Annotated in this window: 101 protein-coding genes and 1 tRNA gene; 59 read left to right on the top strand and 43 right to left on the bottom strand. The window is 62.6% G+C overall.

Going from position 1 to position 100,089, the window contains the following annotated elements:
* Positions 1-134 precede the first annotated feature (134 nt).
* From NKI38_RS16950 to petA, 3 genes are read right to left on the bottom strand one after another with little or no spacing between them, the layout of a single operon-like run.
* On the bottom strand, positions 135-1,007 hold the full coding sequence (locus tag NKI38_RS16950) for a cytochrome c1 (RefSeq protein WP_352659387.1): 873 nt from the start codon (positions 1,005-1,007) through the stop codon (positions 135-137).
* Positions 1,008-1,027: 20 nt separating this feature from the next.
* The gene (locus NKI38_RS16945) at positions 1,028-2,335 is read right to left on the bottom strand and encodes a cytochrome b (RefSeq protein ID WP_352659386.1); all 1,308 of its coding nucleotides are present in this window, start codon (positions 2,333-2,335) and stop codon (positions 1,028-1,030) included.
* Between the two features lie 16 nt (positions 2,336-2,351).
* Positions 2,352-2,912, bottom strand: a complete 561-nt coding sequence (gene petA / locus NKI38_RS16940) for a ubiquinol-cytochrome c reductase iron-sulfur subunit (RefSeq protein WP_352659385.1) — start codon at positions 2,910-2,912, stop codon at positions 2,352-2,354.
* Between the two features lie 260 nt (positions 2,913-3,172).
* Here petA and NKI38_RS16935 point away from each other — a divergent pair, with 260 nt between their 5' ends.
* Genes NKI38_RS16935 through NKI38_RS16925 form a run of 3 tightly spaced genes read left to right on the top strand, consistent with a single transcriptional unit; the run spans position 3,173 to position 4,232 of the window.
* On the top strand, positions 3,173-3,463 hold the full coding sequence (locus tag NKI38_RS16935; RefSeq protein WP_352659384.1) for a type II toxin-antitoxin system Phd/YefM family antitoxin: 291 nt from the start codon (positions 3,173-3,175) through the stop codon (positions 3,461-3,463).
* On the top strand, positions 3,463-3,882 hold the full coding sequence (locus tag NKI38_RS16930; RefSeq protein ID WP_352659383.1) for a type II toxin-antitoxin system VapC family toxin: 420 nt from the start codon (positions 3,463-3,465) through the stop codon (positions 3,880-3,882). The genes NKI38_RS16935 and NKI38_RS16930 overlap by 1 nt, the downstream gene beginning before the upstream one ends.
* 5 nt (positions 3,883-3,887) lie before the next feature.
* Complete coding sequence (locus NKI38_RS16925; RefSeq protein ID WP_352659382.1) at positions 3,888-4,232, top strand: cupin domain-containing protein; 345 nt, start codon at positions 3,888-3,890, stop codon at positions 4,230-4,232.
* Between the two features lie 57 nt (positions 4,233-4,289).
* Here the strand turns inward: NKI38_RS16925 and NKI38_RS16920 are convergent, their stop codons facing one another.
* The 5 genes from NKI38_RS16920 to NKI38_RS16900 are packed head-to-tail and all read right to left on the bottom strand — an operon-like array spanning position 4,290 to position 9,281.
* The gene (locus NKI38_RS16920) at positions 4,290-4,595 is read right to left on the bottom strand and encodes a DUF6665 family protein (RefSeq protein WP_352659381.1); all 306 of its coding nucleotides are present in this window, start codon (positions 4,593-4,595) and stop codon (positions 4,290-4,292) included.
* A 1-nt stretch (position 4,596) separates the two neighbouring features.
* The gene (locus NKI38_RS16915) at positions 4,597-5,088 is read right to left on the bottom strand and encodes a GNAT family N-acetyltransferase (RefSeq protein WP_352659380.1); all 492 of its coding nucleotides are present in this window, start codon (positions 5,086-5,088) and stop codon (positions 4,597-4,599) included.
* 3 nt (positions 5,089-5,091) lie between these two features.
* Positions 5,092-6,975: an ABC transporter ATP-binding protein gene (locus tag NKI38_RS16910; protein ID WP_352659379.1), complete on the bottom strand. Its 1,884-nt coding sequence runs from the start codon at positions 6,973-6,975 to the stop codon at positions 5,092-5,094.
* Positions 6,972-8,858: an ABC transporter ATP-binding protein gene (locus NKI38_RS16905; RefSeq protein ID WP_352659378.1), complete on the bottom strand. Its 1,887-nt coding sequence runs from the start codon at positions 8,856-8,858 to the stop codon at positions 6,972-6,974. The genes NKI38_RS16910 and NKI38_RS16905 overlap by 4 nt, the downstream gene beginning before the upstream one ends.
* 27 nt (positions 8,859-8,885) lie before the next feature.
* Positions 8,886-9,281, bottom strand: coding sequence for a hypothetical protein (locus NKI38_RS16900; protein ID WP_352659377.1), 396 nt, complete (start codon positions 9,279-9,281; stop codon positions 8,886-8,888).
* Between the two features lie 467 nt (positions 9,282-9,748).
* On the opposite strand from NKI38_RS16900, the gene NKI38_RS16895 reads away from it, so the two are divergent.
* A complete protein-coding gene (locus tag NKI38_RS16895) occupies positions 9,749-10,207 on the top strand; it encodes a tRNA (cytidine(34)-2'-O)-methyltransferase (RefSeq protein WP_352659376.1) in 459 nt (152 codons plus the stop codon).
* Positions 10,208-10,338: 131 nt separating this feature from the next.
* Complete coding sequence (soxR, locus tag NKI38_RS16890; RefSeq protein ID WP_352627586.1) at positions 10,339-10,782, top strand: redox-sensitive transcriptional activator SoxR; 444 nt, start codon at positions 10,339-10,341, stop codon at positions 10,780-10,782.
* Positions 10,783-10,813: 31 nt separating this feature from the next.
* On the opposite strand, the gene NKI38_RS16885 is transcribed toward soxR, so the two are convergent.
* Entirely contained in the window at positions 10,814-11,071 is a 258-nt protein-coding gene (locus NKI38_RS16885; protein ID WP_023770299.1) for a hypothetical protein, read from the bottom strand.
* Between the two features lie 115 nt (positions 11,072-11,186).
* On the opposite strand from NKI38_RS16885, the gene hemF reads away from it, so the two are divergent.
* From hemF to NKI38_RS16860, 5 genes are all read left to right on the top strand, one after another.
* Positions 11,187-12,101 carry an oxygen-dependent coproporphyrinogen oxidase gene (gene hemF / locus NKI38_RS16880; RefSeq protein WP_352659375.1) on the top strand — a complete coding sequence of 305 codons (915 nt, stop codon included), beginning with the start codon at positions 11,187-11,189 and terminating at the stop codon, positions 12,099-12,101.
* A gap of 31 nt (positions 12,102-12,132) precedes the next feature.
* A complete protein-coding gene (locus NKI38_RS16875; RefSeq protein ID WP_352659374.1) occupies positions 12,133-12,672 on the top strand; it encodes a DUF1344 domain-containing protein in 540 nt (179 codons plus the stop codon).
* Positions 12,673-12,903: 231 nt separating this feature from the next.
* Positions 12,904-13,089: a DUF1059 domain-containing protein gene (locus NKI38_RS16870; RefSeq protein ID WP_023760708.1), complete on the top strand. Its 186-nt coding sequence runs from the start codon at positions 12,904-12,906 to the stop codon at positions 13,087-13,089.
* A gap of 250 nt (positions 13,090-13,339) precedes the next feature.
* Positions 13,340-13,918 (top strand): hypothetical protein, encoded by a 579-nt coding sequence (locus NKI38_RS16865; protein WP_352659373.1) that lies wholly within the window; start codon positions 13,340-13,342, stop codon positions 13,916-13,918.
* Positions 13,919-13,936: 18 nt separating this feature from the next.
* The gene (locus NKI38_RS16860; RefSeq protein ID WP_352659372.1) at positions 13,937-14,986 is read left to right on the top strand and encodes a S8 family serine peptidase; all 1,050 of its coding nucleotides are present in this window, start codon (positions 13,937-13,939) and stop codon (positions 14,984-14,986) included.
* A 55-nt stretch (positions 14,987-15,041) separates the two neighbouring features.
* Here the strand turns inward: NKI38_RS16860 and NKI38_RS16855 are convergent, their stop codons facing one another.
* Genes NKI38_RS16855 through NKI38_RS16845 form a run of 3 tightly spaced genes read right to left on the bottom strand, consistent with a single transcriptional unit; the run spans position 15,042 to position 17,562 of the window.
* The gene (locus tag NKI38_RS16855; RefSeq protein ID WP_352659371.1) at positions 15,042-16,304 is read right to left on the bottom strand and encodes a CCA tRNA nucleotidyltransferase; all 1,263 of its coding nucleotides are present in this window, start codon (positions 16,302-16,304) and stop codon (positions 15,042-15,044) included.
* The gene (locus tag NKI38_RS16850; protein WP_352659370.1) at positions 16,301-16,933 is read right to left on the bottom strand and encodes a CoA pyrophosphatase; all 633 of its coding nucleotides are present in this window, start codon (positions 16,931-16,933) and stop codon (positions 16,301-16,303) included. Before NKI38_RS16850 ends, NKI38_RS16855 begins: the two co-directional genes overlap by 4 nt.
* Positions 16,933-17,562 (bottom strand): DUF1285 domain-containing protein, encoded by a 630-nt coding sequence (locus NKI38_RS16845; RefSeq protein WP_352659369.1) that lies wholly within the window; start codon positions 17,560-17,562, stop codon positions 16,933-16,935. Before NKI38_RS16845 ends, NKI38_RS16850 begins: the two co-directional genes overlap by 1 nt.
* A 141-nt stretch (positions 17,563-17,703) precedes the next feature.
* On the opposite strand from NKI38_RS16845, the gene NKI38_RS16840 reads away from it, so the two are divergent.
* Genes NKI38_RS16840 through NKI38_RS16825 form a run of 4 tightly spaced genes read left to right on the top strand, consistent with a single transcriptional unit; the run spans position 17,704 to position 24,652 of the window.
* Positions 17,704-18,708: an AAA family ATPase gene (locus tag NKI38_RS16840; RefSeq protein WP_352659368.1), complete on the top strand. Its 1,005-nt coding sequence runs from the start codon at positions 17,704-17,706 to the stop codon at positions 18,706-18,708.
* Positions 18,708-19,697 (top strand): DUF58 domain-containing protein, encoded by a 990-nt coding sequence (locus NKI38_RS16835; protein ID WP_352659367.1) that lies wholly within the window; start codon positions 18,708-18,710, stop codon positions 19,695-19,697. Before NKI38_RS16840 ends, NKI38_RS16835 begins: the two co-directional genes overlap by 1 nt.
* On the top strand, positions 19,694-22,516 hold the full coding sequence (locus tag NKI38_RS16830) for a DUF4159 domain-containing protein (protein WP_352659366.1): 2,823 nt from the start codon (positions 19,694-19,696) through the stop codon (positions 22,514-22,516). Before NKI38_RS16835 ends, NKI38_RS16830 begins: the two co-directional genes overlap by 4 nt.
* Positions 22,517-22,573: 57 nt before the next feature.
* Complete coding sequence (locus tag NKI38_RS16825; RefSeq protein WP_352659365.1) at positions 22,574-24,652, top strand: hypothetical protein; 2,079 nt, start codon at positions 22,574-22,576, stop codon at positions 24,650-24,652.
* A gap of 2 nt (positions 24,653-24,654) precedes the next feature.
* Here the strand turns inward: NKI38_RS16825 and clpS are convergent, their stop codons facing one another.
* From clpS to NKI38_RS16805, 4 genes are all read right to left on the bottom strand, one after another.
* Complete coding sequence (gene clpS / locus NKI38_RS16820; protein WP_027039419.1) at positions 24,655-24,960, bottom strand: ATP-dependent Clp protease adapter ClpS; 306 nt, start codon at positions 24,958-24,960, stop codon at positions 24,655-24,657.
* 125 nt (positions 24,961-25,085) lie between these two features.
* Entirely contained in the window at positions 25,086-25,451 is a 366-nt protein-coding gene (locus NKI38_RS16815) for a hypothetical protein (protein WP_352659364.1), read from the bottom strand.
* A 215-nt stretch (positions 25,452-25,666) separates the two neighbouring features.
* The gene (locus NKI38_RS16810; RefSeq protein ID WP_352659363.1) at positions 25,667-25,897 is read right to left on the bottom strand and encodes a hypothetical protein; all 231 of its coding nucleotides are present in this window, start codon (positions 25,895-25,897) and stop codon (positions 25,667-25,669) included.
* 38 nt (positions 25,898-25,935) lie between these two features.
* Complete coding sequence (locus tag NKI38_RS16805; RefSeq protein WP_352627572.1) at positions 25,936-26,238, bottom strand: hypothetical protein; 303 nt, start codon at positions 26,236-26,238, stop codon at positions 25,936-25,938.
* 233 nt (positions 26,239-26,471) lie between these two features.
* On the opposite strand from NKI38_RS16805, the gene NKI38_RS16800 reads away from it, so the two are divergent.
* Both NKI38_RS16800 and NKI38_RS16795 read left to right on the top strand, forming a co-directional pair.
* Complete coding sequence (locus tag NKI38_RS16800; RefSeq protein WP_352659362.1) at positions 26,472-27,188, top strand: response regulator; 717 nt, start codon at positions 26,472-26,474, stop codon at positions 27,186-27,188.
* The gene (locus tag NKI38_RS16795) at positions 27,185-28,591 is read left to right on the top strand and encodes an ATP-binding protein (protein WP_352659360.1); all 1,407 of its coding nucleotides are present in this window, start codon (positions 27,185-27,187) and stop codon (positions 28,589-28,591) included. The genes NKI38_RS16800 and NKI38_RS16795 overlap by 4 nt, the downstream gene beginning before the upstream one ends.
* A gap of 36 nt (positions 28,592-28,627) precedes the next feature.
* Here NKI38_RS16795 and choV read toward each other — a convergent pair whose 3' ends face one another.
* From choV to NKI38_RS16780, 3 genes are all read right to left on the bottom strand, one after another.
* Positions 28,628-29,809: a choline ABC transporter ATP-binding protein gene (gene choV / locus NKI38_RS16790; RefSeq protein WP_352627569.1), complete on the bottom strand. Its 1,182-nt coding sequence runs from the start codon at positions 29,807-29,809 to the stop codon at positions 28,628-28,630.
* On the bottom strand, positions 29,806-30,660 hold the full coding sequence (gene choW / locus NKI38_RS16785) for a choline ABC transporter permease subunit (RefSeq protein WP_352659358.1): 855 nt from the start codon (positions 30,658-30,660) through the stop codon (positions 29,806-29,808). The genes choV and choW overlap by 4 nt, the downstream gene beginning before the upstream one ends.
* A gap of 133 nt (positions 30,661-30,793) precedes the next feature.
* Positions 30,794-31,729 (bottom strand): choline ABC transporter substrate-binding protein, encoded by a 936-nt coding sequence (locus NKI38_RS16780; protein ID WP_352627567.1) that lies wholly within the window; start codon positions 31,727-31,729, stop codon positions 30,794-30,796.
* A gap of 258 nt (positions 31,730-31,987) precedes the next feature.
* Here NKI38_RS16780 and NKI38_RS16775 point away from each other — a divergent pair, with 258 nt between their 5' ends.
* The 9 genes from NKI38_RS16775 (at position 31,988) to NKI38_RS16735 (ending at position 42,699) form a co-directional block, all read left to right on the top strand.
* Positions 31,988-32,599 (top strand): thymidine kinase, encoded by a 612-nt coding sequence (locus tag NKI38_RS16775; RefSeq protein WP_352659356.1) that lies wholly within the window; start codon positions 31,988-31,990, stop codon positions 32,597-32,599.
* 128 nt (positions 32,600-32,727) lie between these two features.
* Positions 32,728-33,117 carry a c-type cytochrome gene (locus NKI38_RS16770; protein ID WP_352659354.1) on the top strand — a complete coding sequence of 130 codons (390 nt, stop codon included), beginning with the start codon at positions 32,728-32,730 and terminating at the stop codon, positions 33,115-33,117.
* 309 nt (positions 33,118-33,426) lie between these two features.
* Positions 33,427-34,515, top strand: a complete 1,089-nt coding sequence (locus NKI38_RS16765) for a hypothetical protein (protein ID WP_352659352.1) — start codon at positions 33,427-33,429, stop codon at positions 34,513-34,515.
* A 31-nt stretch (positions 34,516-34,546) separates the two neighbouring features.
* A complete protein-coding gene (locus tag NKI38_RS16760) occupies positions 34,547-35,692 on the top strand; it encodes a hypothetical protein (RefSeq protein WP_352659350.1) in 1,146 nt (381 codons plus the stop codon).
* A gap of 24 nt (positions 35,693-35,716) precedes the next feature.
* Positions 35,717-37,627, top strand: a complete 1,911-nt coding sequence (locus NKI38_RS16755) for an AAA family ATPase (RefSeq protein ID WP_352659348.1) — start codon at positions 35,717-35,719, stop codon at positions 37,625-37,627.
* Positions 37,628-37,696: 69 nt separating this feature from the next.
* On the top strand, positions 37,697-38,107 hold the full coding sequence (locus NKI38_RS16750; protein WP_352659346.1) for an endonuclease domain-containing protein: 411 nt from the start codon (positions 37,697-37,699) through the stop codon (positions 38,105-38,107).
* Between the two features lie 70 nt (positions 38,108-38,177).
* Entirely contained in the window at positions 38,178-39,476 is a 1,299-nt protein-coding gene (locus NKI38_RS16745; RefSeq protein ID WP_352659344.1) for a DUF6638 family protein, read from the top strand.
* A gap of 105 nt (positions 39,477-39,581) precedes the next feature.
* Positions 39,582-40,706 carry a DUF2333 family protein gene (locus NKI38_RS16740; RefSeq protein ID WP_352659342.1) on the top strand — a complete coding sequence of 375 codons (1,125 nt, stop codon included), beginning with the start codon at positions 39,582-39,584 and terminating at the stop codon, positions 40,704-40,706.
* A 313-nt stretch (positions 40,707-41,019) separates the two neighbouring features.
* On the top strand, positions 41,020-42,699 hold the full coding sequence (locus NKI38_RS16735) for a formate--tetrahydrofolate ligase (RefSeq protein WP_352659340.1): 1,680 nt from the start codon (positions 41,020-41,022) through the stop codon (positions 42,697-42,699).
* Between the two features lie 68 nt (positions 42,700-42,767).
* Here the strand turns inward: NKI38_RS16735 and NKI38_RS16730 are convergent, their stop codons facing one another.
* Entirely contained in the window at positions 42,768-43,412 is a 645-nt protein-coding gene (locus NKI38_RS16730) for a cysteine hydrolase family protein (protein ID WP_352659338.1), read from the bottom strand.
* 127 nt (positions 43,413-43,539) lie between these two features.
* Between NKI38_RS16730 and NKI38_RS16725 the strand changes: the two genes are divergently transcribed.
* Positions 43,540-44,529 carry a GlxA family transcriptional regulator gene (locus NKI38_RS16725; RefSeq protein WP_352659336.1) on the top strand — a complete coding sequence of 330 codons (990 nt, stop codon included), beginning with the start codon at positions 43,540-43,542 and terminating at the stop codon, positions 44,527-44,529.
* A 92-nt stretch (positions 44,530-44,621) separates the two neighbouring features.
* On the opposite strand, the gene NKI38_RS16720 is transcribed toward NKI38_RS16725, so the two are convergent.
* The gene (locus tag NKI38_RS16720) at positions 44,622-44,765 is read right to left on the bottom strand and encodes a hypothetical protein (RefSeq protein WP_352659334.1); all 144 of its coding nucleotides are present in this window, start codon (positions 44,763-44,765) and stop codon (positions 44,622-44,624) included.
* A gap of 292 nt (positions 44,766-45,057) precedes the next feature.
* On the opposite strand from NKI38_RS16720, the gene NKI38_RS16715 reads away from it, so the two are divergent.
* Complete coding sequence (locus NKI38_RS16715) at positions 45,058-46,053, top strand: LysR family transcriptional regulator (protein WP_352659332.1); 996 nt, start codon at positions 45,058-45,060, stop codon at positions 46,051-46,053.
* Positions 46,054-46,098: 45 nt separating this feature from the next.
* Here NKI38_RS16715 and NKI38_RS16710 read toward each other — a convergent pair whose 3' ends face one another.
* Complete coding sequence (locus tag NKI38_RS16710; RefSeq protein ID WP_352659330.1) at positions 46,099-47,058, bottom strand: hypothetical protein; 960 nt, start codon at positions 47,056-47,058, stop codon at positions 46,099-46,101.
* Between the two features lie 262 nt (positions 47,059-47,320).
* Between NKI38_RS16710 and NKI38_RS16705 the strand changes: the two genes are divergently transcribed.
* Positions 47,321-48,028: a glutathione S-transferase family protein gene (locus tag NKI38_RS16705; RefSeq protein ID WP_352659328.1), complete on the top strand. Its 708-nt coding sequence runs from the start codon at positions 47,321-47,323 to the stop codon at positions 48,026-48,028.
* Positions 48,029-48,169: 141 nt separating this feature from the next.
* Here NKI38_RS16705 and NKI38_RS16700 read toward each other — a convergent pair whose 3' ends face one another.
* On the bottom strand, positions 48,170-48,727 hold the full coding sequence (locus NKI38_RS16700) for a sugar O-acetyltransferase (protein WP_352659327.1): 558 nt from the start codon (positions 48,725-48,727) through the stop codon (positions 48,170-48,172).
* Positions 48,728-48,912: 185 nt separating this feature from the next.
* Here NKI38_RS16700 and NKI38_RS16695 point away from each other — a divergent pair, with 185 nt between their 5' ends.
* The 4 genes from NKI38_RS16695 to NKI38_RS16680 all read left to right on the top strand — a co-directional run bounded on the left by NKI38_RS16695 (position 48,913) and on the right by NKI38_RS16680 (position 53,189).
* Complete coding sequence (locus NKI38_RS16695; RefSeq protein ID WP_352659325.1) at positions 48,913-49,374, top strand: DUF4126 domain-containing protein; 462 nt, start codon at positions 48,913-48,915, stop codon at positions 49,372-49,374.
* Positions 49,371-50,744: an FAD-containing oxidoreductase gene (locus NKI38_RS16690; protein ID WP_352659323.1), complete on the top strand. Its 1,374-nt coding sequence runs from the start codon at positions 49,371-49,373 to the stop codon at positions 50,742-50,744. Before NKI38_RS16695 ends, NKI38_RS16690 begins: the two co-directional genes overlap by 4 nt.
* A gap of 123 nt (positions 50,745-50,867) precedes the next feature.
* Positions 50,868-52,046, top strand: coding sequence for an MFS transporter (locus tag NKI38_RS16685; protein ID WP_352659321.1), 1,179 nt, complete (start codon positions 50,868-50,870; stop codon positions 52,044-52,046).
* Positions 52,047-52,133: 87 nt separating this feature from the next.
* On the top strand, positions 52,134-53,189 hold the full coding sequence (locus tag NKI38_RS16680; protein ID WP_352659319.1) for a M14 family metallopeptidase: 1,056 nt from the start codon (positions 52,134-52,136) through the stop codon (positions 53,187-53,189).
* Between the two features lie 274 nt (positions 53,190-53,463).
* On the opposite strand, the gene NKI38_RS16675 is transcribed toward NKI38_RS16680, so the two are convergent.
* Positions 53,464-54,234 carry an isocitrate lyase/PEP mutase family protein gene (locus NKI38_RS16675; RefSeq protein WP_352659317.1) on the bottom strand — a complete coding sequence of 257 codons (771 nt, stop codon included), beginning with the start codon at positions 54,232-54,234 and terminating at the stop codon, positions 53,464-53,466.
* A gap of 320 nt (positions 54,235-54,554) precedes the next feature.
* On the opposite strand from NKI38_RS16675, the gene NKI38_RS16670 reads away from it, so the two are divergent.
* Both NKI38_RS16670 and NKI38_RS16665 read left to right on the top strand, forming a co-directional pair.
* Positions 54,555-56,744, top strand: coding sequence for an anthranilate synthase (locus tag NKI38_RS16670; RefSeq protein WP_352659315.1), 2,190 nt, complete (start codon positions 54,555-54,557; stop codon positions 56,742-56,744).
* Between the two features lie 5 nt (positions 56,745-56,749).
* Positions 56,750-57,697, top strand: a complete 948-nt coding sequence (locus NKI38_RS16665; protein ID WP_352627548.1) for a cation diffusion facilitator family transporter — start codon at positions 56,750-56,752, stop codon at positions 57,695-57,697.
* 298 nt (positions 57,698-57,995) lie between these two features.
* On the opposite strand, the gene NKI38_RS16660 is transcribed toward NKI38_RS16665, so the two are convergent.
* On the bottom strand, positions 57,996-58,202 hold the full coding sequence (locus tag NKI38_RS16660) for an antitoxin (protein ID WP_352627547.1): 207 nt from the start codon (positions 58,200-58,202) through the stop codon (positions 57,996-57,998).
* Between the two features lie 18 nt (positions 58,203-58,220).
* Positions 58,221-59,324 carry a hypothetical protein gene (locus NKI38_RS16655; RefSeq protein WP_352659313.1) on the bottom strand — a complete coding sequence of 368 codons (1,104 nt, stop codon included), beginning with the start codon at positions 59,322-59,324 and terminating at the stop codon, positions 58,221-58,223.
* A 102-nt stretch (positions 59,325-59,426) separates the two neighbouring features.
* Between NKI38_RS16655 and NKI38_RS16650 the strand changes: the two genes are divergently transcribed.
* The 6 genes from NKI38_RS16650 (at position 59,427) to NKI38_RS16625 (ending at position 64,933) form a co-directional block, all read left to right on the top strand.
* Positions 59,427-59,867 carry a DsrE family protein gene (locus tag NKI38_RS16650; protein WP_352659311.1) on the top strand — a complete coding sequence of 147 codons (441 nt, stop codon included), beginning with the start codon at positions 59,427-59,429 and terminating at the stop codon, positions 59,865-59,867.
* A 62-nt stretch (positions 59,868-59,929) separates the two neighbouring features.
* Entirely contained in the window at positions 59,930-60,712 is a 783-nt protein-coding gene (locus tag NKI38_RS16645; protein WP_352627544.1) for an SDR family NAD(P)-dependent oxidoreductase, read from the top strand.
* 63 nt (positions 60,713-60,775) lie between these two features.
* The gene (locus NKI38_RS16640; protein ID WP_352627543.1) at positions 60,776-61,084 is read left to right on the top strand and encodes a putative quinol monooxygenase; all 309 of its coding nucleotides are present in this window, start codon (positions 60,776-60,778) and stop codon (positions 61,082-61,084) included.
* Between the two features lie 37 nt (positions 61,085-61,121).
* On the top strand, positions 61,122-61,367 hold the full coding sequence (locus NKI38_RS16635) for a type II toxin-antitoxin system Phd/YefM family antitoxin (protein ID WP_352627542.1): 246 nt from the start codon (positions 61,122-61,124) through the stop codon (positions 61,365-61,367).
* A gap of 185 nt (positions 61,368-61,552) precedes the next feature.
* The gene (locus NKI38_RS16630; RefSeq protein WP_352659309.1) at positions 61,553-62,656 is read left to right on the top strand and encodes an AbrB family transcriptional regulator; all 1,104 of its coding nucleotides are present in this window, start codon (positions 61,553-61,555) and stop codon (positions 62,654-62,656) included.
* A 171-nt stretch (positions 62,657-62,827) separates the two neighbouring features.
* Complete coding sequence (locus tag NKI38_RS16625) at positions 62,828-64,933, top strand: TonB-dependent siderophore receptor (protein WP_352659307.1); 2,106 nt, start codon at positions 62,828-62,830, stop codon at positions 64,931-64,933.
* Positions 64,934-64,960: 27 nt separating this feature from the next.
* On the opposite strand, the gene NKI38_RS16620 is transcribed toward NKI38_RS16625, so the two are convergent.
* Positions 64,961-66,034: a siderophore-interacting protein gene (locus NKI38_RS16620; RefSeq protein WP_352659305.1), complete on the bottom strand. Its 1,074-nt coding sequence runs from the start codon at positions 66,032-66,034 to the stop codon at positions 64,961-64,963.
* A 108-nt stretch (positions 66,035-66,142) separates the two neighbouring features.
* Entirely contained in the window at positions 66,143-67,051 is a 909-nt protein-coding gene (locus tag NKI38_RS16615) for a LysR family transcriptional regulator (protein WP_352659303.1), read from the bottom strand.
* Positions 67,052-67,197: 146 nt separating this feature from the next.
* Here NKI38_RS16615 and NKI38_RS16610 point away from each other — a divergent pair, with 146 nt between their 5' ends.
* Positions 67,198-68,733, top strand: coding sequence for an MFS transporter (locus NKI38_RS16610; RefSeq protein ID WP_352659301.1), 1,536 nt, complete (start codon positions 67,198-67,200; stop codon positions 68,731-68,733).
* A 157-nt stretch (positions 68,734-68,890) separates the two neighbouring features.
* Here NKI38_RS16610 and NKI38_RS16605 read toward each other — a convergent pair whose 3' ends face one another.
* Positions 68,891-69,667: an esterase family protein gene (locus tag NKI38_RS16605; RefSeq protein WP_352659299.1), complete on the bottom strand. Its 777-nt coding sequence runs from the start codon at positions 69,665-69,667 to the stop codon at positions 68,891-68,893.
* Between the two features lie 4 nt (positions 69,668-69,671).
* Complete coding sequence (locus NKI38_RS16600; protein WP_352659297.1) at positions 69,672-70,838, bottom strand: ATP-grasp domain-containing protein; 1,167 nt, start codon at positions 70,836-70,838, stop codon at positions 69,672-69,674.
* Between the two features lie 648 nt (positions 70,839-71,486).
* On the opposite strand from NKI38_RS16600, the gene leuA reads away from it, so the two are divergent.
* The 4 genes from leuA to NKI38_RS16580 all read left to right on the top strand — a co-directional run bounded on the left by leuA (position 71,487) and on the right by NKI38_RS16580 (position 76,904).
* Entirely contained in the window at positions 71,487-73,241 is a 1,755-nt protein-coding gene (leuA, locus tag NKI38_RS16595; protein ID WP_502899323.1) for a 2-isopropylmalate synthase, read from the top strand.
* Positions 73,242-73,425: 184 nt separating this feature from the next.
* Positions 73,426-75,174 (top strand): tetratricopeptide repeat protein, encoded by a 1,749-nt coding sequence (locus NKI38_RS16590; RefSeq protein WP_352659295.1) that lies wholly within the window; start codon positions 73,426-73,428, stop codon positions 75,172-75,174.
* 195 nt (positions 75,175-75,369) lie between these two features.
* Positions 75,370-76,173 carry an alpha/beta fold hydrolase gene (locus tag NKI38_RS16585; RefSeq protein WP_352659293.1) on the top strand — a complete coding sequence of 268 codons (804 nt, stop codon included), beginning with the start codon at positions 75,370-75,372 and terminating at the stop codon, positions 76,171-76,173.
* A gap of 113 nt (positions 76,174-76,286) precedes the next feature.
* Positions 76,287-76,904 carry a hypothetical protein gene (locus tag NKI38_RS16580; RefSeq protein WP_352659291.1) on the top strand — a complete coding sequence of 206 codons (618 nt, stop codon included), beginning with the start codon at positions 76,287-76,289 and terminating at the stop codon, positions 76,902-76,904.
* Here NKI38_RS16580 and NKI38_RS16575 read toward each other — a convergent pair.
* Positions 76,888-77,817 (bottom strand): metallophosphoesterase family protein, encoded by a 930-nt coding sequence (locus NKI38_RS16575; protein ID WP_352659289.1) that lies wholly within the window; start codon positions 77,815-77,817, stop codon positions 76,888-76,890. The two genes, NKI38_RS16580 and NKI38_RS16575, sit on opposite strands and share 17 nt — an antisense overlap.
* 53 nt (positions 77,818-77,870) lie before the next feature.
* On the opposite strand from NKI38_RS16575, the gene NKI38_RS16570 reads away from it, so the two are divergent.
* A complete protein-coding gene (locus NKI38_RS16570; protein WP_352659287.1) occupies positions 77,871-78,365 on the top strand; it encodes an NUDIX domain-containing protein in 495 nt (164 codons plus the stop codon).
* A 1-nt stretch (position 78,366) separates the two neighbouring features.
* Here the strand turns inward: NKI38_RS16570 and NKI38_RS16565 are convergent, their stop codons facing one another.
* Complete coding sequence (locus NKI38_RS16565) at positions 78,367-79,362, bottom strand: glutathione S-transferase family protein (RefSeq protein WP_352659285.1); 996 nt, start codon at positions 79,360-79,362, stop codon at positions 78,367-78,369.
* Positions 79,363-79,634: 272 nt separating this feature from the next.
* Between NKI38_RS16565 and NKI38_RS16560 the strand changes: the two genes are divergently transcribed.
* The 6 genes from NKI38_RS16560 to NKI38_RS16535 all read left to right on the top strand — a co-directional run bounded on the left by NKI38_RS16560 (position 79,635) and on the right by NKI38_RS16535 (position 84,460).
* The gene (locus NKI38_RS16560; protein ID WP_352659283.1) at positions 79,635-80,159 is read left to right on the top strand and encodes a GNAT family N-acetyltransferase; all 525 of its coding nucleotides are present in this window, start codon (positions 79,635-79,637) and stop codon (positions 80,157-80,159) included.
* A 73-nt stretch (positions 80,160-80,232) separates the two neighbouring features.
* Positions 80,233-80,994, top strand: a complete 762-nt coding sequence (locus NKI38_RS16555) for a 3-hydroxyacyl-CoA dehydrogenase (RefSeq protein ID WP_352659281.1) — start codon at positions 80,233-80,235, stop codon at positions 80,992-80,994.
* 6 nt (positions 80,995-81,000) lie between these two features.
* Complete coding sequence (locus NKI38_RS16550) at positions 81,001-82,176, top strand: CaiB/BaiF CoA transferase family protein (RefSeq protein WP_352659279.1); 1,176 nt, start codon at positions 81,001-81,003, stop codon at positions 82,174-82,176.
* A gap of 35 nt (positions 82,177-82,211) precedes the next feature.
* On the top strand, positions 82,212-82,991 hold the full coding sequence (locus NKI38_RS16545) for a HugZ family pyridoxamine 5'-phosphate oxidase (protein ID WP_352659277.1): 780 nt from the start codon (positions 82,212-82,214) through the stop codon (positions 82,989-82,991).
* Between the two features lie 155 nt (positions 82,992-83,146).
* Positions 83,147-83,491: an ArsR/SmtB family transcription factor gene (locus tag NKI38_RS16540; RefSeq protein ID WP_023760638.1), complete on the top strand. Its 345-nt coding sequence runs from the start codon at positions 83,147-83,149 to the stop codon at positions 83,489-83,491.
* A 165-nt stretch (positions 83,492-83,656) separates the two neighbouring features.
* The gene (locus NKI38_RS16535) at positions 83,657-84,460 is read left to right on the top strand and encodes a TrmH family RNA methyltransferase (RefSeq protein WP_352659275.1); all 804 of its coding nucleotides are present in this window, start codon (positions 83,657-83,659) and stop codon (positions 84,458-84,460) included.
* Between the two features lie 13 nt (positions 84,461-84,473).
* Here NKI38_RS16535 and NKI38_RS16530 read toward each other — a convergent pair whose 3' ends face one another.
* Positions 84,474-85,607 (bottom strand): coiled-coil domain-containing protein, encoded by a 1,134-nt coding sequence (locus tag NKI38_RS16530; protein WP_352659273.1) that lies wholly within the window; start codon positions 85,605-85,607, stop codon positions 84,474-84,476.
* A 248-nt stretch (positions 85,608-85,855) separates the two neighbouring features.
* Entirely contained in the window at positions 85,856-86,392 is a 537-nt protein-coding gene (locus NKI38_RS16525; RefSeq protein WP_352627713.1) for a DUF1134 domain-containing protein, read from the bottom strand.
* A gap of 389 nt (positions 86,393-86,781) precedes the next feature.
* On the opposite strand from NKI38_RS16525, the gene chpT reads away from it, so the two are divergent.
* Both chpT and NKI38_RS16515 read left to right on the top strand, forming a co-directional pair.
* Positions 86,782-87,411, top strand: a complete 630-nt coding sequence (gene chpT, locus NKI38_RS16520) for a histidine phosphotransferase ChpT (RefSeq protein WP_352659271.1) — start codon at positions 86,782-86,784, stop codon at positions 87,409-87,411.
* Positions 87,412-87,648: 237 nt separating this feature from the next.
* Positions 87,649-88,017 carry a response regulator transcription factor gene (locus tag NKI38_RS16515; RefSeq protein WP_352627521.1) on the top strand — a complete coding sequence of 123 codons (369 nt, stop codon included), beginning with the start codon at positions 87,649-87,651 and terminating at the stop codon, positions 88,015-88,017.
* Between the two features lie 197 nt (positions 88,018-88,214).
* Here NKI38_RS16515 and ctrA read toward each other — a convergent pair whose 3' ends face one another.
* Positions 88,215-88,910 carry a response regulator transcription factor CtrA gene (ctrA, locus tag NKI38_RS16510; RefSeq protein WP_006203583.1) on the bottom strand — a complete coding sequence of 232 codons (696 nt, stop codon included), beginning with the start codon at positions 88,908-88,910 and terminating at the stop codon, positions 88,215-88,217.
* Between the two features lie 451 nt (positions 88,911-89,361).
* Between ctrA and NKI38_RS16505 the strand changes: the two genes are divergently transcribed.
* A complete protein-coding gene (locus NKI38_RS16505; protein ID WP_013529907.1) occupies positions 89,362-89,739 on the top strand; it encodes a flagellar export protein FliJ in 378 nt (125 codons plus the stop codon).
* 87 nt (positions 89,740-89,826) lie between these two features.
* On the opposite strand, the gene NKI38_RS16500 is transcribed toward NKI38_RS16505, so the two are convergent.
* Entirely contained in the window at positions 89,827-90,225 is a 399-nt protein-coding gene (locus NKI38_RS16500; RefSeq protein ID WP_352659269.1) for a winged helix-turn-helix transcriptional regulator, read from the bottom strand.
* A 90-nt stretch (positions 90,226-90,315) separates the two neighbouring features.
* Between NKI38_RS16500 and NKI38_RS16495 the strand changes: the two genes are divergently transcribed.
* Positions 90,316-91,242, top strand: a complete 927-nt coding sequence (locus tag NKI38_RS16495) for an NADP-dependent oxidoreductase (protein ID WP_352659267.1) — start codon at positions 90,316-90,318, stop codon at positions 91,240-91,242.
* A 77-nt stretch (positions 91,243-91,319) separates the two neighbouring features.
* Here NKI38_RS16495 and sciP read toward each other — a convergent pair whose 3' ends face one another.
* Entirely contained in the window at positions 91,320-91,595 is a 276-nt protein-coding gene (sciP, locus tag NKI38_RS16490; RefSeq protein WP_013529904.1) for a CtrA inhibitor SciP, read from the bottom strand.
* Positions 91,596-91,884: 289 nt separating this feature from the next.
* Between sciP and mnmA the strand changes: the two genes are divergently transcribed.
* Positions 91,885-93,075, top strand: a complete 1,191-nt coding sequence (gene mnmA / locus NKI38_RS16485; protein WP_352627518.1) for a tRNA 2-thiouridine(34) synthase MnmA — start codon at positions 91,885-91,887, stop codon at positions 93,073-93,075.
* Positions 93,076-93,084: 9 nt separating this feature from the next.
* Here mnmA and NKI38_RS16480 read toward each other — a convergent pair whose 3' ends face one another.
* Positions 93,085-94,050, bottom strand: coding sequence for a Gfo/Idh/MocA family protein (locus NKI38_RS16480; protein WP_352659265.1), 966 nt, complete (start codon positions 94,048-94,050; stop codon positions 93,085-93,087).
* A 240-nt stretch (positions 94,051-94,290) separates the two neighbouring features.
* On the opposite strand from NKI38_RS16480, the gene NKI38_RS16475 reads away from it, so the two are divergent.
* Positions 94,291-94,367: transfer RNA gene (locus tag NKI38_RS16475), tRNA-Met, on the top strand.
* Here NKI38_RS16475 and NKI38_RS16470 read toward each other — a convergent pair.
* From NKI38_RS16470 to NKI38_RS16460, 3 genes are all read right to left on the bottom strand, one after another.
* Entirely contained in the window at positions 94,324-95,952 is a 1,629-nt protein-coding gene (locus NKI38_RS16470) for a recombinase family protein (RefSeq protein WP_352659388.1), read from the bottom strand. The genes NKI38_RS16475 and NKI38_RS16470 overlap by 44 nt on opposite strands.
* 476 nt (positions 95,953-96,428) lie before the next feature.
* Positions 96,429-96,887 (bottom strand): helix-turn-helix domain-containing protein, encoded by a 459-nt coding sequence (locus tag NKI38_RS16465; RefSeq protein WP_352659263.1) that lies wholly within the window; start codon positions 96,885-96,887, stop codon positions 96,429-96,431.
* A 4-nt stretch (positions 96,888-96,891) separates the two neighbouring features.
* Complete coding sequence (locus NKI38_RS16460; protein ID WP_352659261.1) at positions 96,892-97,572, bottom strand: hypothetical protein; 681 nt, start codon at positions 97,570-97,572, stop codon at positions 96,892-96,894.
* A 137-nt stretch (positions 97,573-97,709) separates the two neighbouring features.
* Between NKI38_RS16460 and NKI38_RS16455 the strand changes: the two genes are divergently transcribed.
* The gene (locus NKI38_RS16455) at positions 97,710-97,952 is read left to right on the top strand and encodes a helix-turn-helix domain-containing protein (protein WP_337091395.1); all 243 of its coding nucleotides are present in this window, start codon (positions 97,710-97,712) and stop codon (positions 97,950-97,952) included.
* 82 nt (positions 97,953-98,034) lie between these two features.
* Here the strand turns inward: NKI38_RS16455 and NKI38_RS16450 are convergent, their stop codons facing one another.
* Both NKI38_RS16450 and NKI38_RS16445 read right to left on the bottom strand, forming a co-directional pair.
* The gene (locus NKI38_RS16450; RefSeq protein WP_352659259.1) at positions 98,035-98,250 is read right to left on the bottom strand and encodes a helix-turn-helix transcriptional regulator; all 216 of its coding nucleotides are present in this window, start codon (positions 98,248-98,250) and stop codon (positions 98,035-98,037) included.
* Positions 98,251-98,379: 129 nt separating this feature from the next.
* The coding region (locus tag NKI38_RS16445) for an AAA family ATPase (RefSeq protein WP_352659257.1) at positions 98,380-100,089 on the bottom strand (1,710 nt) is incomplete at its 5' end.

The following is a 100,089-nucleotide window of genomic DNA, read 5'->3' as shown; positions in this document are numbered from 1 at the left end:
CAAAAACACGGGGGCGATCATGCCCCCGTGTCGTCAAAAGGCTACCAGCCAAATATCCTGTCAGAACACTGAAGGTGCCTAAGTGAACTGCATTAGCCTCTCAGCGCCCTTTTTCGATTATTTGATTGCGTGGCTTAATGCGCCACGCCTTCCCACACCTTGCGCTTGGTGAGATAGACCAGCGCGCCGAACAGGAGCAGGAAAACCAGCACGCGGAAACCGGTCTTCTTGCGATCTTCCATATGCGGCTCGGCCGCCCACATCAGGAAAGCGGAAACGTCGCGGGAATACTGGTCGACGGTCTGTGGCGAGCCGTCGTCATAGGTCACCTGGCCATCGGACAACGGCTTGGGCATCTTCAGCGACACGGCGGACATGAAGTACGGATTGTAGTGGGTGCCTTCCGGGATCACCATGCCGGCCGGCGGCGTCTGGTCGTAGCCGGTCAGCAGCGAATGGATATAGTCGGGACCGCCCGCGTCGTACTGCGTGAAGATGTCGAAGACGAATTGCGGAAAGCCGCGCTCGACGCCGCGTGCCTTGGCCAGCAGCGACATGTCGGGCGGAGCGGCACCGCCATTGGAGGCGGCGGCGGCCTCCTCATTGGCGAAGGGCGCCGGGAAATGGTCGGACGGCTTGCCGGGACGATCGAACATGTCACCAGCGTCATTGGGGCCGTCATGGATCGTGTACTCGGCCGACAGCGTCTTGATCTGGGCATCGGAATAGCCGAGGTCCGACAGCGTGCGGAACGCCACGAGGTTCATCGAATGGCAGGCCGAGCAGACCTCCTTGTAGACCTTCAGGCCGCGCTGCAGCTGCGCCTTGTCATAGGTTCCGAATGGGCCGGTGAAGCTCCAGCTCATTTCCTTCGGCTCGTCGATCGGGAAACGCGTGGGTGCCGCGGCGTTGTGGGCCTCTTCGGCGGCGATCGCCCAAGTGCCCGCGGCCCCAGTGCCGGCGACCACAAGGCCGAGCAGCGCCAGCGAGGTGAGAATCTTTTTCATGGCAAATCCCCTTAGATTCTCTACCGCTCAGCCTTTGGTCTCTGGCGCGGCCGTGGCGCCGCCGGATGTCCGCCGCCGCCCTTGTTCTTCTCGAGCACCGCCTCGGTGATCGAGTTCGGCAGCCTTCGCGGCGTCTCGATCAGACCGAGCACCGGCAGCGCGACCAGGAAGAAGGCGAAATAGACCAGCGTCGCCATCTGCGCCATGAACACATAGCTGCCTTCTGCCGGCTGCGAGCCTAGCCAGCCGAGCAGGACGGAATCGGCCACGAACAGCCAGAAGAACAGCTTGTACCAGGGCCGATAGACCGCCGAGCGCACCTTCGAGGTGTCAAGCCATGGCACCAGGAACAGCATGACGATGGCGCCGAAGAGGCACAGAACGCCGCCGAGCTTGGAGTTGATCGGCCCGACATTGAAGGTGATGGCGCGCAGGATGGCGTAGAAGGGCAGGAAATACCATTCCGGCACGATGTGGGCCGGGGTCTTCAGCGGGTTAGCGACCGTGTAGTTATCGGGATGGCCGAGATAGTTCGGCAGGTAGAAGACGAAATAGGCGAAGAAGAACAGGAACACGATCATGCCGAACGCGTCCTTGATGGTCGCGTATGGGGTGAAGGCAACGGTGTCGGTCTTCGACTTGACCTCGATGCCGGTCGGGTTCGACTGCCCGACGACATGCAGCGCCCAGACGTGCAGCACGACGACGCCAGCGATCATGAACGGCAGAAGGTAATGCAACGCAAAGAAGCGGTTCAGCGTCGGGTTGTCGACGGCGAAGCCGCCGAGCAGCAACTGCTGGATCCAGTCGCCAACCAGCGGAATGGCGGTGAAGAAGCCGGTGATGACGGTGGCGCCCCAGAAGCTCATCTGGCCCCAGGGCAGCACGTAGCCCATAAAGCCGGTCGCCATCATCAGGAGGTAGATGATGCAGCCAAGGATCCACAGCAGCTCGCGCGGCGTCTTGTATGAACCGTAATAAAGGCCACGGAAGATGTGGATATAAACGGCGATGAAGAAGAAAGACGCGCCGTTCGAATGCATGTAGCGCAGCAGCCAGCCCGAATTTACATCGCGCATGATCTTTTCGACCGAGCCGAAGGCAAGATTGCTGTCGGCTGTGTAGTGCATGGCCAGCACGATGCCGGTCAGCATCTGTGCTACCAGCATGATCGCCAGGATGCCGCCGAAGGTCCACGCATAATTGAGATTGCGCGGCACCGGATAGGCGATGAAGCTGTCATAGACCAGCCGCGGCAGCGGCATGCGGGCGTCGAACCAGCGTCCGAGACCGGTTTTGGGCGTATAGGTCGAGTGTCCCTCGCTCATCGAAATATCCCCTGCCTCAACCGATAAGGATCTTGGTATCGGAAATGAACTTGAATACCGGCACTGCCATGTTCTCCGGCGCCGGGCCTTTGCGGATGCGTCCGGCTGTGTCGTAGACCGAGCCATGGCATGGGCAGAACCAGCCGCCGAAATCGCCTTCCTGGCCCAGCGGAATGCAGCCGAGATGCGTGCAGACCTGAACCATCACCATCCAGGCTTCCTTGCCGGGCGTGGTGCGATTGGCGTCGGTCGCCGGCGCGTCGGCCGGCAGATTGGCGTTGCGCGCGATCGGATCCTTGAGGTCGCCCAGCTTGACCGCCTCGCCGTCCTTCATCTCCTGTTCGGTGCGGTTGCGCACCACGACAGGCTTGCCGCGCCACTTGACGATCAGCGACATGCCCGGCGTCAGCGAGGCGACGTCGACCTCGATAGAGGCGAGCGCCAGCGTCGAGGCGTCGGGGCGCATCTGGTCGATGAACGGCCACGCGAAAGCGCCCGCGCCGACCACTGCGGCCATGCCGGTGGCGACGTAGAGAAAATCACGACGGTTGGGATCCTGGGTGTCGGTTGCGCTCACGGGTGCCTGATCCTTTCGCCTCTTCCGTGCCGGTGGCTGAGCCTTGTTCCCCGCTCAACTACGCCAACCCGACAGCGCATGGCGAACAGGCTTGCGAATTCCTCCGGCATTTGGACTTCGGTTTATGCGTGAAGCCCGTTTTTGTCCAGACGGGTCAAGGCACAAGGGCAGATTGTCGCGGGCGTTCCGCAAAGCGATGAATTTGACGCGCTTGGCTAAATGTAGCAATATGTCTACATCTTCCGGATGGAGGTGCTGAAATGAACATCTCGACGAAGACGATAACCATCATGTCGAGCCGTGAATTCAACCAGGATACAGCGCACGCCAAACGGGCAGCCAAGAACGGGCCGGTCATCATTACCGACCGTGGCAAGCCCTCTCATGTGCTGATGTCTATGGAGGAATATGAGAAAGTGAAGGCCTTGGGCAGGCCGGAGAAGCATAGAAGTCTTGCGGACGTTCTGGCCGATGATCGGCCGGAAGCGGATTTTGATTTCGAAATCCCGCAACTCAAGGGCTTTTCCCTGCGTCCGCCCGAGTTCGACTGATGTATCTGCTAGACACGAATGTCATTTCCGAACTCAGGCGAAGAGACCGATGCGAACCGAACGTTCGGACCTGGGCAGAGGATCGAAATCCAGCCGAATTTCATGTTTCGGCCATCAGTATTCTTGAAGCCCAGATCGGCGCCCTGAGAGCAGAGCGAAAGGACAAGAAGAAAGGGGCGATTCTGCGCGCCTGGATCGACGGATTGGTTGCCGAAATCGCAGAGCGCATATTGCCCGTGGATCTCGCTGTCGCGCTGCGCTGCGCACCCCTCCACGTTCCGGATCCAAAGCCGGACCGCGACGCCTATATCGCCGCCACCGCGCTCGTCAATAATTTGACGGTTGTGACCCGCAACACGAGGGATTTCGAAGGTACCGGCGTGAAGCTGTTCAATCCCTGGATATCGGCGAAGGGTTAGAGGGCATGGCACACGTCATAGACCGCGATACCTGGGCCGTTCGCTCCGACCGCTGGAAAGGCGAACTGCAATGCGGCGCCTACGGCTCCAACTCCTGCCTGATTTTCAACTACCTGCCTGATGTCGGCGGCGGTCCACGGCTGCACACGCATCCCTACGCGGAGATCTTCATCATCCGTCAGGGCACCGGCCTGTTCACCATCGGCGACAAGGAGATCGAGGCTTCGGCCGGCCAGATCCTGATCGTGCCGCCCAACACGCCGCACAAATTCACCAATCTCGGGCCGGGTGCGCTGGAAACGACCGACATCCACGAGAACGGCAGCTTCATTACCGAATGGCTTGAGTAGACCATGATCCCGAAAAGTGGGAACCGGTTTTCGGAAAGATCATGGTCAAAGACAGAGTTATTTGGCGCCGAGCCTCGCAAGCACAGCCCTCGGGATGTTGTATTCGCGGATGACGGCGTCATGCCTACGCAAGCCGCACAGCTCGCGCTGGATGAAATAGCCGTGCACCGCTTCGGCGGCATCCTTGAGCAGCCGGGGGCGTAGTTGCTCGTCGGCATTGTCGCGCAGCCTGGCCAGCGTTTCCTCGACCCGCTGGCCGGCGCGGCCGAGTGAGGCCGCCTTCTCCGCCAATATTTCATGGCCGAGCGCGTCGAAAGCGGCTTCCGCGGCGCCGGCTAGATGAGATGGCGGGCGCAAGGACATTTCAGCCTCCTTCCCCGAAGACCATGCGGTGTGTGACGAATTCTTCGCCTTCCACACGCTGAAAGCCAAGCCGTTCGTAGAAACCGAAGGCTTCTTGCGGCGCGCGTGTGTTCAGCACGGCGAAATGGTGACGTGCCCTGTCGATAACGGTCTCGACCAGCATCCGGCCAAGACCGGTGCGACGGTGGCGCGCACTGACGAATAGGTGCCGGACCCGGCCGTGGCCCCTGCCCTCGAAATAGGGATCGATGTTCAGCCCGCACACGCCGGCGAGTTCCCGGCCATTCCAGGCTCCGTAGAGTGCCTCGCCGCGCTTCAGGAACTTGTTGCGGCCACTTGCCCAGCCATCCGCCAGGCGTACCAGCATCCAGTAGCCCCCCAGCCGGCTTTCCTGCTTCAGCGCGTCGAAGGCCGGCGTGGTGGGCCGGAGCCGCTTGAGCACATAGCTCACCCCGGGGCCGATCTCTGGAATGACCTCTGCCGATCCAACCATGCCCTACTCCGCAGGGCGTGTCTCTTCGAGCACGCTGTCCTCGTGATAGAGAAAACCGCCGGACTGCCGCTTCCACAGCCGCGCGTAGAGCCCGTCTAGCGCCACCAGTTGGTCATGCGTGCCTTGCTCGACGATGCGGCCGCCGTCGAGCACGACCAGCCGGTCGAGTGTTGCGATCGTCGACAGACGGTGGGCGATGGCGATGACCGTCTTGTTCTCCATCAGCCGCGTCAGATTCTCCTGGATTGCCGCCTCGATGTCGGAATCGAGCGCCGAGGTCGCTTCATCGAGAATCAGGATCGGGGCGTCCTTGAGGAATACGCGGGTGATCGCCACGCGCTGGCGCTGCCCACCCGACAGTTTGACGCCGCGTTCGCCGACGAAGGCCTCGTAGCCGGCCCGGTCCCTGTTGTCGCGCAGGCCGAGGATGAATTCGTGCGCCTCGGCCTTCTTCGCCGCCGCGATCACCTCAGCGTCGGTCGCGTCAGGCATGCCGAGCTTGATGTTGTCGCGCAGCGAACGGTGGAACAGGGCCGTGTCCTGGCTGACGACGCCGATATTGGCGCGCAGCGAATTCTGCGTCACCTCAGAAACGTTCTGACCGTCGATGGTGATCGACCCGCCTTCCAGATCGTAAAGCCGCAGGATCAGATTGGCGAGCGTCGTCTTGCCGGCGCCCGACGGCCCGACCAGCCCGACCTTCTCGCCCGGCCGCACGACGAGGTCGATGCCGTTGAGCACACCGAACCCTTTGCCGTAATGGAATTCGACGTTCTTCACTGCGATGCGCCCGCCGCACACGACCAGCTCCTTGGCGTCGGGTGCATCGACCAGGCCAAGAGGCTGTGAGATCAGCGCCTTGGAGTTTTCCAGCACGCCGAGGTTTCGCAATATGCTGTTGAGCTGCATCATCAGCCGGCCGAGCAGCATATTAAGCCGCAGCACCAGCGACAGCGTGAAGGCGACCGCACCGACGGTGATCGAGCCCTCGACCCAAAGATAGACGGCAAAACAGCCGATCGCGGTGATCATGATGCCCGACAGCGTCGTCAGCGCCATGCGCACGCCGGTCAGCCGACGGGTGAACGGGCGCAGCGCGTCGAGATAGATGTCGAAGCCATTCTTGATGTAGCGGTCGTCGCCGTCGGCCGAGAACAGTTTCAGCGTCTGCACGTTGGAATAGGAATCGACGATGCGGCCGGTGATCATCGAGCCGGCCTCGGCGGTTTCCTCCGCGTGCTTGCGGATTGCCGGCAGATAGAGTTTGGCCAACCAACCGAAGGCGGAAATCCAGATCACCACCAGCACCGCCAGCCTAAGATCGAGGCCGGCGACCAGCGCCAGCGTCGTCACCGTGTAGACGATCATGAACCAGACGACCTCGATGAAGCTTTCCATCAGGTCGCCGGTCGCTTGCCCCGCCTGCCAGACCTTGGTCGCGATACGGCCGGCAAAATCGTTCTGGAAGAAGGCGTAGGACTGGCGCGACACGTGCCGGTGCGCCTGCCAGCGCACCAGATTGTAGAAGCCTGGCGTGATCGTCTGCTCGTCGACCAGCGCCGACAGGCCGACGACGATGGTGCGGATGACCAGCACCACCGCCATCATGAACACCAGTTCAGGGCCGGCGGCGTTCCACAAGGCGTGCCAGCTGCGCTCGGCGGGAAGCTGGTCGAGAATGTCGACCAGCCGCCCGACGAAGTAGAACAGGCCGGCCTCGACCAGGGGCGCGATGCCGCCGATGACCAGCATGGCGAAGAAGGCGAACTTCGCCTGGCCGACATAGTGCCAGAGAAAGCCGCCGACGCTGGTCGGTGGCCGAAGATCCGCTGGCTCCCTGAACGGATAGACCCAGTTCTCGAACCAGCGATAGACGGCAGTCATCATTCCGCAGCTTGGCCCTTTGCAAGTGCATCATTGGCGACATCGGTCGGTATGTCCTCGAGCAGGAACCCGCCCGACTGGCGCTGCCAGAGCTGCGCATAGAGCCCGCCTTGGGCGACGAGTTCCTCGTGCGAACCTTCCTCGATGACACGGCCCTTGTCCATCACCACCAGCCTGTCCATCGCCGCGATGGTCGACAGCCGGTGCGCGATGGCGATGACGGTCTTGCCTTGCATGAGCTTGTAGAGATTCTCCTGGATCGCCGCCTCGGCTTCGGAATCAAGCGCCGAGGTCGCTTCGTCAAGGATAAGGATAGGTGCGTCCTTCAACATAACGCGAGCAATGGCGATGCGTTGCCGCTGGCCGCCGGACAATTTGACGCCGCGATCGCCGACATGGGCATCGAAGCCCTTGCGGTCTTTGGCGTCCGAAAGCCCAGCGATGAAATCCAATGCTTCGGCGCGCCCCGCTGCCTCGACAAGCAGCTCTTCCGAGGCATCGGGCCGGCCATAGAGGATGTTCTCGCGCACCGAACGATGCAGCAGCGAGGTGTCCTGCGTAACCATGCCGATCTGGGCGCGTAGCGAATCCTGCGTCACTCCGGCGATTTCCTGGCCATCGATCAGGATCCTTCCACTCTCCAGGTCGTAGAAACGCAGCAGGAGATTGACCAGCGTCGACTTGCCGGCGCCCGAACGGCCGACGATACCGACCTTTTCGCCCGGCTTCACCGCAAGCGACAGGTTCTCGATCACCCCTTTCTGCTTGCCATAGTGGAAGCGGATGTCCTCGAAGCGGATTTCACCCCTGGAAACGGCGATGTCCTTCGCACCCGGCCGGTCCTCGACCAGACGCGGCAGCGAGATCGAGGCGATGCCGTCCTGCACCGTGCCGATATTCTCGAACAGCCCCGACATTTCCCACATGATCCATTGCGACATGCCCCACAGCCTGAGCACCAGCCCGATGACCACGGCGACCGCGCCGATCGTCACCGACTGGCCGAGCCACAGCCATAGCGCCATCGCCGTGACCGAGAACAGCAGCAGCGAATTCATGATGTAGAGCAGGCCGAAAAGCACCGTCACCAGCCGCATCGACCGGTAGACGGTCTTGAGGAAGCCGGCCATGCCTTCCCGCGCAAACGACGCTTCGCGGCGTGCATGGCTGAACAGCTTGACCGTCTGGATGTTGGAGTAGCTGTCGACGACGCGGCCGGTCATGGTCGAGCGGGCATTGGCCTGCTCCTCGCCGACTTTGCCCAGCTTCGGGATGAAATAGCGCAGCAACAGGATGTAACCGACCAGCCAGACGCCGAGTGGCGCGGCCAGCCGCCAGTCGGCCGAACCGACGATGAACAGCATGCCAAGGAAATAGACGATGACGTAGTTCAGGACATCGATCAGCTTGATGACGCATTCGCGCACGGCGAGCGCCGTCTGCATCAGCTTGGTGGCGATGCGGCCGGCGAACTCGTCCTGGTAGAAGCTCATCGACTGCTTGAGCAGGTAGCGGTGCACCTGCCAGCGAATGCGCATGGGATAGTTGCCCATCAGCGTCTGCTGGTTGAGCAGCGAATGCAGCCATACGGTACCCGGCAGCGCGAACAGCACGATGAAGGCCATGCCGGCGAGCTTCCAGGCTTCCGTCTGCAGGAAGGTTTCGCGATTCTGCCCCGACAGCCAGTCGACGATGCGGCCGAGGAAGCCGAACATCCACACTTCCGCGATCGCGATCGCCGTCACCAGCACCGCGTCGAGAAGGATATAGGGCCACGCGCCGCGCGTATAATGCACGCAGAAGGCAACCAGCGTCCTGGGCGGCTCGACCGGTTCCGCCGCGGGGAACGGATCGAGCCGTCTTTCAAACCAGCTAAACAACAACATGGGTCATGCTCACAAATCTGTTTCCGCTTATGCGGCGCGCGAACCTACGAAGTCCTCGGAACGCATGGCGCCGAGGGCCGATGGTCCGGAATCATCCGGACCGTCGGCCCTGCTTCGCGCAATATAGGGGCTCGCGGGCTTTTCACCGACAGGCGCGCCTGACGATCCTGACGGCGCACTGTTCACGATTCGGATTTTCGCGCCAGGCCTGATCAGCCGGATGATCCGGCGCACCAGCGACGGCCGGCCCGGGTCGGGAACCGCGTGCGAGAAATCGACATCCGGCAGCATGCCGCGATGCGGCCGGCGGCGGATCTCGGCGTGAACCGCCGACGAATAGGTGTCGCCGATCAGCAGCGCCCAAGTCGGCAGTCGGTGAATATGCAGGCTCCTTGAGCCGGGTATTCTGTAGGGATCGAACATCGGTCCGTCCTCCGTGTGAAAATAGAGATAAAAAGGCGAAGCAACATCATCCGCCGGCATTCGGTCGGAGGCACGCATTGCGTCGGTCTGGACACGATAAGCATCGGTCTGGAGACGACGGACAGCATCGGTCCGGACAGGTTCAGGTTGGGCGTTCAGCCCTTTTGACTTTTTGAAAAACATCGCAGGATTCCTTCGAGAGCCGAAAAATCGTTTCGGCGGGAATCGGTGCGATCAAGTCTTAGAGAGTCAGGAGAATTGTCGTACCGAAGCCGCCGGCAGGCAGGTAAGCCCACGAGAGGGGCGCTGGATGTGCATGGTCATCATGAATTACCCCTCCATCGGTTCGGGTTGACAATGGAGCTGACATACCCGACTTCGCAGAAAATGGCCACCCGCAGGTCCAGCAATTTCCAAAACCGCGAGCCCGCTGTGGCCGATTTGCCACTTATTAGAAAGACGCGGAAATGAACTGTCGTCTCCGCATCGCGCTCTACCAGCCGGATATCGCCGGCAACACCGGGACAATCCTGCGCTTCGCCGCTTGCCTCGGGCTCGGCGTCGATATCATTGAACCGGCCGGCTTTCCGCTTTCCGACAAAGCGCTCAAGCGAGCCGGCATGGACTACCTCGAAATGGCTGCTCTGATCCGGCATGTCGACTGGCACGCCTTCGAGGACTGGCGCAAAGCCCGCGCGCACCGGCTGGTACTGCTGTCGACCAAAGCCACGACCCCTTACACCAGCTTTGACTTCGCCGATGGCGACATCCTTCTGTTCGGCCGCGAATCCGCAGGCGTTCCGGACCCCGTCCATCAGGCGGCGGATGCGCGGCTGATCATCCCCATGCAGGGCGCGGCGCGCAGCATCAACGTCGCGCTTTCCGTCGCCATGGTGGCGGGCGAAGCCATCCGGCAACTCGGATAACGGCACTCCGTCTCCCATCATCTTGGCCCAGGCGCACATCGCCTTCTCCTTCGTTTGCAGATCCTGGGTTTCTTCGCTACAAGCTCAACTGAACTTGAGGTCAAGCAGAAAAATCGGGACGAAAAACAGAGATGGCACCGGTAACGGAATTGACGGTCGGCCAGGTGGCCATGCGCAGCGGTGTCGCGGTATCGGCGCTGCATTTCTATGAGGCCCGCGGCCTGATCCGCAGCCACCGCACGTCGGGCAACCAGCGCCGCTACGGCCGCGACGTGCTGCGGCGCGTGGCGATTATCAAGGTAGCGCAGGAGGTCGGCATCTCGCTAGCCGAGATCGGCACGGCCCTGGCATCGCTGCCCGAGGGCCGCACGCCGACGCGCGACGACTGGAACCTGCTGTCGACCGCCTGGCGCGACGGGCTCGATCACAAGATCGCCCAGCTGAAGAAACTGCGCGACGGGCTGACCGACTGCATCGGCTGCGGCTGCATGTCGATCGACAAATGCCCGCTGCGCAACAAGGGCGACCGGCTGGCAAGGGAAGGCACCGGCGCGAGGCGGTTGGTCGCAGGCTGAGCACCCTCCCCTCGTGGAGGAAGGCCGCGCTTCAGTCCGCCGCCGGCAACCGCCTGATGGTGAACTCGATCAGGTCGCCCGGCCGCTCGAACCAGCTTTCGATCTCGGTCCAGTAGGCCTGCTTGGGAAAGCGCTCGAACCATTCCTTGGCCTTGAGCCGCGCATCGGAGCGCGGCAGCACGAAGGTCTCACGCAGGAAACCGTCGCGCGGCATGCGCGCGCGCTCGGCCCGGCTTTGGTCGAGCCTTTTCTTCAGGCCATCCAGCGGCGGTCTTGCCGGGGTGCGCACGAAACGACTCCTTGCACCTTAATGACACTTGACCCTTGCCCCTAAGAGATTAGGGATCGCGCCGGCAAAAGACGAGTCATTTGTAGGGCTCGCCGCCCACAACCGGAGACGGCACTTGGAACGACCCGAAATACCGGCAGGCCTGCCCGCCGACATCGAACAGAAGAAGATGAAGGCACGACTGTGGTTCGAGGCGCTGCGCGAACGCATCTGCGCCACCTTCGAGCAGATCGAGCAGGATCTTGGCGGGCCGCTGTCCTCATGGTCGCCAGGCCGTTTCGAAAAGACGCCATGGGAACGCGACGCAGGTAAGGGCGGCGGCGGCACCATGTCGATGATGCACGGCCGCGTCTTCGAGAAGGTCGGCGTCCACACCTCGACCGTCCATGGCGAATTCTCGCCCGAATTCAGGAAGCAGATGCCCGGCGCCGAGGAAGACCCGCGCTTCTGGGCATCCGGCATTTCACTGATCGCGCATCCCTGGAACCCCAACGTTCCGGCCGTGCACATGAACACGCGCATGGTCGTCACCTCGCGCCAATGGTTCGGCGGCGGCGCCGATTTGACGCCGGTGCTCGACCGCCGCCGCAGCCAGGACGACCCTGATACCGTCGCCTTCCACCGCGCGATGCAATTCGCTTGCGAGAAGAACGTCGCGGTGGCCGATTATCCGAAATTCAAAGCTTGGTGCGACGAGTACTTCTATCTGTCGCACCGCAACGAGCCGCGCGGCACCGGCGGCATCTTTTTCGATTGGCTGCATTCGGGCGAGGACAAGGGTGGCTGGAATGCCGATTTCAACTTCGTCCAGGATGTCGGCCGCTCTTTTCTCGTCGTCTATGGCCACCTCGTACGCGCCAACTTCAACGAGAACTGGACCGACGGTGACCGCGACGAACAGCTCATCCGCCGCGGCCGTTATGTCGAATTCAATCTGCTTCACGATCGCGGCACCATCTTCGGACTGAAGACCGGCGGCAATGTCGCAGCGATCCTCTCCAGCCTGCCGCCAGAGGTTCGCTGGCCGTAACAAAATGGTGAGCGTCGCGTGAGCCGCATTGATGTCCCATTTGCTCGAAAATGGGCATGGAATGTGGCACAAGGTGCGGCGAAAAATTTCTTTTTCGTCTAATAGGCTCTTGAAAAGACTGGCCTATTTGTGGCGCCGGGTCGGGAAGCGCCGGCGGTTCGCCCGAGAGCAATTCCAGGAAAAGTGTGAAACGGTTTTCCGTTCGGAATTGCCTCAAAACAAGCGAGCCGCGACCCGACGCGACCGGACGGCCCAGACGATGCGGGACATATTCGTCAAAAGGATACCCGCGCTTCAGGAGTACTTCGCAATGCGCAAGATCATTGTTTCGGCTGCAGCCGCTGCCCTTCTCGCTTCCGGTTCGGTGGCGTTCGCCGCCGTCAAGCACACCACCGGCACGATCAAGACCTTTGACGCAACGGCCAAGAGCCTTGTCCTCGATGACGGATCGTCTTTTACGCTTTCCAAGACCTTCAAGGATCCTGGCCTGCAGACCGGCGAAAAGGTCCGCGTCTCTTGGGACATGAGCGGCAAGAAAAAAATCGCCGAGGCTGTCAAGATCGCGAAGTGATGGCCTGCCAAAGCAGGGCAAGATGATGTCTGGTCCTGCTTCGGGCTAACGCGAAAGGGCGGAGCAGAGCTGTTTCGCCCTTTTTGCCGTTGACGGCAACCGATACCACCCCATCTGTGTTATGCTTTCCACCCCGCTCGCGGCTCCGCGGATTCAACCCTGAAATCGGACCATGAGCCCAGAAAGTGCCGGAGCCTCGATCGGGCTCCACGGAGGAAAAGGAGAAATCGCATGAAGGAATTTCACTGCGGGTCGCTCGTGCCCGGCTGTGACTGGCACACACGTGCCGATGAGGAGGCCGAGGTCATGCGCCGTGTCGTCGAGCACATGCGCGAGACCCATGGCGAGACGGTCATCCGTGAGACGATGATCGAGGCGATCCGCTCGCGCATCGAAAAGACCCGCGACGCGGCCTAGTCTTTGCCGCTCGGATTCATCCGCAACACCAACAAGCCGCGTTGGCGCTTCAAGATTGGTTGAGAAGCGCCATCGCGGACGTCCTGCCGCCCGCAGGTCAAAGAATTATATTTTCCTCAGCTAAAATAAACCCTGCGGTAACCGACCCCGTGCAACTGTCGGGCAAATAATCCGGCTACAGTGGGGCTGCAAGAGAAGCCCGTCGCCACCAGGCACTGGTCCGGGATCGGTGGGGCGAGGTGTTTCGCGCATGCGCGAAAAGTCCGGCAATCGAGTGAGTTTCCGCACGACGGCGCTCCTGCTGTACGGGCTCCTTTCAGCGTCTCCGGCGACAGCCCAGGAAGTGACCACTTCGCTGGTCGACCTCCATCAAGGCTCGCCGCTCAGCGATCGCGCGCACAGCCTTGGAGGCGGCGGTTATGAACTGCAGGACGGAAGCCGGATATCGTTCAACCAATGGTACCGCGCAAAGTGGGTCGACATGCATGTCGAACTTTTGACCCAGATCACGGAAGACACCGGCATCCTCTGGGGATTTGGCACCGGAGAAGAAGGTGAGAAATATCGCATCGAGCCCAGCCTAAAGCTGGGTTTCCTCACGCAGATGCATCCGGGTCCGAACAGCACTCTTTCCTTGTCGCTCACCACGACCCTCGGCGGCAAGCTCACCGAAAAGCCATGCGAAGCGAACTACGGCGATTTCGGTACTTACAGCGTCAATTGCCGGCTCGCGGCCAGCGAGATGGCGCCAGAGGAAACCTTGAAATATCTGGTTAACGCTAAACCGGAGAGCCAGCACCTCTGGCTGAATTACCGTGTTACTTTCTAATCACCGGGGAGGATGCAAATGAGAAAATCATCTCGTCCCGAAATTCACGTTCGCCCGTCCTGGTTCCTGTTTGAACGGAGTAAGAGCATGTCCGGTGGTTGCTTGAAATTCGTTTTCGTTGCGGCTCTCACCACCCTGTCGGCGCCGATGGCTTCGGCACAGGAGGCGGTCAATGCGGACGAGATGGCCGCGCTGTGTCACGGCGGCGGCCGATCCACATGCGCGAGTGCAACAATACCGGCTGCGACCACACAAGCGGTGCAGGGGTGGATGAGCCCCGACGTCGGCGCGGCATGGGCCGCGGGGTACAAGGGCAAGGGCGTCACGATTACCATTGTCGACGACTTCTCCAGTACATCGCGCTTCTCGGGCAATTTCGGTGTCGGGCTTCAAACCCAGCGCCACGGTGAATGGACGCGCGAGGAAGCTGGCATGATCGCGCCCTTGGCGACCATCAGGTCGAAGGACTTTTCAACCAGCTCGGCCGTCAGCCTGACGCCTGGCCTGAACGTGCTCAATCTGAGCTATGGCATGTACGCCAACGCCGGTTACAGTTCGAACCAGATCGGATGGAGCCCCGAGGAAGCCTCCATCATCTCCTATGCCACCAAAGGGTCGGCCTTTGTTTCGAAGGCGGCGGGCAATGATTCGGTTGCCGTGGGCGGTGTCACAAGCGGTCAGCAGGACTATCTCGACATCGCCTTGGTTGGCAAAGCCTCTGCGGTCTTCGTCGGCGCCCTGTCGACGAACGGCACAACAACCAACAAGGCCCAGCTTGCGTGGTACTCCAACTATGCCGGCTCCAACCCGCTCGTGCAAAGCCACTTTCTTGTGGTTGGCGTCGATGGGAGCAAGACAGGCCTATATGGCACCTCCTTCGCCGCGCCGATCATTTCAGGATATGCGGCGATACTAGGCAGCAAATTCACCAAGGCCACGCCGACCCAGATCACCAACGATCTGCTCAATACGGCTCGTACCGACACCCTGGTCAACTATAGTGCTTCCATGTACGGCAAGGGCGAAGCGAGCCTTTCACGCGCCCTGGCTCCCGTGGCAATCAGGTAGCTTCGCTCGTTCGACGGCATTTGACCGCCACGCAGCACAGGCTTCGAGCCAAGGCCTAGGTTTCCAGTGCCTTCGCGGCGCGATCAAGCAGTGCGTCGCGATCAGGCGCAAATCCCGTTTCGATCCATTCCGCCTCGAGGTTCTTGAGGATTTCGCCCAGCTTCGGTCCTGGCGTTGCGCCGAGCGCCGTCAGATCGGCGCCCTTCAGCGGGAACACCGGTTTTTTCCATTTGAGCGCGAAGGCCAGCAGGCGCGAGAAGCCGCCGGCTTCAAGCAGCGCGTCATTGTCGTCGACAGCACGCACGCGGGCGGCAGCCAGCGACAGGCGTAAGCGGTCGACAAACCCTTGCCGGTCGCCGCGATAGAGCCTTTTCGCCAGCTCGCCCTCGGTCGTCTTCGGCTCGACGCCGGTGGCAAGCGCCCAGTGGCGCAGGCGATCCGCTTGGGCAGTCGAAAATTTGAGCCGCTCGGCGAGCGTCTTCATGCGCGCGGCATCCGGCGGCACGATCGCTTCCAGCCGCAGCAGCGGGTCAGGTGCCCAGCCCAGATCCTTCTCGGCCTTGGTCAGCCCGTGGATCGCATCGATGCCCCATTTCTCGCTTTCCGGCAGCGCGGCGGTCAACACACCGGCCTGCCGCATCCACAGCAGCGCCCGCGAGGGATCAGGTGCCGACAGAAGCTTCTTCAGTTCCGACCAGATCCGCTCCGCCGAAAGCTGGGCCAGCCCTTCCTTCAGCCGGGCACAGGCCTTCAGTCCCTCGGCGTCCGGCCGGCCATCGCCGTACCAGGCGAAGAAGCGGAAGAAACGCAGGATGCGCAGATAATCCTCACGGATGCGCGCTTCCGCATCGCCGATGAAGCGCAGCCGGCGTGCCTCGATGTCGGCGACGCCGCCGACTAGGTCGACAACCCTGCCATCTGCCTCGGCATAGAGCGCGTTGATGGTGAAGTCGCGCCGCTCGGCATCAAGCTTCCAGTCGCGCCCGAACGACACCTTGGCGCGCCGCCCGTCGGTCTCGATGTCGGCGCGCAACGTGGTGACCTCATAGGGCTTGCCGCCGGCGACCACCGTGATCGTGCCATGCTCGATGCCGGTTGGCACCGCCTTGAAGCTTGCCGCCTCGGCGCGGCGGATGGTTTCCCCAGGCAAACACGTGGTGGCGATGTCAATGTCGGCGACGGGCTGGCCCATCAACGTGTTGCGCACGGCGCCGCCCGCGACACGCGCCTCTTCACCGCCCTCGGCCAATGCGGCCAGCAGGCGCTGCAGATGCTTGTCGCCGAGCCAGTCGGCCCTGCCCGCGATCGAGACACTCACGCATAGAGCCTTTCATAGAGCGTGCGGATGATGCCGGCGGTGACGCCCCAGATGCGGCGGTCGCCATAAGGCATGTCGTAGAAGAACCATTCGAGATCGTTCCACATGCGGCTGTCGCGCTTGTGGTTGGCCGGGTCCATCAGGAAGCGCAGCGGCACTTCGAAGGCGGCATCGACCTCGTCGGCATTCAAGGTGAGCTGGAAACCGGGGCGCACGATGCCGAGCACCGGTGCGATGCGATAGCCGCTGCCGGCGACATAGTCGGGCATGCGGCCGATGATCTCGATGCCATCGCCGCCAAGGCCGATCTCCTCGAAGGTCTCGCGCAGCGCCGCGGCCTCCGGGGTCGCATCGGTCGGATCGATGGTGCCGCCGGGAAAGGCCACCTGCCCCGAATGGTTGCGCAGCTTTTCGGCTCGTTTTGTCAAAAGAACCGTCGCATCGCCTTCGTGATCGACCACCGGGATCAGCACCGCCGCATCGCGCAGCGCCTTGCCCTGGTTGAGGCGTGGGTGACCGGGGTTGAAGCGATGATCGCCGTAGTCGTCCCCGGCATGCGCATCGGGCTGCGCGGCAAAGCGCGCGCGAAAATCCGCGGATGAAAATGGCGCCGGCGACACTTGGTCCATCACGCACTCAGCCGCTTCAACTGGTCCGCCGGCATGATCGGGAACACAGCATTCTTCGAGCGCACCGCGAACATGGTCTTGCCGCCGATCTCGATCTCTTCGCCATGCCCGACCAGCTCGTACATCACCGGCCGCGCCACCAAGGCCTCCAGCCGGCCGCGCACCAGCACATAGGGTTTCAGGCCCCCGGTCTCGCTCTCGTCGACGAAGCGCAACGGTCGCTCCGGCCCGGCCTCGACGACGTCGCCGACATTGGTGCGGAAGGTAATGATTTGCGCGTCGCCGTCGCCCGAAACATCCATTTCGACGGCGATGAAAGGCGCATCGGCGACGCGGATGCCGACCTTTTCCACCGGTGTCACCAGATAGGTCCTGCCGTCGGCATCCTTGCGCAGCACCGAGGAGAACAGCTGCACCAGCGGCATGCGCCCGATCGGCGTGCCCAGATAGAACCAGGTGCCGTCGGCCTTGATTTCCATGTCGAGATCGCCGCAGAAGTCCGGATTCCAGCGCTCGACGGGTGCTGCGCCCTTGCCGGCGCGGGCCGCGCGCGAGATCAGCGCCTCGAGCCCCCGCGCCCCGGTGGCGGTCGTCAGGCCTTCTTCACGATGTTCCAAGGGTCCCGTCATGGTCACGAAATAGTCACTGTTGTTCCGCTTGTCAGCCTAAGTCTGTGATTTAAATTCTAATGCAGACGCTAGGCGAGGCCGAATCGCGGCAGTCATGGTATGCTGCAGGCAGGTATTTCCAACCACAAGGATCGATGCGGCATGAGCGTAATGGTCAAGGAAAGCCCGATCAGCGAAACGGACATGATCGCCGAGGCCGAGAAAGCGCTGGCCGACATCTCCAGGATCCGCGACGGGATCGGCCGGGTCATCTTCGGCCAGGAGAGCGTCGTCGAGCGCACGCTGGTGGCGCTTTTGGCCGGCGGCCACGCGCTGCTGGTCGGCGTGCCGGGCCTCGCCAAGACCAAGCTGGTCGAAACGCTGGGCATCGTGCTCGGCCTCGATTCGCGCCGCATCCAGTTTACCCCCGACCTGATGCCGTCCGATATCCTTGGCTCCGAGGTGATGGAGCAGGACGAGATCGGCAAGCGCTCCTTCCGCTTCATCGCCGGGCCGATCTTCGCCCAGCTTCTGATGGCCGACGAGATCAACCGCGCCTCGCCGCGCACCCAGTCGGCGCTGCTGCAGGCGATGCAGGAGTATCACGTCACCATTGCCGGCGCCCGCTACGACCTGCCAGCGCCCTTCCACGTGCTGGCGACGCAGAACCCGCTGGAGCAGGAAGGCACCTATCCGCTGCCCGAAGCCCAGCTCGACCGCTTCCTGATGCAGGTCGACATCCTCTATCCCGAAATCGAGGCGGAACGCCGCATCCTTCTGGAAACCACCGGCATCGAGGACGCGAAAGCCCAGAATGTGCTGCAGCCGGTGCGGCTGAAGGAGATCCAGACGCTGATCCGCCGCATGCCGGTGCCCGAAAGTGTCGTCGAGGCGATCCTGACATTGGTGCGCTCCGCGCGTCCCGGCCAGGGCAATGCCGAGACCGACAAGCATGTCGCCTGGGGTCCTGGCCCGCGCGCCAGCCAGGCGCTGATGCTGTGCACCAGGGCGCGTGCGCTCTACGATGGACGGCTGGCGCCTTCGATCGACGATGTCCGCGCACTGGCCGAGCCGGTGCTGCAGCACCGCATGGCGCTGACCTTCGCCGCCCGAGCCGAAGGCACCAGCGTGCGCGACGTGGTGGCGAAACTGGCCAAAGGTATCTGATGGCGCGTATTGGCGAGGTCCAGGCTCCGGCAGCGACGCGCGACGCGCTCGCCCGTGGCCGGTTGCGGGCTTCGCTGGTTCCGGACCTGCTGGTCCAGGCGCGGCGCATCGTCAACACCGTGATCGCCGGCTGGCACGGCCGCCGCAAGCGCGGCATCGGCGAGAATTTCTGGCAGTTCCGGCCCTATGTCGAAGGCGATTCCTCACGCATCGATTGGCGTCGCTCGGCGCGCGACGACCACACCTATGTGCGCGACCGCGAATGGGAAGCCGCCCATACGGTCTGGCTATGGGCCGACCCCTCGCCGTCGATGCTCTACAAGTCGACCGGCGCCAGCGTTTCCAAGCAATCGCGCGCTCTTGTGCTGGCGTTGGCCATGGCCGAATTGTTGTCGCGCAGCGGCGAGCGCATCGCCTGGCCCGGTCTCACCGATCCGTTCACCGCCCGCAACGGCGCCGAGCGCATCGCCGCTCAGCTCATGCATGCCAGCGACTTGCCGGCAAAACCCGATTTGTCCGACATCCGCCGCTTCTGCGACATCGTTGTCGTCAGTGATTTCCTCGATCCCGTAGAGGAGACGATGGCGTGGCTCGACGTGCTCGCCCGCCACGGCGTGCGCGCCCACCTGATCGAGGTCGCCGACCCGGCCGAGGAAACCTTCCCCTATGCCGGCCGCACCGAATTCACCGATCCCGAGACCGGCGACAAGCTGACCGCCGGCCGCGCCGAAATCCTGGGTGACGAGTATCGCCTGCTCTATACCGCCCGCCGCCACGAACTGGCCGCCTGGTGCAAGCGCCTCGGCTGGAGCTTTACCGTCAACCACACCGATCGGCTGGCGTCCGACGCGCTGGTGCGCCTGCACATGGCGATGACCGCCGATGGCCCCCAGTCCGGGCCGGCCGCTAGCGGTCGTGCCGGCATGATCGCCGGTGGCGATCAGCCCAGGCCGACCGTAGGCGGTCGTGCCGGAAAGATCAGCGCATGAGCTGGCTGCCGCTCTCCTTTGGCGCCCCCATGGTGCTGTGGGGCCTGTTGGCGCTGCCGGTGATCTGGTGGCTTTTGCGGCTGACACCGCCCAAGCCGCAGACCGAGATCTTCCCGCCGCTGAAGATCCTGGCCCGGGTGTTGAAGCGCGAGGAGACGCCGCAGCAGAGCCCGTGGTGGCTGACGCTGCTCAGGCTCTTGATGGCGGCCCTCATCGTCGCCGCATTGGCCGACCCGGTCTTCAACCCCCGCGAAAAGCTGCCAGCCGAGGGTGCGGCGCTCGCGCTCGTCATCGACAATGACTGGGCCAGTGCCGCCGACTGGGGCAAGCGCGTCGCCACCGCCGAGCGGCTGATCAACGATGCCGGCTCGAACGGCGTGCCTGTTATCATCGCCTTCACGGCCGAAAAACCCAATGCGGAGGTCGGCCCCTTCGATGCCGCCACCGCCCTTGACCGGCTGCGCGCCGCCAAGCCGCGGCCGATCCCGACCGACCGGCCCGCCGTCTATGCCCGCGTCGCCGGTGTGCTGGAGACCTTGCCCGGCGCCAGTGTCGCCGTGCTTGCCGACGGCCTTGCGGCCAAGGGCGACGAGGCCGCCTTCAACACGCTTTTGTCGAAAAATGCCGCCCGTGTCGTCTGGGCAACCGCCGACAGGCTGTCGCTGACCGGCCTGACCGCCGCCGACAACCAGGTCGACGGCTTTGCCCTGACCGCCATTCGTGCCCCGGGCGACCCTGCCCCGGCGCAGGTCACCGCCGGCGCCTTCGATGACAAGGGCCGCCGCATCGCCGATGCGACGCTGACCTTTTCGCCGGGCGAAACCACAGCCACCGGCACCGTGGCGGTACCGTTCGAGCTGCGCAACGACTTCGCCTCGATCGCGCTCGACGGCGAGCGCCAGGCCGGCGCGGTGCGCGTCCTCGATGAAAGCTCCAAGCGCCGCCGCGTCGGGCTGTTGTCGCAGGCCGAGGCCGACCAGGCGCAGCCGCTTTTGTCGCCGCTCTACTACATCAGGCGCGCGCTGCAGCCCTTCGCCGATCTGGTCGAACCCTCCAGCGCCGACCTCGCCGACGCCATCCCGCAGATCCTCGACCAGAAGCCGGCGATGATCATCATGGCCGACATCGGCACCATTCCCGCACAGGTCCGGCAAAGGCTGGTCGACTGGGTCGACAACGGCGGCACGCTGGTGCGTTTCGCCGGGTCGCGGCTGGCCGCCGCCGGCAATGACGATGATTTGCTGCCGGTCCGCCTGCGCACCGGCGAACGTTCGCTCGGCGGCGCGCTGTCATGGACGTCGCCGCAGCCGGTCACCGAATTCCCCAAGGCCGGCCCGTTCGCCGATCTCGCCCCACCGACCGAGGTCACCGTCAGCAGGCAGGTGCTTGCCGAGCCGACGCCCGACATCGTCGAGCGCACCTGGGCGGCCCTTGCCGACGGCACGCCGCTGGTCACCGGACTGAAGAAAGGCAAGGGCACGCTGGTGCTGTTCCACGTCACGCCCGAGGCGACCTGGTCGAACCTGCCGATCTCGGGCAGCTTCGTCGAGATGCTGCGCCGCATCGTGCAGCTGTCGCGCAACCAGGGCGCGGCTATCGCCAATGCCGAAGCTGCCGCCACCTCGCTGGCGCCCTATCGCATGATTGCGGCCGACGGCTCGCTGGTGCCGCCAACGCCGGACGCACGGCCCCTGGTGCCGGGCGCCGGCGCCCTGCCGGTAACATTTGAGAACCCGCCCGGCCTCTATGGTTCCGAGACGGGTGTGTTTGCCCACAATTTGCTTGAAGCCGACAGCACATTGACACCGCTGGCACGCCCGCAGATCACTGTTCCGGTCACATCAATCCAGTATGCCTTCGACGAATCGCGCAATTTGAAGGGCGCGCTGGTCGCGGCTGCCCTGGTGTTGATGCTGCTCGACACGCTGGCTGTGTTCTGGATAGGCGGCCTGTTTACCCGCCGGCCGCGCCGTACTGCTGCCATGGCCACGACCACAGCGATCCTGATTGCGCTCGGTGCCTTGTTCGGCCATGCCGATCTCGCCCGCGCCGATGACGCCAAGCCGGGCGACGAGGTCGCAATAGAGGCGATTTCGAAGACCCGCATAGCCTATGTGCTGACCGGCGTGCCGGGCGACGATTCGATCAGCCGCGCCGGGCTCGAGGGCCTGACCCGCTTCCTGGTCGAAAAGACGGCACTGGAACCGGGCGCACCGGCCGGCGTCGACATCTCCAAGGACGAATTGTCGTTCTATCCCTTGATCTACTGGCCGATCGATCCGGCTGCACCGATGCCGAGCCAGGCCGCGATCGCCCGCATCGACGCCTATATGCAGCAGGGCGGCACGGTGCTGTTCGACACCCGCGACCAGTTCGCCAACGGTATCGGCGCCGATTCGACCAGCCCGGCGACGGAGCGGCTGCGCGACATCCTCGGCAGCCTCAACGTGCCGCCGCTGGAGCCGGTGCCGTCCGACCACGTGCTGACGAAATCCTTCTTCATCCTGCCCGAATTCCCCGGCCGCTTCGCTGGCAGCCCGCTCTGGGTCGAGGCATCGCTCGAAGCCAGCAATGCCGAGAACCGGCCGGTGCGCACCGGCGACGGCGTCTCGCCGATCATGATCACCGCCAATGATTTCGCCGGCGCCTGGGCGGTCGACGAGAATGGCGATCCGCTGCTGCCGACCGTGCCGGCGGACCCGATGCAGCGCATCTACGCACTGCGCGCCGGCGTCAACATCATGATGTACATGCTGACCGGCAACTACAAATCCGACCAGGTACACGTGCCGATATTGCTCGAACGGCTGGGGCAGTAAGATGATGTCTTTTATTGCACCTCCGCGGATCGACCCTCCCAAATGGGAGGGTAAGGAATGAACTGGTCGATCTCCTTCGAACCGCTGATCTCCTGGCCCTTGCTGGCCTTGGCGCTGGTGCCGTTGGCGCTGCTGGCGCTGGTCGGCCTGTGGTTTCGCCAGCGCGGCTCAGTCTTCCGCTTCATCGCTTTGATGGCGCTCGCCGCCGCCCTGTTCAACCCGGTGTTCCTCAACGAGGAGCGCGAGCCGCTGAAAAGCATTGTCGCACTCGTTGTCGATCGCAGCCAGAGCCAGGATATCGGCGACCGCACGAAACAAACCGACGAGGCGCTGACGGGGCTGCAGCAGCGTCTTGGCCGCTTCAAGCAGTTCGACGTGCGCGTCGTCGAGGCCGGCAAGTCCGAGGCCGCCGAAGAGCGCACCGAAACGCGGCTGTTCAGTGCGCTCGAGGGCGCCTTCCGCGATGTGCCGCCGTCACGCATCGGCGGCGCCATCATGATCACCGATGGCGAGGTGCATGATGCGCCCCCGGGCGCCCCCGATTTCAACGCCCCGCTGCATGCGCTGATCACCGGCAACGACCACGAAAAGGATCGTCGCATCCGCTTCGAGAACGCGCCGCGCTTTGGCCTTGTCGGCAAACCGCTCGACATGACCTACCGCGTCATCTCGACCGAAAACGAGACCGGTCCGGTCGACGTGCGCGTCTCGGTCAATGGCGAGCAGGTCGCGGTCGAGCACGCCACCGTCGGCCAGGCGATGCCGCTGCAAGTGACCATTCCCGCTGCCGGCCGCAACATCGTCGAACTCGCCATCGACCGCGAGCCGGGCGAATTGACCGACACCAACAACCGCGCCATCGCGCTCATCGACGGCATCCGCGAGAACCTGCGCGTGCTGCTGGTCTCCGGTGAGCCGCACGCCGGCGAACGCACCTGGCGCAATCTGTTGAAATCCGACGCCTCGGTCGATCTCGTCCACTTCACCATTCTGCGGCCGCCGGAGAAGCAGGACGGCACGCCGATCAATGAATTGTCGCTGATCGCCTTCCCGACCCGCGAGCTGTTCGTCGAGAAGATCAAGGATTTCGACCTCATCATCTTCGACCGCTACCAGCACCGCGACGTGCTGCCGATCCTCTATTACGACTACATCTCCGAATATGTCGAAAAGGGCGGCGCGCTGCTGATCGCGGCCGGCCCCGAATATGCCGGCGAAAGCTCGATCGCGCGCACGCCGCTGATGTCGGCCCTGCCGGCGATGCCGACCGGCGAGGTTGTCGACAAGGCCTTCTATCCACGCCTCACCGATCTTGGCCAGCGCCACCCGGTGACGCGTGGGCTGGATGGCTCGGCCACCGAGCCGCCGCACTGGAGCCGCTGGTTCCGCACCATCGGCGTGCAGAATCCGGAAGGCGAAGTGGTGATGAAGGGCGCCGACAACCGGCCCCTGCTGTTGCTCGACCGCAAGGGCGAAGGCCGCGTCGGCATGCTTCTGTCCGACCAGGGCTGGCTGTGGGCGCGCGGCTTCGAAGGCGGCGGCCCGCATGTCCAGCTCTACCGGCGCATCGCGCACTGGCTGATGAAGGAGCCCGAGCTTGAGGAAGAACGCCTGACCGCCGACGGTCGCGGCATGGTGCTGGAAATCCGTCGCCAGACGATGGCCGACGATCCCGGCCCCGCCCAGATCATCACCCCGTCCGGCAAGACCTTGACCGTCAAGCTCGAGAAGTCCGAACCCGGCGTCTTCCTCGGCAGCGTCGAAACCAGCGAGATCGGCCTCTACCAGGTCGCCAATGGCGACCTGACCGCGCTCGCCCATGTCGGACCGGTCAACGCACCGGAGTTCGCCGACGTCATCTCCACCGAAAACCGGCTGAAGGCGCCGGCGGAAGCCACCGGCGGCAGCGTGCGCCGGCTGGCATCATCCACGGCCCTTGGCAGCGATGTGACGCTGCCCTCCATCGTGCCGGTGCGCTCGTCCGGCGCCGCCTCCGGCAGCGACTGGATCGGCCTGCGCACCACGGATGACAGCGTGCTCAAGGCCGTCTCGCGTGTGCCGCTGTTCGGCGGCTTCCTCGGTCTCGGCCTGTTGCTTCTGGCGATGGGTTCGATGTGGTACCGCGAGGGACGGTAGGACTACTCCTCAGGCTCGGTCGTGAACATCAGCGGATAGCCCTTGGCCTTGCCGGCATCGGTGGCCCGCGTCGCCTTGGTCTCGGCGACATCCTTGGTGAAAACGGCGACGACGCAGACACCGCGCCGATGCGCGGTGATCATCACCCGGTGCGCCTGATCTTCGCTGAGCTTGAACTCCCCCTTCAGCACCGTCACCACGAATTCGCGCGGCGTGAAATCGTCATTGATGAGGATGACCTTGTAGAGCTTCGGCCGTTCGACCTGCGGCTTGACCTGTACGCGCGGTTTTGTGGTGATTTCAGGCATTGGAACCGACAATTTGCGTAAGCGACCTTCGCCATTCTGGCACCAGCGAAAGCAGCCGTCTATTTGATCAACGCCCAAGTCGGGCGCGGCCATTCACACCTATGTGGGAAAGTGTCGTTTGCCGTTCAACGGTCCTGGCGGCCGAACATCCGACGGCTGGGAATCTGCCGCGCGGTCGTGGCGGACGGCATATCGGGGCGAAAGCGGTTCCCACCGGCATCCGCCCGGCGTTCCATCCACGCCGTGATCGGCCACGCGGCGACGCAGATCAGCGTCGCCCCTGTCAGCACGATCAGCAGCCAGTTCTGTGCCGGCGTGATGTAGTCCCAATTGGTGGAAATCGCCGGCGCGAACAACGAAGCCTCGGTGCGTCCGCTGGCCGGATCGGGCACCGGGCTGGCGGTGAACAGGATCAGCACCCTGGCGATGCCGGTGGCAACCAGGCCGCCGATCACCATCGAGCGCACAATGGACGAAAGCCGCTTCTTCATGCGGATTGTCCTACACGGCCGGCGTTGCAAACGGGTTAAGTGTCAGTCGAGGCGGAAGCTGCCGGTGCCAGACTTCGCCAAAGATCAGTTGAACCCATCGACCCGCTTCATCGCCAACGTCAGGCCTTCAGCGTTCCGACAGGGAGAAGGCCGCTCCAGCCGAAACCAGCTGGAGCGGCCTTGGTCAACAGGCTGGCATTTTATGCCGGACCTGATTACGTCTTCGGGGCATCCTTCTTGACGGCCTTCTCCGCAGCCTTCTTGTGCTTCTTGGTCTTCTTCACGACCTTCTTCGGAGCAGCCTTGGCAGGAGCGGCAGTAGCCGGAGCGGTGGTCGTCGAAGCAGCCGGAGCAGCGGTCGTGGTGGCAGCGGCGTTGCCGAGAGCCGGCATCGCGAAGGCGAGAGCGACGGCGAGACCGGTTGCGGAGAGGATGGACTTTTTCATGGCTTCGTTTCCTTTTATGCGGGTCGAGTTTTTGAGTGTCACTGGACCGGGTCGTTCGGTGTCACTCCAAGCAGCTTCAAAGCATTGGCGAGCATCCGGATGCCCTGTGCCTGTTTCTTGGCGGCGCAGTACCGGTTACCCTTCCTCTGAAGTGCCTTTGCCGCGGTGACCTGCGTTGCCGCGGCATGGGTTTCGAGGGCTTCATCGAATTGGTGGCTGAGATTGGCGCACCGTTCGCTCCGGGTGGTGGGCGTCGCCTTTGCGTCCGATTGTCCGACAGCGGCAGTGACCAGGCCAAGGCCCAGCAACGCACCCAACAAACTGATCGACAACCTTGGCATCGGTTTATCCGTAAACCCGGAGACTAGCGTCGCAGCCGATGACCTGACCGCCACGAGACTAGTTATGCCTTTGAAATTTTTCAGGAGTTTTTCTGAACTGTAGAATTTTGTTTCTGGATTGTTTCTGAGAGAGCCGGTGTGAACCCATCATCGGCACTGGCCAACATATGGCCTGAATTCTATCGTGTGGGTTGCGACAGAACGGCTTGGCAATCAACAATGACAGGGCTCAAGTGAAATCCGACGCACACATACTGATCGTCGACGACGACAAGGGCATTCGCGACCTGCTGCAGGAATTCTTCCAGAAGCGGGGCCTGCACACCTCGGTTGCCGCCGACGGCATCGAGATGGAGGTCATCCTGCGCCGCGCGCAGGTCGATCTCATCGTCCTCGACGTGATGCTGCCCGGCAAGAGCGGGCTGGAGCTGTGCCGCGACCTGCGCGCCCAGTATTCGACGCCGATCATCATGCTGACCGCCGTCACCGAGACGACCGACCGCGTCGTCGGCCTGGAGATGGGCGCCGACGACTATGTGCCAAAACCGTTCGACCCGCGCGAGCTTTTGGCGCGTATCCGCGCCGTGCTGCGGCGCAACGGAGCTGCCGAGCCCAAGCGCGCCACCACGAAACAGATCTACCGCTTCGCCGGCTGGACGATGGACTGTTCGCGCCGCCGGCTGACCGCGCCCGATGATGTCAGGGTCGAGCTGACAATGGCCGAATTCAACTTGCTGCAGACGTTCGCCAAGAGCGCGGGGCGCGTGCTGACCCGCGACCAGCTCATCGAACTGTCCGGCGGCGACAGCGACTACTCCTTCGACCGCAGCATCGACATTCTGGTCAGCCGGCTGCGGCGCAAGATGGAAGACGACCCCAAGACGCCCAAGCTGATCCTGACCGTGCGCAGCGGCGGCTACCAGTTCCTGCCCGAGACGACCTCCGAATGAGACGTTTCCTGCCGCAGACCTTGCCTGTCTGGGTGCTGCTGATCGTCATTGCCGGCCTGCTGATCAGCCAGGTCGCGACCCTCTACATCGTGTCGCGCGACCGCGCCGTAGCCAACGGCGTCGTCGACCTCTACCGCCTCAATGACCGCGCCTTCTCGCTGGTGCAGCTGATGCATGACGCCACGCCGGAGGAACGCAAGGCGACGGCGACAGGCCTGTTCAATTCCACCTACGCGCTCACTATCTCGGACACGCCGGCGGTCACCTCGTCGATCGCAAGCGACGACGAACTGGCGGAACTCGAAGACATCCTTGTCGGCCGGCTGTCGAAGTTCGGCATCACCGATGCGCGCGTGCGGCGCGACCCGGCGACGCGCGAGGCCGACGACGCCAACGGCACGGCGCCGGGGCCCGATATCGGCCAGGTGGAACGCGACCTTCTGGTGCTGGCCGCCAACTTCGCCCAGAGCGACAAGCTGACGGCGTCGCTGCGCTTCGCCGACGGTCAATGGCTGAACTTCACCGAGCCGATCACGCCCGTCGGCCCGATCCTGAGCTTCGACAGCCTGCCGCTCTATTCGCTGATCGCAGGCCTGGTGGTGATCATGTCGATCTGGTCGCTGCGCCGGCTGACGGCGCCCTACCGGATGATGGAAACCGCCGTGAACCGGATCGGCAAGGATCTGAAGAGCCCGCCGATCGCCGAGAGCGGCAGCCGCGAGGTGCGTGCCGCCGCCAAGGCGATCAACGCCATGCAGGCCCGGCTGCGCGAATATGTCGAGGACCGCGAACATCTGGCGGCGGCACTTGCGCATGATCTGCGCACGCCGATGACCCGGATGCGCCTGCGCCTGGAGCTGTTGCGCAAATCGGCAGTCCGCGAGGCGCTGGCGCACGATCTCGCCGATGTCGAGAGCATTGCCAGCTCGGTGATCGACTTCGCCACCTTCGAGGTGACGGAGGAGAAGAACGAGCGCATCGACTTCTGGTCGCTCGTGGAGTCGATCGCCGACAGCTATGACGACGTCTCGTTCGACGACGATACAAGATCACGCGGCCTCATCTGCCTGGCGCGCCCGGTCGCGCTCAAGCGCTGCGTCACCAATCTGGTGCAGAACGCGGTCACTTACGGCAAGAAGGCGCATCTCAGCCTGCGCCGGTCGGAAAACATGATCCTGCTCACCATCCGCGATGAAGGACCGGGCATACCGCAGGCGCAGATCGACGCCGTGTTCGGCTCCTTCGTGCGCCTCGAACAATCCCGCAACCGCCAGACCGGCGGTCTCGGGCTCGGCCTGACCATCGCCCGCAACATCGCGCGCGCCGCCGGGGGTGAGGTCAGCCTGTCCAACAACCCGGGCGGCGGCCTGCTGACGCAACTGCGCCTGCCGCTGGCGGCCTGACGCAGGGTCGCCTCGAAGCCTCGCGCAGACGGACCGTTACCGCCGCAGTACGGCGCTCAGCACGTCACGGATGCCGATGGCGCCGACGAAGCGGGACTGGTCGTCGAACAGTGCCACCGGTGCGGTCTGCGAACGGTGCATGGCCAGCATGACGGTTTTCAGCGACGTGCCGGGATTGGCCCAGAATACCTGCGCTACTTCCTCGGGCTGGGCCTCGACGTCGGCGCAGGACACCCACACTGCCGGCTTGCCGTCGCGTTCGGCCCCCGCCACCAGCCCGTGATCGTCGATCTTGAAGCGCGTCGTCTTGCGGCGGTCGAGCCACACCCAGCCGTCCTTGCCGTGCTCCAGATCGCGACGGTCGCGCATCACGTTCCAGGCGGTCAACACCGACAACGGGTTCACATTGGCGATGAAGTCGCGGACATAGTCGTTGGCGGGCCGCAGCACGATGTCTTCCGGTGCCCCGGTTTGCACGATGCGGCCACCCTCCATGATGGTGATGTGGCTGCCGATCTTCAGCGCCTCCTCGAGGTCGTGGCTGACGAAGATGATGGTCTTCTTCAACTCGGCCTGCAATTGCAGCAATTCGTCCTGCAGCTTGGTGCGGATCAGCGGGTCGAGTGCCGAGAACGGCTCATCCATCAGAAGGATCGGCGCCTCGGTGGCGAAGGCGCGGGCCAGGCCGACGCGCTGCTGCATGCCGCCCGAAAGCTCATGGGCGTATTTCTTCGACCACTGGTCGAGATTGACCAGCTTGAGCTGGCGTTGCACGCGTTCCTTGCGCTCGGCTTCCGGCACGCCGGCGAGTTCGAGGCCGAGGCCGACATTCTCCTCCACCGTGCGCCAAGGCAGCAGGCCGAACTGCTGGAACACCATCGCCACCTGTTTCTGGCGCAGGCGCCGCAAGGTCGCCTCATCGCAGGTGACGACATCGACGGTCTTGTCGCCATCCTTGACCAGCACCTGGCCGCGCGACACCACGTTGAGCCGGTTGACCGCCCGCAGCAATGTCGACTTGCCGGAGCCGGAGAGGCCCATCAGCACGGAGATCTCGCCCTCGTTGACGGTCAGGCTGGCGCCGGCGCAGCCCAGCACATTGCCGGTCTTTTCGAGGATATCGGCGCGGCTGGCGCCGGCGTCGATCATTTTCAGCGATCCGGCCTGGTCGGCGCCGAAGACGATATCGACGTTCCTGAAATCGACGGCGACGGTCATTTCTTGCCTCCAACGGCGATGCGGGTCATCCGGTCGAGCACGATGGCCAGCACGACGATGGCGAGGCCCGCCTCAAGCCCGAGGTCGATGCGACGCGAGCCGAGCGCCCGGTTGATTTCGGTGCCGAGGCCGCCGGCGCCGATCAGCGCCGCGAACACCACCATCGACAGAGACAGCATGATCGACTGCGTCAGACCGGCCATGATGGTGGGCAGCGCCGAGGGCAGCTCCACCTTCCACAACAGCTGGCTCTTGGTGGCGCCGAAAGCCTCGCCGGCCTCGACGATCGACTTCGGCACCGAGACGACGCCGAGATGGGTGAGCCGGACCGCGGTCGGGATGACGAAGATGATGGTGACGATGAGGCCGGGGGCGTTGCCGAGGCCGAACAGCGTCAGCACCGGAATCAGGTAGACGAAGGTCGGCAGCGTCTGCATCAGGTCGAGCACCGGCAGCATGATGCGATAGACCTTCGGCTTGTGCGCCGCCCAGATGCCGAGCGGCACACCGATGGCCATCGCCATCGCAGCGGCCGCGACGACCAGTACCAGCGTCTGCACCGTCTGCTTCCACAGGTTCTGGTTGATGATGAAGATCAGGCCGAGAAAGACGGCGATGGCGAGCGGCCGCGAGCGCTGCAGCAGCCAGGCGATGGCCGCGATGATCAGCGCCAGCAGCACCGGCGGCACCATCAGCAGGATGCCGACCAGCCCGTCGAGCAGGAAATTGAGGCCATTCGAAAAGGCCCTGAACACAGTGTCGAAATTGTCGGTGAGGAAGCCGAAGAATGCCTTTCCCCAGGCGCCGATCGGAATCTTGTGATCGACCATGAATTTCGAAATCGGATCCATATCGCCCCTCTCATGCTCGAGACCGCCCTACCCTCGGCCTCTACCGTCGTCATCTTGTCACAGGATATGAAAAAGGGCAGCCTTTTCTAAGATGGCTGCCCTTCCTGGTTCGGCTTTGCCGAATTCAGTCGGCTCAGCTTCCGAGCGCGGTCTTGATGGCCGCCGCGGCGTCGCCGCCGTCGAAGGTGGTCACGCCGGCGATCCAGGGAGTGATCGCGTCCGGATTTTTCTTCAGCCAGTCGGTCGCCACCGTGTTGGCGTCGCCGCCCTTGAGGATCGCGTCCATCATCTGGCCTTCCATGTCCAGATTGAACTTCAGATTGGCGATCAACTTGCCGGCGTTCGGGCATTCGGTGGTGTAGCCCTTGCGCACATTGGTATAGACGGTGGCGGCACCGAAGCCGCTGTCACCCATGCCATCGAGGTAGGTGATCTTCATGGCGCCCATCACCGGATGCGGCGTCCAGCCGAGGAAGGCGATCCACTCATTGTTCTTCATCGACTGCTCGGCCTGCGTCAGCATGCCGGCTTCCGAGGATTCGACCAGCTCGAAGCCTTCGAGATTGTCCTTCGGGTTCTTGATCATGTCGAGGATGATGCGGTTGCCGTCATTGCCGGCCTCGATGCCATAGATCTTGCCGTTGAACTTGTCCTTGAACTTGCCGATATCGGTCAGCGATTTGACACCGGCATCCGCGACATAGGTCGGCACGACGATGCCGTAACCGGCGCCGGTCAGATTGGTGCTGATCGTCTCGACCGAACCGTCGGCGGTATAGTCCTTGATGTCGTTGGTCATCGACGGCATCCAGTTGCCGAGGAACACGTCGAGGTCCTTGTTCTTCAGCGACGCCATGGTCACCGGCACCGACAGCTGGATCGTCTGCGGCTCGTAGCCGAGTGCGGTCAGCAGAACGGAAGCGATGCCGGTCGTCGCCTGGATGTCGGTCCAGCCGACATCGGAAAGACGCACCACCTTGCAGCTCGCCGGATCACCGGCGAAGGCAGCGCTCGTGGACAAAAATGCCGCCAGGCCGAGGCCGGCGACGAAAGAGTTCATACGCGACATAGGTATTCTCCCATTGTGATTCTTTGGCGAGGCGTAGTTACGGTTTCTCTGCCCGCCTTGTTTCGTCAGCCAAACACCATTCTGGTGTGTTTTCAAGCGCTAAGGCAATCACGATCAACGGCGCAGACTGGCCAATGAGCGACACGGCTGACGCTTTTGCAGTGCCGGACGGTTTTTTCGAAGACGGGCCGGCTTTTTCAGGGGAATGCGGGCGGCCACCCCTCCCCGTGTCAGGCCAAGTCGGCTTAAAAGAGCGGCATGGCCAAGCTTTACTTCCACTATGCGACGATGAACGCCGGCAAGACGACGATGCTCTTGCAGGCCTCTTACAATTATCGCGAGCGCGGCATGGGCACGATGCTGTTCGTCGCCGGCCACTACCGCAAGGGCGACACCGGCCTGATCTCGTCGCGCATCGGCCTGGAGACAGAAGCCGAGATGTTCCGTAACGGCGACGATCTATTCGCCCGCGTCGTCGATCACCACGCGCACACATCGGTGCATTGCGTCTTCGTCGACGAGGCGCAGTTCCTCGAGGAAGAGCAGGTCTGGCAGCTCGCCCGCATCGCCGATCGCCTGAATATTCCGGTCATGTGCTACGGCCTGCGCACGGATTTCCAGGGCAATCTGTTTTCCGGCTCGCGCGCGCTGCTGGCCATCGCCGACGATCTGCGCGAAGTGCGCACCATCTGCCGCTGCGGCCGCAAGGCGACGATGGTGGTGCGCCTCGGCCCTGACGGCAAGGTGGCGCGCCAGGGCGAGCAGGTGGCGATCGGCAAGGACGTCTATGTCTCGCTCTGCCGCCGCCACTGGGAAGAAGAGATGGGCCGCGCCGCGCCCGACGATTTCATCGGCTTTATCAAGGGCTGACGGATGGGCAGCCTTGGCCCCGGCCGGTGCAGCGGGATCGCGCATGTTTCCGCAATGCCGCCACGATGCAGCGTTTGTTAAGGCCTCGGCCTTATAAGGCCGCCAGCCAGAGCTCTTCGGGGTCAGCCATGTTTCGAGCCGCTTCGTCCGCCAGCATTCTTCTCCTTGCCACCGCGCTTGCCGCCCATGCCGGCGGTGACCCGGCCCTGGGCAAGAAGGTCTTCAACCGGTGCATCGCCTGCCATGAAGCTGCCACCGACCGCGACAAGGTCGGCCCGCATCTGTTGGGCGTCGTTGGCCGCACCGCCGGTAGCGCCGCGAGTTTTCTTGGTCACTACTCCGAGGCGATGAAGGGTTCAGGCGCCGCCGGCCTGGTCTGGAATGAAGCCAATCTCGCCGAGTACCTCAAGGCCCCCAAGTTGAAAGTGCCCGGCAACAAGATGGCGTTTGCCGGCCTGACCAAGGACGACGACATCGCCAATGTCATCGCCTATCTGAAGGCCGATCCCAAGCCCTGATCCGCTATCCGTCCGCCTCTGCAAAGCCGGCTTTGGCTTCGCATATCGCGCCCGCGATGCTTCAGTGGTTTGCCGAATACTGAGGCATCCGCGCGGTCGCTTTGCGGCATGAAAGTTCAATGACAGCTGAACTAAGCCTGGCCGGCAGGCTAATCACGCCATGACCCCACCTCCATTGCCTTTCAAGACCGTGACCGACTATTTTGTTTTCGGGGCGGGTCTTGTCTTGCGTCTTTCAATCCCCGGATGCCCCACATATATTCGCCGCTGTTCGCGACCAGCGACGTCATGCCGAAGCGGGAGGCCCCAATGGCGACATTGCAGAATTTCGACGCCGAAATTGCCAAGACCAAGCAGGTCGTACAGGACATGCGCACCAAGATCGACCAGTCCGGCACCGTGCTTGATACGCTCGCCACCGCCGACAAGAAGATCGGCGACGCCAATTTCGACATCGAGAACGCCCGCATCGAGGACGTGCTGAAGCAGCAGAAGGTGATGGAAGGCAACATCGCCGACCTGATCATCGGGCTGGAGGATGCCACCAACGTCTTCGGCGCCGAGTTCGAGAGCATGAAGAACTACACCGGCTGGGAAAAATTCATCGGCGTCTTTTCCAGCCAGAGCAAGCAGCGCATGCGCACCGACCGCGTCCGCAACATGTCGCTGGCCGGCAATCTGCAGGAACTGCTGGTCAAATCCGACACCATCGTCGGCATCCTGAAGGCGCAGAAAGAGGTCCTCGACCAGCGCTACAAGACCTCCGAGACCAGCCTGTCGCAGGTAATCGAGCGCCGAAAGACCACCATGTCCAACCTCGAAGCCGTGCAGAAGCGCATCGAGGAACTCAACCCGATGCTGCTCGACATCGAAAACAAGATCGCCGCCTCGACCAGCCAGAAGGAGCGCACGCAGCTCGAAGGCGAGCGCTCCAAGCTGGCCACGGAATACAACGAGAAGCAGGCCAAGGAGCAGGAGCTGTTGGCCGAAAGCCAGACGCTCGAGCGCTACACCTCGATGTTCCAGACCTTCGTCGATTCGCTCAACAACCAGATCGCCGCGCAGTCGACGCTGATCAACAAGCTGACCATCGATACCGAGCAGCGCATCGTGCTCTACAAGGCGCTGGAAGATTCTCTGAAGACCGCCGCCCAGCAGGACGTCGCCCACAAGATCAACACGCTGGGCAGCCAGGTCGACAACACCGCCGAGGAAACCATGGCCGGCATCGGTGCTGCTTCGCAAAAGCACATCGGCGACCTGCTTGAGATGCACGAGAAGAACATGGTCGCCACTGCCGACATCCAGCGCCGCAAGAAGCTGGCCGACGATGCCTTTGCCCGCCGCTTCGACGAGGTGTTGAAGAAGCACAATTCGGCAAACTACGTGCAGTCTTAGGAGTGACAGGACTGCCCGCGAGCGCACAGGCATGACCCCCGAAAACGAAGCGGCTGCACGGTATTTCTCCGCCATCATGGCCGCGCTCAGCGGCCTTGAAGTGTTCATGCGCGACGATCGCTCGCCGCTCTACCGGCATGGCATCGTCGCCAAGATCGTCGCCGAATACATCGCCCGGCTCGACAAGTCTTTCTCCTGCTGGCGCAACCGGCTGGGCTTCATGGACACGTTCCGCATTTCGCGCGCCGAGAGCGGATTTCCGGTGTTCCAGAACCTGCTCGAACTGGAAAATGACCGCCGCCAGGCGGACGCGCGGCTTGCCAACATTCCGCTGGCCGGCGAATTGCGCGAGGAGATGGCCGACTTCATCCTGCGCCACAAGGAATTCCCTCAGGCGCTGCAGAAGTCGATGGCCGAGCGGCTCTATCTCGAGGACGTGAAAAGCGAAAACACGTTCGGCCCGTTCACCCTGGCGCAGACGGCCAAGGTCTCGGTCAATCCGAAGACGGGGCGGCCCTATTACCTCGTCCATTGGGCGACGTTCGACGGCAGCGCCAACCTGCCTCTGGTCTACATGGTGACGGTGGAGGATTCTTCCGACGCGATGATCCGCCAGCTTGTCGACAGAAACGGCAAGCTGAACGAGATGGTCGACATTCCCCTGCCGGTCGACGGCCTGCTCAATCCCGAGCTTGCCCACCGTTTCGACGATTTCACCGAGAAGAATTCCGCCTATACGCTGTCGCCGGCGACCATCGCGGTCAATCTCGATAAGGATTTCGAGCCGCTGCACCCCAAGCAGCTACGCCGCGTCGTGCTCGGACCGTTCTATTCGGCCGGCATTACCGACAACAATTCGACGGTAACCGAAGTGCTGGCCAAGGTGCGCAAGCCCGAGAATGCCTGGCTGCTGACCTGGACCATCCAGGAAGTCTATTCCAAGGCCGAGAAACCCGGTCGCAAAGGCCTGTTTTCGAGCGAGAAGACGACGCAGGAATTCTTCATCAACACCGACGATCTGGAAGCCGCGCGCCAGGGCGTGTCGAGCTACGAGAACCATGCGCTGATCCCGCACGAAGCCTACCAGGCACTCTACGCCGTCGGCGAGGCGCAGAAGATTTTTGCCGGCTACAAGGTTCACATCCTGTCCAATGGACAGGTGATCTCAGACGTCTGACCGTCACACCACGGAGCACTCTTCATGGATACCGGCCTGACCACCATACCGGAAGCTGCGATCGAGAAGCACCGCGCCACCGCGCAGAGCTTCATCACCCGCATCGTCGTGCTGGAGGATCCGTCACGCGAGTCCGGCACGGCACTTGCCGGCACCAACCGCCGCTTCGTCTCGACCGTTTCGGTCGGTTCGGTGCGCCGCACGCGCGAGGTCGAGCTGGCCAAGACCGTCGGCGCCGTCCATCCCGATGACCAGTTGCTGACCATCCCGCAGCACACGCTTCTGTTTCGCGCCCGGCGAGGCACTGCGATCGCGCTCGCAATATCTGACGTTTTCGCCGAAGGCTCGGACCTCGAAAGCCTGCAGGCCAAGAACACCCGCGCCCCGCTCGAAGGCGACGAAGCGTCCACCTTCAAGAAGCTTCTGTCGGCCTCGGCTTACATTTCGGCCTTCAGCCTCGCCTCCTATCTGTTCCAGCTGATCGACAGCGACGGCGAGGCGCCCAACGATATCCCCGAGCCGGACTTCCTGTTCGACACGCCGCAGGATGCGGTGAAGTCGATCCTTGCCGGTCTCGACAAGGCGATCTCAGGCTCGTCCGACGACGCCGATTTGATGACCAGGGCGCGTGCCTTTGCCCGCGCCGCCATCGACGGGCTTCTGGCGCGCAAGGGCCGCTTCGACGGCATCGGCCCGTTCGAGAACGCCCATATCCGCATCGATGTGGACGATTTCACCCTCGACGGCTTCGACGTCGCGCCGGGCAAGCGCTCCAAGCCGCTGGTGATGACCTTCAAGAAGCCGGAAGAGGTCGTCGGCAACCACATCGCCAAATACCAGTCGGTCAAGCTCGCCAAGATGCTGATGGCCTATGATTTCGAGCGCGAGATGAACCCGTTCGTCGAACTCGGCGGCTTCCTGTTCACCTTCATCGGCGACGGCGCGCCCGGCACCGGCAAGACGACGCTGATCCAGATGATCGCCGGCCTCGTCAACGGCTATTGCCAGGTCGCCGGCTATCCCTTCGCCTATGAGAATTTCGGCGTCGACCAGATCTCGTCCTACCAGGGCAAGTCGGGCCAGAACTGCCGCCAGTTCATCAACAATGTCTTGAACCCGCGCGTCATCGGCTTCGGCACCATCGACGACATCGACCAGGTGGCGGCGCGCCGCTCCGACGACCGCGCCTCGGCCGGCCAGCAGGAGATCACCGGCGTGTTGATGGACGCCTTCGCCGGTGCCGCCACCGTGGTGCGCGGCAACTGCTCGTTCGGCATGTTTTCCAACTACCCCGAAAATGTCGACGATGCGCTGCGCCAGCGCGCCGGCGCCCGCTGGCTGGTCGACGGGCCGCAGAGCCGCGATGACTACATCGACATCTTCGTGCTGCTTGCCGGCAAGAACCACAAGATCCCGCTCGGCGACCACGATCTCTACGCCGCGCAGGAGATCCAGCGCGCCGTGACCGAGGCCTATGAGGAGCACGAGAAACCAAGGGAAGACGGCCTGATGAAGGTCTATGAGCGCTACATGAAAGAGAACGGCGCGCCGAAATCGATGGCCGACATCGGCACCTATCTGCACCTGATCAAGGATGCCGAGCCGCGCTTCACCGGTCGCGCCATCAAGAACGTCACCGACGCCATCAAGATGCGCGCCATGGACATCGAGCTTCCCGACGACTGGTTCGAGAAGCCGGAAGTCTTCATGCACAAGGGCTATGACGAGAAGAAAGCGATGATCGAGGAACTGCGCGGGCCGTTCTCGATGGACATGGTCATGCAGGAGATCAACCGCTACGCCGACTCCGAGTTCCGCTACTCCGACAAGTCCGACGACTCCGCCGTGGAAAAACTGCTGCGCGACGCGCGCCTTCGCGAACGGGCAGCACGCGAGATGGAGGAGATGAAGAAGAAGGGGATGTGGAATGCGTGAGCTTGGCACCTCTTCCTTCTCCCCGTTCACGGGGAGAAGGTGCCCGAAGGGCGGATGAGGGGCAGCGCTATGCGAGGCAGTAATGAGCCAAAGGTAGCGAGAGCCCGTCAGCTGCGAAAAGTCGAGAATGATGCCGAGGAATGGCTGTGGCACGAACTGCGTGGGCGACGATTGAATGGCCACAAATTTATTCGCCAACTGCCGATCGGCCCCTACTTCGCCGATTTCGCCTGCCGAGAGGCCAATCTGGTTGTGGAAGTCGATGGAAGCCAGCACGCAAATCGATCTCATGATCGATACAGGGACGAAACCATGAACGGGAACGGCTGGTCGGTGTTGAGGGTCTGGCACGCTGATGTCCTCACGGACCGCAGGAGCGTGCTGGAGACGATTGTTGCAGTCCTGGACGGTCGGTTGGATGAAAAAATGATCGGTATCGACGCGAAATTTCTGCCGTCAGCCACGCAAGAGGAAAGATGATGAGCGTTTGCGCCGCCCCTCATCCGCCCTTCGGGCACCTTCTCCCCGTAAACGGGGAGAAGGGAAGAAGATGACCAAGAAACCCGATCTGCTGCGCGACAATGAGCTGATTTACGGCCGGCTGCTGATGGTCGACGAGCCGCACCTCATCCAGCGCTACAACAAGGCGCTCGCCGCCTTCGGGTTGAAGCCGACCAAGCTAAAAAGTTTCCAGATCGACCGCACCGGCTTCTCGCCCGAAGTGGCCGAGGAATGCGACGACTACGACTATCTCGATCCCAACGAGGTCAACCGCCGTTTCATCATCCTGACGCCGTCGCAGATCGACCTGCCGGTGGTGCACACCGCCTTCTCCAACACGTCGCAGCTGATGTTCGAGTTCATGTCGAAGAACCAGCGCGCCATCGATGCGCTGACCATCAAGGACGTGATCTACGGCGAGATCGAGGATTCCGTTCCCAAGGTCAACGATATCGAGGACCTGCTGTCGATCAACCAGGTCGAGTTCAAGGTGCTGTCGGCCGAGGATGTGCTGGGCAAGGCCGCCGAACTCGGCAAGCTCGTTGACCGGCTGAAGCAGGAGCCCGACGCCTGGCGCGACAACGCCATGCTGACCCGCATGGTGGAACTGGCCAAGATCTGCGGCGATATCCGCGAGAACGCGCTGGTGCCCGATCAGGTGATCTTCCGCCACAACGCCTACTGGACCAGCCATTTCGGCGGCCTCTATGTGTTCGTGGACCCCGATATGACGACCGTGATCAGCGATCCGGCCGCACCCGGCTTCCGGCGCTCGCGGCCGTGGCAGGTCAGCTATATCTCGATCAGCGACGCCGACAAGGTGTTCAAGTTCCTCGCTACCACCGGCCGCATCGAGTTGCCCCGCGCCTCCTGGGTCGAGGCCTCGGGCTATCTCGAGCACCGCGCCGAGATGGTGGTGCGCGCGCTGATCCGCGACGCCGAGCCCGACCGCAACCTGACCGATGTCGACAAGGTCTGGCTGCAGACCTGGATCCAGAGCCATGCCGACCTGATCGCCAAAGACGGCAACTTTCCCTTCCTCAACGCCGCCAAGCGCGAGATCGCCCAGCTCGGCCACCTCAAGATCGAGGATGTCTTCCCGCAGCAGCGCTTTCTGGTCATCCGCGCCAAGCCTGATCATCCCGACGCCTGGCTGACCAACCGACTGATCTCGGATTTCGTGACGTCGGACTTCGTCTCGCGTTACATCTTCAACAAGCAGGGCTTCTACAACGACTATGACGGCTTCAGCGACGCCTGGCGATCGCATGTTGTGGACGTTCTCAAAACCACATATTTGAAGGACAAGGTGGCGTTTCGCACACGCCTCTACGGCCTGACTGACTAGAACGAAATGAACCGTAGTTTCGTTCTAACTTATTGTTTTGGTGCATGATGTTGTCCGAAAAGTCTGCAACTTTTTGGTATCATGCTTTGAGGGGATGACATCGCCATGCTCGATCCGATCGTGAACTTCTTCACCCGGATTTTCCAGTGGATCGGCCGCGGCATCGGGCTTGTGATCGGCGTGATCCTGTGGCCGTTCCTGTGGGCCGGGCGCTGGTACACGCAGCGCGGCTGGATCCTCAAGGCCGCGTTTGGCCTGGCTTTGCTGGTGCTGATCGGCCTCTACGCCAATTTCTTCTACGCTACCCAGTGGTGGAACAATTTCAACCCGAACTACCCTGACACATACACTTTCGAGAAGCGTAACGTCTCCGCCGGCGAACAGGTCGCCGCGGGCTCCGGCACCGACACAGCCAAGACCTGCGGCAACTCCGGCATCGCCCAGGTGGCGGCCGACCTGACCGACTTCAACGTCAACCAGAATGCCTGGATCTCGTCGATGATCCTTTACAAGATCGGCCTGTTCGGCATCGACTGGGACAACACGCCGTGGATGGACAACAAGGCCTCGTTCCAGCGCGGCATCAACCAGGCGGTGCGGCGCACCGCAACCGAACTCGCCGACAATCTCGGCCGCGTGCGCACCACCTCGCAGATTGACAGCGATCTGCAGAATGCCCGCGGCAATCTGCAGTTCGACGAGGAGACCTGGTATTTCGGCCTGAACCCGTTCGGCCCCAAGACGCCGACGCCTAGCTATTATCGCGACGCCGTGCGCATGCTGCGTTCCTTCAATGCTCGCCTCGCCACCTGCCAGGCGACGTTCGACGCCCGCGCCGACAATCTGAAACAATATATCGATCGTATCTCGTCCGACATCGGCTCGACCTCGGCGATCCTCAAGGAACGCGCTGAAAACCATAACAATGGCTGGTTCGACACCCGCGCCGACGACCGCTTCTGGTTCGCCTATGGCCAGCTTTATGGCTATTACGGATTGATGAAGGGCGCGCAGGCCGATTTCGAGGACGTGATCAAGGAAAAGCATCTGCAGAATCTGTGGGATACCATGGATGCACAGTTCGTCTCGGCGCTGCGCATCCAGCCCTTCATCATCGCCAATGGCCGCGAGGACGGCTGGATCTTGCCGACGCATCTGACGACGATGGGCTTCTACGTGCTCAGGGTGCGCTCCAACATGGTCGAAATCAGCAACGTTCTAACCCAGTAACGCTGTTCCACCACGCACCACGCGATGGCGAATTTGCGCCGTTGCCTCTGTCGCATTCCGTGCATTGTGCGGCTGTTTTGAGACGGCGGAGCAACGCGTCCTCTGGCTTCTATACGGCGCGGCAACGGAGCCACGAAGAACCGATGGCAGGTCGGCCCGTCCGCAGAGGAATTTTCTCTAGAGGAAACATAGTTGCATGCAAGTTGACGCCGCGGCAGCGACAGGGTTAGAACATGCCCGCGCCCGGTTGCAACCTGCTTGCGAGTGACATCAAACCCGTCCCCTCCATCGTCCAATCCAGAGGAAAGCCGTCATGGCCGAAGTGAAGTCCGACATCGAGATCGCGCGCGGCGCCAGGAAAAAGCAGATCCAGGAGATCGGCCAGAAGATCGGCATCCCGACCGAACATCTGCTGCCCTATGGCCATGACAAGGCGAAGATCTCCGCCGAGTTCATCAAGTCGGTGAAGGGCAACAAGGACGGCAAGCTGATCCTCGTCACCGCCATCAACCCGACGCCAGCCGGCGAAGGCAAGACCACGACCACGGTCGGCCTCGGCGACGGCCTGAACCGCATCGGCAAGAAGGCCATCGTCTGCATCCGCGAGGCCTCGCTCGGCCCGAATTTCGGCGTCAAGGGCGGTGCCGCCGGCGGCGGCTATGCGCAGGTCGTGCCGATGGAGGACATGAACCTCCACTTCACCGGCGACTTCCACGCCATCACCACGGCGCACAATTTGCTTTCGGCGCTGATCGACAACCACATCTACTGGGGCAATGAGCTCGGCATCGACACCCGCCGCGTCGTCTGGCGCCGCGTCATGGACATGAACGACCGTGCGCTGCGCGAGATCATCTGTTCGCTCGGCGGCGTCGCCAACGGTTTTCCGCGCGAGGGCGGCTTCGACATCACCGTCGCCTCGGAAGTCATGGCGATCCTTTGCCTGTCGACCGATCTGAAGGACCTGGAAAAGCGCCTCGGCGACATCATCGTCGCCTATCGCCGCGACAAGTCGGCGGTCTATGCCCGAGACCTCAAGGCCGACGGCGCCATGGCCGTTCTGCTGAAGGACGCCATGCAGCCGAACCTGGTGCAGACGTTGGAGAACAACCCGGCCTTCGTGCATGGCGGCCCGTTCGCCAACATCGCGCATGGCTGCAACTCGGTCGTCGCCACAACGACGGCGCTGAAACTCGCCGATTACGTCGTCACCGAAGCCGGCTTCGGCGCCGATCTCGGTGCTGAAAAATTCTTCGACATCAAGTGCCGCAAGGCGGGCCTGAAGCCGGCAGCCGCCGTCATCGTCGCCACCGTGCGCGCCATGAAGATGAATGGCGGCGTCAAGAAGGAAGACCTCGGCAAGGAAAATGTCGAAGCGGTGAAGAAGGGCTGCGCCAACCTTGGCCGCCACATCGAAAACATCAGGCAGTTCGGCGTGCCGGCGGTGGTCGCCATCAATCACTTCTATTCCGACACCGACGCCGAGATCCAGGCGATGAAGGACTATGTCGCTTCGATGGGTGAGGAAGCTATCCTGTGCAAGCACTGGGCCCATGGCTCGGCCGGCATCGAAGACCTCGCCAACAAGGTGGTGGCGCTGGCCGAATCCGGCGCTTCGCAGTTCGCGCCGCTCTATCCCGATGCCATGCCGCTGTTCGAGAAGATCAATACCATCGTCCAGCGCATCTATCGCGGCTCGGAGGCGATTGCCGACAAGTCGGTGCGCGACCAGCTGCACGCCTGGGAGCAGGCCGGCTATGGTCACCTGCCGGTATGCATGGCCAAGACGCAGTACTCGTTCTCGACCGACCCGAACCTGCGCGGCGCGCCGACCGGTCACACCGTGCCGGTGCGCGAGGTCAGGCTTTCGGCGGGTGCCGGTTTCGTCGTCATCATCTGTGGCGAGGTCATGACCATGCCCGGCCTGCCCAAGGCGCCGTCCTCGGAGAAGATCTTCCTCAACGAAATGGGCCAGATCGAAGGCCTGTTCTGAGACCTTAAGTCTCGACAATAAAAAGGGCGCCGCAGCGATGCGGCGCCCTTTGCATTTTTCGCTGATGCTTATGCGGCGCTGCGCGACAGCGCCCGCTGGTTGGAGCCGAAGATGGTATCGCGTTCCGGCAGCGCTCCGGTCTTCAGGCACTCGACCCATTCGGCGGTCTTGAGCACGGTGGCGAAGCGCGACTGCAGGATGATCGTGACCACGCGGTGGATCTCTTCGGCCGAAGCATAGCCGGCGCTATTGGCGTAAGGCACCGAGCCGGTGGCATCCGACAGGAACTCGACGGCAAAGCCCATATGCACGGCGTGGATGATGGTCGACAGGTCGCAATTGTGCGTCATGTAGCCGACCACCGTGATCGTATCGATGGCATTGGCGCGCAGCCAGTCCTCCAGATCGGTGCCGGTGAAGGCGGAGGGCAGGTTCTTTTCGACATAATGGTCGCGCTCACGCCTGGCGATCTCGGGATGTAGTTCGCCGCCATGGCTGCCCTTGGCGAAGATCGGCGATGTCTGCGGCGCCATCTGCTTGACGACCACCACCTTGGTGCCGGCAGCAGTCGCCGCATCCATCGCCCGTGCCACATTGACGACGCTGTCGCGGAACGGCGGATGCTGGATGGCGAGATTGCCGCCGTCATAATCGTTCTGGACATCGACGACGATCAGCGCCCGGCGTGGCGTGGTGTTGGCTGGGTCAGACATGGTGTTTTCCTTTCCGGCTTGAATGCGATGGGCCGAAGATAGGCGGGCTGCCAGGTCGCTGAAAGTGGCCCGATTGACATCGTTCGAAAGAATTGGGACAATTCGCGCTCACTCGCTGGAGGCACCCATGACCGACCCGATCGTTGCCGTCCTCGCCTTCGACGGCATCAGCCCGTTCCATCTTTCCGTGCCGTGCCTTGTGTTCGGCGAGGACAGGACGGCGCTTGGCCTGCCGCGCTTCGACTTCCGCATCTGCGCGGCCAAAGCCGGCCCGATCCACACCGAGGCCGGCTTGACCGTTACCGCCCCGCATGGGCTCGAAGGGCTCGACGGCGCCGACATCGTCATCATCCCAAGCTGGCATCATCTCGGCGAACCGGCGTCGCCGCTGCTGATGGAGGCGCTGCGCCGGGCACACCAACGCGGCGCGTTGATCGTCGGTCTGTGCCTCGGAACCTTCGCCATTGCCGCGGCCGGGCTGCTGTCAGGCCGCCGTGCCGCGACGCACTGGGCCTATTCCGAACGGTTGCAAACACTCCACCCAGACATCGCCGTCGATGCCACGGTGCTCTATGTCGACAATGGCGATGTCGTGACCTCGGCCGGCGTCGCCGCCGGCCTCGACTGCTGTCTCCACATCGTGCGCGCCCGTTATGGGGCGGAGGCGGCACTGCGGCTCGCCCGCCAGATCGTGCTTTCCCCACACCGGCAGGGCGGGCAGGCGCAATTCATCGAGCATCCGGTGGCGAGGAGCGCGGACGCCGACCGTTTCGCCCAGGCCCTCGACGCGGTTCGCGCGGCGCTCGGCGAGACGCATAGCCTCGACAGCGTCGCCGAGGCCGCCGGCCTGACCCGGCGAACCTTCACCCGACGCTTTCAAAAATCGATCGGCACCAGTTTCGGCGAATGGCTGACCGGCCAGCGGATCGAATTGGCGCAGCGGCTGCTGGAGGCAACGGAAAAGTCGATGGACATGGTAGCGTTCGAAGCCGGCTTCGGCAGCGCCACCTCGCTGCGCCAGCATTTCGCCGCACGGCTCAGGACATCGCCGGCGCAATACCGGCGCGAATTCTCCAGGCGGCCTGATCAGGAGCAAGTACAGCCCGCCAGACATTAGAGAGTTCCTCATAGATCGCGGAGGGGGTAAGGCGGAGGAACGCCTCGCGCGAAAACGGCTGGAGATTCAACGCGCTCAGGGCCGCATGCTCACTAGCCTACAAACCAAGCCAGCCCCAGAAGCAACAAGCCGAACGCGACGACGCAGTCCAATATCCTTACCTGCCGAACACCAATCAGCGCCAATGCGCTACCAAGGAGCCCGCCAATCGTCCCCATCAGCATTAACTCAGTCATGCTGCCTCCGACACGTGCGAACCATAGCACATTGCCCGTAGCGTGCCCAGCGTTGGCAGATACCATCTAAGGGCAATCGAGAAGATATGAGCGACGAGGGTGCGGCGTCGAACATGCGCAGGTCTGTAACGGGTTCGACCCCGGCCATTCGGGACAGTTCAGTGGAACGCAATGTCTACGGCTGAAATGCGCGGATTAATGTAGCACAACCTCAGAAGAACAACGCCGCAGATGTTGGAGACAGCTAATGACACGACCAAGCCAGAAGCCATCGCAAGATTGACTCAACCGCATGCTCGTCAAACTGGGGAGCCATGCTAGAGATCGCTATCGATCGAATGTCGCCTACCGTTGCGAGGCCCCGTTGACTCAACGACTATCGGATTTCGACATTGGCTTGCTGCTGACACTCGACGCCCTGTTGAAGCACCAGAACGTCACCCATGCCGCGTCGAGATTGAACATCACCCAATCTGCCTTGTCGGCCCGTCTGACGCGGTTGCGCCAGTTGCTGAACGATCCACTCTTCACCACGGCGGCGTCCGGACGGGGGATGACCCCCACGCCTCACGCTCTGGCGCTTGAGGCCGAACTCACGCGCCTGCTCGAGCGGTTGAGCGATTTTGTGAATACCGCCCATCTGTTCGACCCTGCGACAAGCAAACGTGTCTATCGCATTGCCGCAACGGACAATCCGGCGGCGATCCTGGCTCCGGACCTCATTCCGCGGTTCAAATCCCAAGCTCCCAACGCAAAGGTCGCTTTTACAGTGCCCAACAAGCCCAGGATCGTCGAGCACCGGGAGCAGGGCGACGTCGATCTCTTCATCGGGGCCGCGGAAGACGGCTCTGGTGGTCTGATCGGGCAAAAACTGTTCGAAGAGGAATTCGTCACCGCCCAGCGGCACGGCCATCCACGGGGCAAGGGACCAATTACCTTGGACGAGTTCTGTGCCCTCGACCATCTGCTCATTTCGACGAGCGGCGGGCATTTTGCAGGGATGATCGACGACGCGCTTGCGGAGATTGGCCGCGAGCGCAACGTGACGGTCTCCATCCAGAGCTATGCCCTGGCCCCCCTCGTCCTGGCGACCAGCGATCTGATCTGCACCCTGCCCCGGCGTTTCCTGAGACGCTTCGCTCAGGTCCTTGATCTGTTCGAGGCGCCCCTGATACTTTCGCCGTTCGCCATGAACCTGTTCTGGCACCCGAGGATGCGCAGTGACCCTGCGCACATGTGGCTGCGCAAGCTGGTGATGCAAAGCGCTCGCAGCAGTCACGAAGAGTAGTGGCCGGACGCCACGCAACCGTTCCGGCCACCGCATGTCGCGCTATCAGAACTTCTGAAGCAGGTAGTCGCCGACCTTGTCGGCGGCGGGATCGAACAGCGTATCGAGCCGCGAGTTCAGCACGTAGATGTCGTCGCCCAGGATCGCCGCGGCCGTCGGCATAGACATGATGCTGCGCTCCTGCCGGACGATCGCTGCCGATGCCCACCCGTCGGTGGAAACCAGTTCGACGGTGCGATCGACGCCAAGGTTCTGCACGACGACGAGATGCTGGTCATCGATCAGCTGAATGCCGTCGGCACCCGTCAGAGGCTCGGGCAGCTTCACCAGCTCGATCTTGCCTGGGTCGGCGATGCTGACGCGAAACAGCTCACCCGTATTGTATTTGCCGACGAGCAGATAGCCGTCCTTGTGCCAGGCGATGCCATTCAGGTTGAAGCCGTCGTCATCCTTGAAGCGCGGGTCCTGCGCGAAGATCGTTGCCTTGCCTGCCGTATCGATCCGGTAGACGATCGGAGCAAAGCTGTCTGTCACATAAGCGTTTCCGTCAGCGTCGAGCGCGATATCATTGGCAAAATGAGTGCCTCCGCTGAGACTGCTGAGGTCGTAGTAGGCCCGAGACTGGCCGGTCGTGGCATCATATGTGGCCACGCCCGCAAGCTTGCCCTGGGTCGCCGCATTGGTGCGGTCGCCGACGCCCGGATCGGAGTTCGTCACCCAGAGCGTATTGCGCTTGTCATCGACGAGCAGGCCCGCCGTCGAAATCAGTTTCGCGTCGTGGACGAACACCGTGTACTTCCCGGCTTCGTCGACCTTGGCCACCAGGCCATGACGCACCGAGCCGACCATGAAGGTGTCCTGCTTGGCCGACCACGTAATGCTTTCCGGATAACTCTGGTCCGAGGTGAACGAAATTTTCTGGACCGTGGTGCCGGCCATCGATGGCGGTACAAAACTGAAGGACGTTATGGCGGCGATGCCAGCCATAAGAGAGCGAGAGATCATGATTGGGGTTCCTTTCGATCGGTTGATGTCACCGCTCTAGAACCCCGTGCGCCCCTTGAGAAATCGCCTTGCACGATGGGACCAATTGATCGTCTTCATGAGTTTGGTGCTTGCGAAAATCGAAAGCCATCCCACCGCCTGCCCAGCCATGAACGGGCTCGATAACATCAATCCGCAAGATCGATTGGTGCGTTGATGGGCAAGCCGGCATGTTCCGGGCACTTCGACATCGGCAGACGGACCAATCGGACGGACTGGGTGGATGTTCAACGATGGGACAGAAAAAATGCTCAATCTGTATTTTCATGCCACGCCGAACTCGATGAAGGTGGCGGTGCTGCTGCAAGAACTGGAATTACCCTTCGATGTCTCACCGGTCGATATCTTCAAGGGCGAGCAGCACACGCCCGAATTCAGGGCGGTCAATCCCAACGGCAAGGTTCCGGCGATGGTGGACGGGGATGTGACGATCTTCGATTCCCACGCCATCCTCCTCTACCTCGCCGAGAAGCACGGAAAGTTCCTTCCCGGCGAGCTGAAGAACAAGGCCGTCATGCTGTCATGGCTGCAGTTCGTGGCAACCGGCCTGTCGCCGTTTTCCGGTCAGGCGATCCACTTCCTTCACTACGCGCCGGAAGATATCCCCTATGCGAAGAATCGCTACGTGAAGGAGCTCGAGCGCCACTACGCGGTTCTGGACCATCGCCTTGGGCAGGCCCGATATCTGGCGGGCGACGAATATACAATCGCAGACATGGCACTTTGGGGTTGGGCCGCCTCGGCCGGATATGTATTCGGCCAGAAAGGCCTTGGCGATTATCCCAATGTCACGCGCTTCATGGATGAAGTGACCAAGCGTCCCGCCGTTCAGCGCGCCTTGGATATGAAGGCGAAACATACCTTCAAGGCCGAACTCGATACTGAAACACGTCGCGCCATGTTCCCTCAAAACGAGACTGTTGCCGCCTGATATGTGCAACCGACAGGTTCTGCTGTCGGTGGAATATCGGGCGCCTACTGTTGGCGGGACGCAGTGCGACGTCGGTGTCGGGTGTAGATTAATGTAGCACGACGCCAGGAGCGTATGGCTCCTGGGCTCTCGCACTGATCCCTAATCCCGCTTGACCACCCGGGCCGGGTTGCCGACCATGGTGGTGTTCGTGGCCACGTCGCGCGTCACCACCGCACCGGCACCGACAATGGCGCCCTCGCCGATGCTGACGCCGCCAAGGATGATCGCGCTGCCGCCGATCCAGGCATTGGCGCCGATCTCGACCGGCCTGGCGATCTCCAGTCCGGCTTGCCGCCCGCTGGCCTCCTTGTGATGCTCGGCGCAGTAGATCTGCACATTGGGACCGAGCAGCGTTCCCTTGCCTATGCGCACGCTCGCCGTATCGAGGACGGTGCAGCCGGCATTGAGAAAGACGCCGTCACCGAGAAAGATGTTGAAGCCATAGGCGCAGTGGAACGGCGCCTCGATGCGGGCGCCCTCGCCGGCCTTGCCGAGCAGTGCCTTCAGGCCCGGCCCGAGATTGCCGCGGTGCCGCGGCGGCAGGCAATTATGCTCGAACACCGCGTCGCGCGCTATCACCCGCAAAGCCTCCAGTTCGTCGTCGAGGCATGTATACCATTCGCCGGCCGTCATCTTCGCGCGCTCGCTTCCAGCCATGACGATGTCTCCATGTGACGTCACTGCCAAAGCACAATTGCAGTTAACGGGAAAGTGCCAGCGCCCCGGCAGCACCCGCGCAAATCCATTCGGATTTTTCGCAGTCATGCGCTGGTCAAATGCCGGACCTATGCTAGCCTGCTCTTGCCGGACTGTCCTGGCCCGGCGATCGAGGGGGATCGACGATGCTGTATATTCTCGCACTTCTGATCGGCGTCATTGCCGGTCTTCGCGCCATGACCGCGCCGGCTGCCGTCGCCTGGGGCGCTTATCTCGGCTGGCTGCCCGTCGCCGGCATCTGGGCAAGTTTTATGAGCCACTGGGCCGCGGTCGGCATCTTCACCATCCTGGCCATCGTCGAACTGGTCACCGACCAATTGCCGTCGACGCCGAGCCGTAAAGTGCCGCAGCAATTCGGCGCCCGCATCATCATGGGCGCTTTCACCGGCGCGGTGATCGGCGCGACAGGCGGCGCCACCATCGGCGGCCTGATTGCCGGTACCATCGGCGCTGTCATCGGCACGCTGGGCGGCGCCGAGGCACGCGGCCGGCTGGCGGCCGCCTTCGGCAAGGATCCTCCCGCCGCCTTCATCGAGGACGCGGTGGCGATCGTCGGCGGCTTGCTGATCGTGGCGGCGGTGGCATGACGGCAAAAGCCTTCGACGCCATCGTCATCGGCGCCGGACAGGCCGGCCCTTCGCTGGCCGGCCGGCTAAGTGCGGCCGGCATGAGCGTGGCGCTCATCGAGCGCAAGCTGGTCGGCGGCACCTGCGTCAACACCGGCTGCATGCCGACCAAGACCATGGTCGCCAGCGCCTATGCCGCGCATCTGGCGCGGCGTGCGGCCGACTATGGTGTCACGCTCGGCCCCGTCGGCGTCGACTATGCCAGGATTAAGGCGCGCAAGGACAAGGTGACGATCGACGCCCGCACCAATCTGGAGACATGGATCGCGGGCATGAACAAATGCACGCTCTACCGTGGACATGCGCGCTTCGAATCGGCCAACACGGTGCGCGTCGGCGACGACCTTCTGACCGCCGACAAGATCTTCCTCAACACCGGCGGCCGCGCCTCGGTGCCCGACCTGCCCGGCATCCACGACATCGACTACCTGACCAATTCCTCGATGATGGATCTCGACGTGCTGCCGCGCCATCTCGTCGTCGTCGGCGGCAGCTATGTCTCGCTCGAATTCGCGCAGATGTTCCGCCGCTTCGGTAGCGAAGTCACCGTTATAGAGAAGAGCCCCCGCCTGACCGGCCGCGAGGACGAGGACGTCTCGGCCGCCATCCTGTCGATCCTCGAAAACGAAGACATTACAGTCCATGTCGGTGCAGATGACATCAGCTTTGCGACGCAGGGCAAGGACATCGCGGTGACCTTCTCGACCGGCAAACCGCCGGCGGTCGGATCGCATGTGCTGCTGGCTCTGGGAAGGACGCCCAACACCGACGACCTCGGCCTCGATAGAGCAGGCGTCGAGGTCGACCGGCGCGGCTTCGTCACTGTCGACGACCAGCTGCGCACCAGCGTGCCCGGTATCTGGGCGATGGGCGACTGCAATGGCAAGGGCGCCTTCACCCACACCTCCTACAACGACTACGAGATCGTCGCCGCCAACCTGCTCGACAACGATCCGCGCAAGGTCAGTGACCGCATCGAAGCTTATGCGCTCTACATCGACCCCCCGCTCGGCCGCTGCGGCATGACCGAGGCCGCGGTGAAGAAATCCGGCCGTCGCGCACTGGTCGGCCAGCGGCCGATGACCCGTGTCGGCCGCGCCATCGAAAAGGGCGAGACGCAAGGCTTCATGAAGATCCTGGTCGATGCCGACACCAGAGAGATTCTCGGCTGCTCGGTGCTCGGCCCCGGTGGCGACGAGGCGGTGCATTGCGTGCTCGACCTGATGTACGCCAAGGCGCCCGTCGACACGCTGGCGCGTGCCGTCCACATTCACCCGAATGTCTCGGAACTGCTGCCCACCATCGCCCAGGAGCTGAAGCCGCTGGTTTGACAGCCGCGGCGACCCATTTCAAAGCCCTTTCTTTTCTGCATTGCTGCAATGCAGCAATGCAACTTGCGAACGGTGGCGTCCTTCGCGCAGTCTCCATTTGAACCGATTCAGTCTGGACGCCCCATGCCCTTGCCAATCCTTGCGCTTGCTATTGCGTCCTTCTGCATCGGCACCACCGAATTCGTCATCATGGGCCTGCTGCCGGAGGTCGCCGCCGATCTCGGCGTGTCCATCCCCTCGGCGGGCCTGCTCGTCACCGGCTATGCGCTGGGCGTCGTCTTCGGCGCCCCGATCGTTGCGATGGCCACCGCGCATTTGCCGCGCAAGCCAGTGCTGGTTGGCCTTGCCGTGCTGTTCGTCGTCGGCAATCTGTTTTGCGCCATCTCGCCCAACTACTGGACGCTGATGGCCGCACGCGTCTTCACCGCCTTCGGCCATGGCGCTTTCTTCGGCATCGGCTCGGTCGTTGCCGCCAGCCTAGTGCCGCGCAACAAGCGCGCCAGCGCCATCGCGCTGATGTTCGCCGGGCTGACGCTGGCCAACATCCTCGGCGTTCCGGCCGGCACGGCGCTTGGCGAAGCCTTCGGCTGGCGCGCAACTTTCCTCGCCGTGGTCGGCATCGGTCTGATCTCGGTCGCTGCCATCGCCTGGCTGGTGCCATCCGACGTCACTGAACCGAGCGGTGGCGGGCTGCGCGGCGAGCTGCGCGTGCTGGGCAAACTGCAGGTCTGGCTGGCGATGCTGATCGCCGCCCTTGCCTCGGCCAGCCTGTTTGCCGTCTTCACCTACATCAAACCCTATTTGACCGACGTATCCGGCCTGTCCACCTCTGCGGTCACCTGGGTGCTGCTGCTGTTTGGCGCCGGCATGACCATCGGCAACATCATCGGCGGCAGGCTTGCCGACTGGAAACTGATGCCGACGGTCATCGGCACGCTGCTGTTGCTGGCGCTGCTGTTTGTCGGCTTCATGCAGTTCGGCACTATCGCCAGCGTTGCCATCGGCATCGTCTTCCTCTGGGGCCTGCTCATCTTCGTCGTCGTGCCACCGCTGCAGATCCGCGTCGTCGAGGCGGCTTCCGACGGACCGAATCTTGCCGCCACGCTGAACCAGGGCGCCTTCAATGTCGGCAATGCCGGCGGCGCCTGGATCGGCGGCGTGGCCCTTTCCGCCGGTGTTTCCTATGCCAATTTGCCGCTGGTTGGCGCAGCGCTCGCCCTGTTGGCGGTCGCCGTTGCCGTGCTGTCGCAGGCGCTGGATCGGCGCGCGCCTGTCATCCCTCTTCCGGCTCCCGCAGGGTAACCTCTTGCGCCTATAGCGCGGCAGGCTGGACCAATCGACATCGGCGTCTTCAAACGGGCATGTCTCATGCTCTTGATGGAGAAAGTCATGCAGAAATCGATCGAGCGCATCGCCGGCGAAAGCGAAGGCGTTTCCTACGAATTTCCGCTGTTCCGCTTCGCGGGCGCGGACAAGGCCGCCCCATCCGCCTATCTGCAGGCAGCGCTCCATGCCGGTGAATTGCCGGGCGTCGTCGCTATCGACGCGCTGATGCCGATACTCAACAAGGCGGAGGCTGAAGGCCGCATCAAGGGCAACCTCACCATCGTGCCCTGGGCCAACCCGATCGGTCGCGCGCAGTATCATTTCGGCGAGCACCAGGGCCGCTTCCATCTGGGCACGCGCACCAATTTCAACCGCGGTTTTCCGCTGCTCGCCGCACCCGAAGCCGCCCTCTTGCCCGACACCAGCCTTGGCAACGTCGACCAGCGGCTGAAGAGCCGGCTGGTGCAGCTATCGCTCGGCCATGACATCGTTCTCGACCTGCACTGCGACGACGAGGGCCTCGCCTATCTCTACGTCCACACCAGCCTATGGCCGGCAATGGCCGATTGCGCCGCCGCCATGGGCGTCGATGCGGTCGTGCTGTGGAGCGAAGACACCGATGGCACGTTCGAGGGCGCCTCGATCATGCCCTACCAGAACGTTCCCGCTGACATGGCGAAAGTCGACCGACGCGTCGCCACCACGGTCGAATATCGCGGCATCCTCGATGTCGACGGCGCCTTGGCCGCCTCCGACGCCGAAGGGCTCTACCGGCTGCTGGTGGCGCGCGGCGTGATCGCCGACACCACCCTGCCCGCGCCCGGTCCGTTCACCGGCGTCGTCGCTCCGCTGGAAAACATCGACATGATGCCCGCACCGCGGGGAGGCGCAGTGCTCTACGATGTAAAGCCCGGCGACCGCGTCGCCAGGGGCGCGCGCCTCGCCACTATCGTCCACGCGCCGGGCGAAGCCGATGGCCGTACCGAAGTCTTCGCGCCGCAGGACGGCATCATCCTGACCCGCCGCTCGCGCCGCATCATCCGCGCCGGCGAAGACCTGCTCAAGCTGGTCGGCGACAGGAAGAGCGCCGACGCAAGGTCGGGCACGCTAGAGGATTGAGGAAGCTTTGCCTCGTAGTTTGCCGAAGCACTCCATAGCTTCGTCATTCTAGGGCGAAGCAAGGAGCGAAGCGACGCGGCGCAGACCCTAGAATCCATGCCGCGACTTCAAAGCGTCGCTACGTGCAGAATTCTGTTCCGCTGCGCCCTTCAACTGAGGTCGCGGCATGGATCCTCGGGTCTCCGCCGCGTCGCTTCGCTCCTGCTCCGCCCGTGGATGACGAAGTTGCGAGGCTTCGGCCAATCCCAAACCCGTTGCATGCAGCATCACCCGCCTAGCCAGAAATGGCCTGCCGCGCCTTGGCCTCCAGCCATTCGGCCATCTGCCGGTAAGGCACCGGGCCATGGCTGATGCGGGCGACGCCGAGTTCGGCCAGCCGCTGGCGCGGCGGCACATGCGCCAGCGCGATGATGTTGACCGGCAACGCGATTGCCTTGCAGAGCGCCTCGATGAGGCCCTCATCGCCAAGACCAGGTGCGAAAAAGCCGCTCGCTCCCGCCTTTTCATAGGCCCGCGCCCGTTCGATCGCCTGATCGAGCAGCGCCTTGTCGTGCGCATCCGGCTTGGCCTTGAGGAAGATATCGGTTCGGGCGTTGAGGAAGGCCGGGATGCCGGAGGCCTTGACGGCAGCCGCCGCGGCTTCGATGCGTTTCACCTGCACGGCAATGTCGTGCAGGCCAGTGCCGCCGACAATCTGATCTTCGAAATTGAAACCGATGGCGCCTGCTTGCAAGGCAAGCGTCACAGTATGGGCGACGGCTTCCGGAGCGACGCCATAACCGCCCTCGAGGTCCATGGTCACCGGCAGGTCGACCGACCCGACAATGCGCCTGATGTTGTCGAGTGCCAGCTCCAGCGGGATTTTCTCTCCATCGGCATATCCGAACGCAGCCGCCACAGGCCAGCTTCCGGTGGCGATCGCCTTGGCGCCTGCTTTCTCGACGATCTTGGCCGAGCCCGGATCCCATGCATTGTAGAGGACGATTGGGTTTCCCTTGACGTGGAGGGAATGGAACGTGCGCGCGCGCTCGATTTGCTCGGTCATCGGTGTTTCCCATGTTCCTGCTGTTGGATGAACAATCTAGGCCGCACGGTCGGCTCTGGCGATGTGCCATGAGATGCAGAAGCTGCGGCCACCGGACAGGCTTTTCAAACCTGTTGCGTATACTCCCTTTCGCAGCTATGGATTTCGCCATGAACATGCGTTCGACCAAGACCATTTGGTGGTGGGCCTGCTGACAGCGGCCTGTTCGAACGCGCGTGCGCGAAAAGAGAGGGTGGCCGCAACGGAAAGTCCGGGCGGCCATTTGTTTTTTCCAAGCCATTCCCGGGTCCGTTGCCCCAAATAAGCTGATGGAGACGGAAATGACGATGAAGGTTCTGGATAACGGGGCGGAAAGTTTCGTGACCGCGGGTGGCGTGACCATCACCCGCGAGCGCCACGACCGGCCCTATGCGGGCGCGATCGACGCTTACGTCGACGGCCTGAATTCGCGCCGGGGTGCGGTGTTTTCCTCGAACTACGAATATCCCGGCCGCTACACGCGCTGGGACACCGCCATCATCGACCCGCCGCTGGTCATCTCGGCGCGTGGCCGCGCCATGCGTATCGAGGCGCTGAACCGCCGTGGCGAGGCGCTGTTGCCGGTTATCGGCAAGGCGCTGGGCGACCTGGCCGACGTCACCATCGCCGAGACTTCGAAGAAGCTGATCCGCCTCGACGTCGCCAAACCCGGCCGTGTGTTCACCGAGGAGGAGCGCAGCCGCGTCCCTTCGGTCTTCACCGTGCTGCGTGCCATCACCGCTCTGTTCAAGACCGAGGAAGACGCCAATCTCGGCCTTTACGGTGCCTTCGGCTACGATCTCGCCTTCCAGTTCGACCCGGTCGACTACAAGCTCGAGCGCAAGCAAAGCCAGCGCGACCTGGTGCTGTTCCTGCCCGACGAGATCCTGGTCGTCGACCATTATTCGGCCAAGGCCTGGACCGATCGCTACGACTATGCCGGCGACGGGTTTTCGACGGAAGGGCTGCCGCGCGACGAAATCGCCGAGCCGTTCAAGAGCCCCGACCGCATCCCGCCGCGCGGCGACCATGAACCTGGCGAATATGCCGATCTGGTGCGCAAGGCGATGGATTCGTTCAAGCGCGGCGACCTGTTCGAGGTCGTCCCCGGCCAGATGTTCTACGAACGCTGCGAGACGCAGCCATCCGAGATTTCGCGCAAGCTGAAGTCGATCAACCCCTCGCCCTATTCCTTCTTCATCAATCTGGGCGAAGGCGAATATCTGATCGGCGCCTCGCCCGAAATGTTCGTGCGCGTCAACGGCCGCCGCGTCGAGACCTGCCCGATCTCGGGCACCATCAAGCGCGGCGACGACGCCATTTCGGACTCCGAGCAGATCCTGAAACTGCTCAACTCCAAGAAGGACGAATCCGAGCTGACCATGTGCTCGGACGTCGATCGCAACGACAAGTCTCGGGTCTGCGAGCCGGGTTCGGTGCGCGTCATCGGCCGGCGCCAGATCGAGATGTATTCGCGCCTGATCCACACCGTCGATCACATCGAAGGCCGGCTGCGTGAGGGCATGGATGCCTTCGACGCCTTCCTGTCTCATGCCTGGGCGGTCACCGTCACCGGCGCGCCGAAGCTGTGGGCCATGCGCTTCATCGAACAGAACGAGAAGAGCCCGCGCGCCTGGTATGGCGGCGCGATCGGCATGGTCAACTTCAACGGCGACATGAACACCGGCCTCACCCTTCGCACCATCCGCATCAAGGACGGCATTGCCGAAGTACGCGCCGGCGCCACATTGCTCTTCGATAGCATTCCCGAGGAAGAAGAAGCCGAAACCGAACTGAAGGCATCCGCCATGCTCTCCGCCATCCGCGACGCCAAGACAGGCAATTCCGCCAGCACCGAGCGTACCACCGCGCGCGTCGGCGACGGTGTCAACATCCTGCTCGTCGACCACGAGGACAGTTTCGTCCACACGCTGGCCAATTATTTCCGCCAGACCGGCGCCAATGTCTCGACCGTGCGCACGCCGGTGCCGGAGGAAGTCTTCGACCGGCTGAAGCCCGACCTCGTCGTGCTGTCGCCCGGCCCCGGCACCCCGAAGGACTTCGATTGCGCCGCCACGATAAAGAAGGCGCGCGCTCGCGATCTGCCGATCTTCGGCGTCTGCCTCGGCCTGCAGGCGCTGGCCGAGGCCTATGGCGGCGAACTCAGGCAGTTGCACGTGCCGATGCACGGCAAGCCGTCGCGCATCCGCGTCTCCAAGCCGGGCATCATCTTCTCCGGCCTGCCGAAGGAGGTCACCGTCGGCCGCTACCACTCGATCTTTGCCGACCCGGTGCGGCTGCCCGACGATTTCATCGTCACGGCGGAAACCGAGGACGGCGTCATCATGGCCTTCGAACACCGCAAAGAGCCTATCGCCGCTGTGCAGTTCCACCCGGAATCGATCATGACGCTCGGCCACAATGCCGGCATGCGCATCATCGAGAACATCGTCGCCCACCTGCCGCGCAAGGCCAAGGAAAAGGCCGCCTGACAATCATGGCCGAAACCGAGGACACAATGGCGATCGCGGCCAAGGCGGCCGCGAAGCGCAAGGTCGCCAACCTTGCCTTCTGGTCGATCATCATTGCCGCAATCGTGCTCGGCCTGAAACTCGTCGCCTGGTACGTCACCGGCTCCGTCGCACTCTATTCGGACGCGCTGGAATCGATCGTCAACGTCATTGCCTCGGCCGCCGCCTTCTGGGCGATCCAGGTCAGCTACAAGCCGGCCGATCAGGACCATCCCTTCGGCCACCACAAGGCCGAATATTTCTCGGCGGTGCTGGAAGGCGTGCTGATCGTGCTCGCCGCCCTTTTGATCCTCAACGAGGTCTGGCGTTCCTGGCAGACCCCGGCGCCGCTCGAACAGCCCTGGGAAGGTCTTGCCGTCAACGGCGTCGCCACGGTCATCAACGCCTTCTGGGCCTGGACGCTGATCCGCGCCGGTCGGGCCGAGAAGTCACCAGCACTGGTCGTCGACGGTCACCACATCATGACCGATGTGGTGACCTCGATCGGCGTCTTCGGCGGCCTCGTCGGCGCGATCCTGACCGGCTGGCAGATCCTCGATCCGGCACTTGCCGTCCTCGTGGCGCTGAACATCCTGTGGCAGGGTTGGCATGTCATCGGCTCATCGATGAACGGCCTGATGGACCGCGCCGTCGACACGCAGGAGCACATGCGCATCCGCGACGTCATCTCGGCCAACTGCAAGGGCGCGCTCGAGGTGCATGACCTCAAGACGCGTATCGCCGGCCGCGCTACCTTCATCGAGTTCCATCTGGTCGTCGACGCCGACATGTCGGTCGGCGCCAGCCACGTCATCTGCGACCGCATCGAGGACGCCCTGAAGGCCGAGATCCCCTCGGTGCGCGTCACCATCCATGTCGAGCCCGACGACGAGGCCAAGCTGCCCAAGGGCACGACGGCAGTGCCGTTTGCCTGAGGCGATTTCCCGTCACGACCTTGGAAAACTAGCTGGCGCCTCTCGACTTCGTCATCCACGGGCGGAGCAGGAGCGAAGCTCCGTCGCGGAGACCCGAGGATCCACGCCGCGACCTTGGCGGTGAAGTGCAGCGGAACACGATTCTGCACCGCAGCAGCGCTCGGATGTCACGGCATGGATCCCTTGGGCTGCGGAGCAGCTCCAGGGGTCTGCGCCACGTCGCTTCGCTCCTTGCTCCGCCATAGGATGACGAAGCGACAGGCGTACCGCGAAAACGTCTGCGCCGATGAGCCCGCCTCTATCGGCCTTCCAAAGCTGCCTCGACAAAATCGTCGTCAAGCGGCCCTGTCAAACTGTCCAGCCAAGCCCAGTCCTGCGCAAGCGGCTCCAGGATGATCGTTCGGCCTTGGCGGCGGATTGATACCTCGTCTGTTTCAAAACGGAACTCCTTGGGCAAGCGTACCGCTTGCGATCGGCCAGACCAAAAGACCTTTGCCTTATCCATTCGCCCCTCCAGAGATACTCACGGCACACAGGCCGATTGCGGCATTGGCTGCAGCCGATAGACCTTGTCGTCGGATTTGGTCTTGCCGTCGGCGGCCTTCGAACACAGGTCGACGATCGCCAGGCTGCTGTTGGGGTTGGCCAGCATCATCGTGCCGTCGGCGCCGCGCTTGAGGAAAATCTCCTTCTGCGCGATGTCGCAGGAGAAGTCGCTCATCTTCGAACTTGCCGCGCAGCGCCACTGGTCGGCATCGCCCTGGCAGGAATAGGTCTGCGTCACCTCAGCCGATTTCTGCCGCGTGGTAACCGAGACGGCAATGTCGGCGCCATCAGGCCAGTTGGCTGCATCGCTCCCTGAGGCAAACGACGCCAGCTCTACCGGCCCGCGGAAAACCCGGATCGACTGCGTCAGTTGATCGGGATGCGAGCCGAGATGCGCTGCATCGTAGTCGCGGCCATAGCAGAACGCCTGGTCCGGCTTCAGCCGCTCGCGCAGAGGCGGCCCAAGGGCGGGGTCGACTGGATCGATGCGCGCGAACTCCGCCTTGCAGGTCGCGGCCGGCATTGGGTCGAGGCGGAAATTGTCGTCCTCCGAACCCAGCGCCTGCCTGTCATATTCCGCTGCGCCCAACTCCTCTTGCGAATCGGCATCGAGATAGATGTCGGGCTGCAGATCCGAGAGGAGCAGCCGGCCCTTGTCGTCGACCTTCAACGACGCAAGCGTCCGGTCGCACTCCATACCGCAATGGATGGCGCCTGCCTTGCCGTCCTCCGACGCATGATTGCACCAGCCGCCGGCCCATTCCGGCGCCTTGGCGCCGCGCACGGAGGTGGCGATGAAGGCATTGTAGGAAGTGTCGGAATTCACGGTCGGCTCTTCATTCGGCCGGCTGACCGGATCATGGCCGTAGTAGAAGAAGATCCGCGCCACCTTCTGCTTCGGGTGCGCCTTTAGATGCGCCGCATCATAGACGCGGCCGAAACAGGCGTCAGTGCCGCTGGGACTGAGTTCTGTGAGCTTGAGTGCATCATCGGCGAAGGCCGAGCCGGCAAGCGTGGTAAGCAGCGCCGCGCCAAATCCGGCGCCGGCAATTGTCTTCCATTCCCCTACCCCGAACGCCATGTGACCTCTCCTCCGCATCGACAGGACGCAAAGTCAATTTATGCTAGTATTGCGGCCGCAGCCACGCAATTCGCGGTGGGCCGCCAAGCCGAGGAGGATGCCATGCGCCGGCGCGAAATGTTCCGCGCGGTTGTTGCCGGAACCGGAACCCTTCTTGGCCTGGGGGCGGTGCAGGCCGCAGCGGTAACGGAGCCGGCCCGGCAAAAGGTCGCCTATCACTTGAGCGACGTCGACAAGGTCAATTTCGTGCTCGGCAACATCAAGAACCACTATGATGGCACCGGCGGCAATGTCGACATCGTGCTGGTCGTGCACGGTCCTGCCTTGGCGGCCTTCAAGTCGAAAGGCATATCGGCAGCGATTTCCGGGCGCTTCGCCGGCCTGGTGCAGCAGGGGCTGGAATCCCATGCCTGCGCCAACACCATGCAAGGCATGGATATTTCACTCGCCGACCTGCTCGCCGGTTTCCATGCCGCCGACAAGGGCGGTGTCGTCAAGCTCGCCGAACTGCAAGGCCAGGGTTACGCCTATCTGCGCCCCTGAGGCTTGAACACCGGGGTGGCAAGGGCCTACGAAGGACGGGCCGAAATCCCGGAGGACGAACAGTGCCAGCCACAAACACACTCAGCATACCCGATCTTGCCGGCAAGGCGGTGCTGGTCACCGGTGCGTCGACCGGCATCGGGGCGGCGCTCGCGCTGGCCTATGCGGCGCAGAAATGCAAGGTGGCGCTGCATTACAACTCGAGCCGCGACGCCGCCGAGAAGCTCGGCCTGGCAATCGCCGACAAGGGCGGCGAGGTGTTCCTCGTCCAGGGCGATTTCTCCGTTGCCGCCGATGTCGAACACGTCGTCGAGGAGAGCGCGCAGTATTTCGGCCGCCTCGACGGGCTGGTCAACAATGCCGGCGGCATGCTTGGCCGCGTGCCCTACGCAGAGCAAACCGAAGCGCATTACGACGCGGTGATGGACCTCAATGCGCGTTCGGTGCTGACCGCCTCGCGCAGGGCGATCCCATGGCTGAAGAAACAGGGCGGCTTCATCGTCAACACCTCGTCGATCGCCGCGCGCAACGGTGCCGGCGGCGGCGCCGGACTTTATGGCTCGGCCAAGGCTTTCGTCTCCAATGTGACGCGCGGCATGGCCAAGGAGCTCATCGGCTTCGGCATCCGCGTCAACGCGGTGGCGCCCGGCACCATTCTCACGCCGTTCCACGAGCGCTATTCGACCGACGAGCAGATGAAGGGCATGATCGCCACCATTCCGCAGGGACGTGCCGGCACGGCGCAGGATTGCGTCGGCGCCTATCTGTTCCTGTCTTCCGATCTTTTGAGCGGCTACATCACCGGCCAGGTGATCGAGGTGAATGGCGGCCAGTTGATGCCTTGAGCGGCTATCGGCATACTGGCGATCTGCATGTTCTTGTCGAAAACCTCAAAGGGAGACAACGGAATGTACGGACTGATCGGCAAGATGCGGGCGGCACGCGGCCAGCGCGACGCGGTCATCGACCTCCTGCGTGCCAGCACCGGCGCCCTGCCGGGTTGCCTGAACTACATCATCGCCCGCGACCCCGCGGATGCCGATGCGATCTGGGTGACCGAAGTGTGGATCGACGCCGAAAGCCACAAGGCGTCGCTGCAGCTTCCGGAAGTCCAGGCGACGATCGCCAAGGCACGGCCGTTCATCGCCGGCTTTGAATTCCAGGTCGAGACCCACCCCGTTGGCGGCTTCGGCCTGGCCGACACCAAGACGGGCTGACCGGACAGACGGCGCCATGCCAACGGAGCCAACTGCGATGCAGACCGTGAACATTCACAATGCAAAGGCCAATCTTTCACGTCTCGTTGACCAGGCCGCCAAAGGTGAGCCGTTCATCATCGCCAGGGCGGGCAAACCATTGGTCAAAGTCGTGCCGATCGACCAGCCTGCATCGGCGCAGGCGCGACGGATCGGTTTTATGGCCGGCCAGTTTTCCGTCCCCGACGATTTCGATCGCATGGGCGACGGAGAGGTCGAGCAACTGTTCGGCGCCAACGCGTGAAACGATCACTCGACACCCAGTGGAAGACGTTTGCTGAGGACGGACTATGGTCGTCCGCGACCACGGTCCTACCCGGAAGATTTGACCAGCATACCTCTCGCTAACTGAGAGACCACGCATCACACAGCTTCCTTTTTCGGCGTAGCGGGGTTCGCATCGTCCCGGTTCGCGTCTAAGACCAAAACATGGATTCCTCGGCCGAGCAGCCATCCCCGGACCTGCCCACACTCGAGCGCATGGCGCGGATGCGCAAGCTCTGGCAATGGCTGGCTCTGCTGATCGTTTCCCTGCTGTTCGCCGGTGCGCTGGAACTCGCCGCCCTGCCGGCGGCGCTGCTGATCGGGCCGATGCTGGCGGCCATCGTCGCCGGCACCAATGACGCCACGGTGCGCGTGCCGCGTCTTGCGTTCGGCGCCGCCCAAGCGATCGTCGGCTGCCTTGTCGCAGCGTCGATCTCGGCCGATATCTTTCCGGTCTTCTACCGGGAATGGCCGCTGTTTCTCGGCGTCGTGGTGGCCACCGTCACCGCCTCCAGCCTGCTCGGCTGGCTGATCAGCCGCTGGCGCATCCTGCCAGGCACTACAGCCGTCTGGGGTTCGTCGCCGGGTGCGGCCACCGCCATGGTGCTGATGGCCGGTGCCTTCGGCGCCGACCAGCGTCTCGTCGCCTTCATGCAATATCTGCGCGTCATCTTCGTCTCGATGACGGCAGCACTCGTTGCCAAGATGTGGGTCGACACATCGGGCATCGAAATCCCCGCCATCATCTGGTTTCCGCCGATCAATGCCCAAGCCTTCGCCGCCACCATCGGTATCGCAGTTGTAGGTGGCCTGGCGGGAAAGCTGCTGAGGCTGCCCTCGCCCTTCTTCCTCGGCACCTTCGTCTTCGGCACTGTCGTCCATCTCGGCTTGGGCGTGGAGATGCAATTGCCGCCATGGCTGCTCGCTGTGAGTTACGCGATGGTCGGTTGGTCGATCGGCCTGAACTTCACCAGGCCGATCCTGCGCCATGCGACGCGCGCTCTGCCGCAGATCATCGCGTCGATAGTGGCGCTGATCGCCTTTTGCGGCGGCCTTGCCTTCATGATCAGCCATCTCTTGGGCATCGATCCGCTGACCGCCTATCTGGCGACCAGCCCCGGTGGCATGGACAGCATCGCCATCATCGCCGCCGCCGCGCAGAACGTCGACATCTCCTTCGTCCTGGCGCTGCAATCGGCACGATTCCTGATCGTGCTGCTGGTCGGCCCGAGCGTGGCGCGGCTGGTGGCGAGAAGCGTCAGGCAGTAGGCAAGGCCGCCGCCCCAGAAGCTCAAAATCGTTCAGTCGAATCTATCAGCGATGCCGCTCTGCAACGGCCCATGCCAGCTTGGGCCGTTGCGGGGAAAAAATACTTGACTCACATACTCATATTTGAGAACGCGGGGACGCAATCAAGCATGAGACGGTGGAGACGAGTCGATGCGAACAAGGCTGACGACATGGCGCCTGGGGATCTCACTGCTGGGCAGTGCGGCAATGCTTGGCCAGTCCGGCGCTGCACATGCGCAGGACAGCGAAACGTCCAGCATGCTCGGCAACATCGAGGTCACCGCGCAGAGCAACGAAATCCTGAAGCAGGATGGCTATGTCGCCAAGAAGGATCGCATCGGCACCAAGACCGACACGCCGCTGGCCAGGATTCCGCAGGCCATTTCGGTGGTGACGCAGAAGCAGATCGAGGACCAGAAGCCGCGCACGCTGAACGAAACGCTCGGCTACACGGCCAGCGCCAATCCCAACAGCTTCGGTTTCGACACCCGCTACGACGCGTTTTTCCTGCGCGGCTTCCAGGCCTTCTACAACGGCATGTTCCGCGATGGGCTGCGCCAGTACAACGGCCCCTCGGCCTGGTTCAGGACAGAGCCCTACGGCATCGAGGGTGTCACCATCCTGAAAGGCCCGGCATCGTCGCTCTACGGCGTCAGCGGTCCCGGCGGCATCGTCAACGTCGTCACCAAGCGCCCCAAGGATGAGCCCTACCGAGAGATCGAACTGCTCGCCGGCGAGCACAACCGGTTTCAGGCAGCCCTTGACGCCTCCGGGCCCATGAACGGGGACGGCACAATCCTCTATCGCTTCACCAGCCTCGGCCGCAAAAGCGATACCGAATTGTCGGGCTATCCCGACGACAAGATGTATCTGGCGCCGGCCGTCACTTTCAAGCCGGACGAGGACACCAAGCTCACCATTCTTGGCGAATATTCGAAATCGATCGCCGGTGGCACGGCCGCCTTCTACAATTCAGGCTATGGCGTGCTGTCCGACGTCTATGAGGGCGATCCGGCCTGGAACGATTTCGACCAGACCCAGGGCCGCATCGGCTACGAGTTCGAGCATCGCTTCAACGATGTGCTGACGGTGCGCCAGAACCTGCGCTACAACGCCGTCGACAGCGACATCGAATACAGCGGCCATTATCCGGACGGCGCCGACCTGAAGCGCTACTGGGGCCACTACACCGAGACCATGAAGAACTTCGTCGTCGACAACATGGCGCAGTTCGAGTTCGACACCGGCGCGGTCAGGCACACCGCCGTCGGCGGCATCGACTATGCCTGGTCGGACTACGATGCCGGCAGCGGTCTGTCCTATGTCTCGGTCGACGACATCAAGGCGATGCCGGTTCCCCACTCCGGCGGACAGCAGATGAACCAGCTCGGCATCTACCTGCACGACCAGATGGAGTGGAACGACTTCACCCTGTTCACCAGCGGCCGCTACGACTGGGTCGACACCACCTCCACCGCCGCCGACTTCAGCACCTCGAAGCAGAAGGACAGCGCCTTTTCCGGCCGTCTCGGCCTGTCCTACCAGACCGAGTGGGGCATCACGCCCTATGTCAATTATTCGACCTCGTTCTCGCCCAACATCGGCTTCGTCTATGACGACGTTACCAGCCCTGTCGGCCGCGTCGCTCGCCCGACCATCGCCACGCAGAAGGAGATCGGCGTCAAATACGAGATCCCGAACTACAATGCGACCGTCAGCGCCGCGCTGTTCGACATCGACCAGAAGGATGGCGTCGTCTTCGACGCCTCGACCGGCATCAACAAGCAGCGCCAGCTCGACCTGAACTCGCGTGGCGTCGAACTGGAAGCCAATGCCTCGCTCGACAACGGCTTCAGCTTCATCGCTTCCTATACGTATCTTCGCGTCAGGATCGAGCAGGGCGCCGAAGGAACCGATGGCAAGGAGCTATCAGCGACGCCGAACCACATCCTGTCGCTGTGGGGCCACTATCAGTTCGAGAACGGCACGCTGGAAGGGCTGGGGCTGGGCACGGGCGTGCGCGTGGCCGGCTCGAGCTATGGCGACGACACCAACACGTTCAAGAACAGCGCCCGCGCCTTCGTCGACGCCTCGCTCTCCTATGATTTCGGCTACCGCAATCCGAAGCTGGAAGGCGTCAAGCTGCAGGTCAACGCCAAGAACCTGTTCGACAACCAGAAGACCATCTGCTCCGCCGGCTATTGTTACCGCGACGAGGGCCGCTCACTGTTTGCCAGCCTGCGTTATCGCTTCTGATGGAACGCCGTTTCAGGAGGGTGGCGACTAGTCCTCGTCGCCCTCGCCCTGCGCGTCCCGGCGCCAGTAGGCGGTGACCAGATGCCGGTCACGCGACAGGCTCCATTGCTTGCGCACGATCTTGCGTATCTCCCGGAAATCGCCGAATTCGCATCCGGCCCAGACGTACAGGCCGTCGGCAAGTGCCATATGACTGCGCTCCAGCAAGGCGGCCGGCAACAGGCCGGCGGTGCCGGCCTCGCGGCCGTGCCGGTAAAGCCAGGTGATATCGATGTTGCCGCCTTGCGCCAGCGCGATCCGGTCATCCGGGCCATCGACCTCGATGAGTGCTTCGGCGCGGCTTGATGGCGGCAGATGCTCGAGGATCCTGCCAATGGCGGGCAGCGCGGTGTCGTCGCCGAGCAGAAGCAGGGTCTGCGCCACCGGGGCGTCGCCGCCGCCGGGTCCGATCGTGCCGATGACGTCTCCCGGCTCTGCGTTTTGCGCGAAGGTGGCGGCGGGCGTGTCCTGGCCAGGGTGCAGCACGAAATCGACGTCGAGCCAGCCGCTTGCGGCATCCACCGCCCGGATCGTGTAGACCCGCACGGTTAGAGCATCGTCGCCCGAGGGCCAGACAAGCAGCCCGTCGGCACCCATCGACGGCCAGACCGGCCGCCTGCCACGTGGCGGCAACAGCAGCCGCATATGCAGGCCGCCATGGGTAAACCGGCCGAGATCCCTGCCGGCGAAGCGCAGGCGCTGCATATGCGCCGAGATCCGCGTCGACGCCATTACCGTGATCTCGCGGAAGAAAACCGGCGTGCCGGCATCGCTGCCGTCGCCTTGCCAGCGCAGTCCGCTGGCCGTGCCAAGATGTTCGGCGACATGGCCGGCGACCGTCATCTTCATGTAGGACAGGCAAGTCTCGTCTGTCGCCGCGACACGGATCAGCATGCCGTCATCCTTGAGCATGGCGATCAGCGAGCCATAATGCAGGCGAAGCTCCCAACGATCGGCGACGCCGGTTTCGATCTCGAATTCGCCGTGTTCGGCGCGCAGCCGCTCTATCGCCGACCTGGTTGCCTCATCGCTGATCCGGGTTTGCGCGCTCAGTTGGTCCATCGCTCAAGTCCTTCGAAACGGTTCGGGGCAAGTCGCCGCGGGGCGTCCTCGCGATCAGCGGCATGCCACAGCCGCTTCGGCATTTCCATAGAAACATGATAATAAAAGTCATATTTTCTCCGACGAACCGCTTGGCGCCGCTGCAAGGCGCTCGGGAAGGAAATCGACGAAGACGCGCACTTTGGGCGACAAATGGCGATTGGAGGGCCACAGCATCCGGAACTGGCCACGGCCGTCGACATGATCGTCGAGGACGGTGCGCAGCCTGTCTTCGTGCAGCGCCTCGCGCACCAGGAAATCCGGCATGCAGGCGATGCCGAGGCCTGCGAGTGTGGCGCCTTTCAATGCCTCCATGTTGTTGCAGGTCAGCATCGAGCGTATCTGCGGTTCAGCGCTTCCGGTAATGAATGGCCACTCCAGCAGCCTGCCGCTGTTGAGGAAGCGGAAGTTTATGCCGAAATGCCTGATGAGATCCGCCGGCTCGCCGGGTGTGCCATGGCGGTCGAGGTAGGAGGGCGCCGCACACAGCAGCATGCGAAAGGGCGCAACGGGTCTCGATACCAGCCGTGAATCCGGCAGCTCGCCGCTGCGGATCGCGACATCGATGCCCTCGTCGATCACGTCGACGATCCGATCGTTGAAATCGATGTCGAGCTCGATCTCGGGATAGCGGGCCATGAACTCCGACAGCACCGGCAACAACAGATGATAGGTGACGATCGGGGTCGAGACGCGCAGCCGGCCACGCGGCGTCTCCCGTGTCCGCGACAGCATCGCCTCGGCATCGTCGATGTCGTCGAGAATGCGCCGCACCCGCTCGTTGAACAGCCTGCCCTCTTCCGTCAGGCCGATGCGCCGCGTGCTGCGTTGCAGGAGCCGTACACCAAGCTCCTGTTCGAGCCTTGCGACGCTCTTGCCGACGGCGGAAGCAGAAATGCCGAGCGCCTGGCCGGCGGCAACGAAACTGCCAAGCTCAGCCGTGCGTGCGAAGGCCATCAGGCCGCTGAGACGATCCATTGCATCATTCCATTCGAGCGTTTCATTCCGGTATGACTGGAGATCTAATATTATTTCGCCGGAAATGTCGTCGACCTATCTTGTCGGTGACCGGCGCCGCGACCGCGCGACCTGCCGACAGATCCTGCTTCAGATAGGAAAAACCCATGACTTTGAAGACCAGAACCGGCTCGGCCAAGAGATGGCTCGTGCTCTTGTCGGTATGCCTTGCCGCGATGACGATGCCTTTGACCTTCACCGGACCGGCGGTCGCCCTGTCCCGCATCGCGGCCGATCTCGGCGGCAGCCCGATCGAGCTCAACTGGGTGACCAATGCCTTCATGCTGACCTTCGGCGCCAGCCTGATGGCATCAGGCGCGCTGGCCGACAACCATGGCCGCAAGCGGATCTTCCTCGCCGGCCTCGGCCTCTATGTCCTCGCCACGCTGGGCTCGATGTTCGCACCTGACATCGTCTGGCTGGATGTGCTGAGAGCCGTGCAAGGGATCGGCAGCGCCGCCGCCTTTGCCGGCGGTGCGTCCGCGCTCGCCCAGGAATTCGAAGGGCACTTGCGGCTGCGTGCCTTCAGTTTCCTCGGCACCAGTTTCGGCATCGGCCTCGCGTTCGGCCCGATCGCCTCCGGCCTGCTCATCGATGCCTTCGGCTGGCGGTCGATCTTTCTTCTGGTTGCGGCACTCGCGATTGCCGCCGCAATGCTCGGCCTGCGTACCGTCAAGGAATCGCGCGACCCGGATGCGACAGGCGTCGACTGGGCGGGAGCCGGCACCTTCACGATCGCGCTGGCGTCGCTGACCTATGGCGTGCTCCAGGCCCCGCAGAGCGGTTGGAGCAATCCTCTAGTCATCACGCTTCTCGCCGCGGCGGCCATCTTCTTTGTCGCCTTCGTCATTGTTGAGCGACGCGTGCGCCGGCCGATGCTGGATCTCACGCTGTTTGCCTATCCGCGCTTCGTCGGCGTCCAGTTCCTGGCGGCGGCACCCGCCTATGCCTTCGTGGTCCTGCTCGTATTGTTGCCGATCCGCTTCATCGGCATCGAAGGGATGAGCGAGATCAAGGCGGGACAATTGATGATCTGCCTCTCGGCCCCGTTGCTGATCCTGCCGATGCTCGCCGGCCAACTGGCGCGCTGGGTTGCTCCGGCCACGATCTGCGGCGTCGGCCTGCTCGTCGCCGCCGCCGGCCTTGTCTGGCTGAGCCGCGTCGTGCCGGTCGACAGCGCGCTGGTGGCGCCGCTGATGCTGATCGGCGTCGGCATCGCTCTACCCTGGGGGTTGATGGACGGGCTTGCCGTCAGCGTCGTGCCGCGGGAGCGCGCCGGCATGGCGGTCGGTATCTTCAACACCACTCGCGTCGCCTGCGAGGGCGTGGCGCTGGCGATCGTCATGGCGACCCTGTCGGGTTTCAACGCCGCGCAGCTCACCGCGCAGGGAATGGCTTCTCCTGTGGATGCGGCGGCAGCGGCGCAGTTGCTGGTGACGGGCAATGTCGGCGCAACGGCGCAACACCTGCCGATGGCCAGCGCCACCGGCCTGATCCAGGCTTACGAGACGGCGTTCGACAGGCTGTTGATCGTGCTGGCGGCAATCACCGTCATGACCGCCGTCGTCGTCTTCCTTGGCCTGCGTCGCGGATCGGCGTCGGAACACGAGGCCGCACCCTTGCCGGCATGCCAGGAAGGATAGTCAGGCGATGACCAGGCTCGCTATGCGATCGCCGTCCAGCGTGAAGGTCATGTCGCCCTCGCCGTTGAAGCCGTTGCCCATGACGGCAATGCGGACGTGCGTGTGTTGAGTTTCAGGTCAGGCCGTCGTTCGCAGGCCGGCTGAATATCGACGCACCTCAGTCCAGCCTGTGCATCAGGTCTTCATCCAGCCAGCGGCCGAAGAAATAGACCAGTTGCTTGTGCCACCACGGCCAATCGTGGCTGACGTCGCCGCCCCAATAATCGACCCAGGCGGGAATGGATTTGTCACGCAGGATCTGTTCCAGCTTGCGTGTTTCGACCAGCATCCGCTCCTCCCAGGCGCCCTGTCCGCAGCAGAAGATCAGCCGCAGCGCCTTCAGGCGGGCAAGCAGTTTCGGATCGACGATGCCGGGCAGATAGTCGAGCGGCGAATTGTAGAAGATGTCGCCTTCAAGCGTCTTGCCGAAAAAGTCGCCGGCCGAATAGACGCCCGACAGCGCGATGACGCCGCTGGCGAGTTCAGGAAAGCGGAAGACGAAGTTCGACGAGTGGTAGCCGCCCATCGAGCAGCCCGAGAACAGCGGCTTCAGCTTGCGCCCGCCATTGGCTTGCTCGGCAGTCGACAGGAATTCCGGCAGCGCCTCCTCGCGTACATAGCGGAAATAGGCCTCGTGGCGGGCGATACGGTCGACGGCGTCCGCATGCTTGTCGAAGAAGGATTCCGAATCGACGCCGTCGACCGTGAACAGCTGGATGCGGCCGGTGTCGATGAACTCGGCCAGTGCGCCTACGCCGCCGGAATCCTCGAACTGGTAGAAGCGCCCCTGCGAGGTCGGAAACACCACCACCGGTCGGCCGGCGTGGCCGTAGCGCTTGTATTCCATGTCGCGGCCGAGCTTGTCCGAGAAACTCTTGTGATAGGAGATGTCCATCGCCTCACACCTTTTCCGCGTGGATGTAGGCGACCGCCTCGCGCAGCGCCGCTTCGTCCTTCGAGCGCATCTGGTAGGCGTAATTTCCCATGGCGCGGCTGAAAACCTCTTCGATGGCCTGATGGTGGACGATCTTGTCGCCATGGGCGGCTAACACGTCCTCATGGCTGTGCAAATAGCTGAGGCGTCGCTTGCGGCTGGCGTAGGCGGTGAAATACTTGCCCTCATAGGGCCCGCCGGCGGCATCTCTGACCACCATGTCGGCCCATGCCGCATAGACGTCGATGTCGAAGGTGTAGTTGATGGCATCGGTCATCCAGGCGCCGGGCGGGCGCATGTTGACCTCCAGAGCGATGACCCGGTTGTCCTTGGTCTCGAACAACTCGATGTGAAAGAAGCGCTCGCGCACGTCGAATGCCTTCAGGATCTTGCGGCCGGCCTCCTCGACCGCCGGACTGATCCTGGGAAAGCAGATGTAGCTCATGTGGCGATCCTTGTTGACCACCTCCATGACGCTCTGGTCGTAGCGGTGGCTGGCCGCCAGCACCACCTCGCCTTCACGGTTGACCAATCCGTCGAAGGTCACCACCAGCCCCTCGATGAACTGCTCCATGACGAAGGTCACGTCCTCGGGCTTGTCCCTGAAGAACTGGTCGAGTTCCTTGGCGTTGGAAATCTTGAAGGTGTTCGAGGCGCCCGAGCCGCTGTCGGGCTTGACCACCACGGGATAGCCGACGCGGCGGATGAAGGTCATGGCCCCAGCGCGGTCGGAGCATTTGCGCTGCGCGATGGTGTCGACACCGCTCTTGCGGAAGAAGGCGCGCATGCGGCTCTTGCGCTTCAGATTCTTCACGAAATCAAGCTTGGTGCCGTAGATGTTGAAGTCGGTGCGGATGTTGGCTTCCAGCTCCAGCCAATGCTCGTTGAGCGATTCAAAGCGGTCGATGCGGCCCCATTTGTGGATGAAATGCCCCATCGCCCGGAATACCGGATCGTAGTCTTCCATGTCGGCGACGCGGTAATATTCCGAAAGCGCCGCCTTCAGCTTGGCGTCGAGTGCGTCATAGGGTGCGTCGCCGATGCCGAGCACCCTGGCTCCGGCCTTCTTCAAACGGTCGCAGAAATCCGCGCCATTTGCGGGAAAATGCGGCGAGAAGAACACGAAATTCATGGATGACCCCCTCCCGGCGACAGGACATCGCAACCCCGTCGATGTCCAAGTCTGGCGCATTTGCCGCGCCTGGGGAAGAGCATGCGCGTTAGAGATTCCGCCCCGCCATGCCAGGACTACGAACTCGGGTTAACGGGTTCAGACGCAGCCTTCGGCGGCGCGTTGGCTGACGGAGCATCAAACGAAAAACCCGCCTGCGCGGCGGGTCACTGGCGCAAATCAGCACCATGGACGAATATGTACCATAGCTGAGGGCACGGAGTCAAGAAAAAATTCCTATCGTGAAAGCTATCGGCACAAAAGCTGCCGACATCGCCGAACTGGCTGTCGTCAGCCCTACCCGCAATGCGGCCCCACTTGCCTCCCACAAGCCGCTCCTATATGAGATCAGCCATGAACACGCGCGCCACCAACGCTTCCCGTCCGACCGGTTTTTCCGGCGAGACCGTGCGCGCGCTGGCTTCGACCCTGCTTCTTCTCGGCCTTATCGGCGATCGCCGGGTTCGCTGAAGGAGCGCCCGGCGGTCGAACCGCCGCGCAAGCGCATGCTCCTTGGCAATCACATCAAGCGAACGAAATTCTGGTAAAGGCGCCGCTCGCCATCAATCCACCTGAGGGTGGATCCATGAGCCGCCGGGAGAAAAGACGATGAACGCACGAGAAGAGATCCGTTCCGATGCCGCGGTAGCCGGCAAGGATGCGGAAAGAAGCATCCAGAACAAGGGCATGTCCGACGCAGCCCGCAAATATCAGCCCTATCCGACCGTCGGCCTCACCGACCGCACCTGGCCCTCGAAGGTCATCGACAAGGCGCCGATCTGGTGCTCGGTCGACCTGCGCGACGGCAACCAGGCGCTGATCGATCCGATGGGTCACGAGCGCAAGGCGCGCATGTTCGGCCTGCTGCTCGACATGGGCTTCAAGGAGATCGAGATCGGCTTCCCGTCGGCCTCGCAGACCGATTTCGACTTTGCCCGCTGGTGCATCGAGCAAGGCAACGTACCCGCCGACGTCTCGCTGCAGGTGCTGGTCCAGTGCCGGCCCGAACTGATCACCCGCACCTTCGAGGCGCTCAAGGGCGCCACCAACCCGATCGTGCATTTCTACAATTCGACCAGCGAATTGCAGCGCCGCGTGGTCTTCGAAAAGGACGTCGGCGGCATCAAGCGCATCGCCACCGACGCGGCCAAGATGATCACCGACATGGCGGCCAAGGCCGGCGGCGGCTTTCGCTTCGAATATTCGCCGGAAAGCTTTACCGGCACCGAACTCGAAGTGGCGCTGGAGATCTGCAACGCCGTCACCGAGATCGTCAGGCCGACGCCAGACAACAAGCTGATCGTCAACCTGCCGTCGACGGTCGAGATGTCTACGCCCAACATCTATGCCGACCGCATCGAATGGATGTGCCGCAACCTCGACAACCGGGAGAACCTGCTGGTCTCGCTGCACCCGCACAATGACCGCGGCACCGGCATCGCCACCACCGAACTCGGCCTGATGGCTGGCGCCGACCGCGTCGAAGGCACGCTGTTCGGCAATGGCGAGCGCACCGGCAATGTCGACATCGTCACGCTGGCGCTCAACATGTACACGCAAGGTGTCGATCCCCTGATCGACTGCTCCGACATCAACCGGATGAAGGACGTCTACGAATATTCGAACCAGTTGAAGATCCCCGAGCGCCACCCCTATGTCGGCGAACTCGTCTACACCGCCTTCTCCGGCTCGCACCAGGATGCCATCAACAAGGGCATGAAGGCGCTGAAGAAGGCCAATACGAGCCTGTGGGAAGTGCCCTATCTGCCGATCGATCCGGCTGATGTCGGCCGCAGCTATGAAGCCATCATCCGCATCAACTCGCAGTCCGGCAAGGGCGGCATCGCCTATGTGCTGCAGGCCGATTACGGCCTCAACCTGCCGCGCAATCTGCAGATCGAATTCAGCCAGGAAATCCAGGCGATCACCGACGCCGAGGGCAAGGAAGTGCCGGCCAGGCGCATCTACGAGCGCTTTCTCGAGACCTATGTCGATCAGCCGGCCGCGCGGCTGAAATTCCTCGATCACCACACTTATCCCAGCACCGAGATCAAGGGCCGACGCGTCGTCGAGGCGGTCATCCTGGACAATGGCAAGGAAGTGACGATCTCCGGCACAGGCACCGGTCCGATCGACGGCTTCGTCGATGCTCTGTCGCGTCATCTCGGCGTCGAGATGTCGGTGCTCGACTATTCCGAACACTCGTTGCAGCGTGGCTCGAACGCCTCGGCCATTTCCTATGTCGAGATGGAATATCCCGGCGGCAAGCTGTTCGGCGCCGGCATCAACACCAACATCGTCGCCGCCTCGCTGGAAGCGGTGATGTCCGCCGCCAATCGGATCGTTGGCAAGAAAGCCGGCTGACGCACGACCGGAACAAAGATCGGGACCGTCCCAACCTGGTGATCGGTTCCGATCTTTCGGGCCATTAACCACCGCGGAATTATCCGGTGGGGTACGTGATCGCATAATGGGTGTATACTTGTGTGGCGGTGCGGGACCTATATGATCGCGCCTCAACCTGTGCCGACTTCGAGAGGATCGACACTTGCAGCATGCCACGCCTGCCGCCCCCGCAGTGCGCGAGACACTGGAGCGACTGCTTGCCAGCCAAACGTTCGGACGATCCGAACGCGCGCGCAAGCTGCTGCGTTATCTTGTCGAACGTGAACAAGCCGGCGAAGCCGACAGGCTCAAGGGCTTCTCCATCGCCATGGATGTTTTTGGCAAGGACGGCGATTTCGATCCGTCCACCGATGCCGTGGTGCGGGTGCAGGCAGGCAGGCTGCGCGAGCTTCTGCACCACTATTTTGCCAATGAGGGCGTTGCCGAGCCTGTCCGCATCGCCATTCCGCGCGGCGGCTATGTTCCTGCCTATGAATTGAACGCCATAAGGCTGCCGGATCTCAAGCTGGACGGCGCTGAGTCAGCCGAGCGGCCCAACGACGCCAGTGTGCTGGATGCGGTGTCGCTGGTTTCCATGCCGCCTTCGCCCGCGCCGTCGGTGGTGCGCCATCTCCGCTTCTTCTGGATGGCGATTGCCGTGGTCATCGCCATGCTGGGCGTACTGATCCTTCGTCAGGGCAGCGGTGCCTTGCTGGCGGGCGGCGACATGTCGGCAACGCTCGAGACCGCCGGCGCAACCGGAAGCATCGCGTCATCGGCAATGGCTGACGACCTGCCGCAAGTCTATATCGGCCTCAAGGCGGAAGGCACTGACGCCAGCCGTGTCGCCGCGTCGCTGCGTGCCGGACTGAGCGGTTTCGATACGATCGACTTCATCGGCCGCGACACCGTCACCGATCCGACCGACGATGCCACCAGCTTCATATTCGACATCCTGCCTGGACCGAACGCGGGCGACATCTCGATCGAACTGCAAAGCATGGCGTCCGGAAGGGTGCTTCTTTCGCGCAATCTCACCCCTGCCGACAGCGCACCCGCAGCGGTCGAAGACCGTATCGCCGACATGCTGAGTTCGGCTCTTCCCGCCTCGGGCACGATCTACAATTATATCGAGCAGACCGGTGCGCCAAACGGTCTGACGCAATGCCTGCTGCTCAACGACAAATACTATCTCGACCAGAACGCCAGGACCCATGAGGCCGCCTATCGCTGCCTCGAGAAGCTGGCCAATGGCGGCACGAAATCCTCGCTCGTCTATTCGGAACTTGCCTCCCTGCATCTGGAAGCGGTCTCCGATCATTATGCCTATCCGCCCAATGCGACGATCGAAAAGGCCGTGGAGTTTGCCCATCGCGGCGTGCAGATGGGGCCGACCAGCCCTTATGCGCATCGCTCCTACGGCTATGTCAGTTCGCGCCTCGGCAATACGGACGAAGCGATCCGCTGGATGCGCAAGGCCTACGAACTCAATCCCTACGACCTCGGCATGGCCGCCGCCTACGGCTACGGGCTGATCTTCGCCGGCCGATATGCGGAGGGAACGCCGATCCTTGATCATGCGGCGGAGACCTTCAGCGGGCACTCGACATGGTGGGACTACGGGGTGTTCGTTGGTGAGTTCATGCTCGGCGACATGAACAAAGCCATCGCGGCCAGCATGGCATTGAGAACGACGGCAACGAAATCGCACTATCTGGCGGCGCGGCTGATCGGCGCCAAGGCTGCCGGACAGGATCATCTGGTGAGCGCGTTGTTGAACCAACTGAACACCGAGTTCCCTAAATTTGCCGCCGATCCGCGCGCGACCTTTGTCGAGCGGAAATATCCGGCTGACCTGACCGACCGGCTGGTCCAGGCGCTGCGCGCTGCCGGGCTCGGCAATCCAAGCTGACACCAATCGACATCCGCGGAATGGGCGCCACGTTCCAGTGGATTTCCCGTGCTCCGATCGCCACTACCGGCTGGTCGCCGAGGTCTGTCCGCAACCGTACAAATCGCGAAAATTTTACTGGCCATCGCTGTACACTAGGCGCAATTCAGCCACACTTGGTGTCGCGCATTCTTGCAATAACAAAAAACAGTTTTCATGACCGCATCGCTTTTTGCCGCCGAACAGGGCGTTGGCTCGAAGGCCATTGTCCTGCTGCATGGTTTCGGTGGTTGCCACGATATCTGGCGCGAGGTGATTTCCTCGATGGCGCCTACCACGCACACGCTGGCCTATGATCTGCCGGGGCATGGGCTATCGCTCGATTTTCCCGCCGCAGGTCCAGCCAAGGTGGCGGCAAGGGCCGTGCTCGCCGATCTCACGGAGCGTCGCCTGAGGCGCGTTCATCTCGTGGGCCACTCTATGGGCGGAGCGGTGGCAACGCTGATGGCGTTGGCCGAGCCCGACAAAATCGCCTCGCTGACGCTTCTGGCGCCGGGCGGTATTGGCCCGGAGATCAACGGACCATTGTTGCGCCGCTATGCCGGTGCACAGGATCGGTCCGAGATCCGGTCCTGCCTCGCCGCCATGTCGGGGCCATCAGCCCGGCCGCTCGATCACACCATGGACAGCCTCTGGGAAATGCGCAGGCGACCCGGCCAGCTGGAAAAACTCGTCGAGATCGCGGCCGCCATGACCATGGATGATCGGCAAGGCGTCATCCCGCACGATCGTCTCGACGGGCTGAACATGCCGGTGATGGTGGCGTGGGGAACCGACGACGCGGTGCTGCCCTTTACCCAGGCGGATGATCTGCCGGCGCATTTTCACGTGCACCATGTGCTGGAGACCGGCCATATGCTGGCCGAGGAAGCCCCCGACCTCGTGGCCGAGATCATTCGCCGCAACACCAACCGCCGCGCTAGATTGCATCGCCAGAAATTCGCCGCAGCGGCCAACTGACCTTTTTCGCGCACAACAACCTTCGTGCGCGCCTCGATCCCGTCCATCTCGCCAGTGCATTTTGCCGGCGGCTGTGTTAACGCCATGTTAACCAACCCGCGAGGCAAACGCCGATGAAGGAAGCAGGCGAGAAGACCATCGACCAGTCGAAGACACTGTCCGATGCCATCCGTGATGTGAAGAATGCCTTCGCCGACCGCGACGACGTCGTCGTCGATATGCGCGAGGCGCATCGCATGCGCCTCGATCTGCTCGCCGCCGAGTTGGCGCCGGTTTTTGCCGATGTTCCGGCCGACATGGACAATTTCGACTTTGTCGTCTCGTCAGGCTTGCAGCCGCGCCTGTGGATCGACGCCGTCAGCCATGTTGCCATGGGACGCGACCGCCGCACCTATCGCTTCCTCAAGGACACCCGTATCGGCCGGGTGGTGCTTGCCGAATCGACCGAGATGAAGCCGGTTGCCGATTCCGTGACGCGCTATGTCGCCGAGCGCATCGTCGAGCGTCAGAGGATGATGGAAGGCGGGGTCGAGCCGGCTATCGCCGGCATGAAACGCGCCGATGTCCCGGAAGCCGAACCGCCACTGCGCGCGACGACGCGCAGCAACGGCTGGTCGGCCTTTGTGTCCGGGCTTGGCCTGGTCGCCGCCGGCGCACTGGTCGGCCTTGTGGTGTCGGTCGTCTTGTTCTGGGATCGTATCGTCGCCATGAGCCTCAGCTTGCGGCCATAGCGGCTCCGGCCTCCGTGCCAAGCTCCAGCGTTTGCAGATCGGATGGCGGTATCGACGGCCCGGTCAGGCCGCGCCGCGTCAGCCGGATCCGCCAATTGCCCTTTTCGCCGTCGATGTCGAACAGATTATACTGCGCCGCCGGGTTGTTGCCGCCCGGTGCCTGGCCTGCGGCAGCAACGCCGACCGCCGGGATCCTGACGCCTCGACCGCCAATGAAGAACAGCGACGGCAGATGCGAATGGCCGTGCAGGACAAGTTCGGCGCCATGGCGGCGAATGATCTTGTGAAAGCGGGCGATGCCGAACAGCCGCTTGTGCTGCGGAACCGCGCCGCGCACCGGCGGATGGTGGATCATGATGACGCGAAACAGCCCTTGTTTGGCCGTGGCGTCGAGCAGCTTGCCGAGCCGGGCCGCCTGGCCTTCCATGAAGAAACCGTTGGCCATGAAAGGTGCTGTGGCGCGCGCCGTCGAGACGCCGATCAGCGCGACATCGCCGCGCACCCGCAGATAAGGAAAGGCGTTGCGGTCGACCGGCGAGTTGATGCCGTCGCCGCTCATCCACGCTGCCCAGGATCGGCAGACCTTGTCGAAAGCGCCAGGCACATAGGCGTCATGGTTGCCCGGAACGACCGAAACATCATGCGGCGGTCCCAGCGTCTCCAGCCAGTGCCTGGCCATCTCGATCTCGCCGTCGAGCGCCAGATTGACCAGGTCGCCGGTGACGGCGAGATGGTCAGGCGCGTTCGCCTTGATGTCGGCGACGATCGTGTCGATGACGGCGTCATGCATATGGCGGCGGCGGTTGCGCTGCCAGTTGACGTAGCCAAGCACGCGCTTGGAGGCGAGATCGCGATAGGATACATCGGGAAGCGGCCCCAGATGGACATCGGAAATATGCGCGAGCCTGAACATTTCTCCTTCATAGGCGACCCGCGCTTGGCTTTCCAGCCACGGTTTCGCGCCTGATGGTGAAGCCTGAAGATGCCTTCCGCCAAGCCGGCTGGGCGGGTCTGAGGGCCAGGCTGTTCCATCTCTATTTCGTGCTGCGGCGGCCGATGACGCTTGGAGTGCGCGGCCTGATCCACGACACGGCATCCAATTCCGTCTTCCTCATCCGCCATACCTATGTTCCGGGCTGGCAGCTTCCCGGCGGCGGTGTCGAAATCGGCGAGACGCTTGCCGAGGCGCTGGCACGTGAACTGGCCGAGGAAGGCAACATCGCGCTGACCGCCCCGCCAGTGTTCAAATCGATGCATTTCAACCGCCACGCCAGCCGGCGTGACCATGTCGGCTTCTACGTGATCGAGCACTTCGGCCAGACGGCGCCCAAACTCCCGGACCACGAGATCGCCGAAGCCGGCTTCTTCCCGCTCGATCGCCTGCCGCAGGGAACGACACCGGCAACGCTGCGCCGGATCGCCGAGGTTTTTGGCGGCGAGCAGCCCTCGCCCTACTGGTAGATCAGGCAGCCGCCGCCTTGCTGAACCGCGCCCGGTCATGCGGTGCGCCATAATCGAGTTCCGGCCCGACCGGCACGATCCGCGTCGGATTGATCGTCTCGTGGCTGCCGTAATAATGCGCCTTGATGTGGTGCAGGTTCACGGTCTCGGCGACACCAGGCACTTGGTAAAGGTCGCGCAAAAAATTGGACAGGTTCGGGTAGTCGGCGATGCGGCACAGATTGCATTTGAAATGGCCAAAATAGACCGGGTCGAAGCGCACCAAAGTGGTGAACAGCCGCCAGTCGGCCTCAGTGATGCGGTTGCCGACGAGATAGCGCTGTTTTGACAGCCGCTCCTCCAGCGTATCCAACGCCGCGAACAGTTCGCCGAACGCTTCCTCATAGGCGGCCTGCGTGGTGGCGAAGCCGGCGCGATAGACGCCGTTGTTGATGGCGGGATAGACCAGCGCGTTGACCTTGTCGATCTCGCCGCGCAGCGCCTGCGGATAGAAGTCGAGGCTGGCATCGCCCCATTTGTCGAAAGCCGAATTCAGCATGCGGATGATCTCGGAAGATTCGTTGGAGACGATGGTCTGTTCCTTTTTGTCCCACAGCACCGGCACCGTCACCCGGCCCGAATAGGCGGGATCGGCCTTGGCATAGATCTGATGCAGGAAGTCGAGGCCGTAAAGCGTATCGCCGGTAGCGCCATCCTCAGCCAAAAACGTCCAGCCGTTGGCGCCCATGAAATGATGCACCACCGACACCGATATGATGCCATCCAACTTCTTCAGCGCGCGAAAGATCAACGTCCGGTGCGCCCACGGACAGGCAAGCGAGACGTAGAGATGATAGCGGCCGGGCTCGGCCTTGAAGCCGCGCGTTCGGCCTTCAACCGGCGCCCCGTCAACGGTGATCCAATCGCGCCATTGTGACCGCGCCCGTACGAACCTGCCACCGTTATCCGCCGTATCATACCAGCGATCCTGCCACCTGCCGTCGACCAGCAATCCCATGCAAATCTCCTTGCGTCCTTTTTGCCTATTTAGGCGCAAGGTCGGTCTGTCGAAGGCGTCAAGTGCTGAACAGACCGTCACTTGGCCGAAACGACGGCAAAAACGGCCGATTGCAGCGGCCGAAAATTGATGCTAGCGGACAATCCGCATGTTCGATTTTGCTTTGATCCGGTTTGACCGACGACGAAAGGGCGCCCGCGCTTAATGAAGCGCTGACTGGCGAATGCTGCCGTTTGCAGCAAACCTTTCCTCCTTACCGGAACGCGAAGACCATGAGCCTTGCCGACGTGAAATACCTGCCGGAAACCCCGGCGCATGACCTCCAGATCGAAGCCATCAACGACGAAGCCTTCGGGCCGGGCCGCTTTGTGCTGGCCGCCTACAAGATCCGTGAAGCCGGAGGGCACGAACGCTCGCTGTCCTTTGTCGCCGTCGATGGCGACATTGTAGTCGCCTCGGTGCGCATGACCCGCATCGCCGCCGGCGTCGGTCGCGCGCTGATGCTCGGGCCGCTTGCGGTGCGGCCGGCCTTCAAGAATCTCGGCATCGGCCGTCGGCTGGTGGCGATCGCGCTGGAGGCCGCCGCCAAAACCGGTGCGCCCGCAGTCATGCTGGTCGGGGACGAACCCTACTATGGGCCGCTCGGTTTCAAACGGATCCCGCGCGGCCAGATTTCGATGCCGCGCCCCGTCGATCTCGACCGGTTGCTGTCGCACGAGATAGCGCCGGGCGCGGTCGCCAGGCTCTCGGGCGAGGTCTGCCATGCCAGCCAGGCCAGGGTCGGCGAGCACGTCTAGGTGACGGCTTGACCTTCCCCGTCGATCTGGCGCCTGATCCGTCCCACTGTTCCTGAGATTAAAGGATGACGCCATGAACCCGAACGGCCAGATCGCGATCGTTACCGGCGGCGGCTCCGGCCTCGGCGAGGCAACGGCACGCGCGCTGGCCGCCAAGGGCGCCCGCGTTGCGATCTTCGACGTCGGCATCGATCGCGCGGCCAAGGTCGCGTCCGAGATCGGCGGCATTGCCGTCCAGTGCGACGTCAGCAGCGCCGACAGTGGGACCGCTGCACTCGCCGACGTCGCCGACAAGCTTGGCGAGCCGCGGATCCTGGTCAATTGCGCCGGCATCGCCATTGGGGTGAAGACGATCGGCAAGGATGGTCCCCATCCCCTCGATCAGTACCGCAAGGTGATCGAGGTCAATCTGATCGGTACGTTCAACATGATCCGCCTCGTCGCCGAGCGCGCGTCAAAGCTCGAGCCGCTGCAAGGCGGCGAGCGCGGCGTCATCGTCAACACCGCTTCGGTTGCCGCCTATGACGGCCAGATCGGCCAGGCTGCCTATGCGGCCTCCAAGGGCGGCGTCGTCGGCATGACGCTGCCGGTGGCGCGCGACCTCGCCCGTTCCGGCATCCGCGTCTGCACCATCGCGCCCGGCATCTTCAAGACGCCGATGATGGCCGGCATGCCGCAAGAGGTGCAGGATTCGCTGGGCGCCGCCGTGCCCTTTCCCTCGCGCCTGGGCGAACCATCCGAATATGCCGCGCTCGCCCTGCACATCATCGAAAACCAGATGCTGAACGGCGAGACCATCCGTCTCGATGGCGCCATCCGCATGGCGCCGAAATAGACGGATATGAGCACCGGCCCGTCCGCTCCCGGCAGGACCGGCCCGCTTGCCGGGCTGAAGGTGATCGAGATGGCCGGGCTCGGCCCCGTCCCGCTGGCCGGCCTGATGCTTTCGGAGATGGGCGCCGAAGTGCTGCGCATCGAGCGGAAGGGGACGAGCCAGCCCCTCCCGTCGCTGCCGGACGAGTACAACATCGACCGCCACGGCCGCGCCATCCTGCGTCTCGACCTGAAGCGCCGGGAAGGCGCCGATCTGCTGCTGCGCCTTGCCGAGAAGGCGGACATGTTGCTCGAAGGGTTTCGCCCCGGTGTCATGGAACGGCTTGGCCTCGGCCCGGAAGCGGTGCTGGCGCGCAATCCCGCGCTGATCTACGGCCGCATGACCGGCTTCGGTCAGGACGGCCCGCTCGCCGGTCGCGCCGGCCACGACATCACCTACCTGGCCTATTGCGGCGTGCTACACGCCATCGGCCACGCCGACGGCCGCCCTGTCCCGCCGCTCAGCCTCGTCGCCGACTATGGCGGTGGCGCCATGATGCTGGTCGCCGGCCTGCTGGCCGCCCTGTTCCAACGCTCGCGCACCGGCAAGGGTGAGGTCGTCGACGCCGCGATGGTCGAAGGCGCCTCGATGCTGGCGGCGCCCCTGCACGCCTTCATGGCGGCTGGGTTGTGGAGCGAAAAGCGCGGCGCGAACCTGCTCGATTCCGGCGCCCCTTTCTACGACACTTACGAGACGTCGGACGGGCGCCACATCGCCGTCGGGTGCCTCGAGCCGCAATTCTTCGCCGAATTCGCCAGACTGCTGCCGCTCGACGAGCGCTTTGTGGCCGGTCAGTACGACAAGGCGCTGTGGCCGCCGATGCGCGCGGCCATTGCCGATCGGGTCCGGCAGAAATCACGCGACGACTGGGACCAGCTGTTTGCCCAAACTGATGCCTGCGTCGCCCCTGTCCTGTCGCTGTATGAGGCGAAGCAGCACCCGCACAATCGGGCGCGCAACGCCTTCGTGACGGCAGGCGCATTTGAGCGCCCTGCCCCGGCGCCGCGTTTCTCCGGCTCGCAGCCGACACCGGCCACCAAGCCAGCCAACGGCGATCTCGCCCCATCGACGGTGCTGGCGCGTTTCGGGTTTTCGAAAAACGAGATCGACGACCTTGTCAAATCCGGTTTGTTCGACAGATAATTGGAGAAAGAAAATCCACTTATTGCGGTGATGCCTTGGACGAGCCGAAGAAGGACGTGATCCGCGAGACGGACGCCGAAGCGATGCGGCTGGCCAAGACGCTTCTGCGCAACGCCCGTTTTGGTGCGCTGGCGGTGATCGAACCACAAACCGGCTCGCCGCTGGCCAGCAGGGTCGGCGTGGCGACCGACATCGATGGCGCGCCGCTGATCCTGGTGTCGATGCTCTCGGCGCACACCGGCGCCCTGCTTGCCGATCCGCGCTGCTCCCTGTTGCTTGGCGAACCCGGCAAAGGCGATCCGCTGGCGCACCCGCGCCTGACACTGGTTTGCCGGGCGGCGCGGCTTGAGCGCGAATCAAGCGAGCACGCCCGCGCCGAGCGCCGTTACCTCAACCGCAATCCCAAGGCGAAACTTTACGCCGGTCTTGGCGACTTTTCGATCTTTCGCCTCGAGCCGCAACGCGCCAGCCTTAACGGCGGTTTCGGCAAGGCCTATCATCTCGATCAATCGGATTTGCTCACCAGAGGGCCGATTGTCGAGGAACTGGCGGCGAGCGAGCAATCCGCCATCGACCACATGAACGCCGACCATCTCGACGCGCTCGCCGTGTATGCACGGCATTTCGCGACAGCATCCGGCAACGGCTGGACCGTTGCCGGATTCGATGCCGATGGCATGGATCTGGTATCAGGTGACGACACTTGCCGGGTTTTCTTCCCACAACCCCTGGCGGCAGCGCGTGAATTGCGGCACGTTCTGGTCGAGATGGCCAGGAGCGGCCGGGCCTCGGTCGACGCCGGCGACCGGACTTAATTATGTTTGATCAAAAGCAACACTTGAGATTTTAATGAAATGCTCTACCTTTTAGCGGTGGCGCTGAATCGCCAGCGCCGGTTCACAAGTGAGTTTATGGAATCAGATGCCATTGCCCCCATGGCGTCGGGATGAACAAGAAGCATGGGGCATCAATGGTCTCGACAAAGCTAATCGTCAACGCCGAATCCGCGGCCGAATTTCTCATGCTGATGGGCAATGAGAAACGGCTGTTGATCATGAGCTATCTTGCCGACGGTGAAATGTCGGTCGGCGCCATCGCCGAGAAGGTGATGCTCAGTCAATCGGCACTATCCCAGCATCTGGCCAAGTTGCGTGCGCTCGACCTCGTCGACACCCGCCGTGACCGGCAGATGATTTACTATTCCTGCAAATCCGACGCCGTGCGCGAATTGCTTGTCATGCTGGACGGCATTTTCGGCAGCGGCAAGGATGACCTGTCCCAGATGGCGCACCGTTTGCGCCGTGCCGGAACCTGACCGTCCTGTAGCCCCCTCGCCGGCGATTTCAGAGCGACATGCGCCATCCGGGCGCATGGAGCTGGCTGACCGTCCCGAATTGTCGCATCGTGCTTTCCGAACCCAACGGTGAGCGCCGGGAAATCGGCCCGGATTTTCGGCCGATGCGATGGCCGCGAGGAACACATGGATCCCATTCGCATCGACGACCCGCAAGATCCGCGCGTCGCTGCCTATCTCGACATCCGCGAGCGCGATCTCGCCGGCCGGCAAGGCCGCTTCGTCGCCGAAGGCAAGGTGGTGCTGGACCTACTGCTCTCGACTGGGCGCTTTGGCGCCGAATCGGTACTGGTTCTGGAGAACCGGCTGGCCGGTCTCGAGGGCATCCTGCGCAAGGCGCCGGCCGACCTCCCGGTGTATGTCGCCACCAGCACGGTGATGGACGCAATCGCCGGGTTTCACATGCATCGCGGCATTCTGGCCATCGGCCGCAAGGGGACGCCGCAGTCCGCCGAGGTCCTGCTGGATGCCTTGCCGGCCAGGACGCTGGTCGTGGTGCTCGTCGGCATCGCCAATCATGACAATATGGGTTCTATCTTCCGCAACGCCGCCGCCTTTGGTGCCGACGCGATACTGCTGGATGCGACATGCTGCGATCCGCTCTACCGCAAGGCGATCCGCGTTTCAGTCGGCGCCGCGCTCAAGATCCCTTTCGCGTCGTTCACCGACGCCGCCGGCTTCACGGCAATGCTCGCCCGGCGGGACTTCGAACAATTCGCCCTGACACCACGCGGGCAGACCGACATACGCGATGCGCAGCGGAGCGGACGCCTGGCGCTCTATCTCGGTGCTGAGGGCGAAGGTTTGCCGGACAGCCTGCTCGCACGCTTGCACACCGTGCGGATCACCATGTCGGAAGGTTTCGACAGCCTGAACGTCGCGGCCGCATCAGCCATCGCGCTGCATCATTTCTCGGCAAAAGAAACCTGATTTCAGCCCGATATCAGCTTGACGCGTCGGCCTTTTGCAGTGCCCGCACGCGGTCGGCAAGACTGCGGTCACCGTTGCCGGAGCGTGCATCCGACGGCACCGCCAGTGCCTTGGCGATCGGCGAACCAGACCCCTCGAGCTTGGCCGTCAGATGGACGACCTCCGCCGCCAGGTCGTTCATCTGCTCGCGCAAGGCGGAACTGCCGTCTGCGGGATTGGATGCGGCCAGCGCGGTGAGATCCGCCTTCAGCCGCTTGTTCTCGCGTGCCAGTGCCGTCAGCCTGGCCTCGAGCCGCTCACGGTCGCTGTCGAGCTTGGCGATTGCCTTGTCGAGTTCATCGCTCCTGGCGACGTCGCCCTTGCCGACCAGCCGCAAGGCCAGTGCACTGTCTTCGGCCTTCGATTCTTCGCGCATGCGCGCCAGCTCCTTTTCGCGGCGGTCCAGCTTGTCCTCGCGGTCGGCAAGTGTCGCCAGCAGCCGTTCGACCTTCTTGTCGAGCTCGGCGGTCTTTTTCTTCTCGGTTTTCAGGGCTTCGCGCGCTGCCTTGCTTTCGGCCGCGATCTCCTGGCCGCGCCTGTCCGCCTCCTTGCGCTGGCCGCGCAGCAGCGCAATGTCACTGGCAAGCTTCTGCATCTCGGATTCGCGCGCGACAAGCTCGATCTGCCGGTTACTGGAGGAGAAACTGGCATCGTCATACATGCGCTCCAGCTTTTCCAGCTCGAGCTCGCGCTTTTCCAGTTTGCGTTCGGTTTCCTTGAGACGCTCCGAAAGCTGCTGCAACTCGCCCTCGCGTTGACGCAACGCTTCGTTCTTGGCACCCAGTTCGGTCAGCGCCTGGTTCTTGTCCACGCGCTCGACCGTCAACCCCTTCAGGGCCTCGTGGCAGCGACTGATCTCGACGAGTTGTTCGGCCGCCTTCTCGCGCAACGCCTTGACGCTGATTTCCAGGCGACGTGTCGACATGGCGTACTCGGCGCGGACGCGATCCTTGTCCGCCTGGATCTCGGTTTGCGTCAGAGGGATCGAGGCTTCGATACGTCGGCGTGTCAGGGTGACGGCACGACGCCATATGGCCGGAGCCACCATAAGCGCCAGAAAGCCGGCGCAGAGAAAACCGAGGACGAAGAACAGGACCGACTGGACCAAGTGACTACCCGTTGTGGACGGCAACCATCAAACTAATGCATGTCACCCAAAAGTGGGAACCGGTTTTGGGACAACGACTGCAACAAGATAAAACCAAAGCGCATCGAGCGCTTTTGACTGTGCCACGTTGACATGGCGGAAATCCAGCGTTGCGGCAAGGGTCTGCCGCAACGTGACGGGTTTAACGCACGTCGTCCAAAGTGGTCCCGGTTTTGGGAGAACGATATGCACAAAGCCAAGGAATTAGCTCAGAACGGGTTCCACGTGGCGCGCTCGGTAAGCTTCAGATAACCGAGATTGACGCCGAGCCGGGCACCGACACCGGTACGGATCGGCACCAAAACCACATTGTTGTTCTTCAGCACGTTGAAGCCGACGCCTGCCACCACATAGGCCGAACCGGCGACGCCGCCATAGCGGTTGTAGAGGCTGCCCACATCGTCGAGATTGTAGACCAGCATCATCACCCGCGACCCTTCGCCGCCGAAATCCCAGCCGAGCGACGGGCCTTGCCAGAACACTTTGTGATCGCCGGCATTCTTGGTGTAGAGCGTGCCTTCGCCATAGGTCAGGCCGCCGATCAGCGCGCCCGAGCCCTCTTCGCCCAGCAGATAGCCGTTGGGCAGGCCGTAGGAAGCAAAGATCTTCTCGACGACCGTGGCGAGCCCGCCCGATGTCGCGCCGAAGAACTTGTGACCGGAATCGACAATCTCCTGAGCGGTGTATTCCTGGGCCCGCAGGGCTGAAGTCGAGAAGACGAGAACGCCCAGGAGCGTGATCGCCATTGAGAAGACGCGGAGAAAGCTCCGGTCGTAGTATCGGGAAAACATGCTTCCAATCTCCGTCAGGGAGCACCTTCGCCGACGCCTCGCACCCCGTACGGCTCTTTTAGCCGGCCGTTAAGGGTAACTGTTACGGGCAAACTATGCCGTAATCCTTTTTCAACCATTAAGCTCCCACATGAACATGGCGGTTCAAAGGCTGTTTGAGGTCGCTTAAGTGGGGTCGGCAGCCTGCGTGAACACGCCATTTGCCATACCCACAATTTGGATTTGTTGCTGCACGCACGGGCGCTGTGTATTCAGAAAGCTCGAGGAGAGAGCGTGATTCGTGTGGGCAGGCGACGATCGATCGCTCGGCCATGAGTTGTAAGATTTTGCAGGGATTTTCGCCGATGGCCGATCTGTTCACCCTTTCCGCACCCGACCTGGCGGCGCTTTTGTGCAGCCGGGTCTGCCACGACATCATTTCGCCGGTCGGCGCGATCAACAACGGGCTCGAACTGCTCGACGAGGGCGGCGCCGACGAAGATGCCATGAAGCTGATCCGTCAGAGCGCCCGCAACGCTTCGGCCCGCCTGCAGTTCGCCCGCATCGCCTTCGGCGCCGCCGGCTCGGCCGGCATGCTGATCGATACCGGCGATGCCGAAGCGGTCGCCATCGCCTTCCTCAAGAACGAAAAGCCGGAACTAACCTGGAACGGGACCCGTGCGCTGCTGCCCAAGAACAAGGTCAAACTGCTGCTCAACCTGATCCTGGTCGCCAACGCCGCCATTCCGCGCGGCGGCAAACTTACCGTGACGCTGGAAAACCTCGAGACCGAGCCGCGCTTCGCACTCGCGGCGGCTGGCCCGATGCTGCGTGTGCCGCCGAAATTCCTCGAACTGCATTCCGGCCACAAGCCGGAGGAACCGATCGACGCGCATTCCGTGCAACCCTATTACACGCTGCTCCTGGCGCGCGAAGCCGGCATGACGATATCGATCCACGCGACGCCGGAAGAAATCGTGTTTGCGGCAGCCTGATCGCGCAGTCGAGAAGCCAAAGTATTTTCACATCGAAATCTGTAATTCCGGCTCATCGACATGAAATGCGTTTAATTGCCTAGGCGGCGTTGAAGCATTCGCGAATAAAAACCGGCAGCCGCCATCTTTGCAAAAATTTTACCTAACGCCTTTTCGGCTTCTTTACCAGATTGGCCTATGGTGCGTCTGGATGCCCCCGACGCTACCGGATTGCCAGACGGCAAAGAGGACCCGGAAATGAAACGCTGCATGTTCGTCGACGATTCAAGCGTCATCAGGAAGGTTGCAAAACGCATCCTGGGCGGTTCCGACATGGTTGTCATCGAGGCCGCCAGCGGCCTTGACGCGCTGGAGATGTGCGCCGCCGACATGCCCGACATCATCGTCGTCGATGGCGCCTTGCCGGACGTACCGGCGGTCGATCTCATCCGTCGCGTGCGCGCCATGGAGAGCCCGATAAAGCCGCAGATCCTGATTTCACTGGTCGAACTCGATATCGCTTCGATCATGCGGGCCAAGCGCGCCGGCGCCCAGGGCTATCTCTTGAAGCCATTCAACCGGCCGCAACTGCTTGAGCGTTTTCGCGCCTTGAAGATCGCCGCCTGATTCGGCGGCCAGATGCATGTCGCCCAAAAGTGGTCCCGGTCTTGGGACTCCGACATGCATAAAAACAAAAACCGGAGCAATTCCGGGAAAAATAGTGACGATTTTCCGTCAGGAATTGCGTAAAGACAAATAGTTATCCGCCCATCATGCAAAAACCCGGCCGGGGCCGGGTTTTTTTGTTTGGACGTGTCCGTCGCTCAGGCGCTGACGCGGATGTCTTCCGGTTCGCGCAGCACATAGCCGCGACCCCAGACCGTCTCGATGTAATTCTGGCCGCCGGATGCCGCGTCGAGCTTCTTGCGCAGCTTGCAGATGAAGACGTCGATGATCTTCAGCTCAGGCTCGTCCATGCCGCCATAGAGGTGGTTGAGGAACATTTCCTTGGTCAGCGTCGTGCCCTTGCGCAGCGAGAGCAGCTCCAGCATCTGGTATTCCTTGCCGGTCAGGTGCACGCGCTGGCCGCCGACTTCGACGGTCTTGGCATCGAGATTGACCACCAGGTCGCCGGTGGTGATGACCGACTGGGCGTGCCCCTTGGAGCGCCGCACGATGGCGTGAATGCGGGCAACCAGCTCATCCTTGTGGAACGGCTTGGTCATGTAGTCGTCGGCGCCGAAGCCGAGGCCGCGTACCTTGTCCTCGATGCCGGCCATGCCGGAGAGGATCAGGATCGGCGTCTTTACCTTGGAAAGGCGAAGCGTTCTCAAGACCTCGTAGCCCGACATGTCAGGCAGGTTGAGATCGAGAAGGATGATGTCGTAATCGTAGAGCTTGCCTAGATCGACGCCCTCTTCACCGAGATCGGTCGTGTAGACGTTGAAACTTTCCGATTTCAGCATCAACTCGATGCTTTGTGCGGTTGCACTGTCATCTTCTATCAGCAGAACACGCATTTCATTCCCCTTTTCTGCTGCCGGACCATTTCACGACCCGTCCGGACCCGGAGCAGTGGTTGCCTTGTGCAGAGGCTGCCATCAAATGGTTAACAAAACCTAATTTCCCGTCCATGACGGTACCAGATTTTTTAACCTCTTTCTACACCCTCTTGAATCTAATAACGAATCTCAGAACCAAATCCTAATGCAACACATCAACAATCTGGACTAAGTGACTCCAGGGACTCATCGACGTCGCTTCCGCATCGGCGGCCGGAATTTTTACCCGGCCTTAAGTCCTGACCCGTATGATTAACAATGCCCGTAAACGAATGGTTACCGCCGGCAAAAAACTTTAGGGTTTTGTTTCCCATAGTTCGGGGAAAGCCGGTGGACACGGGTGAGACCTGGGCGTTTCCAGGTGGTTTGGACGATAGATGCGGGTGTGCGTTTCCGGGAGTACCGAATCATGAAGTCACGTGAAAACCTCGTTCGGCTGAAACAGTTTCAGGTGAATGAGAAGCGGCGGCAGCTGCTGCAGCTCGACATGATGATCGCCGAGTTCGAACGCATGGCCGTCGAGCTGGAGCTTCAGATCACCGCCGAAGAAAAGAAAGCCGGCATCACCGACATCAACCATTTCGCCTATCCGACCTTCGCCAAGGCGGCGCGTTTGCGCCGCGACAACCTCAGAAATTCGCAAAGCGACCTCGCCCAACAGCGAAGCGCTGCCGAATCATTACTCGGCGAAGCTGAAGCGGAGCTTTCCAAGGCGGAAATGCTGGAATCGCGCGACACCAAGATCCGCGAAGCCGAAGTCGGCGGCCGCAGCGCCATGATCGGCTGAAGCCCGGCCTGCACGCGGCTCCGGCGCTTGCCAACTGGCGGGCGCTTGATCTCGGCTGGGAAGGTCGCAAAGAGAACTGAAAGCCGCCTAGGCGGCCAAATCGCCTTCATTTTCGGCAATTGCCCGCGCTCTGGCGTCCTTGATGTCCGGCGCGTGCTGCTCCGCCCATGACCTGATCTGGCTAAGCAGTCCCGCCAGGTTCTGGCCGAGTTCTGTCAATTCATATTCGACGCGCGGCGGAATGACCGGGAATATCTCGCGACGCACCAGGCCGTCACGCTCGAGCACACGCAGCGTCTGCGTCAGCATCTTCGGCGTAATGCCTTCGAGCTTGCGCGCAAGCTCGCCATTGCGCAGCCGGCCTTTGCGCAGCGCGCAAACCACCAGATAGACCCATTTGCTGGCCAGCATTTCCAGCACGGTGTGCGATGGGCACGTTCGCCGGAACGCATCATAGCCGAAACCGCAGTCGTCATCACTATCCATGGGGCACGTATATATCATAAAGGTACATACTGGACAAGAAGACATTACTATCCAAATGATAGTGGCGCCAACCAAGCAGGAGATATCCCAATGCGCGCCGCTATCCAGAATTCCGTCGGCGGACCCGACGTTCTCTTCGTCACCGACCAGCCCAATCCGACGCCAAAGGCCGGCGAAGTGCTGGTCCGGGTCAAGGCGGCCGGCATCAATCCGGTCGATGGCGCCGTTCGAGCCGGCTACTTCCCATTGCTCGGTGAGCCGCCCTTTATCCTGGGGTGGGATATCTCGGGAACTGTTGAAGCACTGGGCACCGGTGTTTCCGGCTTGCGCGTCGGCGACGAAGTGTTCGGCATGCCGCGCTTTCCCAAGCAGGCGGCGGCCTACGCTGAACTGGCCGCTGTGCCGGCCGATGAAATCGCGCTGAAGCCGAAGGGCGCCGACCACATCCAGGCAGGCGCATTGCCGCTGGCAGGCCTCACCGCCTGGCAAGGCCTGGTCCGCCATGGCAGGCTGAAATCCGGCCAGCGCGTGCTGGTACATGCCGCAGCTGGCGGCGTCGGTCATCTCGCAGTGCAGATCGCCAAGGCGCGCGGTGCTTACGTCATCGCCACCGCCAGCCCGCAAAAACTCGATTTCGTTCGCAAACTCGGCGCCGACGAGGTCATCGACTACACCAAGGGCGATTTTGCCGACCATGTTCGCGACATCGATCTGGTGCTGGATCCAATGGGCGGCGACCACGCCGAACGCTCGCTGAAGGTGCTCAAGCGTGGCGGCGTGCTGGTGTCATTGCTCGATGTCAACGACGACACCAGAGTGCAGGCCAGTGCGCGCGATATCCGGGTCGAGCGTATGTCCGTCGTGCCCGACAGGGAGGGCCTGCTGGAACTCGCCCAGTTGATCGACGCGAAAAAGCTCGCCGTCCATGTGGCCAGGACATTCCCGCTCGACCAGGCGGGGGCTGCCCACGCCTTTCTGGCCACCAAGCCGATCGGCAAAGTGGCGCTTACGGCCTGAACCAGGGACCGCAGCAGCCAGCAGCAGAAACGGAAGGGCGCGGAACATTCCGCGCCCTTCGTTCAAATTCGCAACTGTCAGTGACGGTATTGCTGGATGCGCGTCGTGCGCAGCCCGGCAAGGCCATACTCGTCGATCGACGCCTGCCAGGACAGGAATTCCTCGGTGGTGAGCTTGTAGCGTTGGCAAGCCTCGTCCAGGCTCAAGAGCCCGCCGCGCACTGCCGCAACCACTTCCGCCTTACGCCGGATAACCCAGCGACGTGTATTCGTCGGCGGCAGATCGGCAATCGTAAGAGGGCTGCCATCAGGCCCGATAACATATTTGACTCTCGGTCTAACCAGATCGGTCATCGTACTCTCTACAAAAAACTCAAAGACCCAATCCCCGCCACGTTACCGCCACAGCTTTAAAAATTGCCTAAGCAGACCCTAATGACTAGGTAAGGATCATGAACGCCGCGTTAGTCTTTTCGCCGGCATTTGAAACATCTGCCCGCCAACCCTGATTTTGCGGGGGAAATTGCATCTCCTAGCCGGATCGGCCGCAACCGGGTGAATAGCCCTGTACGCTGGCGCGACCGTAAAGCTTGACCTATATTCTCGACATTGGCATTGAGACGCCGCGCAGAACGAAAGCACCATGAACAGTCTCGATCTCCCCGGACGTCCCGAAAACACCCGCATCGTCGTCGCCATGTCGGGCGGTGTCGATTCATCGGTCGTCGCCGGCCTGCTGAAGCGCGAAGGCTATGATGTCGTCGGCGTCACCTTGCAGCTCTACGATCATGGCGCGGCGACGCACCGGGCCGGCTCATGCTGCGCCGGGCAGGACATCGACGATGCCCGCCGCGTCTCCGAGACGCTCGGCATCCCCCATTATGTGCTCGACTATGAGGAGCGCTTCCGCAAGGCGGTCATCGATCCCTTCGCCGAGAGCTATGTCGCCGGCGAAACACCGATCCCGTGCGTTTCCTGCAACCAGACGGTGAAGTTCGCCGACCTGCTGGCCACCGCCAAGGAGCTTGGCGCCGACGCGCTGGCCACCGGCCACTACATCCGCTCCGGCGCCAACGGCGCCCACCGCGCGCTCTATCGGCCGGTCGACGCCGACCGCGACCAGAGCTATTTCCTGTTCGCCACCACGCAGGCGCAGATCGATTATCTGCGCTTTCCCCTCGGCGGCCTGTCGAAGCCGCAGGTTCGCGCCATTGCCGAGGAGATGGGGCTGACGGTTGCCGCCAAGCAGGACAGCCAGGACATCTGCTTCGTGCCGCAGGGCAAGTATTCCGACATCATCGCCAAGCTGAAGCCGACCGCCGCCAATCCGGGCGACATCGTGCATATCGACGGCCGCGTGCTCGGCCGCCATGAGGGCATCCTGCGCTACACGATCGGCCAGCGCCGCGGCATCGGCATCGCGTCCGGCGAGCCGCTTTACGTCGTCCATCTTGACGCCGACCGCGCACGGGTCGTCGTCGGCCCGCGCGAGGCGCTGGAGACGCACAAGATCTATCTGCGCAATATGAACTGGCTTGGCGACGAACCGCTCACAGAAGTCCCCGCCGCCGGCCTGGAGCTGTTTGCCAAGGTTCGCTCGACGCGACCGCCGCGCCCGGCCGTGCTGCATCATCGTGCCGGCGCCACATGGGTGGAACTGGTCGACGGCGAGTCCGGCATCGCGCCGGGACAGGCCTGCGTGCTCTATTCCGACGACGGCAACGAGGCCCGTGTGTTCGGCGGCGGCTTCATCGAGCGTTCGGAGCGTGGCGCCGAGGCCGAGGCCATGCTGACCCGGCTTGCCGCCGGGCCGGCGCAGGTCCCCGCCGAATAAAACCGCGTTTCAGGAACCGGACTTGGTGTGTGTAACCGTGCCCGCGGTCAGGATGCGCAGCACCCTGATGGCTTCCTCACCGCTGGTGCGCGGTTCGGCGCGCGTTTCGATGCACTGGATGAAATGCTCCAGTTCACGCGTCAGCGGCATGCCTTGGGCAACCGCGACATAGGATGGCTCATTGGTGGTGAAAGCCCATTGGCCGCTGTCCTGCCACACCGCGTGGCGGTAGACGGCAAGCTTGCGTTCCCATGGCTCGACGTCGTCGAACACCGCCATCGCCTTGGTGCCGACCACGGTCAGCCGCCGCTCGCGATAGGGATTGAGCCGCGAGGTAAATAGATGGCTGCGCAGGCCGTTGGGAAAGCGCATATGCAGATGCGCGAAGTCGCTGAGATTGTCGAGCAGCGCCGCACCCTCGCCGCGCACCTCGATCGGCTCAGTGCCGGTGATCGCCAGGATCATCGACAGATCATGCGGCGCCAGGTCCCACAGCGCGTCGTTCTCGGTGTGGAACTTGCCGAGCCCGAGCCGGTGCGAATGGATGTAGCGGACTTCGCCAAGCTCGCCCTTGTCGATCAGCCCTTTCAGCGTCTCGAAGGCGGGATGGAACCGCAGGACATGGCCGACCATGAAGACGCGGCCATTGTCCTTGGCCGCCTGCACCGCACGCTCGGCATCCGGCACCGTCAGTGCGATCGGCTTTTCCACCAGCACGTCCTTGCCGCTCTCGACGGCACGTACGGCAAGGTCGGCATGGAATTGCGGCGGCAATGCCATGACGATGGCGTCGATATCGTCACGAACGAATAGCTGGTCCGGCTCTATCGCCAGGCAGTCCTGCTCGCTGGCAAAGCCTTCGGCACGGGCCCGGTTGGCGTCGGAGACCGCGTGCAGCGCGCCGAGCGCCTTGAGGGTGCGGATGTGGTTGCTGCCCCAGTATCCGCAACCGAGGACTGCAATGCGCGGCTTCATCTGTTTCAAACTCTAAAAACTCGTGGCCGAGACATAGCGACGTGCCCCCTCGAACTCAACCCCGACGGCAGCAACCAAATGTCTGCGCGGCAAAGCTTTTCGATAATGACGATAAGCCGGCAAGCCGGTTGCTTCGAAGCTTGACAGGCTCACCCTCCCAACCTTATATCCGCGCGACCTTGGCGAACGCCCCCGACATGCCTTTCGATTTGAGGCGGATTTCGGGCCTTTCGCCGCCCTGGCGGGGTAGCTCAGTTGGTTAGAGCACGGGAATCATAATCCTGGGGTCGGGGGTTCAAGTCCCTCTCCCGCTACCACCATTCCCCCCACTCCTTTGACGCCGTGGGGGAAGGCACGCTCGCCCAAGAGTGCCGTCAACCGACCAGCGATTTCGACTTCAACCCCGCCGGTTCTCGACGGATCTCGAAACACCGTGACTGTTTCGACCAAGTCGCGCATTGCCTCTGCACATTCGGAATCGCCGGAAGCAATACCGTTGGCGAGCCCGGTCTGAAGTTGATTCAGTTGTTCCTCGTAGCGGGCCAGCACCGCAGGGTGCAGCGCGATCACTCCTGTCGCGGCCGGCACCTGATCCAACTCAGCCAGAATGCACTTGCGCTCTTCGTTCAGCGTTGTTGATTGCGGTCCCAGTACGGCTGGGTCGCCGTGGCCCTTGGCAATGGCGTTGACCAGCCGCTCAATCTCCCGAGTGACCTCTTCAAGCCGGCGCTCCAAACGGGTGCGCCTGGCATCGGTAGCGGCGGCCAAGCGTTTCCGTTCTTCGTGGTAGGTCTGGACGTACTGGGCAATCACTTCGGGATGGCGCAACTCTGCGGTAAGCCCGTTCAGAACTGCAGTCTCGACCGTATCCAGATAGAAGGTCTTCGGATCACCGCATGTTCCGCTTTCTGTCGCGGCCGAACAGCGGATGCGAATGCGCCTGGACTTGTCCATGCCTTTCGACGACATTCCCGTACCACAGGCACCGCACCTCAGCAGCCCAGTCAGCATATGCCGTGGTCGGCGTTGATGGCTTGGATGGGTGGTTGCACGCGCCTTCTTGCGTGCTTGTGCTACGTCGAACAGGTCCGACGAGACAATGGCGAGGTCCGGTACTGAGACTACTCGCCATTCACCCTTGGGATTTGGACGCGAGACACGTTTCCCGGTATCAGGATCCTTGATCATTCTGACCTTGTTCCAGATCAGGCGGCCAGCATAAAGCTCATTGTGAAGCAGCCCCGTCCCTCTCTGCACATTTCCATTGATGGTGGAGGCATTCCAGGCACGACCGCGAGGCGGCGGTATGCGGTCTCTGTTTAGATCGTGAGCGATATCGCGCGGGGTTTGCCCTGCGACATACTCTCGAAAGACACGACGCACGATTTCCGCTTCATCCTCTGCGATCTTCCGCTTCCCGGGATCGCCTAGCACGTACGAATAGCCATAGGTCAGACCGCCGGCGTGAAGCCCTTTGTTGACTCGGCCGGCTTGGCCCCTGCGGACTTTGTGAGCGATGTCCTCTCGGTACAGCTGGCCAACGAGACCGCGCAGACCGACCAAGACCGTGTTCACCACGCCTTCGTGAACGGCACGAATTTCGATGCCGAGAAATGAAAGGCGTTTGTGAATGCCCGCAAGGTCTTCCATGTCGCGCGAGAGCCGATCAAGTGCCTCTACGACGAGCACGTCGAATTCGTGCTCACGCGCTTTGTCCATGAGCTGAAGTAATCCGTCACGGCCCAGGACGGAGCCACCGGAGCGTGCTCGGTCGTCAAACGTTGCGACAACGTTCAGCCCCTCACGTTCTGCATATGCTCGGCACAAAGCGAGTTGATCGTCGATTGATCGCTCATTTTGGAGGTCGGTTGAGAAGCGTGCGTAGATCGCGGTTCGATTCATGATAAGTTTTCTCGGCCTGTTCACGCTCGTGATCTTCGCGAGCCGCTTGGCGCGCAAGTGCTTTTGCAAGGCGCAGAATCGCTCTATCAGGCGCTCGGAACAAGGCCCTTTTTTGGTGTCTCACAACCATTGCGAGTAGCGCTCGCTACGGATCGGCTGGGCTTCTGCTGAAAATAGCAGTCCGCAGAATGCGCGGCTCGGTTCAATCCTGCCCAGATCATGATCTTGGTCCATGTCTCCCAGATGTGCACATGCAGGAGATGAGAAAAGCCATCAAATTGGTTGGTCGCAGAATTGGATAGCAAGGCGTGCTTTTCGGAAATCCGCAAGTCCACCCTCAAGCCGCAAGCTATTCCGAGCGGCTCTGGAGAAGCTCTTAAGCATTCTGGCGGGATCGCCTGACTTCACCCACCGCCGTCTTTCCCAGGTTGTAGGCAGCAAAAGGCGCGGGCCCTCACGGCCTGCTCAACCTCGTTCTAATCCTCGTCTTGGCATTGCACAGGATCGATTTCCTTTCCGAATTCAAAGAGCAGGGACGACACGCGGTTGCGCACACGCGGGGGAAGTCGCATCAGCCTTTCGATCAAGCGTCTGCCTTCCGCGCTGGCGATGAATTCCAGGCGTTCGTCGACGGGCAGGAGCGGAGCGGTTGCCTCGCCATTGCCCGGCAGACCATCGAAGAAGCGGCTGACAGGAACATCCAGCGAGCGGGCGATGTCGTAAAGCGTGGAAGCGCTGACGCGGTTGCGCGCGCTTTCGTATTTCTGGAGCTGTTGAAAGCTGATGCGGATCGCACGGGCCAGTTGCGCCTGCGAGACGTCCGACTGGACTCGCAGAGTCGCGATCTGCCTGCCGACATGACGGTCGGCCGGATGGGGACCGACCTCACCATTAGGTGCCACACCGCTTTGAATACGATCCAAGATTTTCAACAAGGCTTCACCTGCTCTGTGAGTTTTGCTGCTTTTCTGAGCTTGGGTTCGTCGCAGCGTCTAAGCCATGAAGGCGGATGAGGTCATTCAGTACCGAGCGGATGTGCGGCCAGGGGAAATCGTCTGGATGTTCCCAGTGCTCACCGTCGCGCAGGATGACCTTGAGCTTTGCCAAAATGCCTTCGATGGACGTGGCCGCTGTCTGCGGTAGATCATCCAGAAGTGCGCTTTCGGCTGCTTCCGATTGTCGGATCAGTTCGTCTGTTCTCGAATAGCCGATCTCCGCATCAGCAGCGTCCCAGCGCGCCCGGTGTGCCACGAAATCCGCAAGCGCCCTGCCCCATTCGACTTCATTTTCAGGAGAGTGGGCATCGTTCAGGCTCTCGATGGAATGGAGCGTCACGTCCGTACCATCGGCAAGCCGCACCTTGGCGCAGGGAAAGCCAACTATCCTGGCGAGGTGTGTCTCCAACCGCTGCTGTTCGCGGCACAGCGCCAGTGTCTCATCATGGATTCTTTGCCAGTTCCCACACAGACGAAGAGCAGGATCGGCCGCGCTGCCGTCCGTCAGTTCGCCAGCCAGCGATTTTGCCTGGAAGGGCCATGCCGCCGCGCCCGTGGCCGTTCCCGTCAGCAAGCGCCGCCGGGTGATGAAAAACAAATTTATGCTATTGTCGGAATCATCCATGATCCGAGCTCCAAACAGCTTTGCTTGGTTGGTGATACAGCCAAACGCTTTGGCGGCCTCAGCTAAATATCTGAATTTAAGATAACTGAAAATCAGATATAAAGGAAGCCCCCATCTGAGTTCAGATGAGGTGATAGGTGGTCGATACACTCGGTACGAATCGGCACAAAGCTTTGATCGCGCTGCTGATCAAAAAACGTGAAGCGGCAGGCCTTACTCAAGTTGAGTTGGCAACCAGGCTCGGCCAATACCAATCGTTCGTAGCTCGACTAGAAAGCGGACAGAGACGTGTTGATGTCGTGGAGTTTATAAACCTCGCCGAGATTCTCGGTTTTAACGCTCCGTCAGCCATCAAGAAGCTATCGGAAGTAACAGGTTGAGCGATGGGAGCGCATGACCGCGCTAGTGCAAATTGACAATTTGCAGAACCGGCAAGGAAGCCCCCAGGTTGCACCTACCCGTTCAATCGGACCTCTTCACCTCAGCCTTCGGCCCCCATCGAATGGGATCGTCAACCCAGCGGTTGATCTCGGATTCATGCCACCCGGCGCCATTGGTGCTGATCCTCAGTTGAGCCGGGAACGTGCCGTCGGCGATCTTGCGATAGATTGTCGAGCGGGACAGGCCGGTCCGAGCAAGGACGGTTTTGAGGCGTATGATACGATCTGGCTCGGGCATAGCTTGGCTGCCTCGCAGTGAGTTGTTGCTGGTATGTGCTGGGACAGACAGCGCGAACCGATGCTCGACGCAATCGAAGTTCCCCAAGCACCTATCTATGGCGTGTTGCCGGCGGCAAATCGGAGGGTGTCAGAGCCCAAGGCCCCGCCCCTTACCGATGCCATGGCTAAATGCGAGTTCCGCGCCGAGGCGCCGGCCAGAATCGATATTGATGCCAAGCTCGCGCTTGCGGTTGGTGAGGACCGATTCAAGCTGCGGATCGCGTTCAAGGCTTTTGGCCATGTAGAACATGGCCGAGCGCGTTAACTTGTAGCCGGACATGTCGCCGGCCTGGTATTGGTCTTGGCTTGTCCGATGGAGCTTTTGCCAACGTTCCACGAAACGTTCCGCTCGGCCTGCCGGATCACTGTCCAAGCCGGTGCGGATTTCGGTTTCAAGCTGAAGAGCAAGCACGATGCGGTTGACGCGGCCGGCCGCCGCTTCACGAACCAACTCGGGGTTCTTGACATAGGCCGCTTCGGCATCGCGCCAGCCATGAGGCCGAACCTGCTCGAACGCGTTGCGCGCATCTCTCAATTCGCGCATCTGGTCGGGACTGCCCTGCCCATCCGCATTTCCAGTGCTGAGGATCGCGTCGAGCGCTCGCGCGTGACGCACAAGCGTCTTCGTGCGAGCGCTGCGCAACGCCACTTCCGGGTCCATCGGCATATCCGTGTCGCGCGACACTCCCGTGGCGGGAGTTTTCCTTTCGGGCGTGGAGCCTGCATCTCCGATCTGCGCTCCGACACTTTCCCTTCCCGGCCCAGGTCCACGTCCCTGCATGGGCTCGCCGTCTCCGGGCGAGCGCAACCCGTCCAGCAGACCTTCGATCCTGTCGCGCAGCTTCTCCGGAACGATCCGGCGCACGATCTCGACCACGCGCTCGCGGAATGTGATGCCGCGCCGCTCGGCATAGTGTTGCGCCGGGTCGACCTGCTCATAATCCGACGCCATGTCCTTGGCGCGGTCCCGTGACAGCGTTCGGTCCAGCCGATCCCGCGTTCTGAAGTCGTCGCCGCCATAATGCAGGTCCATCCCGTCTCGATGCCGCGACAGTGCGACGTAGCTGCCATGTGCATCCATGCCTGGCGTGGCGAGCACATGGGTCCGGTCAATGGTCATGCCCTGCGCCTTGTGAATGGTCGCGGCATAACCGTGGTCGATGTGGGCATAGTCTTTCAGGTCGAAGCGCACCGACCTCCCATCGTCGACGCGAACCGTCATACTCTGTGTGCTGAGTTCCTCCACGATGCCGAGCGTGCCGTTCTTGACGCCAAGTCCGCGCTCGTTGCGCAGGAACATGACCCGGTCGCCGCTGGCGAAGTTTCTTGGGCCGCGTTCGACAGTCACTTGCACTTCGTCGCCGAGATCGCCGGCAGCGCGCATGCGCTCGCGCGCTGCCTGATTCAGGGCGCTCACCTCGTCGTTTGTGTGGGTAAGGATTGTCCGGCTCGCCTCTGGATGCGCCTGCCTGTCGCGATCCCAACGCTCGACAAGTTGACCTCGTGCTTCGTCGCGCGTTGCAGATTGATGCACCATGCCTTGCGCGTCATAGGCGCTGATCGCAGCGCCGATCCTGCCGGTTGCCAGATAGCGCGTGGCGTCGCGCTGCCAGTCCTCGCGCTGCCGACGCACCTGGCCGATTTCGACGCTGCGGTGTCGCTCGTGAATCGAGCGAAATGCAGCCCCGGCTTCGATTGCCTGTAGCTGCTGCGGATCGCCGACGAGGACGACTTTCGCGCCAACGTCCGCCGCATGGGAAAGCACGCGCTCCAACTGGCGCGTGCCGACCATGCCGGC

Origin of the sequence: Mesorhizobium sp. M0621 (assembly GCF_040320745.1) — a bacterium.
In the GTDB taxonomy this organism is placed as follows: domain Bacteria; phylum Pseudomonadota; class Alphaproteobacteria; order Rhizobiales; family Rhizobiaceae; genus Mesorhizobium.
The sequence above is the reverse complement of the archived record's forward strand: the minus strand, read 5'-3'. Positions and strand labels throughout refer to the sequence as shown.

Excerpts from the sequence above, each read along its gene's own strand:
- NKI38_RS16690 (WP_352659323.1), top strand. The coding sequence starts at position 49,371 with ATGACGGCAAAAGCCTTCGACGCCATCGTCATCGGCGCCGGACAGGCC.
- NKI38_RS16770 (WP_352659354.1), top strand. The coding sequence starts at position 32,728 with ATGTTTCGAGCCGCTTCGTCCGCCAGCATTCTTCTCCTTGCCACCGCG.
- NKI38_RS16850 (WP_352659370.1), bottom strand. The coding sequence starts at position 16,933 with ATGGACCAAGTGTCGCCGGCGCCATTTTCATCCGCGGATTTTCGCGCG.
- NKI38_RS16585 (WP_352659293.1), top strand. The coding sequence starts at position 75,370 with ATGACCGCATCGCTTTTTGCCGCCGAACAGGGCGTTGGCTCGAAGGCC.
- NKI38_RS16650 (WP_352659311.1), top strand. The coding sequence starts at position 59,427 with ATGCGCCGGCGCGAAATGTTCCGCGCGGTTGTTGCCGGAACCGGAACC.
- NKI38_RS16600 (WP_352659297.1), bottom strand. The coding sequence starts at position 70,838 with ATGAATTTCGTGTTCTTCTCGCCGCATTTTCCCGCAAATGGCGCGGAT.
- NKI38_RS16685 (WP_352659321.1), top strand. The coding sequence starts at position 50,868 with ATGCCCTTGCCAATCCTTGCGCTTGCTATTGCGTCCTTCTGCATCGGC.
- NKI38_RS16730 (WP_352659338.1), bottom strand. The coding sequence starts at position 43,412 with ATGTCTGACCCAGCCAACACCACGCCACGCCGGGCGCTGATCGTCGTC.
- NKI38_RS16720 (WP_352659334.1), bottom strand. The coding sequence starts at position 44,765 with ATGACTGAGTTAATGCTGATGGGGACGATTGGCGGGCTCCTTGGTAGC.
- NKI38_RS16560 (WP_352659283.1), top strand. The coding sequence starts at position 79,635 with ATGAGCCTTGCCGACGTGAAATACCTGCCGGAAACCCCGGCGCATGAC.
- NKI38_RS16795 (WP_352659360.1), top strand. The coding sequence starts at position 27,185 with ATGAGACGTTTCCTGCCGCAGACCTTGCCTGTCTGGGTGCTGCTGATC.
- NKI38_RS16735 (WP_352659340.1), top strand. The coding sequence starts at position 41,020 with ATGGCCGAAGTGAAGTCCGACATCGAGATCGCGCGCGGCGCCAGGAAA.
- clpS (WP_027039419.1), bottom strand. The coding sequence starts at position 24,960 with ATGCCTGAAATCACCACAAAACCGCGCGTACAGGTCAAGCCGCAGGTC.
- NKI38_RS16700 (WP_352659327.1), bottom strand. The coding sequence starts at position 48,727 with ATGGCTGGAAGCGAGCGCGCGAAGATGACGGCCGGCGAATGGTATACA.
- NKI38_RS16550 (WP_352659279.1), top strand. The coding sequence starts at position 81,001 with ATGAGCACCGGCCCGTCCGCTCCCGGCAGGACCGGCCCGCTTGCCGGG.
- NKI38_RS16625 (WP_352659307.1), top strand. The coding sequence starts at position 62,828 with ATGCGAACAAGGCTGACGACATGGCGCCTGGGGATCTCACTGCTGGGC.
- chpT (WP_352659271.1), top strand. The coding sequence starts at position 86,782 with ATGGCCGATCTGTTCACCCTTTCCGCACCCGACCTGGCGGCGCTTTTG.
- NKI38_RS16635 (WP_352627542.1), top strand. The coding sequence starts at position 61,122 with ATGCAGACCGTGAACATTCACAATGCAAAGGCCAATCTTTCACGTCTC.
- NKI38_RS16815 (WP_352659364.1), bottom strand. The coding sequence starts at position 25,451 with ATGAAGAAGCGGCTTTCGTCCATTGTGCGCTCGATGGTGATCGGCGGC.
- NKI38_RS16640 (WP_352627543.1), top strand. The coding sequence starts at position 60,776 with ATGTACGGACTGATCGGCAAGATGCGGGCGGCACGCGGCCAGCGCGAC.
- NKI38_RS16765 (WP_352659352.1), top strand. The coding sequence starts at position 33,427 with ATGGCGACATTGCAGAATTTCGACGCCGAAATTGCCAAGACCAAGCAG.
- NKI38_RS16900 (WP_352659377.1), bottom strand. The coding sequence starts at position 9,281 with ATGTTCGATCCCTACAGAATACCCGGCTCAAGGAGCCTGCATATTCAC.
- NKI38_RS16450 (WP_352659259.1), bottom strand. The coding sequence starts at position 98,250 with ATGCCCGAGCCAGATCGTATCATACGCCTCAAAACCGTCCTTGCTCGG.
- NKI38_RS16830 (WP_352659366.1), top strand. The coding sequence starts at position 19,694 with ATGAGCTGGCTGCCGCTCTCCTTTGGCGCCCCCATGGTGCTGTGGGGC.
- NKI38_RS16895 (WP_352659376.1), top strand. The coding sequence starts at position 9,749 with ATGAACTGTCGTCTCCGCATCGCGCTCTACCAGCCGGATATCGCCGGC.
- NKI38_RS16840 (WP_352659368.1), top strand. The coding sequence starts at position 17,704 with ATGAGCGTAATGGTCAAGGAAAGCCCGATCAGCGAAACGGACATGATC.
- NKI38_RS16505 (WP_013529907.1), top strand. The coding sequence starts at position 89,362 with ATGAAGTCACGTGAAAACCTCGTTCGGCTGAAACAGTTTCAGGTGAAT.
- NKI38_RS16705 (WP_352659328.1), top strand. The coding sequence starts at position 47,321 with ATGTTCAACGATGGGACAGAAAAAATGCTCAATCTGTATTTTCATGCC.
- choW (WP_352659358.1), bottom strand. The coding sequence starts at position 30,660 with ATGGATCCGATTTCGAAATTCATGGTCGATCACAAGATTCCGATCGGC.
- NKI38_RS16535 (WP_352659275.1), top strand. The coding sequence starts at position 83,657 with ATGGATCCCATTCGCATCGACGACCCGCAAGATCCGCGCGTCGCTGCC.
- NKI38_RS16675 (WP_352659317.1), bottom strand. The coding sequence starts at position 54,234 with ATGACCGAGCAAATCGAGCGCGCGCGCACGTTCCATTCCCTCCACGTC.
- NKI38_RS16755 (WP_352659348.1), top strand. The coding sequence starts at position 35,717 with ATGGATACCGGCCTGACCACCATACCGGAAGCTGCGATCGAGAAGCAC.
- NKI38_RS16630 (WP_352659309.1), top strand. The coding sequence starts at position 61,553 with ATGGATTCCTCGGCCGAGCAGCCATCCCCGGACCTGCCCACACTCGAG.
- NKI38_RS16515 (WP_352627521.1), top strand. The coding sequence starts at position 87,649 with ATGAAACGCTGCATGTTCGTCGACGATTCAAGCGTCATCAGGAAGGTT.
- NKI38_RS16750 (WP_352659346.1), top strand. The coding sequence starts at position 37,697 with ATGCGAGGCAGTAATGAGCCAAAGGTAGCGAGAGCCCGTCAGCTGCGA.
- NKI38_RS16655 (WP_352659313.1), bottom strand. The coding sequence starts at position 59,324 with ATGGCGTTCGGGGTAGGGGAATGGAAGACAATTGCCGGCGCCGGATTT.
- NKI38_RS16695 (WP_352659325.1), top strand. The coding sequence starts at position 48,913 with ATGCTGTATATTCTCGCACTTCTGATCGGCGTCATTGCCGGTCTTCGC.
- NKI38_RS16740 (WP_352659342.1), top strand. The coding sequence starts at position 39,582 with ATGCTCGATCCGATCGTGAACTTCTTCACCCGGATTTTCCAGTGGATC.
- NKI38_RS16710 (WP_352659330.1), bottom strand. The coding sequence starts at position 47,058 with ATGATCTCTCGCTCTCTTATGGCTGGCATCGCCGCCATAACGTCCTTC.
- NKI38_RS16760 (WP_352659350.1), top strand. The coding sequence starts at position 34,547 with ATGACCCCCGAAAACGAAGCGGCTGCACGGTATTTCTCCGCCATCATG.
- NKI38_RS16860 (WP_352659372.1), top strand. The coding sequence starts at position 13,937 with ATGAGAAAATCATCTCGTCCCGAAATTCACGTTCGCCCGTCCTGGTTC.
- NKI38_RS16835 (WP_352659367.1), top strand. The coding sequence starts at position 18,708 with ATGGCGCGTATTGGCGAGGTCCAGGCTCCGGCAGCGACGCGCGACGCG.
- NKI38_RS16825 (WP_352659365.1), top strand. The coding sequence starts at position 22,574 with ATGAACTGGTCGATCTCCTTCGAACCGCTGATCTCCTGGCCCTTGCTG.
- NKI38_RS16555 (WP_352659281.1), top strand. The coding sequence starts at position 80,233 with ATGAACCCGAACGGCCAGATCGCGATCGTTACCGGCGGCGGCTCCGGC.
- leuA (WP_502899323.1), top strand. The coding sequence starts at position 71,487 with ATGAACGCACGAGAAGAGATCCGTTCCGATGCCGCGGTAGCCGGCAAG.
- NKI38_RS16780 (WP_352627567.1), bottom strand. The coding sequence starts at position 31,729 with ATGTCGCGTATGAACTCTTTCGTCGCCGGCCTCGGCCTGGCGGCATTT.
- NKI38_RS16875 (WP_352659374.1), top strand. The coding sequence starts at position 12,133 with ATGTCCCATTTGCTCGAAAATGGGCATGGAATGTGGCACAAGGTGCGG.
- NKI38_RS16925 (WP_352659382.1), top strand. The coding sequence starts at position 3,888 with ATGGCACACGTCATAGACCGCGATACCTGGGCCGTTCGCTCCGACCGC.
- NKI38_RS16525 (WP_352627713.1), bottom strand. The coding sequence starts at position 86,392 with ATGGCGATCACGCTCCTGGGCGTTCTCGTCTTCTCGACTTCAGCCCTG.
- NKI38_RS16865 (WP_352659373.1), top strand. The coding sequence starts at position 13,340 with ATGCGCGAAAAGTCCGGCAATCGAGTGAGTTTCCGCACGACGGCGCTC.
- NKI38_RS16500 (WP_352659269.1), bottom strand. The coding sequence starts at position 90,225 with ATGGATAGTGATGACGACTGCGGTTTCGGCTATGATGCGTTCCGGCGA.
- NKI38_RS16680 (WP_352659319.1), top strand. The coding sequence starts at position 52,134 with ATGCAGAAATCGATCGAGCGCATCGCCGGCGAAAGCGAAGGCGTTTCC.
- NKI38_RS16845 (WP_352659369.1), bottom strand. The coding sequence starts at position 17,562 with ATGACGGGACCCTTGGAACATCGTGAAGAAGGCCTGACGACCGCCACC.
- NKI38_RS16920 (WP_352659381.1), bottom strand. The coding sequence starts at position 4,595 with ATGTCCTTGCGCCCGCCATCTCATCTAGCCGGCGCCGCGGAAGCCGCT.
- NKI38_RS16610 (WP_352659301.1), top strand. The coding sequence starts at position 67,198 with ATGACTTTGAAGACCAGAACCGGCTCGGCCAAGAGATGGCTCGTGCTC.
- NKI38_RS16915 (WP_352659380.1), bottom strand. The coding sequence starts at position 5,088 with ATGGTTGGATCGGCAGAGGTCATTCCAGAGATCGGCCCCGGGGTGAGC.
- NKI38_RS16950 (WP_352659387.1), bottom strand. The coding sequence starts at position 1,007 with ATGAAAAAGATTCTCACCTCGCTGGCGCTGCTCGGCCTTGTGGTCGCC.
- soxR (WP_352627586.1), top strand. The coding sequence starts at position 10,339 with ATGGCACCGGTAACGGAATTGACGGTCGGCCAGGTGGCCATGCGCAGC.
- NKI38_RS16935 (WP_352659384.1), top strand. The coding sequence starts at position 3,173 with ATGAACATCTCGACGAAGACGATAACCATCATGTCGAGCCGTGAATTC.
- choV (WP_352627569.1), bottom strand. The coding sequence starts at position 29,809 with ATGACCGTCGCCGTCGATTTCAGGAACGTCGATATCGTCTTCGGCGCC.
- NKI38_RS16480 (WP_352659265.1), bottom strand. The coding sequence starts at position 94,050 with ATGAAGCCGCGCATTGCAGTCCTCGGTTGCGGATACTGGGGCAGCAAC.
- NKI38_RS16470 (WP_352659388.1), bottom strand. The coding sequence starts at position 95,952 with ATGAATCGAACCGCGATCTACGCACGCTTCTCAACCGACCTCCAAAAT.
- NKI38_RS16495 (WP_352659267.1), top strand. The coding sequence starts at position 90,316 with ATGCGCGCCGCTATCCAGAATTCCGTCGGCGGACCCGACGTTCTCTTC.
- NKI38_RS16570 (WP_352659287.1), top strand. The coding sequence starts at position 77,871 with ATGGTGAAGCCTGAAGATGCCTTCCGCCAAGCCGGCTGGGCGGGTCTG.
- NKI38_RS16660 (WP_352627547.1), bottom strand. The coding sequence starts at position 58,202 with ATGGATAAGGCAAAGGTCTTTTGGTCTGGCCGATCGCAAGCGGTACGC.
- NKI38_RS16540 (WP_023760638.1), top strand. The coding sequence starts at position 83,147 with ATGGTCTCGACAAAGCTAATCGTCAACGCCGAATCCGCGGCCGAATTT.
- NKI38_RS16805 (WP_352627572.1), bottom strand. The coding sequence starts at position 26,238 with ATGCCAAGGTTGTCGATCAGTTTGTTGGGTGCGTTGCTGGGCCTTGGC.
- NKI38_RS16910 (WP_352659379.1), bottom strand. The coding sequence starts at position 6,975 with ATGATGACTGCCGTCTATCGCTGGTTCGAGAACTGGGTCTATCCGTTC.
- ctrA (WP_006203583.1), bottom strand. The coding sequence starts at position 88,910 with ATGCGTGTTCTGCTGATAGAAGATGACAGTGCAACCGCACAAAGCATC.
- NKI38_RS16620 (WP_352659305.1), bottom strand. The coding sequence starts at position 66,034 with ATGGACCAACTGAGCGCGCAAACCCGGATCAGCGATGAGGCAACCAGG.
- NKI38_RS16565 (WP_352659285.1), bottom strand. The coding sequence starts at position 79,362 with ATGGGATTGCTGGTCGACGGCAGGTGGCAGGATCGCTGGTATGATACG.
- mnmA (WP_352627518.1), top strand. The coding sequence starts at position 91,885 with ATGAACAGTCTCGATCTCCCCGGACGTCCCGAAAACACCCGCATCGTC.
- NKI38_RS16575 (WP_352659289.1), bottom strand. The coding sequence starts at position 77,817 with ATGTTCAGGCTCGCGCATATTTCCGATGTCCATCTGGGGCCGCTTCCC.
- NKI38_RS16615 (WP_352659303.1), bottom strand. The coding sequence starts at position 67,051 with ATGGATCGTCTCAGCGGCCTGATGGCCTTCGCACGCACGGCTGAGCTT.
- NKI38_RS16905 (WP_352659378.1), bottom strand. The coding sequence starts at position 8,858 with ATGTTGTTGTTTAGCTGGTTTGAAAGACGGCTCGATCCGTTCCCCGCG.
- NKI38_RS16810 (WP_352659363.1), bottom strand. The coding sequence starts at position 25,897 with ATGAAAAAGTCCATCCTCTCCGCAACCGGTCTCGCCGTCGCTCTCGCC.
- sciP (WP_013529904.1), bottom strand. The coding sequence starts at position 91,595 with ATGACCGATCTGGTTAGACCGAGAGTCAAATATGTTATCGGGCCTGAT.
- NKI38_RS16930 (WP_352659383.1), top strand. The coding sequence starts at position 3,463 with ATGTATCTGCTAGACACGAATGTCATTTCCGAACTCAGGCGAAGAGAC.
- NKI38_RS16605 (WP_352659299.1), bottom strand. The coding sequence starts at position 69,667 with ATGGACATCTCCTATCACAAGAGTTTCTCGGACAAGCTCGGCCGCGAC.
- NKI38_RS16580 (WP_352659291.1), top strand. The coding sequence starts at position 76,287 with ATGAAGGAAGCAGGCGAGAAGACCATCGACCAGTCGAAGACACTGTCC.
- NKI38_RS16945 (WP_352659386.1), bottom strand. The coding sequence starts at position 2,335 with ATGAGCGAGGGACACTCGACCTATACGCCCAAAACCGGTCTCGGACGC.
- NKI38_RS16670 (WP_352659315.1), top strand. The coding sequence starts at position 54,555 with ATGACGATGAAGGTTCTGGATAACGGGGCGGAAAGTTTCGTGACCGCG.
- NKI38_RS16725 (WP_352659336.1), top strand. The coding sequence starts at position 43,540 with ATGACCGACCCGATCGTTGCCGTCCTCGCCTTCGACGGCATCAGCCCG.
- NKI38_RS16745 (WP_352659344.1), top strand. The coding sequence starts at position 38,178 with ATGACCAAGAAACCCGATCTGCTGCGCGACAATGAGCTGATTTACGGC.
- NKI38_RS16665 (WP_352627548.1), top strand. The coding sequence starts at position 56,750 with ATGGCCGAAACCGAGGACACAATGGCGATCGCGGCCAAGGCGGCCGCG.
- NKI38_RS16775 (WP_352659356.1), top strand. The coding sequence starts at position 31,988 with ATGGCCAAGCTTTACTTCCACTATGCGACGATGAACGCCGGCAAGACG.
- NKI38_RS16715 (WP_352659332.1), top strand. The coding sequence starts at position 45,058 with ATGCTCGTCAAACTGGGGAGCCATGCTAGAGATCGCTATCGATCGAAT.
- NKI38_RS16870 (WP_023760708.1), top strand. The coding sequence starts at position 12,904 with ATGAAGGAATTTCACTGCGGGTCGCTCGTGCCCGGCTGTGACTGGCAC.
- NKI38_RS16460 (WP_352659261.1), bottom strand. The coding sequence starts at position 97,572 with ATGGATGATTCCGACAATAGCATAAATTTGTTTTTCATCACCCGGCGG.